Here is a 114,955-nt window from a genome sequence, read left to right as displayed (position 1 = left end):
CGAGGGCTATCCGCAGCTCGTGGCGGACCTTGCCCTCGACGACGACGTGATCGCCGAACTCGTGGGCGGACAGAGGGATGTGTTCACCGCCGCCTGCGGCGATCAGCTGTCCGGACTACACGGCCCGAAGGGCAAGCCCTGTCCGGCCCGCCCCTGGGTCTGCCTGTTGTGTCCCCTGGCGGTGTTCGCACCACGGCACGCGGTCAACCTGCTGCGGCTGAAGGCGTTCTTCTCCCGGCAGTGGCAGCAGATGCCCGCTGCCCACTTCATGGCGGTCTTCGGCCCCTACGCCGCCCGCGTCCAGCAGGTCCTGGACCGCTTCGATCCGGCCGTGGTCACCGCGGCCGCCGCCCACGTCACCGACCGGGACGACGAACTTCCCCTGCGGCCCGAGGAGATGACCGCATGAGCACCGCACTCGCTCCCGCGTTCGACGGACACTCTGCCGTCTTTGCGCGCGCCGATGTCTGCGACGAAGCCGGCCTGACGCTGCCCGGCGATGCCGCTCGCCCCGCGTTCGAGGACGACATCTGGGACTTCACCCACGTCATCGGCTTGCCGACCCAGTTGAGCCCCTCGCTGAGGCGCTTCGACTTCACCCTGATCACGGACTCGCGTTGGCGACTGGTGGCCAAGGAACTGGTCCTGGCGATGCTCGCACCACGCCACCAGACGGTCGCCCCATTGCCCCGCGCCTTCCGCAACCCGCTCCACGTCACCAGTTGCCGCAGCCGTCTCGACGAACTCGTCCGCTTCTTCAACTGGTTGCGCGAACGGGCGACCGGCGGACTGCAACAGATCACCACCCGGGACTGCGAGGCATACCTGGCCCACCGCCGCTACGTGCTCGACGAGGAAGGAGCCGTGATCGGCGAGAACAGCCACGCAACCAGGAGATCCGCCGCCCAGGTCGTTGTCGACCTGGTGAACTACCGCGATCTGTTCACCGCCGACCGCGTTTCCGCCGAGCTGCGGCCCTGGGGCGGCGCCACCGCCTCCGCCGTCGCCGAGATGCCCAGTGGCCGAGAGGAGAACAAGACCCAACCGGTCTCGGACGAGATCATGCAGCCGATGCTCGCGGCCGCCCTCTATCTGATGTCCACACTGGGCCCGCACGCCGTCGCCCTGGCACACAAGATCCGCGAATCCGACCTTCACTCGGCACGGCGAGCCCAAGGACTCCGGCGTGTCGGCCCCAAGAACCGCGTCCCGGTCCGGGAGCTCAGCGAAATCCTCGCCGAGTACACGGATACGTGCACAGCCCTGCCCATGCTGGAGGACCATTACATCGCGAAACGCCTGGAAAAGGGCTGGGCCGAGGACGATCCTCTTCTCCCGGTGGCCATGGGCACCCTCGCCCGCCGGGCCGGGCTGAGCCAGTTCTGCCATCCATGGCTGCCCACCATGCGGCCGGCTCTGGAAGACGCCCTGGCGCAGGTCGGCGTCGAGAGACCGTTCGGCCGCGAAGCCGACCTGGTCCCCGCGGCCGACGGAACATCGTCACTGCCCTGGACCCTGCCGTTGTCCCGGCTCCAGGCCGTCGCCCTGGTCGGCATCGTCCGCACCGCCGCGATCATCACCGCTGCCGCCATCTCAGGCATGCGCGCGAGTGAGCTGATGGAATTGCGCATCGGCTGCCGGCAACCGCCCGACGAGGCCGTCCCGGGCCTGCCCCGCTACCGGATCGCCAGCAAGATCGTCAAAGGGCAGCCGCTGGGCGGCACCGCCGACGAGTGGGTCGTCATCGAGCCGGTCTATCGCGCGATCGAGCTCCTCGAGCAACTGCACGACGCCCCGGCAGAAGGAGCCCTGCTGATCGGCCGGTTCTCCTTCAACGTCCGCTTCAAGTGGTTCAAGAACTGGACCAACTCCGAAGCCGGTCGACGACTTGGCCTAGCGATGATCCCCAAGGGACCAGTCAACTTGCGGATGCTGCGGCGCACTTTGTCCCTGGAAATGGCCTACCGGCCCGGCGGCGTCCTGGCTACCAAGATCCACATGAAACATATCGCCGTGGCCACAACGGAGGGCTATGCCTCGCGCCCTGGCGGGGCCCAGGCCGAGCTGTTGGCTGAGGTCAACAAGCACGAGAGCGAGCGCAATCTCCAGCTGGCACTGAAGGAGTTCCGAAACTACCAGGACGGCGTTCTGCCCGCCGGTCCCGGCGCCCGCAGCCTCACCGAGTTCTTCGCCGGCATCGACGCCCAGCTCGATGCCGCCTCGGCCACGGCCCCGAAAACCCAGCGCAACGACCGAGACGTCCTCAACCTCCTGACCAAACGCGCCAACGTTCTGCACCTCGGACCGGCGAACTACTGCTGGTTCACCGACCCGTCCCGGGCACTCTGCCTCAAGCTGGCCGGCACCCCGATGGCCGACCGTCCGCTGGTCGGGATGTGTGACTCCGCCCGCTGTCCGCAGGCCACCCATCACCCCTGCCACCGGCCCGTCTGGGCCGAGCACGCCGAACGCACCAAGATCTTCCTCGGCCAGCTCGGCACCACACGCAAGACCGAACGCACCCGGCTCCAAGCCGACTACGACAGGGCCCTCCGCGTCGTCGCCGAGATCGACGCCGCCAGCACCACCATGGACGAGGAGTCCGCATGAGAATCTCCGCAGCCCAGCGGACCGAGAACAAGAACCGCATCCGGGCCGCCATGGACCGGCTCCTCCGAGGCGAGATCCCGCCCGGCGGAAAGTGCGACATCAAGACCCTCGCCAACGAAGCCGCGGTCGACCGCACCGCGTTCTACGGCACCCGCCCCTACGCTCACCTTCGCGTCGAGTTCGAACGACGGGTCCAGGCGCTGCAGCAGGCCGGCGAGATCCCCGACCCCCGCGAAGCCCAGATCACGCGCCTCAAGGCGGAGAATGCCAAGCTCAGGGAGCGACTGGCCAAGTCGGAACAGACGATCGACGAGCTCGCGGACTTCCGCGCCCAGGCCCTGGCCCGGCTCGCCGCACAGCACGAGGAGATCGTTCGGCTCCGTGATGCCGCCGCCGGGGCCAGCCGGGTCAGCCGCCTTCCCGCACCACGAACCACCGTGATCGGGACGTGCAGTTGAAGCACGATCTCCGCGGGTCAGGCAGGCTCGGGGAGGTGACCGAGGTGCTCGATGACGCGCTCGCGCAGAAGGAGATACTCCTCCCAGCGCCGAGGAAGAGGCCCAGGTGGACGTTTGACGCCCCGGGCTGCGGTGACGGTCTGGCCATCCCGGAACTGCTCGTGCGTCAGGTCGAGGTCCACACCGCTGGGCAACCGATTCCACCAGTGAAATCCGTGCTGTTCCCCACCGCAGTGGACCTCCCCGACCATGAGGTCGCCACCGAAGATGTCGTTCACTATCAAAGCGGTGATGTCACAGTGACCCCACGCCGGGTTGTCGGGCTGCCAGCCGGCGCGGGCGAGGTCGTCCGGGGAACAGGTGTCAGCGGCCCAACTGGCCCGCAGCGCCTTGTCGATGACCAGCAGGTTCCAAGGGATCATGCCGACAGCATCGCAGTCGCCACTGACATCGGCGGATCGCCGGGGAGACGCCTCTTCAGCTGCCGGCGGACTCGGACTGCAGGTATCGGCACAGAGCTTTCCGTCCTCCCGGAACGAAGAGCCGTTGATCGACGACCTCGCACAATTCGGCCTCTGTCAGCCAGCCCTGCCAGGCGATCTCGCCCGGGTCCGGGATCAGGGGTTCAGTCACGACAGCCTCATGCACCCCAAACCACACGGGGCTGATCCCCTCCCGGCAAAGGAACTTGAACATGAAGCGCACGGGCACACGAACGCCCAGCTCTTCGGACAGTTCCCGGGCCGCGGCTTCCTCATACGACTCACCAACGTTCACGGCGCCACCGACCATCACGTCGTAGTAGCCAGGGAACCGGGAATGCGTCTCGGACCGTCGCAGCACCAAGATCCGCCCTGCCCGAGCACGGCAGATCGTCGTCGCAATGCGATGCGGCCAGTCCTGACGCTCCGCCTCGCCTCGTTCGACGACTCCCAACACGCGGTCCTGCTCATCTACATGCTCCACCAATTCGCTCACGGAGGCACGATCTCAGTCCCCACTGACAGCGAGGCCCCAGGAACACGAAAGAGAGTGACCTGCATCACGGGAGGTCCTGCGGAATCCAACACAGCCGACCATCTGCGTCGCGAAAGCCGCCTCTGCGATCGGACCTGCTCAATCGCCACACGGAGTCATCCGCACACGGCCTCTGCGGACACAAGGCACGGCTACGTGACGCATCTGATCGAGTTCGGCTATCCCGAGCGGTTCGTTCAGGACCAGGTCGGGCATCGACACGGCTCCACCACCGCGCTCTACACCTGGGTCTCGGACGAGTACCGAAACCGCCTGCTCGAGGCCCATCTGCAGCGTCAACACGTACGGCCGAGCGAACGATGCCCGCGCACAGCGACGGGAAGCAGCCGGTGACCAAGACCCAGGGAGTGCGCTGGAACCTGCGCAAGCTGATGGCCGCGCAGGACATGTTTCAGACCACCGATCTCGTGCCGCTGCTCGCCGAGCGAGGCGTCCATCTGTCCCGGGAGCAGGTCTACCGGCTCGTAACACAGCCACCCCAGCGGCTGTCGATGGACACACTGGCGGCGCTCTGCGACATTCTGGCCTGCACCCCGAACGACCTGATCGAGGTCATCGAGGTCCGCCGGCAGGTCGCCAAACCCACCGCGGTCGGAGACACCACGGCCGCGGCCCCGCCGACCCGCCGCACCCGGCTCCGGCGCCCGGAGGGACTGTGAGACGACAGTTGGAAGGGTCCGCCGCGACCGCGACCCGCGAGGCTCTGGCCAGGCAGCTCCTGACCCAGTGCCCCCGGGCTGGCGCCGGAGACGGCCGCCGCCGTGGTCGCCGACATGGCACCCCAGGCGCGAGCGGCAGCGCGCAAACACCTGGAGAATCACCCGGCCGCACTCACCAGCGGTGCCCCGGAAGCGATCGTCTCGGTTCAGACGATTATTGGGCACCTGATCGAGGCCGGCTACACCGACGCGCGCCGGCCCGCCTGTACGCAGTGCGGCCGCTGCCGCCTCCTAGTCCACCTCGTTCCCGGCGGGCGGATCTGTGAAAGCTGTGGGGCCGCGGCCCGGTACCAGGCATCCGTCGCGGTCTGCCGTCGATGCGGAAAGACCCGCCCCTGCCCGGCCCGCGGCGTCTGCCAAGTGTGCTACTACCAGCACGACGCACCGAAGAAGACATGTACCAGATGCGGCAAACACACCTACTGCCAGATCTCAGCCAGAGACGGCGACCGCCTGCTCTGCGCTGCCTGCCGCACCCGCCCCTCCAGCGTCTGCGCCTGCTGCGGCCGGACCGCACCCGCCACGGCGAACTGGCCCCGAGGACCGGTCTGCAAGCAGTGCTACGCCCGCATCCTCGACGAGCCCCGGAGCTGCGACCGCTGCGGAAGAGACCGCGCCCTGGTCGGAAATGCCGACGGGCAAACGCTGCGCGGAACCTGCTCCGGGCACGGCACCGACTACGCTTGCACCCGCTGTGACAACCCAGGCGGAGCCCACGCCCGAGGACTCTGCTACCCGTGCGCCATCGACGACCAGCTCGCCCGGACCCTGTCCGTCATCCCCGCAGAGGCGGCCGAGCAGCTCCACCAGCTCCGCAGTGCGGTCGCCGACACCGGCAACGGCAGGTCTGCCCTGCAGTGGCTGCGTCAGTCCAACGTGCGGAAACTCTTCATCCACCTCACCGCCACAGGAAACCCGATCAGCCACGACGTCCTGGACGACGCCTTCCGCGCAGGCCACCACACCACCGTGGGGCACATCCGTAAGATCCTGGTCGCCGCCGGCAGCCTGCCCCCGCGCGACGAACACCTCGCCCACATCGAGCTACGCCTGGGACTGGTCCTGGCGAAACACCCGCAGTTCGACACCATCCTGCGCACCTACGTCCGCTGGAGCGTCCTGCCCCGCCTGCGGCGCCGCGCCCGCACGCGAGCTCCCACAGCACACATCACCGCATGGGCCCGCGCCCGCATCCACAGCGCCGCCCGCTTCCTCTCCTGGGCCGAAGAACGCGGCCACACCCTTAACACCGTCACGCAAGAGCACGTGGACGACTGGCTGGCCGGCGGCAAGAGCACCCGGTACAACGTCCGCGACTTCCTCGTCTGGGCAGCCCGACGCGGCTACGCACACGAGCTCCTCGTCCCCCACCGAGGAAGGCCGGACCCTGCGGGCCTCGACGAGGACGTCCACTGGGACGTCCTCCAGCAATGTCTTCACGACGACCAGCTGCCACTCGACGTCAGGGTCGCGGGTGCCTTGGTCCACCTCTATGCCCAGCCGCTCAGTCGGATCATCGCTCTCACCAGCAGCGACATCCGACCGCATCCCGAAGGCAACCGGCTCGTCCTCGGCCGCCAGCCTCTTCCTCTGCCCCCACCGCTCGACACCCTGATCGAGCAACTCGCCACCAGGCATGAGACCGCCGCCGTACCGGCGCCTGCGGGGCTCTTCCAGGGAAGCTACCCGGCCCGCCCCATGCCCGTCAGTACTCTCCAGCGACGGCTCAACGCTTACGGCATCAGAGCCAAACCGTCCCGGGTTACCGCCTGCCTGAACCTCCCCCACGACCTCCCCCCGGCCGTCCTGGCCTCGATCACCGGAATACACGTGATCACAGCAGAACAGTGGCACCAACGCGCGGCACCTGACTGGAGCGCCTACCTCGCCGCCCGACGCAAGGCGACGACCAGATACGATTCCAGATGACAAGTCTTGCAGTGTCCGCTGGAGTCGAGGCAGTCAGATTCGCCCCCATACTGGCTCCCACTTCGTGAGGGCTGGCTGCCAGGTTATCGCCTGGCGGCCAGCCCTTGTGCTTGCGGTAGGCGCTGTTGATCCAGTTAGTGCTCTGGCATCCGTAACATCTCGCTGGCTGCGGATGTCATCGTGTCTCTTCGCCGCTTCTAGACACTGACTTTCGCCGCGCTACGGCAATGCCGCCCGCAATGAGGCCGACCGCAGCGAAGAGCACGGCGGACTGCCAAACTGGCCAGTCGAAAAGTCCAGCAGCAGTGGCAAGAACTCCTACGAGGCAGGTAAGAGCGGCGCAACTGACGACTATCGCGAGTGTGTTTGGACTTCTTCGTTCCACGCGTTTCTCCTCAGAAGAAGCTCCCGACTGCTCCACCAATCAGGCCGCCCCACATGCCATTCTCTCGTTCCGCTTGCGTGCCACCTGCAATCGTGGCGCCAGCAGCGCCGCCCCCTGCACCCCAAAGCGCGCCGGTGACGAAGGCGGCGCCGACACACGCAGCGCCAGCCGTCCCGATACACGCAGCACCAACTGCTGCTGCACCGAGACCGCCAGCCACGGTGCCAGCGACAACACCCACCGCATCAGCGAATGAGAACAGACCGGCCGGGTCAGTGTTGTTGATGGGGTCGCCGCTTGCGTAGAGGTAGGGGTTGGTTTCCTGTCCGGAGGGGTCGGGTTGGGTGAAGCGGCCGATGGTGGGGTCGTAGTAGCGGTGGCCCATCTTGTACAGGCCCGTCGGGTCGGCGTACGTGCCCGCGTAGCGGTACGGCTGGGGGACGGACTCCGTGGGGGTGGTGCGCGGGAGGCCGGTGGGTCCGTAGGCGTAGGTGTGGGTGCGCTTGCCACTGCTGTCGGCGAGGCCGAGGACGTTGCCGGTGGCGTCGGTGAGGTAGTAGTAGGACTTCCCCCCAGTCGTCATGGAGTTCAGCGTGCCCGAAGGCTCACGGATGAATCCGGTGTCGACGCCGTTCGTGGTCGTGGACGCCAGGCCGAGGGCCGTGTGGTGGAACCAGGTCGAGCCCAGCTTCGTGCGCTCGGCGTTGCTGGTGCCTGCGTGGACCAAGTCGTACGTCGTGCCGCCGGCGGTGATGCCGGACAGCTGGCTGTAGTCGGTCCAGGACTCGCCCGTGCGAGGGTTGTTGTCGGCCGCTGCGGTCTCGTGGCCGAGCTTGTCGTAGGACCAGCCCGTCGTGGAGCCGTTCTTGGCGGTCAGCTCGCTCGCGTCGTTGTACGTGTACGTCGTGCCGCCGGGGCAGGTCGTCTTGCTGCCGTCGCGGCTGGTGAGGTTGCCGGCCTTGTCGAAGCAGTACAGCCACGACGCCTTGCGGGTGCCCGCCGAGTCGGCTTCCAGGGCGTAGGTGAGGCGGTTCTGGGAGTCGTAGGTATAGGTGGTTGTGTACTTGGTGAGGTTGTCGGTGCGGGTGCGGATCTTGGTGGTGTCCTTGCCCGCGGTGTTCTTGTAGCTGTAGGCGAGGTCGATGAACGTCTGCGTGCCCGAGGTGGTCTTGATCTTCTCCGGGCGGCCGTTCTTGTCGATCGTCACCGACTGGGTGGTGCCGCCGGGGTAGACGGTCCTGGTGCGCTTGTCGTTGTTGTTGTAGTCGAAGTCGGTCTTCTCGCCGTCCGGCGCCGTCAGGTGGTCGAGGCGGCCGGCCTTGTCCCAGGTGTAGTCCGTGGTGCCGGTCGGGTCGGTGTAGAAGTCGACGTCACCGCCCGGCGTGTACGCGAGCGCGGTCTGGGCGCCGTTCTGCAGGGTGCGGCGCTTCTCCCGGTTGAGCTTGTCGTACTCCCACGTGGTGGTGCCCGAGGCGTCGGTGCGGGCCTTGACGTTGCCGTCGCCGTCGTAGGTGTACGTGACGGTGGAGTTGGTGGAGGAGACCTCGCGGACGCGGTCACGGTTGTCGTAGGCGTAGACGGTGGTGATACCCCTTCCGTCCTTGACCGTCCCCACGCGGCCCAGCGCGTCGTACGTGTAGGTCGTCTCGCCCAGCGGGGCCGGCGGCTTGACCTTCCACAGGTTGCCCTCGTCGTCGTACTCGAACGACGTGACCTTGCCGTTGCCATCCTTCGCCGTGCAGCGCTGGCCCTCGAAACCGCCGCACTTCGGGGTGGCCTCGTTGTACGTGTACTCCCGGACCCCGCCCGCGGTGCCCGACGTGGTCACCGACATCGTGTTGCCGTTGGCGTCGTACTTGAAGGAGTCCTTGCGGCCGTCGGCGGTCGTGAAGTCGTTGGGCAGGTCGGTGCCCGCGACCGTCTGGTACGCGGACACGGACGCGGTCGCGCCGAGCGGCAGCTTCTGGGAGAGGGCGTTGTTGCGGCCGTCCCAGCCGTACGTGGTCGTGTTGCCGCCCGTGCCGTCCGCGCCGGTGCCCATGGCGTCGATGGCCGTCTGGGTGAGGTGGTTCTTGTACGTGGCGTGGCGGGCGTGACCGAGCGGGTCGGTGACCTTGGTGACCTCGCCGTCCGCGTTGTGGACGTACTTCGTGGCGTCGCCGTCGGGGTCGGTGACCGTTGTGGTGCCCGCGTCCGTGGGGGTGGCCGCCGTGTAGTCGTAGCGCCAGGTCGGGCCCGTGAGGCCGCCGGACGTCGACTCGGTGGCGCGCTGCATGGAGCGGACGCGGTTGTGGCCGTCGTAGGTGAACAGGGTGGCCGTTCCCTCGGGGGTGGTCACCTTCGTCACCCGGTGGGAGGAGTCGTACTCGTAGGTGGTGGCTTTGCCGTCAGTGTCGGTGACCTTGGCGAGGTTGCCCGACCCGTCGAGGTCGAGGACGGTGGTGCGGCCGGTGTGGTCCTTGGCCTGCCACTGGTTCGGGTAGGTCTTGACCAGGTCGACCCAGCGGCCGGAGCGGGTCTCGGTGAGCTTGAAGCCCTTGTGCTCGGCACCGTCGTCATGCTGCTGGACGGTGATGGTGCCGTCGTTCTTGTCTGTGACCTTGGTGAGAGTGCCGTGCTCGTCGTACGTGTCCTTGGTGCCGGACTTGCGGTCGGTAAGGGTGTAGGTGCCGTCCGCGTTCTTCTTCAGGTCCTTCGAGTAACCCGTCGGCGTGGTGTACGTGCCGTCGGTCTTGGCGGTGAAGCGGATCAGGTTGCCGGTGGCGTCGAAGGCAGCCACCTCACCGTCGTTGACCTGGAGGTAGCGCTCGTATGCCTGCCACCAGCGCTGCGAGACCTTGCCCCACGGGGCTTCCAGGGAGTTGTAGGTGCGGGTCAGCTGGAGTTTCTGGCCGACGCCCGCGATGTCGAAGTCCGTGGCGGCCAGCATCAGGTTGCCGTTGGAGATGTTTACCCGGGCCACCAGGGCGTCGTTCAGGCGGGTGTCGGTGATCTGGTGCCAGGGCACCTCGCCCTGCCCCTCGGGCAGGTAGCCGGTGGCGGCAGCGGCTGCCGTCTGGGCCCCGGATGCCTTGGTCGGCTGCTCGCCGGTGGCGCGGGCATGCTGGACGGCCCGCCAGGCGGCCACCTCCGGCGACGGCTTTGCCTCCGCCTGTGAGGCCGGCGCTTTGATCTTCCCGGCCGGCGTCGCGGGAGCCTCCACCTTCGTCGGCTTCGTCCACGGACTCTCCGGCTCCGGCAACTGCGGCTTCGGCGTCGCCGCCAGGCCGGGTGCGGCGGCGATCACCACGGCCGCCGTGGTGATCGCCGAGACGAGAGCGGTTCTGTGTGTTCTCCGGGCACGCCGAAACGGCGCGCTTGTGGCACGCGAGTGCATCAGCTTCCCCCCACAGGAAGTCAGATCTGGTAACCCCACTGGTCACCAGTGACACACAAGCTGTCACAAGAAGCACACAAATCAGCGTGGCCTCCCTCTGAATGCCAACTGCATGCGGGCCGGAATCAGCCCCACCGGTTCAGCCGCCGATACAGGACACAAAGACCTCAAGTAGCCCAAGGAATGGATGGAACTGAGGATGCTATCTCGGGGCATGGAGCCGGACTTGACCGAAATCCTCCGGCCTCGGCGATCCCTCGGAGTTTCGAAGTCGGAGACCAGTCGCTTCCAGCCAAGTTCAGACCTGCCCGGCGCACCCGCCGAATGGCGGCCCCTCCACCTACATGCTGGTCAGACGGCTCCGCGGGCAGGCAGCGAAGTCGTCTCAAGGCAAACGGACTCCCACCGGGTGCTGCTGTGACCGGGCCTTCACACCTTGCACACTTACGTCGTCCTGCATGCGTGGTCCCCCAGCCCGCGGCAACCACCCCTGCTGTGAAGGACCTTCCTCGGATGCGCACGCTCGGCAGACGCCTGCCCATCTCCTGCCCCACTTGGCGCCACCACGGCCAGGCCCGGCTCATCCGAGCCGTGCAATGGACCGGCCGCCTGCTGTGCTGGAGCCTCGCCACCGGCATGACCACCGCCGCCACCGAGCTACTCGTGACCCCGCAGGCCAACTGGTGGCCCGCCCTACGGCCCCTGCCCTGGTATCTCACCTGCCTCACCGCACTCACCTGGGCCATCCTTCGTGCCCGCGAGAAAGCCGCACAGCACCCGCCGGACGACGACACCCTCCCGAACCACTGGGACCAGGGGGCGTAAAACCTGCTAGTTCGCCCGGGCTCCAGGCATATCGCACGCTCTGTATGACGCTCCCCGCCAGTTGAGGAGATGGCGGTCGCGGTAACGCATGGAAACGCGAGGCCCAGACCGAGACCGATCAGCGCCAGACGCCAGGCCAGCGCCCCGAAGGAGGTGTCCGAGGCGTGGCAGGCGGCGCTCCGTGACATCGTTATCGTCGGTGACGGCCCCGACGAGGTCGGCTTCCTGGAGGCACTGGAGGTGCCGCGACCGGGCAAGCGCCGCCGCTGAGTACGGCTCTGGAGGGGGCGGTCGCCGCGTGCGGTCGTCCCCTCGCCGCCGGTATGGAAGCGGCACTCGCCCGCCGTACCTGGCGCGGATGAGCCCGGCCCGCGCAGGGCGTCAGCGCTCCAGCTCCTTGTGTGCCGTCTCCGGCAGCCGCAGGTACACCAGCGAGGACAGCAGGCACAGGACGGCAACGTACCAGGGGAAGAGCCCGGAGTGGCCGAGGTCCTTGAACAGCGTGCCCACGTACGGTGCGGTGCCGCCGAACAGGGCGACCGTCAACGAGTAGGGGAAGCCGATGCCGGCCGCCCGCACCCGGGGCGGGAAGATCTCGGCGTTGACGGCGGCGCTGATCGAGGTGAAGCCGGTCAGCAGGATCATGCCCGCGCACTGCACGAGCAGCAGGACGGTGAACGAGTCGCGCAGGGAGTGCAGCATGGGCACGCTCAGCAGGGCGAACCCCACGCCGAAGAAGAGCAGCAGCGGACGGCGGCCGAAACGGTCGGAGAGCAGCCCGCCGAGCGGCTGGAGGAGCGCGAAGAAGGCGAGCGAGATGGTGCCCGCGAGCAGCGCGTCCGCCTTGTCCAGCCCGGTGTTGAGCTCGGCGTACGTCGGCAGGTACGAAGTCCAGGTGTAGTAGGCGATGGTGCCGCCCGCCGTGATGCCGCAGATCAGCAGGGACTCGCGCGGATGGCGGCGCAGCGCCTCGAACAGGGCGGGACGCGGGGCCTTTTGCTGCTCGGCGCTGCGGGTCTCCTGGGCGCCCTGCCGGATCCAGAAACCGACCAGGCTGAGGACGGCACCGAGGACGAACGGCACCCGCCACCCCCAGCCGTTCATCTGCCCCTCGCTCAGTGTGTCCACGAGCAGCGTCGCGATCCCGGACGCGACGAGCTGCCCGGCCGTCGTCGAGACGTACTGGAAACTGGAGAACAGGCCGCGTCGGCCGGGCCCCGCCGACTCCACGAGGAAGGTCGTCGAGGCCGCGAACTCGCCGCCCACCGAAAGGCCCTGGAGCAGCCGGGCCACGACCAGGACCACCGGGGCCAGCACGCCGGCCGCCGCGTAGGTCGGGGTCAGGCCGACCAGCAGGCTGCTGCCGCCCATCAGCAGGATGGTGACCGTCAGCGCGGCGCGCCGCCCGCGCCGGTCGGCGATCGCGCCCATCAGCAGCCCGCCGACCGGCCGCATGAAGAAGCCCACCGCGAACACCGCGAACGTCGACAGCAGCGGCACCAGCGAGTTGTCCGCGCTCTCCGGGAAGACCTGGTCGGCGATGTAGGTGGCCAGGAAGGTGTAGGCGTACCAGTCGTACCACTCCACGGCGTTGCCCACCGAGGCGGCGAGGAGCTGGCGTACGGGCCGTCGGGTCGGGGGTGCTTCCGTGTGCATGCCTGTCATGATCGCGACCATCCCCGGGTGGCGGGCCCGGCACACCTCACGTACCGATGACTTTCACACCAGCGCCACCGGACCCTTCCCTGACGTTTGCTGCTCCTGGAACACTCCTTTCGCGCGCATTCCGTCATCATCCGGCACCGTCCGGCCGGGTGAGTCCCCCCAAGGCGAGAGGCTTCCACACCCCATGGCCGAAGTGAACCGGCGCCGTTTCCTCCAACTCGCGGGCGCCACCACGGCGTTCAGCGCCCTTTCGGCGAGCATCGAGCGGGCCGCCGCGCTCCCGGCGAACCACCGCTCGGGGACGATCGAGGACGTCGAGCACATCGTCGTCCTGATGCAGGAGAACCGTTCGTTCGACCACTACTTCGGCGGGCTGCGCGGCGTGCGCGGCTTCGGCGACCCGCACCCGGTGTCCCTGGACGGCGGCAGGTCGGTCTGGCACCAGACCAAGAGCGACGGCACCGAGGTGCTGCCCTTCCACCCCGAGGCCGACGACCTCGGCATGCAGTTCCTGGAGGGGCTTCCGCACGGCTGGTCCGACGGCCAGGACGCCTACCACAACGGCAAGTACGACCGGTGGCTGCCCGCGAAGGGCACCACCACGATGGCGTACCTGACCCGTGAGGACATCCCCTTCCACTACGCGCTCGCCGACACCTTCACCGTCTGCGACGCCTACCACTGCTCCTTCATCGGCTCCACCGACCCCAACCGCTACTACATGTGGTCGGGCCATACGGGCAACGACGGCCAGGGCGGCGGCCCGGTCCTCGGCAACGACGAACTGGGCTACGACTGGACGACGTACCCCGAGCGTCTTGAGGAGGCCGGGGTCTCCTGGAAGATCTACCAGGACATCGGCGACGGCCTGGACGCGGCCGGCCACTGGGGCTGGATCGACGACGCCTACCGCGGCAACTACGGCGACAACTCCCTGCTGTACTTCAACAAGTACCGGAACGCCAAGCCGGGCGATCCCTGGTACGACAAGGCCCGCACCGGCACCGACGTGAAGAACGGCGACGGCTACTTCGACCGGCTCCGCGCCGACGTCAAGGCGGGCCGGCTGCCGAAGATCTCCTGGATAGCCGCCCCGGAGGCCTTCTCCGAGCACTCCAACTGGCCGTCCAACTACGGCGCCTGGTACATCTCCCAGGTTCTGGACGCGCTCACCTCCAACCCCGCGGTGTGGGCGAAGACCGCCCTGTTCATCACGTACGACGAGAACGACGGCTTCTTCGACCACCTGGTGCCGCCGCTGCCGCCGAAGTCGTCGGCGCAGGGGCGGTCCACCGTCGACGTCTCCCTGGACGTCTTCGAGGGCAGCGCCAAGCACCGGGAGGGCTTCTACGGGCTCGGCCCGCGCGTGCCGATGCTGGTCGTCTCGCCCTGGAGCAAGGGCGGCTTCGTCTGCTCCGAGACCTTCGACCACACCTCCGTCATCCGGTTCATGGAGCGCCGCTTCGGCGTGCGCGAGCCGGGCATCTCGCCGTGGCGGCGCGCGATCTGCGGCGACCTGACCGCCGCCTTCGACTTCTCCCGCACGGACAGCCGCCCGGCCGAGCTGCCGGACACCGACGCCTACGAGCCGCCGGACCGCGAACGCCACCCGGACTACCGCCCGACGCCGCCCGCCGACCCGGACATGCCCCGGCAGGAACGCGGTCTGCGCCCCGCCCGCCCGCTGCGGTACGCCCCGCACGTGGACGGCGCCGTGGACACGGCGGCCGGGAAGTTCACGCTGACCTTCGCCTCCGGCGCCAAGGCCGGTGCCGCCTTCCTCGTCACCTCCGGCAACCGCACCGACGGCCCCTGGACCTACACCACCGAGGCCGGCAAGACCATCGCGGACACCTGGAACTCGGCGTACTCGGACGGCGCCTACGACCTGACCGTGCACGGCCCCAACGGCTTCCTGCGCGCCTTCCGGGGCCCCAACAAGAAGGCCGGGCCCGAGATCACGGCCCGGCACAGCGGCGACGACGTCCGGCTGACCCTCACCAACACCGGGTCCGGCACGGTCCGTCTCCGGGTCGAGAACGCCTACGGCGGCCGCGACAGGACCGTCACCGTGCGCCCCGGCGCCACCGTGCACCACACCGTCGACCTCACCCGCAGCCGACGCTGGTACGACGTGACGGTCACCTCCGAGGCCGACCCCGCGTTCCTGCGGCGCTTCGCCGGACACGTGGAGAACGGGCGGCCGGGGGTGAGCGACCCGGCGATGGTCACGGACTGACGGCGCGGGCCGGACAGGCCCTACAGCCGCGTGAGGTGCCCCGGCCCGGGCTGCCGGGGCACCAGCACGGGTCCCACCTGCCTCGGGGCCACGGTTTCCGGGGCCACCGTTCCCGGGCCCATGGCTTCCGGGCCCGCCGTTACCGCGCCTACCCCTCCCGCGCCCACGGCTTTCGGGGCCACGGCTTCCGCGCCCACCGCTTCCGCGCCCACGGCTTTCGGGGCCACGGCTTCCGCGCCCACCGCTTCCGCGCCCACGGCTTTCGGGCCCGCCGTTCCCGGGCTCACCGCTTCCGGGCCTACCGCTTCCGCGCCCACGGTTTCCGGGGCCACGGCTTCCGCGCCCACGGCTTCCGCGCCCACGGTTTCCGGGCCCGCCACTTCCGGGGCCACCGCTTCCGGGCCCACGGCTTCCGGGCCCACGGCTTCCGCGCTCACGGTTTCCGGGTCCGCCGCTTCCGGGCCTACCGCTTCCGCGCCCACGGTTTCCGGGCCCGCCACTTCCGGGGCCACCGCTCCCGGGCCCACCGCTTCCGCGCCCACGGCTCCCGGGCCCGCCACTTCCGAGCCCGCCACTTCCGGGCCCGCCGCTCCCGGGCCCGCCGGCGCGGCCGGCGCCGTCGCCGGTGTCGGTGCGGCAGCCGGCGCCCCGGCCTCGTCGGAACGCCCGGGTGTCGCCCGGCTCAGCTGGACCACGCCCCAGGCGGCCAGCGCCGCACCGGTCAGCGCGAGCAGCATGCCGCCCGCGCCGCCCCGCAGCCGCTCACCGAGCAGGGACAGCCCGATCACCGCGGCGGCCACCGGATTGGCCAGCGTCACCACCGCCAGCGGGGCGCCCAGACCTCCCCGGTACGCCGTCTGCGCCAGCAGCAGCCCGCCCGCCGCGAAGCCCGCCACCAGCACCGCCACCCCGATCACCTGGACGCTGAGCAGCGAGCCCGAGTGGTCCGTGACGGCGACCGTGACGGTCTGGGTGAGCGCCGAGGCGACCCCGGAGGCGATGCCGGACGCCGTCGCGTGCCGCAGTCCCGGCCGGGTGCCGGGCCGGGACAGAACACCGATCAGCGCCGCCGTCGCGCCGGAGACCGCCAGCGCCTCGGGCACGCTCAGCACGTCGTCGGGCGCGGGTCCGGACGCCGTGAGCAGCAGCGCGCCGAGCCCGAGCAGCGTCAGTCCGATGCCCCGCCACTCGACCGCGCTGACCCGTCGGCCCGCCAGTCGTGCCCCCAGGGGCACCGCCGCGACCAGGGTGAGCGCACCGAGCGGCTGGACCACGGTGAGGGGTCCGTACTTGAGGGCCACGACGTGCAGCAGCGCGGCCGAGGCGTTCAGCGCGACCGACCACCACCAGGCCCCGCGGGCCAGCATCCGCAGCGCGCCCGTGCCGGCGCTGCGGGAGGCCAGCCGTTCCTGGGCGACGGCCGCGGCGGCGTAGGCGCAGGCGGAGACCAGGGACAGCAGTACGGCGATCAGGGCGGCGCTCATCGGCCCGCCCCCACCAGCTCGCGCTGCTCCGCCGGCCGGCGCCGGAGCTCCGGCCGGCGGTGTCTCACGGTGCACCGCGGCCGGTGCGGCAGGCGGACCACCGCGAGGGCGAGGCCGAGCATGGCCGTCGCCACGATCACGTCGAGCCAGTAGTGGTTCGCGGTGCCCACGATCACCAGCAGCGTGAACAGCGGATGCAGCAGCCACAGCCACCGAAGGCGCGACCGCGTCGCGACGATCAGCCCGACCGCCACCATCAGGGCCCAGCCGAAGTGCAGCGAGGGCATCGCCGCGAACTGGTTCGACAACTGATCGGTGCTCGGCGGCCCGTACACGGAGGGGCCGTAGACCCGGGCCGTGTCGATCAGACCGGTGGCGCCCAGCATGCGCGGCGGGGCGAGCGGAAAGAGGAGGTGCAGCACCAGCGCGGAGCCGGTCACCGCGGCCAGCACCCGGCGGGCCCAGACATAGTGCCCCGGCCGCCGCAGATAGAGCCAGACCAGAAAGGCCGCGGTGGCCGGGAAGTGGACGGTCGCGTAGTAGGTGTTCGCCGCGTGTATCAGGGTGTCGCCGTGCAGGAGCAGGGACTGCACCGTGCCCTCGTCGGGCAGCCGCAGCGCGCGCTCCCAGTCCCACACGTGGTGGGCGTTGCGGAAGGCCTCGGCGGTGTGACCGGTCGCGAGCTGCCGGCCGAACTTGTACGCGAGGAAAAGCCCTGCCACGAGCAGCAGCTCACGGACGAGCAGCGGGCGTGCGACCGAGCGCGCGTGCGCGTCCGGCCCCGCTTCTGCTGCTGCAGGCTCGCTGCGGGCATTCATCCCCCGGCCCCTTCACTGACGGTGGTGCGTGTCGCGCACAGGTCTGTGGCGCACAGGTCCGGGGCCGTGTGACGGTTCTCATCGATACGACCCCGTTCCGATACGCCAGTGTACCGATACGGTGGAGTACCGGTACACTGGCGTATCGATAGACATACGACACACCGGAGTACGGGCCGCTCAGCGCCGCCGTACCCCGCTGGACCGAGTGAGGAGCACAGCCGATGACGTCGCAGGCCGCGGACCGATCGGAACCGGCCGGCGCCTCGCGCCGCTCCAAGATCACGCCCGAGCGTGAGCAGGAGTTCTTCGACGCCGTGCTCGAACAGGTCCGGTCCTGCGGCTACGACGCCGTCACCATGGAAGGCATCGCCGCCAGCACCCGGTGCAGCAAGTCCACGCTCTACCGGCAGTGGAAGACCAAGCCCCAGTTCGTGGCCGCCGCACTGCGCTCCCACCGCCGGGTGCGCTTCACCGACATCGACACCGGGTCGCTCGCCGAGGACCTGCGCCAGGCGGCCCGGGCCGCGGGCGGGGGAGCGGGCAAGGACACGGGACTGCTCCAGGCGCTCGGCCACGCGGTCATGGAGGACCCGGAACTCAAGGGCGCGCTGCGCGAGGCGCTCGTCGAGCCGGAGATCGCCGCGCTGAGGGACATCCTCGCGCGCGGCGTCGCACGCGGAGAGGTCCCCGCCGGCCACCCGGCGCTGGAGTACGTGCCCGCCCAGCTGTTCGGCATGCTGCGGATGCGGCCCGTCGTCGAGGGCGAGCAGGCCGACGCGGAGTACCTCGTCGGGTTCGTGGAGGCCGTCGTCCTGCCGGCGCTCGGACTCCCCTGAGACTCAGGTCGCCGTCCACGGGATGACTGGACGGTGGCCTGCCCGCGCCGCACCGTGGGGACGGGGGCGGCGCGCACCCCCGGCCGGGTGGGACGCCTTCTGAGCGGAAGGGCGCCCCACCCGGCCGACTGCTGTCCGGGACCGGTCAGACGTCCTGTCCGCTGCCGCCCCCGCCGCTGGAGTCGACCTCGATGCCCTTGGTGATTTCATCGATCACCGCCTGCTCCTCCCCGACGTCGACGCCGAAGCGGACGACGACGATGCGCTCGGGATCGGCGGGGGAGGGGAAGGCGAGCGACTCCACGTAGCCGTCGGCGCCCTTGCTGGTGACGGCCTTCCAGCGGACCAGGTAGCCCTTCTGCCCGGCGACCGTGACCGCCTTGGACGCCAGCTCCTCGTGCGAGGTGATCGAGCCGTAGGACTCGCCGCCGTAGGACTCCTCGGCGTTCGCCTCGATGTCGGCCTTGGCGACCTCCTCCGCGGTGCCGCCCTTGGTGCCCAGCACCACCGCGGGAGCCGAGTAGGCGCCGCCCTTGGTGCAGGTCTTGGAGGTGTCGCCGGGGCACTTGTAGCTGTCGTCCGACGTCACCGTCGCGCCGACCTGCAACTGCTGCCCGGACCAGCCCTCCGGAATGGGCAGGCTGATCCCGCTGACCGGGTCCGTCACCGACCCGCTGTCGATCGTGGGCGGTTCGGACCCGTCCGGGGAGTCGGGCGAGGGCGACTCGCCGCCCTCGCCGCCGCCCGAGTCGCCGAAGGGGTCCTCCCGGCCGCCGGGTCCGCGCCGGTCCTGCTGCGAGGACCCCGCGCTGTTGCCGCCCGAACCGTCGTCGGCCAGCACGTACACGCCGACCCCGATGCCGGCCAGCACGGCCACGGCGGCCGCGACGGCTATGCCGGTACGCAGCCTGCGCCGCCGCGCGGACGGCGCCTGCACGGGAAGTCCCGGATAGCCCGGGTGCACGGGGTACGGGCCGGGCGCGGTGTCGTGCGCCGGCGGCTGCGCAGCAGGCCCCCACGCGGCGGCCGAACCCGTGGAACGGACCTGGTCCGTCCACGCCTTGCCGTCCCACCAGCGCTCGGTGGCGGGACCGTCATTCTTCTGTCCGGGGTCCGGGTACCACCCGGGAGGAGTCTCCTGCGTCATGTGCCCACCGTAAGAGGCGTCGGTGAAAGCGGGATGAGAGGCCCGGCTCGCGCGCACCGTGACCGCCCGCCGCCCCGCCGCCGCTCACGACGGGTTGACGGTCGCCGTACGGTGCCTTGGCTGATGACGGGGCCGGTGCGTCGTCCGCGCTTTACCGCATGTCACCCATCACGGCAACTGCTGCCCCGACACCCCGCCACTTGCGCGATCGGACGGATAGGCTCAAGGTCTGTACGTCATTCGGGCGACTCGGGGAGGTAGCGGGATGACGGAGGTAGGGCGAACGGCCGCCGCCTCGGCCGCCCTTTGGGAGCGCGACGAGGAAGTCGCCACCATCACGCGGGCGATCGACACCCTGTGCGCGGACCGCTCGTCCCCCGGCACCCTGCTGGAGGCCCGGGGCGAGGCCGGACTCGGCAAGACCGCACTGCTCGCCGAGACCCGCCGCCTCGCCGAGGCCAGGGGCTGCACCGTCTGGTCCGCGCGCGGCGGCGAGACACTCAGGTCCGTCCCCTTCAACGTCGTACGCCAACTGCTCCAGCCCGCGCTCGTGTCCATGCTCCCGGAGGAGGCGCGCGAGTACCTCGGCGACTGGTACGAGATCGCGGGCCCCGCCCTCGGCATAGCGGACCCGGGCGAGCGGCAGGCCGACCCGCAGGGCGTGTGCGACGGCCTGGTCGCCGCCGTACGCCGGCTGGCCCGCCGGGAGTGGCCGCTGGTCCTGCTGATCGACGACGCCCACTGGGCCGACCAGGAGACCCTGCGCTGGCTGGCCGCGCTCGCCGAACGGCTCGACGAGACCTCCGTGCTGGTCGTGATCGCCCGCCGCCCCGGAGACGTCAGCGGCGACAGCGCCCGCCACCTGGACGCGGCCTCCGCCGTGGGCCGGCCCCTCGCCCCGCTGAACGCCCTCACCCCCGAAGCGACGGCCGGCCTCACCCGCGCCACCCTGGGCGGCCACGCCGACGCCGCGTTCTGCCGAGAGGTGTGGGCCGTGACCGGCGGCAACCCGTACGAGACCGTCGAACTCCTCGCCAAGGTCCAGGACAGCGAACTGGAACCGGTCGAGTCGCAGGCCGCCGAACTGCGCGACCTGAACCGCTCGGCCCGCGGCGGCGGCCTCGTCGCCCGCCTGGAGCAACTCGGCGTCGACTCCACCCGGTTCGCCTGGGCCGCCGCCATTCTCGGCGGCGGCATCACCGTCGACATGGTGGCCCGGCTCGCCACCCTCGACCGCGGCGACGCCGCCCGTTGCGCCGAGTTGCTGTGCAGCGCCCGCATCCTCTCCGCGCCCGACCCCGCCGCCGGGCAGGCCGCCGCGGACGACCTGGAGTTCGTCCACCCGCTGATCGCCACCGCCGTCTACAACTCCATCCCCGACGCGCTGCGCACGGCGATGCACGGTATAGCGGCCCAGCTGGTCGCCGACTCCGGGCTCGGCGCCGCGGCCGCCTCCCGCCATCTGCTCCAGGTGTATCCCGACGACGACCAGGAAGTCGTCGAGCAACTGCGCGAGGCGGCCCGCGAGCTCCTCGCCGTCGGCGCCCCCGACGCGGCCCGCCGCTGCCTCGAACGCGCCCTGCAGGAGCCGCCGTTGCCCGACACCCACGGGCGCGTGCTCTACGAACTGGGCTGCGCCACGCTGCTCACCGCGCCCGCCACGACCATCGGCCACCTGCGCACCGCCCTCGCCATGCCCGGCCTGGACGACGAGCAGCGCGTCAACGCCGTCTTCAGGCTCTCCGAGGCCCTGCTCCACAACGACCAGCTGGAGGAGGCCGTCCGCACCGTCCGGGCGGAGGCCGCCCGCAACCCGGACCCGTCCGTGCGGCTCCGGTTGCAGGCCGTCCAGTACATGTGGGAGGGCATCCACCCCGGCGAGACGTCCTCGCCCGGCCGGTCCGAGCGCCTCGCCGAACTCGCCGGCACCTGCACCGGCCGCGACAACGCGGAACGCGCCCTGCTCATCCTGCGCGGCTTCGACGCCATGACGCGGGGCGAGAACGCCGAAGAGGTCGTCGAGCTGTGCGACCGGGCCCTGGTCAACGGCCGCCTCGCCTCCGGGCTCGGTTGGACCGACACCGAGTGGGGCCTCGAACTGCCGATGATGCTGGCCACCTGCTACGCCTACACCGACCGGCTCGACCGCGCCGAAGCACTGTTCACCGAGGCCCTGAGCACCTACGAGACCGCCGGCTGGAGTGGTGGCCACCTCGCCCTCGCACACGCCTACGTCGGTCTGGGCCACCGCAGGCGGGGCCGGCTGAGGGAAGCCGAGAAGTCCCTGCGCGAATCGCTGCGCATCGCCGAGCGGGTCGGCCGCGGCCTGCCGCTGTACTGGTCCGCGACCTGCAACCTGATCGACACGCTGCTCGCCCGCGGCCACGTCGAGGAGGCCCGGTCCGTCGCCGACCGGTACGGCTTCGACCCGCCGTACCCGTCCACGATCGTGCTGCCCGACCCGCGCCCCGTACGGGCCCGGCTGCTGCTCGCGACCGGCCGCACCAAGGAGGGCGTCAACGAACTGGAGACGGCCGAGAAGGCGGCGGCCGCACGCGGCAGGCACAACCCGGTGGTGCATCCCTGGGCGACCGAGCTGGCGCGGGCCCTCGCCACGGAGGACCCGGGCCGCGCCGCCCGCCTCGTCACCGACGCCCGCCGGCACGCCGAGCGCTTCGGCACGGACACCGCGATAGGGGAGGCCCTGCGGTGCGCCGCCGCGCTGGAGACCGGGCAGCGCGCGGTCCGGCTCGCCGCCCAGGCCGTCGCCTATCTGGAGGCCTCACCCTGCCAGTACGAGCACGCCGCCGCCCGCGTGGAGTACGGCATCGCGGCCCGCTCGGAGGCCGAGCTGAACCGGGGCCTCGCGCTGGCGGACTCCTGCGGTGCGGACGGACTGGTGGCGCGGGCCCGCGAGGTACTTGCCGCGGGACACATGAGCTGAGGTCAGCGGGCGCTGCCGTCCTCCCCGGCGCTGCCGTCCTCCTCGGCCAGCACCCGCTGGGCCGCCGCGAACGCCGAGTTGGCCGCCGGCACCCCGCAGTACACCGCCGTCTGCAGCAGCACCGCGCCGATCTCGTCCGGCGTCAGCCCGTTGCGCCGCGCCGCCCGTACATGCATGGCCAGCTCCTCGTCGTGGCCGTGCGCGACCAGCGCCGTCAGTGTGATCATGCTGCGCTCACGGCGCGAGAGGGTCTCGTCCGCCCAGATCTCGCCCCAGGCGTAGCGCGAGATGAAGTCCTGGAAGCGGGCGGTGAACGGGCTCTGCCGCCCCTGCGCCCGGTCGACGTGCGCGTCCCCGAGCACCTCGCGCCGCACCGCCATGCCCCGCCTCGCGCCGCCGTCGAAGTGCGCCCGCAGCGCGGTCAGCACCGCCTCGGGCCGCTCCGCCGGCGCCAGATGCGAGGCCCCCGGCAGCTCGGTCAGCGTCGCGCCCGGCACCGCGTCGGCGATCTCCCGCAGATGCGCGGGCGGCGTCGCCGGGTCCTGGCGGCCCGCGATCAGCAGCGTCGGCGCGGAGATCTCGCCGAGCCGGTCCCGCAGGTCGAACGCGGCCAGCGCGTCGCAGCAGGCCGCGTACGCCCCCGGGTCGGCGTCCCGATGGTCCTGGACCAGCCTCGGCACGGTGAACCCGGGCGTGAACCACCGGCCGTCCGCCCCGTCCGCGAGCTTCGCCAGCCCTTCCGCGCGCACCGTCGCCGCCCGCTCCTCCCACGCCTTCGCACCGTTGAAGTGCGCCGACGAACAGAGGACGGCCAGCGACGACACCCGCTCGGGATGGTGCACGGCCAGATGCAGACCCACCGCGCCGCCCAGCGACACCCCGGCGTAGGCGAACCGTTCCACCCCGAGCGAGTCGGCGAGCGTGAGCACCAGGCCGGCGAGGTCGCCGACGGTGGCGCCCGGCCCGATCAGCTCCGCCGCCGAACCTCCGTGCCCCGGCAGGTCCCAGCGGATCACCCGGTGCCCGATGGACAGCTCGGGCGCCACCTTGTCCCACAGGGCGTACGAGGTGCCCAGCGAGGGACCCAGCAGCAGCGGGGGAGCGGAGGCGGGGCCTTCGGTCAGGTGGTTGAGCATGGTCAACGTCGCTCCAGAGCACGGTCGGTCAGGGCTCCGGCGGAGCCGGTGTAACGGGCGGGGTCGGTCAGGGCGTCGAGGCCGAGCCCGGACAACTCAGGTACCTCGGCGAGCAGTTCGCCCAGAGCGCGGTCCTCGGCATACGTCCGCTCGGCCAGTTCGGTGAGCAGCTCCTTGGCCCGGGCCCGCCCGAGCACCGGCGCCAGTTCGGCGGAGAGCCGCTCGGACACGATCAGCCCGTGCGTGAGGCCGAGGTGCGCGCGCATCACGTCCGGACGCACGCGCAGCTCCTCGGTCAGTTCGGCGGCGTCATGGGCGGCGCCGCCGGTCAGCCGCAGCAGGTCCCGCAGCGGCTCCCACTCGGCGTGCCAGGCCCCGGCCGGCCGCTCGTCCTCCGCGACCAGCGAGCCGTACAGCGTGGCCGCGAGCTGTGGCGCGCGCCGGGCGGCCGCCGCGATGAGGGTGGACCGTACGGGATTGGCCTTGTGCGGCATCGCCGACGACCCGCCACCGCTGCCCTCGGCGACCTCACCGATCTCGGTGCGGGACAGCGTCAGCACGTCCGCGGCGATCTTCCCGAGCGCCCCGGCCGCGAAGGCGAGGCATCCGGCCAGGTCGGCGACCGGGGTGCGCAGCGTGTGCCAGGGCAACGCGGGCGCCCGCAAGCCGAGTTTACGGGCGTAGGCCGCCGGCAGCTCGGCGGGGTCGGTCGCGCCGTACGCCCCGAAGGCGGCCAAGGTGCCCGCCGCGCCGCCGAGTTGGGCGGGCAGCGTGTCGCGTACGGCGACGATCCGGTCCCGCGCGTCGAGGACCAGCGTGCGCCAGCCGGCCGCCTTCAGCCCGAAGGTCGTCGGCACGGCGTGCTGGGTGAGGGTCCGGCCCGGCATCGCCGTGTCCCGGTGCTCGGCGGCCAGCCGGGCCAGCGCCCTCTCGGTGCGGGTGAGGTCGGGGAGCAGCAGGTCCAGGGTGCGGGCGGCGACCAGCATCGACGCCGTGTCCAGGATGTCCTGGCTGGTCGCGCCCCGGTGGACGTACGGCCCGTACTCCTCGCCGACCGCCTTCGTCAGGTCGGCCACCAGCGGGATGACCGGGTTCCCTCCACCGCGGGCGCGCTCGGCCAGGGAGCGCGCGTCGAAACGGGCCGGGTCGGCCGCGTCGGTCACCGCGCTCGCCGCCTCGGCGGGGGCGAGCCCCAGCCCGGCCTGGGCCTGGGTCAGGGCCGCCTCCGCGTCGAGCAGCGCCCGCAGCTGGGCGCGGTCGTCGGTCGCGTCGGCGGCCGGTGAGCCCGCCCACCCGGGGGCGAGCAGGCCCGTGTCGGCAGCTGATGTCACTGGAACTCCAGGAAGACCGTCTCGCCTTCGCCCTGAAGGCGGATGTCGAAACGGTACGTCCCGCTGCCCTCCTCCGCGGCGATCAGCGTGTCGCGGCGCTCGGAGTCCACCCGGGACAGCAGCGGGTCCGCGGCCAGCAGCGCCTCGTCGCCCGGCAGGTAGATCCGGGTGAACAGGTGCACGAGCAGCCCGCGCGCGAACACGCACACGCTGACGTGCGGCGCACTGCCTCCGCGTGCCCCGGGCCGCAGCGTCCGCACGTACCAGTGGCCGTTCGCGTCGGTCTGGATGCGGCCGAAGCCGGTGAACTCGACGCCGTTGCGCCCGAGGAAGCCGCCGGACGCCGGGTCGCGCCGCATCGAGCCGTCGGCCGTCGGCAGCTTGCCGTCCGGGTCCGGCCCCCAGACCTCCAGGAGCGCGTCCGGCAGCGGGTTGCCCTCGCCGTCGTACACGTACCCGTGCACGGTGATCGTGTCCGGGTGCCCGGCGGGCGCGATGTCCTCGCCGCCGCGGAAGGGCAGCGCGTACCCGTAGAACGGGCCGACCGTGTGCGAAGGCGTGGGCAGCACGGTCTCCCGGCTACTGGTGTCGATCTTCGTCATGGCGGGTCAGCGTCCTTCTTCGATCCAGGTGGCGTTCGGGCCGTCGAGCACGATGTCCCAGTGGTAGCCGAGCGAGAACTCGGGCACGGACAGGCTGTGGTCGTACGTGGCGATCAGCCGCTGCCGTGCCGCGTCGTCCGTCACGGACTGCAGGATCGGGTCGTACGGGAAGAGCGGGTCGTTCGGGAAGTACATCTGCGTCACGAGCCGCTGCGTGAACGCCGAGCCGAACACCGAGAAGTGGATGTGGGCCGGGCGCCAGGCGTTGACGTGGTTGCGCCACGGGTAGGGGCCCGGCTGGACGGTGGTGAAGCGGTAGAAGCCCTCGTCGTCGGAGAGGGTGCGGCCCACGCCGGTGAAGTTCGGGTCCAGCGGCGCGTCGTGCTGCTCGCGCTGGTGGGCGTAGCGGCCGGCCGAGTTCGCCTGCCAGATCTCGACGAGCTGGCCGCGTACGGGCTTGCCGTCGCGGTCGAGCAGGCGGCCGGAGACGGTGATCCGCTCGCCGACCGGCTCCCCGGTGTGCTGCCGGGTCAGGTCGTTGTCGACGACCGTGATGTCCCGCTCGCCGAAGGCGGGGGAGGACAGCTCCACCAGCTCCGGGTCCTTGGTGACGTCGATGGCGATCGGCGGCTGCTTCGGGTGCCGGAGCACCGAGGAGCGGTACGGCGCGTAGTCGCGGCGCGGGTGGTGCTCGACGGGCCCGCCGTCGGCGACCCGCTTCTCGTACGCGGCGTGCTCGGCCGCGATCTCCGCGTCGATGTCGTGCTGAGTGAGAGTCATGGGTTTCCCGTGGGTGACGTGACTAGCGGTCGAGGACCAGGGCGAGGCCCTGGCCGACGCCGATGCAGAGGGTGGCGACGCCGGTGCCGCCGCCCTTGCGGGCGAGCTGGTGGGCGACGGTGCCGACGAGGCGGGCACCGGAGGCGCCCAGGGGGTGGCCCAGCGCGATGGCTCCGCCCTGGGGGTTGAGGATCGCGGGGTCGAACTCGGGCCACTCGGCGACACAGCCCAGCACCTGGGCGCCGAAGGCCTCGTTGAGTTCGAGGACGTCCAGGTCGGCGAAGCTCCGGCCGGCCTTGGCGAGGGCGCGGTTGACGGCCTCGACCGGCGCGAGGCCGAAGTAGTGCGGGTCGGTCGCCGAGACGCCGGTGGCGGAGATCCGGGCGAGGGGTTCGCGGCCGGTGGCCTTCAGTCCCTCCTCGTCCACGAGGAGCAGGGCCGCGGCGCCGTCGTTGAGCGGCGAGGCGTTCCCGGCGGTGACCGTGCCGTCGGTGGTGCGGAAGGACGGCTTGAGCTTCGCCATCGCGTCCAGGGACGCGGTCGGGCGTACGCACTCGTCGGCGGCGAAGTCGACCGGGTCGCCCTTGCGCCGCGGCACCGGGACGGGCGCGAGCTCGCCGTCGAACAGGCCGTCGGCCTGGGCGCGGGCGGCCTTGTGGTGGGAGGCGAGGGCGTACTCGTCCTGCCGCTCGCGGGTGATCTCGTGTTTGTCGGCGATGAGTTCGGCCGACTCGCCGAGGGGGATGGTCCACTGCGGGTCCATCCGCGGGTTGACCATGCGCCAGCCCAGGGTGGTCGAGTACAGCTCGGTGTGCCCGGCCGGAAAGGGCCGGTCCGACTTGGGCAGCACGTACGGCGCCCGGGTCATCGACTCCACGCCGCCCGCCAGCGCGATCGACGCGTCGCCGACGGCGATGGCCCGCGCGGCCTGGATCACCGCTTCGAGGCCGGAGGCGCACAGCCTGTTCACCGTCACGCCGGGGACGGTGGTGGGCAGGCCGGCCAGGAGGGCGGCCATACGGGCGACGTTGCGGTTCTCCTCGCCGGCGCCGTTGGCGTTGCCGAAGTACACGTCCTCGACCCGGGCCGGATCCAGGTCGGGCGTGCGGGCGAGGAGTTCGCGGATCGCGTGGGCGGCCAGGTCGTCGGGGCGTACGCCCGCGAGGGAGCCGTTGTACTTGCCGAACGGGGTGCGGACCGCGTCGACGATGTAGACGTCCTTCACTTGAGTCCCTCCGCGATGACGAGCTCGGCAGCGGTCCTGGCGGTGATCTCGTCGACGCTCACTCCGGGCGCGGTCTCCACCAGGACCAGGCCGTCGTCGGTGACGTCGAGGACGCCGAGGTCGGTGATGACCCGGTTCACGCAAGCCTTGCCCGTGAGCGGCAGCGCGCACTCCTGGAGGATCTTGGGTGAGCCGTCCTTGGCGGTGTGGGTCATCACCACGATGACGGTGCGGGCACCGTGGACGAGGTCCATCGCCCCGCCGATGCCCGTGATCATCTTGCCGGGGATCGCCCAGTTGGCCAGGTCGCCGGTGGCGGAGACCTGCATGGCCCCCAGCACGGCGACGTCGATGTGCCCGCCCCGGATCATGCCGAAGGACAGCGCCGAGTCGAAGAAGGAGGCGCCCGGCAGGACGGTGACGGTCTCCTTGCCGGCGTTGATCAGGTCGGGGTCCACCTCGGCCTCGGTCGGATACCGGCCGGTGCCCAGGATGCCGTTCTCGGACTCCAGGGTCACCTCCACGCCCTCGGGGAGGTAGTTCGGGATCAGCGTCGGCAGTCCGATGCCGAGGTTGACGTACTGGCCGTCCCGCAGTTCCCGGGCCGCCCGTGCGGCCATCTGTTCACGTGTCCAGGCCATCAGGAACTCACCGTCCGCCGCTCGATCCTCTTCTCCGCCGCCTGCTGAGCCGTCAGCGCGACGACCCGCTGTACGAAGATCCCCGGCAGATGCACCGCGTCCGGATCGATCTCGCCGGGCTCGACCAGCTCCTCCACCTCGGCGACGGTGACCCGTCCGGCCATCGCCGCGAGGGGGTTGAAGTTCCGGGACGACTTCGCGAACACCAGGTTCCCGTGCCGGTCACCCTTCGCCGCCCGGACGAGTGCGAAGTCGGTGCGGATGCCGCGCTCCAGCACGTACTCCGTGCCGTCGAACTCGCGGACCTCCTTCGGCGGCGACGCCAGCGCGACCCCGCCGGAGCCGTCGTAGCGCCACGGCAGCCCGCCGTCGGCGACCTGCGTGCCCACCCCGGCCGGGGTGTAGAAGGCGGGGATCCCGGCCCCGCCGGCCCGCAGCCGCTCGGCCAGCGTGCCCTGCGGAATCATCTCCACCTCCAGCTCACCGCCCAGGTACTGCCGGGCGAACTCCTTGTTCGCCCCGATGTAGGACCCGGTCACCCGGGCGATCCGTCCCGCGGCCAGCAGGACCGCCAGCCCGGAGTCCATCGCCCCGCAGTTGTTGGAGACCACCGACAGCCCGCCGGTCCCGCGCTCGTACAGCGCCTGGATCAGCACGTTCGGCACACCACTGAGGCCGAAGCCGCCCACGGCGAGCGAGGCGCCGTCCGGTATGTCGGCCACCGCCTCGGCGGCCGTGGCCACCACCTTGTCCATCCGAGAAGCCCCATCTCTGCAAATTAATCAGGGCACTGAGTATTTCAGCGAGGTTTCCCACACGCTGCCACCGGACGGCCGAAGCGTCAAGGCCTGCAAAAACAGTAGACAGATCGCCTGGACTGGCTACGGACAGCCGAAGTGTGTCCGATGTATCGTCAGTACACCAACGAAATGACCACAGGAGCGCACATGGCCGCGGTCGACCTGACCACCCATCCCGGGCACCTGGCCCGGCGGCTGCAGCAGGCGCACTACCTGCTGTGGAACACGATGGTCTCGGAGGAAACCACCTCGCCGCAGTTCGCGGTCCTCAACGCCCTGGTCGCCGAGCCGGGGCTGGACCAGCGCACGGCGGGGGAGCGGGTGGGGTTGGACCGGTCCACCATCGCCGAGGTGATCAGCCGGCTCGGCCGTCGCGGGCTGCTGGACAAGGTCCGCGACCCGCAGGACGGCCGTCGTTTCCTGCTGCGCGCCACCGACGAAGGCCTGCGCGTCCACCGCAAGCTGACCGTGCGCACGGCCCGGATGAACCAGGTCTTCCTCGCCCCGCTCTCCGCCGACGAGCAGGCCGTCTTCTTCGACCTGATCCGCCGGGTCGCGGACGCCGCCGAAGGGCTCCGCAACCCGGCCGAGCCCGCGGCGGCCCCGAGCTGATCAGGGCGCCTTCGTCGTGCCGCCCTCCGTCGTGTCCGCCTTGGCCGTATCGACGAACACCACCCACACCTGGCCCTCGGCGAAGTTCAGCGCCGTGCCGTCCTCGGTGGTGAACGACGTGCCGTCCGCCGCCGCGCCGCGCTTCCAGGTCGCGTCGTACGAGCGCCCGTCGCGCAGCACCTCGGCCTCGCCCGAGCCCACCGACTCGACGTACGGCGAGTTGTTGCCGCGGAAGTCGCGGAAGTCCGACTCGCGCACGTTCACGTGCTGCACGACGACCGTCGCCGGCGCCAGGCGTCCGCCGTCGGCCGTCCGGGCGGGGGTGCCGTCCAGGGAGACCAGCCAGCGGTCACCGCTCTCGGACCAGGTGAAGCCGAAGGACGCCGACGGGTAGCGCACCGTGCGCGAGGACACCGACCGGCCGCCCTCGGGAGCCTCGCCGTAGCGGAAGCCCGTGGCCAGGGCGTCGGCGCCCGCGGCTTCCGGCAGCAGCCGGCCGGGGCGCACGTAGAGGTTGTGCGGGGCGGGCCGGTCGTCGTCGCGGACGTAGGCGTCGGACCCCTCGCCCGGTGGCTCCGCGCGCAGGGGTGCCTCGTCGATGAGCGGCAGCAGCTTGCTCTGCGCGCCGGAGAAGGCCAGCGTCGGCCGGTCGAACTGGCGCAGCAGTTCCAGGTCGGACTCACGGGCGCTGCGCACCGGACCCACCTTCTCCGGCAACTCGGTCGCGTAGATCGCCATCAGGCGGCTCAGTCCGGCCTCCACCGGTTCCGCGTAGACGACGTCCGCGGCGGCCAGGCCCGTCTGCGGCCGGGCCGCCGGCACGTTGTCGACCTTCACGGCGAGCACCGAGCCGGAGTCGGTCGTACTGTGCGACCGCTCCGGCTGCGGCGCCCGCCCGTCCGCCTCCCCGCGGGATCCCGCGCCGGATCCCGCGGTGCAGCCCGCGGCCAGCGAGACCGCCACCGCCGCGGTCAGCAGTGCGGCGCCGCGCCGCCTGTGCGTCCCTCGTCGCATTCCGACCACCCGTCCGCCCGTCCCGTGTCACTGATTGTGCGCTTCTTGAAGCATTTATTGCCATACCTGACCGAATCTGGTACGGCACACGGAAAGCGACACAGAATCCGCTGTTCGGCCGAAAGCGGGCGGCGGTTCGGTGGACGGAGCCCCGGGTACCCGGCCGCCACGCAAGACCGAGACGGGCACGGGCGACGGAGGGAGCGCGAGGCGATGAAGGCAGTGACGTGGCAGGGCAAGCGGGACGTGCGGGTGGAGGAGGTGCCCGACCCGAAGATCCAGGAACCGACGGACGCGGTCATCCGTGTCACGTCCTCCGGGTTGTGCGGCTCCGACCTGCACCTGTACGAGGTGCTCACGCCGTTCATGACCCCGGGCGACATCCTCGGCCACGAGCCCATGGGCATCGTGGAGGAGGTCGGCTCCGAGGTGACCGGCCTGAAGCCCGGCGACCGGGTCGTGGTGCCGTTCCAGATCGCGTGCGGGCACTGCTTCATGTGCGGCACCGGACTGCCGACCCAGTGCGAGACCACCCAGGTCACCGGCGAGGGCATGGGCGCCCCGCTGTTCGGCTACACGCGTCTGTACGGCGCGGTCCCCGGCGGACAGGCCGAGTACCTGCGGGTGCCGCAGGCCCAGTTCGGCCCGATCAAGGTGCCCGAGGGGCCGGCCGACGACCGCTTCGTCTACCTCTCCGACGTCCTGCCCACCGCCTGGCAGGCGGTCACCTACGCGGGCGTCCCCCAGGGCGGCACCGTCGCCGTGCTCGGCCTCGGCCCGATCGGCGACATGGCCTGCCGGGTCGCGCAGGTCAAGGGCGCCGGACGGGTGCTCGGCGTGGACCTCGTGCCGGAGCGGCTGCGGCGGGCCCGCGAGCGGGGCGTGGAGACGTACGACCTGCGCTCCTTCGACAGCGAGAAGGAACTCGTCGCCGCCATTCAGGACGAGACCGACGGCCGGGGCCCGGACGCCGTGATCGACGCGGTCGGTACCGAGGCACACGGAGGCGCCGCCGCCAAGCTGGTGCAGCAGGCCGCCGCGGTGATGCCCCGGGCCATCGGCGGCAAGCTGGCGGAGCGCTTCAGCGTCGACCGGCTCGCCGCCCTCTACACCGCCATCGACCTGGTGCGCCGCGGCGGCACGATCTCGCTGTCCGGCGTGTACGGCGGCATGGCCGACCCGATGCCGATGCTCACCCTGTTCGACAAGCAGATCCAGCTGCGGATGGGGCAGGCGAACGTACGCCGCTGGAGCGACGAGATCATTCCCTACCTGACGGACGAGGACCCGCTCGGCGTCGACGACTTCGCCACCCACCGGGTGCCGCTCACGGACGCGCCGCACGCGTACGAGATGTTCCAGAAGAAGCAGGAGGGCGCGGTCAAGGTCCTGATGAAGCCGTAGCCTCGGGGTGCCCTCGGGCGCCCTCAGGGCCCGCCGAGGATCTCCGCCAGGTCGTAGCGGACCGGCTCCTCCAGCTGGGCGTACGTGCAACTCTCGGGTGTCCGGTCCGGGCGCCACCGGCGGAAGCGGGCCGTGTGCCGGAAGCGCGCCCCGTTCTCCATGTGGTCGTACGCCACCTCGACCACCCGCTCCGGCCGCAGCGGCACCCAGGACAGGTCCTTCTTGCCCGACCAGCGGCTGGGCGCGCCGGGCAGCCGTGCCGACTCGTGCGCCGACTCCTCGGCCCACGCCGCCCACGGGTGGCCCCGGACGTCGTCCATGCGCAGCGGCTCCAGCTCCTCCACCAGCTCGGCGCGCCGCTTCATCGTGAACGCCGCGCTGACGCCCACGTGCTGGAGGGCGCCCTTGTCGTCGAAGAGGCCGAGCAGCAGCGAGCCGACCACGGGGCCGCTCTTGTGCAGGCGGTAGCCGGCGACGACCACGTCCGCCGTGCGCTCGTGCTTGATCTTGTACATGGCCCGTTCGTCCTGGCGGTACCGCAGGTCGAGCGGCTTGGCGACGACCCCGTCCAGGCCCGCCCCCTCGTACTGCTCGAACCACCGCCGGGCCACTTCGATGTCGTCCGTGGCCGGTGCCACGTGCACGGGCGGCGTCACCCCGGACAGCGTCCGGACCAGCAGTGCCCGCCGGTCGGCCAGGGGCACGTCCAGCAGGGACTCGTCGTCCAGCGCCAGCAGGTCGAAGGCCACCAGCGAGGCCGGCGTCTTCTCGGCCAGCATCCGCACCCGGGAGTCCGCCGGGTGGATCCGCTCGGTGAGCGCGTCGAAGTCGAGGTGTCCCTCCCGCGCGATCACGATCTCCCCGTCCACCACGCACCGCTCGGGCAACCGTTCCCGCACCGCCGCCGCCAGCTCCGGGAAGTACCTGGTCAGCGGCTTGCCGGTGCGGCTGCCGAGTTCGACCTCGGCGCCGTCGCGGAACACGATCGACCGGAACCCGTCCCACTTCGCCTCGTAGTGCATGCCCGGCGGGATCTTCGCCACGGACTTGGCGAGCATCGGCTTCACGGGCGGCATCACGGGCAGATCCATGGAACGACTGTATGAGCGGCCCGGATTCCTCGCCTGTTAAGCTTGATGCGTGATCAGGTTCTACTACTTCTACATCTGATACCGCCCCGGGAGACCGGGCGCCGATGCCGCCGCGTGCAAGCGGCGTGATTCCGGCTGCCCGCTCCGTATCGGCCACCTGTTCACGTCTTCCGATATGGCGGATCACCCATGCATCGGCGTACTTCTGACGCCCCCACCTGCCCCACAACCCCTTCCACGTCCACGTCCACGTCCGGGCCCGGCTCCGGCTCGTTCCAGGTCGTCCTGGACGACGTCGTCCGCGCGCCCGGAGGCCGGCCGCTGCTGGACGGTGTGCACCAGTCGGTGTCCCTCGGCGAGCGCATCGGCGTCGTCGGCGAGAACGGCACCGGCAAGTCGACCCTGCTGCGCCTGCTGGCCGGCACCGACCGGCCCGACGCCGGACACGTCCGCGTCCACGCCCCGGGCGGCGCCGGATACCTGCCGCAGACCCCCGACCTCCCCCCGGACGACACCGTCCAGGACGCCGTCGACCACGCCCTCGCCGACCTGCGCGCCCTGGAAAGCGCCCTGCGCCGGGCCGAGCAGGCGCTGGCGGAAGCCGGCCCCGACGAACTCGACGGGCTCCTCACCACGTACGGGGAGCTGCTGGAGGCGTTCGAGGCCCGGGACGGCTACGCGGCCGACGCCCGTGTCGAGGCGGCCATGCACGGACTGGGCCTGCGGGGCATCGCGCCCGAGCGGCGGCTCGGCAGCCTCTCCGGCGGCGAGCAGGCCCGCCTCAACCTGGCCTGCCTGCTGGCGGCGGCACCGCAACTGCTGCTGCTCGACGAGCCGACCAACCACCTCGACGTCCCGGCCGTGGAGTGGCTGGAGGAGCATCTGCGCTCCCACCGGGGCAGCGTGCTGGCCGTCTCCCACGACCGCCTCTTCCTGGAGCGCGTCGCCACCGCCCTGTGGGAGGTGGACGGCGAGCGCCGCACCGTCCACCGGCACGGCGGCGGCTACGCGGGATACCTCCGGGCCAAGGCGGGCGCCCGGCGTCGCTGGGAACAGGAGTACGCCGACTGGCGGCGGGAGTTGGCGGAGCAGCACGTCCTGGCCCGCCGTGCCGCCGACACCATGGCCGCCGGACCCCGGCGCGGCTCCAACGCCGACCGCGAGGGCCAGCGCCACCAGCGCAACGTGGAGAAGCAGATCTCCGCGCGCGTCCGGCAGGCGAAGGAGCGGGTACGGCGCCTGGAGGAGAACCCGGTGCCGCGGCCCCCGGAACCCCTGCGCTTCGGTGCCCGGGTCGCGGGTGGCGAGGCCGGCCGCCCGGGACCGGTCGCCGACCTCCACCGTGTCGTCGTCGGCGACCGGCTCGACCTGCCCGGCTTCACCGTCGAACCCGGCGAGCGCGTCCTGGTCACCGGGGCGAACGGCGCCGGCAAGAGCACACTGCTGCGGGTCCTCGCCGGCGACCTGCACCCCGACCGGGGCACGTGCGCGCGGCCGGACCGCATCGGCTGGCTGCCCCAGGAGACCGCGATCACCGACCCGCGGCGGTCCCTGCTGCACGCCTACGCGGCCGGGCTGCCCGGTCCCCCCGAGGAGCACCGTGGCGCACTGCTCGGCCTCGGCCTGTTCCGCGTCCCCGACCTGACGACGCCGGTCGGCGACCTGTCCACCGGGCAGCTGCGCCGGCTGGCACTGGCCCGGCTGCTGCGCGACCCGGTGGACCTGCTGCTCCTCGACGAGCCCACCAACCACCTCTCACCGGCGCTGGTGGAGGACTTCGAGGACGCCCTGCACCACTACCGGGGCGCGCTGGTCATGGTCTCCCACGACCGCATGGTCGCCCAGCGCTTCACCGGCCGCCGGGTCCGGATGAACGACGGGAGGCTCACCGAGTAGGGACGGCGGAGCTCGCCCTCGCGGACCTGCGGCTGCCCGGGGGATCGGAGCTGCTGCCTGCCGGCGAGGCGCCGGTCGAACCCGCCGAGTGCGGGTGACCGCTCCGGACCGGCGCCACCCGGGAGCGCCGGTCCGCGACGGGGCCCGGCGGCACGTCGCCTGATGTGCGAGGTCCCCCGGGTGCGCCTACCGTGGCTCGCATGGCGGAAGCGGTGGAACTGGAAGCGGGCGGACGGACCGTGCGGCTGTCCAGCCCGGGCAAGGTCTTCTTCCCGGAGCACGGTTACACCAAGCTCGACGTGGCCCGGTACTACCAGGCGGTCGCCCCCGGCATCCTGCGCGCCCTGCGCGACCGGCCGACCACCCTTCAGCGCTACCCGGACGGCGTCACCGGCGAGTGGTTCTACCAGAAGCGCGCGCCCAAGGGCATGCCCGACTGGATCCCCACCGCCCACATCACCTTCCCCAGCGGACGCAGCGCCGACGAGATGTGCCCCACCGAGGAGGCCGCGGTGCTCTGGGCCGCCCAGTACGGCACCCTCACCTTCCACCCCTGGCCGGTGCGCCGCGACGACGTCGACCACCCCGACGAACTGCGCATCGACCTCGACCCGCAGCCCGGCACCGACTACGACGACGCCGCCCGCGCCGCCCACGAACTGCGTGCGGTACTGGAGGAGTTCGGCGGGCTGAAGGGCTGGCCCAAGACCTCCGGCGGACGCGGTATCCACGTCTTCGTGCCGATCGAGCCGCGCTGGACCTTCACCCAGGTGCGGCGCGCCGCCATCGCCGTCGGCCGCGAGATGGAACGGCGGATGCCCGAGCAGGTGACCATCAAGTGGTGGAAGGAGGAACGCGGCGAGCGCATCTTCATCGACTACAACCAGACCGCCCGCGACCGCACCATCGCCTCCGCCTACTCCGTACGCCCCCGCCCGCACGCCCCCGTCTCCGCACCGCTGCGCTGGGACGAGGTGGGCGTCGCGCACCCGCAGGACTTCGACATCACGACCATGCCCGCGCGCTTCGCCGAACTCGGCGACGTGCACGCGGGCATGGACGATCAGTCGTACTCCCTCGACGCCCTGCTGGAACTGGCGACGAAGGACGAGCACGACCACGGGCTCGGTGATCTGCCGTACCCGCCCGAGTATCCGAAGATGCCGGGGGAACCCAGCCGGGTACAGCCGAGCCGCGCGAAGAAGCCGCGCCCTCAGGAGAGCTGAGCTACAGCTCCTTGATCCGGACGTCCCGGTACGAGACCACGTCCGTCGTGCCGTGCACCTGGAGTCCGATGTAGCCGGAGGCGAACCGCCGCCCGTCCGTGCCCGGGTCGTCCGAGCGCGGCGGGGTGAAGTCCTGGCCGCCGATGTTGTCGAACTCGTTGATCAGCACGCCGTTGCGGTAGACGGAGTAGTGCTGGTCGACCACGCGGATCTCGTAGTCGTTCCAGGTGCCCTTCTCCGTCACACCGGCCCCGGCGAGACCCACCCGGTCGAAGCCGTAGACCGAGCCGGTCTTGTACATGTCGCCGGTGGGGCTGTCGAACTCCTGGATCTCGTGCCCGTACTTGATGGCGACCCACTCCGGCCGTGACTCCTCCGGGTGGTCGTGGACCTGCGGGAAGCGCACGAACACGCCGGAGTTGGCGTTTCCGGTGCCCGGGGCGTCGTCACGCCACTGGAGCTTCAGCGAGAAGTCGCCGTATTTGCGCTCCGGGAACCACAGCATGCCGAGGCCGGGCTTCGTGGTGCCGGAGGTGATGGTCCCGTCCGGGTTCAGCCCGAACGAACCGCCGCCCACCTGCTCCCACTTCGCGAAGGACTCCTGGGTCCCGTCGAGGATCGTGCGGTAGCCCTCGGTCTGGCCGGGCGTGCCGATCTTCGACTGGCGGGCGGCCTTGTTGATCGCCCGGTACTCCCGACGGTCGACGACCCCCTCGTCCAGGAGGGCGTCCATGACTTCCCGCACGTGCTTCAGGAACAGCGCCTGGGACGTCCACTCCTTCTCGTCCTCGATCATCTCGTTGATCCGGCACCGGTTGTTCGTGACCCGGTTCGGCACACCCGTGTCGACCGTGCCGACGATCACCGTCTCCCGTTCGTCGTACTCCGGGCAGGGCGGCGGCGGCACCTGGCCCGACACCACCGTGAAGCTGACGGTCAGCGGCTCGGAGGTGTTGCCCGCCTTGTCGCTCGCCCGGTACGCCACGGTGTGCCGGCCCACACGGTCGACGACCACCGGCTCGGTGTACGCCAGGTAGGGCCCGGCGTCGAGTGAGTACTCCACGCCGGCCACGCCGGAGCCGCCCTCGTCGGTGGCGCTGACGGTCACCTCGGCGCTGCCGACGTACGCGCCGTCGGAGTCCTTGGTGCCCTCCACGGTCGCGCCGGTCACCGGCGGGGCGGTGTCCTCGGGGGGAGCGGCGACGACGGTGAAGGCGACGCTCTTCTCCGCCGCGACGTTGCCCGCCTTGTCGGTGGCGCGGTAGCGCACGGTGTGCTCGCCGACCTCGTGCACCATCACGGGCGCGGTGTACGCCTGCCAGGCGCCGTCACCGACCGCGTACTCGATGGTGTTGACGCCGGAACCGGTGTCGGAGGCGGTGACGGTCACCGTCGCCATGTCGATGTACGCGCCGTCGGGGTTCTTCTCACCGCTGACCGTCGCCGAGGTCTCCGGCGCGGTCGTGTCGTCGGTGTCCGGGGCGACCACGGTGAACGCGACGCTCTTCTCGGCGGCGGCGTTGCCCGCCTTGTCGAACGCCCGGTAGCGCACCGTGTGGTCACCGACCTGGTCGACGACGACCGATGTGGTGTACGGCTGCCAGGCACCGTCGGCACCGATCGCGTACTCGATCCGGTCGACGCCGGAGCCGCCCTCGTCGGTGGCGCCGAGCGTGACGCTCGCGGAGCCGACGTAGGCGCCGTCGGCGTTCTGCGTGCCGCCGACCTCGGCCGAGGTGGCGGGCGCGGTGGTGTCCTCGCCACCGCCGCCCTCGGTCACCACGAGCACGCCCTTCATCTCCCCGTGGCCGGGGATCGTGCAGTGGTACATGTAGCGGCCGGGGGTGAGGGTGACCTCGGCGGTGTGCTTGCCGCCCTGGTCGTCGCCCGGGTTGGCCAGGATGTTCAGCTGGACGTCCTGGTTGTACTCGGGGTCGCTGGTCATGAACGTCAGCGTGTGCGGCATACCGGTGGTGTTGCCGGTCGCCTCACTGTTCTCGAAGACGATCGTGGCCGGACCGGCCACCGCCGTCTCGGGCGCGGACGTGTACTTGGTGATGTCGTTGCCGGCGGTCCAGGTGAGTACCTGGTCCGCGGCGGCGGCCTCGGTCTCCGCCGCGGGCTGCCCGGACGCGGACGTCGCCTGCAGACCGAGCATCATCAGCAGGCCGGCCAACAGGGCCGCCCACATTCTTCGTTGGCGTATCACTCAGACCCCCTCGCCAGCTGTCCGGCGGCCGGCGTCGGCCCACCGCCCTCGTAGGTGACCCGCCACAGGGCCGACTTGGAGTCCGAGGTGAAGAAGCCGCGGCCGTAGTCGAGGACGTACAGCGCGCCGTCCGGGCCGAACTTCCAGCCCATCAGGTTCTTGATGCCGTCGTTGCCGACCGGCACGATCTTCTTCAGTGACTCCGAGTGCACCGGCAGACCGCCGTCGCCCAGCGTCTTCGGGTCCATCAGCACCGCGTTGCGCGGCTGGTCCGAGTCGTAGAAGTCACCGACGAACCACTTGCCGTCCCAGTACGCGGGCCACTTGGTCTCGCTGGTGCTGTCGGCGTCGTACCGGTAGACCGGGCCGTTCATCGCGGCCTGGCCGCCGCCCTTGAGCCAGGGCAGCTTGTAGGTGGCCTCGTCCTGCTCGTACGACGGGATGCCGTTCTCGTCGCGCGGGAAGTCGGGGCCGCCGCCCTGCGGCGAGTACCAGATGTTGTTGCCGGTCACCGGCGGCAGGTTGACCAGGCCGTCGTTGTTCGGCGACTCGTTCTTCGGGGCGTCGCAGTCGTACCAGCCCAGCGGCTTCGACGGGTCCGGCAGGTTCCGGTCCCGGTACGGCTGCTTGTTGCCCATGCAGTACGGCCACCCGCGGTTGCCCGCCTCGGTGATCGCGGCGAACGTGTCGTACTTCGCCGGACCCCACGTCGGCGACGGAGAGCCGGCGTCCGGGCCGACCCAGCCCGCGTAGAGCGTGTCGGTCTTCTTGTCGACGGAGATCCGTGCCGGGTTGCGTACCCCCATCACGTAGATCTCGCCGCGCGTCTTCCCGCCGCCCTCGGCGGTCTCCTCGCCGGTGAAGAGGTTGCCCTCGGGGAGCGTGTACGTCCCGTCCGGCTCCGGGTGGATGCGCAGGATCTTGCCGTTGAGGTTGTTGGTGTTGCCGGCGGTGCGGCGCGCGTCGGCGAAGGACACGCCCTTGAAGTTGGGCTCCGGGTTGTTGCCGGAGTAACCGCCGCTGAAACCGCTGGAGTTGTTGTCACCGGTCGCGATGTACAGGTTGCCCTTGGAGTCCCAGGCCATCCCGCCGCCCGCGTGGCAGCAGCTGTGGATCTGCACCGGCCACTTGAGCAGCACCTTCTCGCTGCCCAGGTCCAGCTTGTTGGTCGCCTGGTCGAGCGTGAAGCGGGAGACCCGCCGCTCGGCCATGTGGGTCTCGCGGTTGATCTCGGAGTGGGGTGTGTAGTGCAGGTACACCCACCCGTTGTCCTCGAACCGCGGGTCCAGCTCGATGCCGAGCAGGCCCTCCTCGACCTTGATCAGCTCGTCGCCGCCGCCCTTGTTGCCGAAGACGGTCAGTTCACCGGCGAGCGTGACCTTGTCGGTCTTCGGGTCCCAGACGTGGATCTCGCCCTTGCCCTTGCCGATGTCCGGGTCGTTCCAGTCGGTGACCACGGGCTGGGAGGAGTCCGCGCCGCCGCGGCCGATGTAGTACACGCGGCCGTCGGGCGCGGTGACCAGGCCGTGCGGCTCGCCGATCTGGTCGTTCTGACCGGGCTGGTTGGGCTCGGTGAGCCGCTCGGCCTTGTAGTTGCCGTCGATGGTCGCCTTGCAGTCGGCCTGCGCCAGGCGCGTCGTCCACATGAGGGCGCCGCGCAGATGGGCGCGGAAGTCGGTCTCGTCGTACGACGACACCGTGCCGCCCATGCCGGTGTAGAAGGACCGGCCGCCGTCGTAGTCCCGGCACCAGCTGACCGGGTGGTCCCAGCCGTTGGCGCTCGCACCGGGCTGGTACGTCGACTCGCGCACCCGGGCCACGGTGTGCACGTCGCCGGACGGGTTCTCCACCCAGTTCATCCACTGGTCGGGCCGCTTCCACTGCACCGGCAGGTCCTTGGCGGCCGGATGGCGCCGGTCACCGACCTCGACGGTGGCCCGCTGGACCTTGGTCGGGCTGGACGCGGCCGGGCGGGCGCCGACCAGACCGGTGAACCAGTCCGAGTACGGCTCCGCGCGGGCCGCGTCGTGGATGCCGACGAACCCGCCGCCGGCCTCCATGTACGCCTCCAGACCCGCCTCCTGCGCCGGATCGAGGACGTCACCGCCGCCGGTGAGGAACACGACCGCGTTGAAGCGGCCGAGCCTCTTCTCGTTGGTGAACACCGAGGCGTTGTCCGTGGCCTCGACCTGGAAACGCTCCTTGGTCGGGCCGGTCAGCCCGATCCGCTCGATGGCCGCGATCCCGGCGTTCACGACGGGGGACTCGTCCCCGGCCGCGGCGGAACCGTAGAAGATCAGCACACGTACGTTGGCGCCGCCGGGCGGCGACTTGATCGACATCGTTGTCAGGGACGGGTCCGGCGCCGGACGTGCGCTGGCGGTGGGGCCCGCCAACAGTCCCGCGGCGACGAAACCGGCGGTCGCGAACGCCGCCCAGCCTCTGCTTCTCGCGCTCAACCCTCTTAAGGGCATGGGCACCTCCTCGGTCACGGCAGCAGCGCCAAGGAAGTTAGACCTCTTTGCATGGTTCGCCAATAGGTATGACCGGGATCCAACGAACTTTGTCCTGAGTGTGGATAAACGCGGCCGCAGCCGGTACCGTCCCACCGGTTCATCACAGCCAATCACGGCTGCGTCTCCGCAAATTCCGAATCAGCGTGGGGAGTTCGGCATGGACAGGCGAGGCTTCAACCGACGGGTACTGCTGGGCGGCGCGGCCGTCGCGACATCGTTGTCCATCGCTCCGGAGACCGCGGGGGCGGCCGACGCGGCCGGAGCGGCCCAGGGGGTCACCGCGAAGACGGCACCGGCCGGGGGCGAGGTGAGACACATCAAGATGTACGCCGAGAAGCTGCCCGACGGTCAGATGGGCTACGGCTTCGAGAAGGGCAAGGCGTCCATCCCCGGCCCGCTGATCGAGCTCAACGAGGGCGACACGCTGCACATCGAGTTCACCAACACGATGGACGTGCGGGCCAGTCTGCACGTCCACGGCCTGGACTACGAGATCTCCAGCGACGGCACGGCGATGAACAAGAGCGACGTCGAGCCCGGCGGCACCCGCACCTACACCTGGCGCACCCACAAGCCCGGCCGCCGTGGCGACGGCACCTGGCGGGCGGGCAGCGCGGGCTACTGGCACTACCACGACCACGTCGTCGGCACGGAACACGGCACCGGCGGCATCCGCAAGGGCCTGTACGGCCCCGTGATCGTGCGCCGCAAGGGCGACGTGCTGCCGGACGCCACGCACACGATCGTCTTCAACGACATGCTCATCAACAACCGGAAGCCCCACACCGGGCCCAACTTCGAGGCCACGGTCGGCGATCGCGTCGAGATCGTCATGATCACGCACGGCGAGTACTACCACACCTTCCACATGCACGGTCACCGCTGGGCGGACAACCGCACCGGCATGCTCACCGGGCCCGACGACCCGAGCCAGGTCATCGACAACAAGATCACCGGTCCGGCGGACTCCTTCGGCTTCCAGATCATCGCGGGGGAGGGAGTGGGCGCCGGGGCATGGATGTACCACTGCCATGTGCAGAGCCATTCCGACATGGGGATGGTCGGCCTGTTCCTGGTGAAGAAGGCGGACGGCACGATCCCCGGCTACGACCCGCACGAGCACGCGCACGGGCGGGGGACCGCGACCGGGGAGGAGACCGCGACGGGGGAGGAGGCCCCCGCGCACCAGCACTGAGGGGACGGCGCCCCCCCGCATGCGATTCGGGGCGCCGAGAGCGCTCTCTCCCGCTCTTTCCCGCTCTCTCCTGGCTGATGGCCTGCCGCTATCCTGAGCCGCAGCCGCCGAGGAGGAGTGCCCGTGACCGAGACCGCGCCGCGCCCCACGCTGGAGGCCGTGGCCGAACGCGCCGGGGTCTCGCGGGCCACCGTGTCCCGGGTGGTGAACGGGGCGCACGGGGTGCGGGACGCGCTGGCCGAGCGGGTCCGGCGTGCGGTGGAGGAACTCGGTTACGTGCCCAACCAGGCCGCCCGCAGCCTGGTGACGCGGCGCCACGACGCGGTCGCCGTCGTCGCCGCCGAACCGGAGACCCGGATCTTCGCCGACCCCTACTTCGCCCAGCAACTCCGCGGCATCAGCAAGGAACTGACGGCCCACGACAACCAGCTCGTGCTGCTGCTCACGGAGGGCCGCGAGGACCATGCCCGCGTCGGGCGCTACCTGGCCGGCGGCCACGTCGACGGTGCGCTCGTCTTCTCCCTGCACCTCGACGACCCGCTGCCCGGCCTCGTCCGCAGCGCCGGCGTGCCGACCGTGTTCGGCGGGCGCCCCGGCTGGGACGACGGCCGGGACGACGTGGTCTACGTGGACAGCGACAACCGCGGCGGCGCCCGCGACGCCGTCCGCCACCTGGCGGGTCTCGGCCGCACCCGCATCGCGCACATCACCGGCCCGCTCGACCAGACGTCCGCGGCCGACCGGCTCGCCGGCTTCCGCGACGTCCGGGCCGACGCCGCCCCGGGGCTGATCGCGAGCGGCGACTTCACGCCGGGGGGCGGGGAACGGGCGATGCGGGAGCTGCTCGACCGGTGCCCGGACCTGGACGCCGTGTTCGCGGCCAACGACCTCACCGCGGCGGGCGCCCTGCGGGTGCTGCGCGAGCGCGGGCGGCGGGTGCCGGACGACGTGGCCGTGGTCGGCTTCGACGACATGCTGCCGGTCGCGGAGCAGACCGACCCGCCGCTGACCACGGTCCGCCAGGACATCGAGGAGATGGGCCGGCTGATGGCCCGCCTGCTGCTGCGCGGCCTGGACCGCGGCGCCGGGACGGCGAACTCCGCGACGGACGCGGCGACCGAGCCGGACACGCCGTCCGGCGTCGTCCTGCCGACGACCCTGGTCCGCCGCGCGACCACCTGAGACGGAGCGGGGCCACGGCCGGGCGGGGGCGCCCCGGGCAGGTCCGGCGGCTCCTGACGTGGACGCAGGCACTCCGCCTCCGACCACGCCCGTCTGCTCGCCGGACCTCTCGCGTCGCCCGGCGCGCCAGCGGCCGCCACCACTGCCTGCTCCACCTCGCGGCGGGCCGCCTCGGACGCCGCTCACCTGCGCCGGCCGGCGCCGTCGATGGGCCGCGACCCGACCGACCGGACAGACGCTGTCCAGGGCCCGCGACCGATACGTCGGTCGGGCGCCGTGGGTGGGCCGTGACTCGATACGCCGGTCGCCGCCGTCGGTGGGCCGCGACCCGGTCCGCCGGGTAGACGCCGTCCATGGTCCGCGACTTGATCGGGCCGGTCATGCGCCCTCCACGGCCTGCCCATGGCCCCGTCCGCACGGCCTGCCCATGGCCCCGTCCGCCGGGCCAGGCACCGCCCAAGGCCCGCGACCCGGCCCTCCGAGCAGCCCTACCCCTCCCGCGGCATCGGCCTGAGCACCGCGAACCGGGCGCCGTACGGGTCGGCGAGTCGGGCGAGGCGTCCGGCGCCCTCGATGTCCGTCGCGGGTATCCGCACCGTGCCGCCCAGCTCCAGGGTCCGCGCGACCGCGGCGTCCGTGTCGTCGACCGCGAGGTACGGCAGCCAGTGGCCGTCCGTCTCCAGAGGGTCGTCGGCGAGCGGAACGACGCCGCCGAACATGCTCTCCTCGCCCTCGCCCGCCGGATTGACGCAGGTGTAGGTGGAGCCGGGGAAGGAGACGGCCGAGGTCTCCAGCCCCAGCACCGCCCGGTAGTACGCGGCGGCGGCCGCGATGTCCGCCGTGTACAGCTCGACCCAGCACAGCGCACCGGTCTCGCCGGCCACGCCCAGGCCGCCCAGCCGCTCCGGCTGCCAGACACCGAACGACACCCCGGCGCGATCGGCGAGGATCGCCATGGTGCCCTGGTCCATCACGTCCATCGGCCGCATGAGCACCCCGCCGCGCGCCTGCTCGGAGGCCTTGGCGGCGGCCTCCGCGTCCGGGGTCTGGAAGTACACCGTCCAGGACGGCGGGCCCTGCTCCGGCGTCGTCCGCATACCGCCGGCCACGATCCGGCCGTCCAGCTCGAAGAAGCCGTAGCCGTCGGCCTCGGGCCCGGCCGACCGGAAGCGCCAGCCGAAGAGGCCACCGTAGAAGGAAGCGGCGCCGTCGATGTCGGGCGTGCCGACGTCGATCCAGTTCGGCGCGCCGGTGACGAATCGGGTGGTGAGCATCATCGCCCTCCTCGGAAGGGTCCCGTTGCCTGCTCTGCCGAGTCTTCCACCCACCACTGACAACCGCTTCCGCGCGCCGCCGTGCGTCCCCGCACGGAGCGGAGGACCATCGGGTCGGCCACGGGTCCGCCCGCGCGGCGTTGATCCCGCGTTGATCGAACGTTTTTCACCGCCCGGCACGCTGCTGTCCATGCACATCGAGATGATCACGACGCCCGACCTCGCCTGGCAGGAGGAGGCGTTGTGCGCACAGACCGGGGGAGACTTCTTCTTCCCCGAGCCCGGCAGTTCCGTACGGGACGCCAAGCGGATCTGCGCCCTGTGCCCGATCCGCTCGGCCTGCCTGGAGTACGCGCTGAGCAACGACGAGCGCTTCGGCGTCTGGGGCGGTCTGTCGGAGAAGGAACGGCTGGCCCTGCGGCGCACCACGTACTGAGCCCGGCCTGCCGCCTCGCACGGCCGGGAGGTACGGGAGGTACGGCAGGTACGGGAGAAGCCGGTGCGGTCAGCCCGCGGCCCGGGCGGCCATCCGCGCCTTGCGCGCCGCCAGCTTCTCGTCGAACTTGGACGCCTCGGCGTCCAGCCCGCCCATGTACAGCCCCAGCTCCTCCTGGGCCGCCTGCCCCTCGGGGCCGAGGCCGTCGATCTCCATGACCTTCAGGAAGCGCAGCACGGGCTGGATCACGTCGTCGTGGTGGATGCGCAGGTTGTAGACCTCGCCGATCGCCATCTGCGCGGCGGCCCGCTCGAAGCCGGGCATGCCGTGACCGGGCATCCGGAAGTTCACGACCACGTCCCGCACCGCCTGCATCGTCAGGTCGGGCGCCAGCTCGAAGGCCGCCTTGAGCAGGTTGCGGTAGAAGACCATGTGCAGATTCTCGTCGGTCGCGATGCGGGCCAGCATGCGGTCGCAGACCGGGTCGCCGGACTGGTGGCCCGTGTTGCGGTGCGAGATGCGGGTGGCCAGCTCCTGGAAGGAGACGTAGGCCACCGAGTGCAGCATCGAGTGCCGGTTGTCCGACTCGAAGCCCTCGCTCATGTGGGCCATGCGGAACTGCTCCAGCTTGTCCGGGTCGACCGCGCGCGAGGCGAGCAGGTAGTCGCGCATCACGATGCCGTGCCGGCCCTCCTCCGCGGTCCAGCGGTGCACCCAGGTGCCCCAGGCGCCGTCCCGGCCGAAGAGGGACGCGATCTCGTGGTGGTAGCTGGGGAGGTTGTCCTCCGTCAGGAGGTTCACCACGAGGGCGATCCGGCCGATCTCGGTGACCTTGGACTGGCCCTTCTCCCAGGCCTCGCCGTCCTCGAAGAACCCGGGGAAGTTGCGGCCGTCGCTCCAGGGCACGTACTCGTGCGGCATCCAGTCCTTGGTGACCTTCAGGTGCCGGTTGAGTTCGGTCTCGACCACTTCCTCCAGCGCGTACAGCAGCCGGGCGTCGGTCCATTCGGCGGAACTGCCGAGGTGCGGGGAGACGATCGTCACGGAGAACTCCAGGGGACGTACGACAGAGCGGAAAGCGACCGGCGAGCGGTGCCGGGGAACCTACGGGATCGTAGGCTACGAAACCGTAGGTTACGAGACCGTAGGTTAAACGCACTGTAAAGGCCCCTGATCAGCTGCCGTCCACCGGGGTGGGTGAAGCCTCTGAGACTCGCAGGTCCGGAGCCGGACGGGTGACGTTCGGGCCGGCTCAGCCGTACAGTTCCCGCAGCCGGACCGAGAGGCACGTCACACAGCCCTCGAGTTTCTCGAACTCGCCGATGTCGACGAGCACCGGCTCGTGACCGAGGTCGGCGAGCAGTTCCGCCGTCTTCGGCGCGCTCGCCGCCATCAGCAGCTTGCCGCCGCCGAGCAGCACCACGTGCGCGCCGGACTCCTCCGGCACCGGAAGGAACCGGGGGAACAGCGACGGCACGTCCGTCATCGGGATGTGCCCGATCACCGTCCCGTCGGGAAGCGCGGTGACCGCCGACTTGAGGTGCAGCACCTTGCTCACGGGTACGGCGACGACCCGGGCGCCCAGCGGCTCGAAGGCGGCCCGGAGCTGCTGGACGCCGGCCGCGTTGGTGCGCCCGCCGCGCCCGACGTAGATCGTGTCGCCGACCTTCAGGATGTCGCCGCCGTCCAGGGTCCCGGGCTCCCACACCCAGTTGACCGAGCAGCCGAGGCGGGCCACGGCCTCCTCGACTCCGGCGGTCTCCGCGCGCCGCGACTCGGCGCCCGGCCGGGTGATGAGGGCGACGTTGCGGTACATGACGACCGTGTCCTCGACGAAGACGGAGTCGGGGCAGTCGTCGGCCGGGTCCACCTCCAGCGTCTCCCAGCCGTGCGCGCGCAGGGCCTCGGTGTACGCGTCCCACTGCTCGACCGCGAGGCCGTGGTCGACCTTCTCCCGCTCGACATGGGTCACCAGCCCTTCCGCCAGTCGCGGGCTGGGGCGGCGGACGAGGGCCTTCTTGCTGGGCACGAGGGGTCTCCGTATCGGCGCTGGCGGTCCGGCACCCGTGGCGCGGCGCCGACTCGCCATCATGCAGCGGGGACGCGTGCGGACGGAACCCCCGTCAGCCGCTCGTGGCCCTCCTGAGATGCTCCGCGGTGCTGGAGCCGCGGGCCCTGAGCAGCGCGCGCGGGGTGCCTTCGAAGATCACCCGGCCGCCGTCCCGGCCTCCGTCCGGACCGAGGTCGATCACCCAGTCGGCGTGCGCCACCACGTCCAGGTTGTGCTCGACGACCACGACCGTGTTGCCGGTGCCGACCAGCCGGTCCAGCAGGGCGAGCAGGCCCTCGACGTCCGACATGTGCAGTCCGGTGGTCGGTTCGTCCAGGACGTACACCGCGCCCGTGCGATGCAGCCGGGTGGCCAGCTTGATCCGCTGCCGCTCGCCGCCGGACAGCGTGGACAGCGGCTGCCCGAGCGTCAGGTAGGTCAGCCCGACGTCGCGCAGGGCGCACAGCCGCCGCCGTACGCCCGTGTCGGCGAAGAAGCCCAGTGCCTGGTCGGCGGTCATCGCCAGCACGTCGGCGATGGAGTGGCCGTCGATCGTCAGCCGCAGCACCTCGTCGCGGAAGCGGCGGCCGTCGCAGTCGGCGCAGGTCGTCGTCACGGGGTCCATGAACGCGAGGTCGGTGTGGATGATCCCGCGCCCCTCGCAGGTGGCGCACGCTCCCGCCGAGTTGAAACTGAAGAACCCGGGCTCCGCGCCCGTCTCCCGCGCGAAGATCTTCCGCACCGTGTCCATGATCCCGAGGTACGTCGCCGGGGTCGACCGCGCCGAGACGCCGATCGAGGACTGGTCGACGACCACCGCGTCCGGGTGGGCGGCGATCAGCTCCGCGACCAGCGTGCTCTTGCCCGACCCGGCGACCCCGGTGACCGCGGTCAGCACCCCGGTCGGGAAGGCCACCGTCACGTCCCGCAGGTTGTGCCGGCCGGCGCCCTTCACCCACAGCTCCCCGGCCGCCGTCCGCGGGTCCTCCTTCACCGCCGTACGGCGTCCGAGGAACCGTCCGGTGAGCGTGTCCGCCCCGGCCAGCTCGTCCGGCGTCCCCTCGAACACCACCCGGCCGCCGTCCGCGCCGGCCCGCGGGCCCATGTCGACGACGTGGTCCGCCAGCGCGATGACGTCCGGGTCGTGCTCGACGACCAGCACGGTGTTGCCCTTGTCGCGCAGCCGCAGCAGCAGGTCGCCGAGGCGTCCGACATCGCGCGGGTGCAGCCCGACGCTGGGCTCGTCGAAGATGTACGTCATCCCGGTCAGACTGGACCCGAGGTGCCGCACGGTCTTCAGCCGCTGTCCCTCGCCGCCGGACAGGGTGGCGGTCTCCCGGTCGAGGCTGAGATAGCCGAGGCCGATCGCCTCGACGCGCTCCAGCGCGGTGACCGCGGCACCGGCGACCGGCCGGGCCACCGGATCGTCGATCCGCCTCAGTACGGCGATCAGGTCGGTGACCTGCATGGCCGAGCAGTCGGCGATGGAGTGCCCGTCGATCCGGGTCGCGAGCGCCGCCGCGTTCAGCCGGGCGCCGCCGCACTCGGGGCAGTCGCCCTCGACCAGGAACCGCCGCACCAGCTCCCGGGTCTTCTCGCTCATCGCCGACAGGTCCCGCTTGAGGTACAGCCGCTCGAAGCGGTCGGCGAGACCCTCGTACTCGGTGGTCCAGGTGCCGCCCGTGCCGTTGACGGTGACCTTGCTGCCGGGCCGCCCGCGCATCAGGAACGCGCGCTCGGCGTCCGTGAAGTCGCCGACCGGCTTGTCCGGGTCCAGCTCGTCGGTGTTGGTGTACGCCTGCCCCTGCCAGGTCCCCGCCGCGAACGGCGGGAAGCGGACCGCCCCGCCGGCCAGCGACTTGGCGGGGTCCAGGACGCGGTCCCAGCCGGGCTGCACCTTGCGGCCCAGGCCGTCGCAGCCGGGGCACATGCCCGACGGGTCGTTGAAGGAGTACGCCGTCGCCGCCCCGGCACTGGGCGTGCCGTGCCGGGAGAACAGGACCCGCAGCACCGAGTGGATGTCGGTCATCGTGCCGACCGTGGACCGCGAGTGGCCGCCGACCGGACGCTGGTCGACGACGATCGCGGGGGAGAGGTCCTCCAGGGCGTCCGCGTGCGGCCGCTCGTACTTGGGCAGCCGGTTGCGCACGAACCAGGTGAACGTCTCGTTCAGCTGGCGCCGCGACTCGACCGCGATCGTGTCGAACACGACCGACGACTTCCCCGACCCCGAAACGCCGGTGAACACGGTCAGCCGGCCCTTCGGGATGCGGAGCGTGACGTCCTGGAGGTTGTTCTCCCTGGCTCCGGTGATGCTGATGAACTCGCTCATGCCGGGAACGCTAGGCGGGATACCCGACAGCTTCTGGCGTGATTTCCCTCAGTTCTCCCTCCTCCATCAGCAGCCAGCGGGTGATGCCGATCGACTCCAGGAACGGCAGGTCGTGACTGGCCACGACCAGCGCCCCCTCGTACGACTCCAGGGCGCCGGTGAGCTGCCGCACGCTCGCCATGTCCAGGTTGTTCGTCGGCTCGTCCAGCATCAGCAGTTGCGGCGCGGGATCGGCCAGCATCAGCGCGGCCAGCGCCGCCCGGAAGCGTTCGCCGCCGGACAGGGTCGCCGCCTGCTGGTCGGCCCGGGCGCCCCGGAACAGGAAGCGCGCCAGCCGCGCCCGGATCCGGTTGTTGGTGGCGCCCGGCGCGAACCGGGCCACGTTCTCGGCGACGCTCAGCCCGCCGTCGAGGACGTCCAGGCGCTGCGGCAGGAACCGCAGCGGGACGTGCGCCGTCGCCTCGCCCGCCACCGGCTCCAGCTCCCCGGCGATCGTGCGCAGCAGCGTGGTCTTGCCCGCGCCGTTGCGCCCGATCAGCGCGATCCGCTCGGGGCCGTGCAGATCGAAACCGCCCTCCACGCGTGCGCCGTAGACCATTTCCAGGTCCCGGAGCGTCAGCACCGAGCGCCCCGGCGGTACGGCCGTGTACGGCAGGTCGACGCGGATCTCGTCGTCGTCCCGCACGGCCTCCACCGCGTCGTCGAGCCGCTCCCTGGCCTCGGCGAGCTTCTCCTCGTGCATGATGCGGTGCTTGCCCGCGGACTCCTGCGCCGCGCGCTTGCGAGCCCCCATGACGATCTTCGGCTCACGCTTCTGCTCGTACATCTTCTGGCCGTACCGCTTGCGACGGGCCAGCTTGACCTGGGCGTCGGCCAGTTCGCGCTTCTGCTTGCGCAGATCGGACTCGGCGACGCGCACCATCCGCTCGGCCGCCTCCTGTTCGACGGCCAGGACCTCCTCGTACGCCGAGAAGTTCCCGCCGTACCAGGTGATCTCGCCGGAGCGCAGGTCGGCGATCTGGTCGACGAGGTCCAGCAGCTCGCGGTCGTGGCTGACCACGACCATCACCCCCGGCCAGGAGGCGACGGCCGAGTACAGCCGCTTGCGTGCGTACAGGTCGAGGTTGTTGGTGGGCTCGTCCAGGAGCAGGACGTCGGGCCGGCGCAGCAGCAGTGCGGCCAGCCGCAGCAGCACCGACTCGCCGCCCGAGACCTCGCCGACGGTGCGGTCGAGCCCGACGTGACCGAGGCCGAGTTCGCCGAGCGTGGCGAGGGCGTGCTCCTCGACGTCCCAGTCGTCGCCGACGGTCTCGAAGTGCTCCTCGGCCACGTCGCCCGCCTCGATGGCGTGCAGCGCGGCTCGCCGCGCGGCGATGCCGAGCGCCTCGTCGACCCGCAGCGCGGTGTCGAGCGTGACGTTCTGCGGCAGGTAACCGACCTCGCCGGCCACGCGGACCGTGCCGTCGGCCGGGGTGAGCTGCCCGGCGATCAGTTTCAACAGGGTGGACTTGCCCGACCCGTTGACACCGACGAGCCCGGTCCTGCCGGGGCCGAAGGCGGTGTCGAGTCCCTCGAAGACGGGCGTGCCGTCGGGCCAGGCGAACGAGAGGGACGTACAAGTGATGGAAGTAGACATACAGGGTCTCCGCGGTTGCTTGAAGCCGTCAGGGGCAAACGCGTATCGAGACACAGGAGGCGGCGACCGCCGTCGGACGAGGGAAGGAGGAGCCCCGGGGAGTGCTCGGGCATGAAAAAAGCCCTGCTCCGCAAGGGACGGCTCGAACGCCGAGGTCGCACGCGGCGCACACACCGGACAGGTGTGACGCGGTGTCTCAGGACCTCAGACGAGCAACGTCCTTCTCCAATCGGCGGCAACAGAAGCGCTGTACACCGTACGAGAGACCGGCCGGGCTGTCAACGCCTTACCGTGAATCCGGTCCCACGGCCCCAAGGAGGCCCCGTGCCCGACGGCTCGCTCTCACTGCCGGCCCGGCTCTGTCTGCTGGCCTGGGACCCGGCGCGCCCCGGGGCCACCGACACCGCCCGGCACCACCATCTGGTGCGCGCCGGCGCGCTCACCGAACTGGCCCAGCGCGGCCTGCTCGTCGACGACGAGGGCATCGCCACCCCCGTCGACCTGGACTCCCGCACCGGGGACGCCGTCCTCGACGGGCTGCTTGACCTCGTCCGCGAGTCGATGCCGCACCGGTGGCGCACGTGGGTCAGGCTGCATGCGCGGCTCACCTTCGACGCCGTCCGGGAGCAGCTGGTGGCCGAGGGGCACCTGCGCGCCGAGAAGAAGCGCGTCCTCGGTGTGTTCCCGTCCGTGGAGTACGTCCTGGCGCGGGGCGCGGCGGCGCGGGCGCTCCGGGAGGAGACGCGGTACGTCCTGGAGGGCCCGGTGTCGGCCGGGGAGGTCTCGGAGCGGAACGCGGCCACGGCCGTACTGGCGGCCGCCGCGGAGCTGCGCGGCCTCGGGCCGGCCGGGACCGACGTGCGCCGGGAGGGCAGGATCGCGGAGCTGACCGAGCGCGGCGGGGCGGCGGCCCCCGGGCTGCGGGAGATCGTGGGCGAGGTGTGGGGAGCGGTGAGCGCGGAGACGGCGCGGGCCGTGGCGTCGGCGGGCGGCTGAGACAGGCCGGCCGGACCCGGCGCACCGCCGGTCGCCGAACCGGCGGCGCAGGCCCTGGTCCACCGCGCCGCGCGGGAGCGTCAGGGCGTCGTCAGCAGGTCCCCCGCATCAGCTCCGCCAAGTCGTGGTCCAGGTCCAGTTGGAGATGTTCCAGGCCGACGGGCACCAGCTCGCCGCTGGCCTGAAGGAACCGGCGCAGCTCGCCCGAGCGGACGTGGATCACGGCGGTGCCCTCGGGCGCGTGGAACTCCAGGACGGTTCGGTCGTATCCGTACGGGCGCACCCGTACGTCGCCGTGGCCTTCCGGCTCCCGCATCCCGGCGATGAGCAGCTCGCGGGAGAAGGTCCAACAGACCTCCACGCCCTCGAGAGTGGCCGGAGCCGGGAAGGTCATCCGGACGGCGAACGGATCGCTGCGGTCGTAGTGCAGCGTTGCGGGAATGCTCGGCATACGCGGCGCGGCGGCGACAAGACGCGCCTCGACGGGCTGCTCGATGACGGTGGACAACGCCTTGCTCCCTCGTGACGGCTGGACGGGCTTCCGGAGTGATGCGGGCCGGGCACTGGAAGAGACGACGGAATCAGCCAATCCGTGCACACGATGACCGAGTGACCTCTGTCACCGCGTTCATGCGCGGGAGTGACGCGCCTCTCCTCGTGCGCCCCGTAAGGCACTTGTGGCACTCGTGCCCGCACGCGCGCGGCGCACACGGTCCTCTGGACGGCGCCGGGACGGTGGGCTAGCTTCAATGCCAGCACACCAAGGACTGGCAGCGGCGCTACGCGATCCGCGCCATCATCGAAGCCACCCTCTCCCAGAACGTCCGCACCTGCGGCCTGCGCCGCACCCGCTACCGAGGCCTGCCCAAGACGCACTCCAACACGTTCTGACCGCGCTGGCCTGCGACGTCACCCGCATCGCCGACTGGATCTCCGACCCCAACCGCCCCCCGGCGGGCGCCCAGGCACTTCCGCGTCCTCTGCGCCGCCCCCACCTGGCCCGGGCAAGATCACCAACAGAGTCATGGAAATCTGCTCTCGGCTTTTCGCCCAGCTGAGGGCTGGCGTTTTCAAGTTCTGCTCAGCTTCTCGGGACGTTCTCCGTTCGGCGATGTCGGCGAAGACCGCCGTTGGCGGTAGGCGCCGAGATCGCGCTGTCGTAGGGGATTGAGTTCATCGCCGGGCAGCGGTCCATCCCGTGTCTAGGCCCGCCGCCCGGGCCCGCTCGAAGGCGGCCTCATCGATCACACTGAGCTGGAACCACACGGCCTTCGCACCGATCGTGATCGCCTCGTCGGCGACCTGGCCAGCGAGGCGTTGCCCTGCTCGCCGTGGCGGTCTCCGCCTTCGGGTGCACCGGCACGATGCGCTTGCCGAAGCGCTGGAGGGTCTCGGCCACGCCCTACGCGGCGCGCGAGCGGTTCGAGGAGCGGCAGACCACGGCCCAGGTGTCCCCGGACTCCAGGAGGATCTTGCGGATGGTCTGCCGGGTGTCGTGCATGCGGGTTCCTTCGGTGGCTGGGTGTCACGCGTCTTTGTGTGCTCGATGGTACGAAGCGGTGGCCTCGTGGAGCGCGTCGATACGGTGGCCGAGCAGCTGCGGGAGGTCGTCCCGCGTGTTCGCGCCCCGGGTTTCCATGTCGTGGAGGCCGTGGACGAGAATTGATTTCACGGAACGCAGAAAGGTGAGATCGCGTTCTGTCACTTCGCGCCATTCCTCTTCCAGGATCTTCAATTGCAGCTCGTCCGCCGATTCCAGGGCGTCGTAGAGCCGCGTGACGGCCGAGGAAAGGTGGTCCGCCCGGTACAGCGGAAGGGCGGAGCTTTCGATCCCCCTGCGGAGTTCCTCGGTGATCGTCGTCGCGATGTCGAGACGGGTGCGGGCCACGAACCTCTCGTGCACCTCCACCGCGAACTGCAGGGTGTAGCGCGTCAATTCACCCCGTTCGGTCGCCGCGCTCGTGCGGGCGTCACGGATCGAGAGGTCGGCGGCCAAGGCGTTCGAGCGCTGGGTCAGTTCCGCTGCCCAGCCGAGCCAGGTTTCGTATGCGGAGGCCAGGGGAGTGGAATGGGTCTCTTCCGTGAGGAGGAATGCGGGGCGCCTGGCGACGCCGATCCGCATTCTGCGCATGAATGCCGTCACGCCGTCGTCCCGGTCGTGACCGATGTGCTCGAATATTTCGGTGACGTCGGTGCCCAGATAATTCACCAGAGGGGTCGCCCCGCCCGGGTGCCGGCGCAGGAATTCGGTGACGTCGTACACCTGGTTTTCGAAGCAGATCCATTGGCGGGAGGCGCGGTGGTCGTGCCGGAGGAGTTCGGAGGGGAAGATGATTTGTTGCTCGGGTGCGGGTGCGGGTGCGGGTGCGGGTGCGGGCTGGGTGGCGGGAAGGGGTGACTCTTCTTCCGTGCCGGCGTCGGAATGGCGCTCCGCGCGGGACGCGGCCAGTTCGTTTCCGACCCGGACCGCCGCCGGGAATCCGGATATCGTCACGTCCCGGCCCACCCGGTAGGAGGTGTTCAGATAGCCGGACACCTTGAGCCGGTGCCGGGCGAGCAGGCCGCCCTCTCCGGAATACGCCTTCTTGAGGCCCGCCAGCGCGGCTTCGAGTTCGGGGTGGCCGCCGGTCGCGACGTAATCGGGCAGGGAACGGAAATCCACGGAATGGATGAAGGACCGCCAGGCAACGGGGAAGTTCTCGCGCAGGCGGGACGCCTCGTTGCCGATGAAGGAGCGGTAACCGGCCCGGCCGATCACCGAATCCAGCAGATGGAACATGGGGGAGGCGGTACCGCTCGGCCCGAGTCCGTGCTCGACCAGCGGTACGGCGAGCGGGGCCACGGTTTTGGCCCAAACAACAGGGTCGACGTGGAATGCGCGAGCCGCGCGCGGGTCGATCTTCGGCAGGCCGTATCGGGTGATGTCCGCGACGCAGTCCGCCATCGCGGTCATTTCCGTCGCCAGGGAAGGGGCGTCATCGAACTCCACGGCCGCGCACGCGCGTATCGAGGAGCCCACCAGCGGGCTGCCCCGGTGCAGCATTTCCAACTGGGTCAGATAGAAGAACTGCTCCTCGTCGGTTCCCACGGTCGGGACCAGGAGCCGCAGGTTCTCCACCGTGCGCGGCCCCGTGCCTGCCGGGTCCCGGAACCGCCAGTTGCAGACGATGAGGTCCAGATAGGACAAGAAGGGGGTCTCCCTGCCCAGCCGGGCGCACACCTCGTGCCACGGTACGAGGATCGCGTCCGGGGTCGGGGTGTCGTGCCGGGGGGAGACCCGGTGATAGGCGTGCACGAGGATGCCGAGGACGGTCGCCGCACGCTGGAGGTAGCGGTCCGGGAGCGCCGACTCGGACACATCGAACGGCTCCGCCCGCTCCAGTCGGCGGCGCAGTTCGAGGCTCGCGTACAGCTCGGGCAGGTCGCGTGCGAGTTCGTCCCACGCCGCGTGGGAGGAGGGGAGGGCGGCCAGCGGGCCAGGTCCGGGGGTGAATCCGTGGGTCAATGACAGCGGGCCGAAATTCTCGTTTCCCCGTTCCCTGTTCAGGATTTCCGCGGACCGCAGGACTTCTCCGGGGCTGTGCTCCCCGGAAAATACTCCTTGTGTTCCGTCAAACTGTCCAGGCATGGTGAACTTCTCCACTCGTCGGGCCGTCCTTCAACTCTTGGCCGACCCGATGGAGGGGTTCAATGCTGAACTGTCTGGTTCTGGTTAACGTTCGTCTGCGGAATAGTTCCGGGCGACGCCTGGGCGAGTCGCTGCGCACGGTACTCCCCGGGTGTCATGCCGAACTCCTTGCGGAACGCCAGATGGAACCCCACATGGCTCCCGTACCCGATGATCCGGTGGATTTCCTGCTGCGGAATCGACGGATCGGCCAGCAACCTGCGGGCCTCCTGGAGCCTGCGGAACAGCAGGTGTCGGGCCGGCGGTTCACCGACGAGGTCGCGGAACACCCGGGAGAATACGGCACGCGACATTCCCGCCTCCCTGGCCAGGGATTCGACCGTCCAGGGACTGGCGTACGAGGCGTAGATGGCCGTCAGCGCCCGGCTGACCCCCTCGTGGCGCAGCGCCGTGAGCACGGGAGACGCCTCGGCCAGCCGCTCCATCGCCGTACGCAGCGCCAGGACGAAGACCATTTCGAAGGCGCGCAGCGAGACCAACTGGGCGCCCGGCGCCATCCGGGTGCTTTCCCGGGTCAGGCATTCGAGCGTGTAGTGCAGCAGCGGCTCGTCGCGGAGCAGGTCCCGGCGCAGCACGATGATGCGGGGCAGCGCCCGATACAGCGCGGGTTCCGTCACGGGGTCGTAATGCAGGCTGGCGCAGAGTATTTCGGTGTCCGGTGCGGCACTTCCGACGGTGACGGAGGCGGAACCCCCGGGGGAGAGGTCCGGAAGGACGGAATGCAGCGGAGTCGTCGCACGCCGGGGATCGGAGGCGAAGGAATGGGCCGACCCGTGCGGAAACACCGCGAGGTCGCCCTCGTGCAGCCGTATCGGCTCTTCGTCGCCGAAGGATATGTAACACCCGTTGCGCACCATGTAATGGAGGATCGCGTGACTGTCCTCCTCTCCGACGATTCCCCAACTCCCGCCGGCCAGCCACTTGCTGTAGTAGGTGTCAGCCAGCCGTAAGGGTTTGAGCAGCTCACTGAGAACGTCGACCTGCGGCATGGACAATCCTTAAACGGTTTGAGTCTCCGGTTAATTGATCTTACCTCTCGGCCCGAGAACTCTAGAGGGAGAGGGGACTGGCCAACGGGGGGCGTCCCACGTGAATGAGCCATGGGGGAACGGGAGATGAACCTCCTGATCGCGGGGGCCGGCATCGGCGGGCTGACCGCTGCGCTGAGCCTGCATGCCGCAGGGTGTGAGGTCGTACGCGTGGTCGAGGCCGCGCCGGAGATCCGCCCGTTGGGAGCCGGAATCAACCTCCTGCCGAACGCCGTGCGCGAACTCGCGGCGCTCGGTCTGTACGGGGAACTGCTGTGCCGGTCCGTCCCGTTGGAGCAGCTCGGCTACTTCAACCACCATGGTCAGACCGTGTGGAGTGAGCGGCGCGGCCACGGGGCCGGACACCGCTGGCCCCAACTGGCCATGTCCCGCGGCTCCTTGCAGGAGCTCCTCGCCGACCGGGTCGCCGAACGGCTGGGACCCGACGCCGTCCGCACCGACGCGCGGCTCACCGGGTTCACTGTGGCCGACTCCGGTCGCGTCCAAGTGGACCTGGGCCACCGTGCCCGGGGCGGCACGGCGAGCACCGTCGAGACCGACGTCCTGGTCGGCGCGGACGGCATCCGCTCCGCAGTGCGCGGCACCCTCTACCCGCAGGAGGGAGCGCCCCGCTCCCAGGGCGTGGTGGTGTGGCGCGGTGTGACCCGCGGCCGCCCGTTCATGGGCGGGCGGTCCATGGTCGTGATGGGCGACGGCCGCTGGAAGGTCGTCGTCTACCCGCTCGCCGACCTCCCCGACGCCTCGGGCGACGTACCGGTCAACTGGGCGGCCTCGTACACGGGCGACCTCGACGGCCGGCCCGCCGAGGTCCGCGACAGGTTCCTGCCCCGGTTCGCCGACTGGCGCTGCGAGGACCTCGTACTGCGCGACGTCCTGGGCGGCGCGGAACCCGCGCAGGAGTTCCCCATGATGGACCGCGACCCCTTGCCGCGCTGGTCCTTCGGCCCGGTCACCCTGCTCGGGGACGCCGCCCACGCCATGGCGCCCATGGGCTCCAACGCCACCACCCAGGCGGTGGTCGACGCCCGCGCCCTGGCCCACGCGCTGTCCCCGCACGCGGACCCGGTGCACGCACTGCGCGAGTACGACCGCGAGCGGCGGCCCGCCATGAACCGGCTGCAGCTGATGAACCGGGCGAAGGGCCCGGAAGTCGTCATCGACCTCGCCTGCGCGCGGGCGCCCGAGGGATTCACCGGCACCGGCGACGCCGACGACGTGCTGCCGCACCGCGAACTGGCGGCGATCGCGCACGCCTACGCGACGGCTGCCGGCACCGACCCGGACTCGGCCAACTTCCCCTCCCCGTACGGGAGCCCGGAGGGCCCTGCGTGTCCGGTCTCCGCCGGGGCGGCCCGCTGACCCGGCCCGCACCCGCAGGCACCCGCAGCTTCTTCCTGCACCCGCACCACCCTCACCCACCGTAATTCAGGAGAGAAATGCCCCGCACCGGCCAGGACTACCTCGCCTCCTTGCGTGACGGCCGTGCCGTCTGGCTCGACGGAGAGCTGGTCAAGGACATCACCGAGCACCCCGCGTTCCGCAACACCGCCCGCTCCATCGCGGACCTCTACGACCTCGCCGCCGACGGACCGGCCCGCGACGTGCTCACTGTGCAGCCGGAGGGCACCGAACAGCGGAACCTGCGCGCCTACCACGTGCCGCGCACCCACTTGGAACTGGTGGAGCGCCGTGCGGCGTTCAAGACCTGGTCCGAGGCCAGCTACGGCTTCCTCGGCCGCTCGCCCGACTACATGGCCACCGGCATCGCCGGGTTCGTGTCCGCCCCCGAGGTGTTCGCGGGCGCCGAGTTCGACGGCCGGGACAACCTGGCCGCCTACCACCGGCGGATGACGGAGGGCAGCCTGTACCAGGCGTTCACCATCACCAACCCGCAGATCGACCGCACGAAGTCCGCCTCCGAGCAGGAGGAGGACGACCTGTACGTGCGCGTCGTCAAGGAGCGCGACGACGGCATCGTGGTGCGCGGCGCCAAGATGATCGGCACCGCGGCGGTCTTCGGCGACGAGATCATCGTCGGCACCATCGAACCGCTCGCCCCGCAGGACGTCGACTACGCCCTGTGCTTCTCCGTGCCCATCGACACCCCGGGCCTGAAGTTCATCTCCCGCACCTCCTACGAGGCCGGGGCGCGCAGCGTGTTCGACAACCCGCTCTCCTCGCGCTTCGACGAGAACGACGCGCTGTTGGTGTGCGACGACGTGTTCGTGCCGTGGGAGAACGTCCTCACCTACCGCAACGTGGACGCCACCTTCCAGATGTGGTGGGGCACCCCCGCGTACACCAACTTCGTCCACCAGGCGTCCGTCCGCTACTGGACCAAGCTGGAATTCCTCACCGGGCTCGCGATCCTGCTGACCAAGTCGAACAACACCTACCACCTGCCGCCGGTCCAGATGCAGCTCGGCCGGCTGATCGGCTGGCGCAACATCGCCAAGTCGATGGTGCTCGCGGCCGAGACCGAGTACGAACGGATCGGCGGGGCGGGCGGCCCCGTCCACATCAGCCGGGAGATCGCCTCCGCGCACCGGGCCATGGCCGGCGACCTCTACCCCAAGGTCCTCGCCGAGCTGAAGATGCTGGCCGGCGGCGGCCTGATCCAGCTCCCGGCCTCCGGCTACGACCTCAACCACCCGGAACTGGGCCGCCTCGTCGCCAAGTACGTCCGCTCGCCCGGCACCCCTGCCGAGCAGCGGATCAAGCTCCTCAAGCTCGCCTGGGACGCGCTCGGTTCGGAGTTCGCCAGCCGCCACGAGCAGTACGAGCGCTTCTACCACGGCGCCCCGCACGTCTACCTGCCCGGCATCCTCCGGGACGGCCGCCCGGACCTCCTGGAGGCGTTCACCCAGTCCTGCCTCGACGGGTACGAGCTGGGCGAGGGCCCGGGGACCGGGGCGGGTTTCCATGGCGGCCGCTAAGGGCGGCTGGGCGCTCGCACTGCTCGCGGGCACCCAGTTCGTACTGATCCTGGACACCTCGGTGATCAACGTCGCGGCCCCCTCCATGGGCCGGGAGCTCGACATCTCACCGGCGGCCCTGTCCTGGGTGGCCAACGCCTACCTGGTCTCCTTCGGCGGGCTGCTGCTGCTCAGCGGGCGGGCGGCCGACCTCCTCGGGCGGCGCAGGGTGTTCGTGTCGGGCCTCGCGGTCCTGATCCTCGCCTCCCTCTTCGGCACCTTCGCCAACAGCACCGCCCTGCTCATCGCGGCGCGCACGCTGCAGGGCGTGGGAGCGGCGATGTCGGCGGCCTCCGCACTGGCCCTGCTGCTGATGCTGTTCGAGGACGGGCCGGGACGGCACCGGGCACTCGGCGTCTTCGCGGCGATGGCCGGCGCCGGAGGCGCGGCGGGCACCGTCCTGGGCGGCGTGCTGACCAGCTGGTTCGGCTGGGAGTCCACCTTCGCCATGAACGTCGTCGCCGGACTGGTCTTGATGGTCCCGGCGTTCAGGCTGCTGCCCGAGGGACGCGCCGAACGCGACGGGCGCGGCATCGACCTGCCCGGCGCGGTGACGGTCACCACGGGGCTCGCGCTGCTCGCCTACGCCGTCGTCAGCGCAGGGGAAGCCGGCTGGAACGCACCGCAGACCCTCGGCACGGCCGCCGGGGCCGTGCTGCTGCTGACCGCCTTCGTCATGATCGAGCGCAGGGCGGCAGCACCCCTGGTGCCGCTGGACGTCTTCAAGCGCCGCACGCTGCGCTCGGCGAACATCCTGGCCGCGATGTGGCAGATGTCGCTGTTCCCGATGTTCTTCCTGGTGAGCCTCTATCTCCAGAACGTCCTGGGGTACGACGCGGTGGGCGGCGGCCTCGGACTGCTGCCGCTGTCCATCACCGTGGTCCTGGTCGCGGGCTCCGCGGACCGGCTGATCGGCCGGTTCGGGCTGCGCACCGTGATGTGCGCCGGGTTCGTGCTGATCGCCGTCGGCATGGCGTGGATGTCGCGGCTCTCGGCGGACGGCTCGTTCGTCAGCGAGGTGCTCCTGCCCAGCCTGGTGCTGGGTGTCGCGCTGCCGCTGGCATCCATCACCACCCAGGTGGCCGCCACCGCGGGCACCGGCGACGAGGAGTCCGGGCTCGCCTCGGGACTGGTCAACACCAGCCTGCAGTTCGGCTCCGTGATCGGCCTCGCGGCCCTCTCCGGGATCGCGGCCGCCCGCACAGGCGCGGCCGGGAAGGAGAGCGCCGCAGCCCTCACCGAAGGCATCGGCACGGCGTTCCTCGCCGGTGCGGTGATCGCCGTGATCGCGGTACTGGTCGCGGCCCGGCTCCGTACCCCCGCACCTCCCGCGGAGACCGGCAGCACCCGTGCGGACACCGCACCGGCCACCCACTGAGACCACCCGTGCCACCGAGCACTCGTGTAACCGAAAGGGAAAACCGCATGACCGACAACACCGCCCGGCGCTACCTGGTGACCGGAGCCACCGGCTTCCAGGGCGGGGCTATCGCCCGGCACCTCGCCTCCCGGGGATTCGAGGTGCGCGGACTGGTCCTCAATCCCGCGAAGGCCGACCATCCCGTGCCCGCGGGAGTGACCCTGGTGGGCGCCGACCTGGGGAACGCCGAGGAGGTCCTCAAGGCCTTCGACGGCGTCACCCACGCCGTGGTGACGATTCCGCTGGAGTACGACACGGACACCGTGCTCTCCTACGCGCGCAACGTCGCCGACGCGGCCCGCGCCGTCGGTGTGCAGCGCCTCGTGTTCAACACGAACACCGCGCTGCCCCAGGAGACGACCCGGTACGCCGCCTTCGAGACCCGGCGGGCCGCCGAGGGCGTCATCTCGGCCAGTGGCGTGCCGACGGTGATCGTGCGTCCGCCGGTCTACCTCGACAACCTCTTCAGCCCGTGGAACGGGCCCGCCCTCGTCAACGACGGCGTGCTCGCCTACCCGCTCCCCGCCGACCAGCGGGTCGCCTGGATCTCGCACGACGACCTCGCGCAGATCGTGGCCGCAGCCCTGGAGAACGACGCGGTGGTGGGCCGGGTGCTGGACGTCGGCGGCGCGGACGTGTTCACCGGACCCGAGCTGGCCCGGGTGTTCGCCGAGGGGCTGGGCCGGAACGTGAGCTACCTGCCGCTGAACGTCCAGCAGTTCGAGGACGGGCTCGCGCACGTCGTGGGTGCGTCGGCCGCCGCGGGCGTCGCCGGGATCTACCACCACGTGAGCACCGGCGAGGCCCCGGGTCTGCTGGCCGCCGACCCGGCGCAGACGGAGCGGGAGCTGGGCGTCAAGCTCACCCCGGCCGTCGAGTGGGTCAAGGCGCAGCCCTGGGACCACTGGACCAAGGCAGCCGGCTGACGGGCCGTCGGGGAGCCGCTCGAGGGAGGACGGCTTCCCGACGTACGCACCGCACGCATGCAGAAGAAGGGGGGAGACAAGTGGCAGACATCCGGGACGGGGACGGTAGGGCCCGTCACAGATCGGTGATGCCGATCGCCGTGGTGGGCATCGGATGCAGGCTTCCGGGAGCAAGGGGCCCCGAGGAACTGTGGGACCTGCTGACCGGCGGCATCGACGCCACGACGGCGCTGCCCGAGGAGCGCGGGGGCGACGCCACGACCGCGCTCGCGAAGGAGCGCGCCGGGGATGCGCAGACACGGGGAGGTTTCCTCGAAGGACTCCAGGACCTCGACGCGTTCGACGCCGACTTCTTCGGGGTCCGCCGCGAGGACGTACCGGCGACGGACCCCCAGCAGCGACTGGCACTCACCGTCGCCTGGGAGGCCTTGGAGGACGCCGGTCTCCTTCCGGCCGCACTCTCCGGCACCCGGACGAGCGTCTTCCTGGGCCAGAGCCACGCCGACCACTGGGAGGTGCTGCGCGCCGCGCAGCCCGGCCCGCAGGCGTCCGGCGCACTGGCCCGCCTGGCCGGTACCGAGCACGGCTGCGGGCCGCCGCACCGGTCTCTACCGGCTCGTGACCACTCTGACCGACCACCGGACCCATCCCGCCGCCGAACTGATCACCCTGTATCACCAGCGGTGGGAGGTCGAGACCGCGTACCTGGAGATCAAGTCCACGATCCTGTGCGGCCGCGTCCTGCGCGCCCGCACTCCGGACGGCATCACGCAGGAGGTCTACACGCTGTTGGTCACCTATCAGATCCTGCGTCTGGCCATGACCGACGCCACCGGCACCCGCCCCGAGATCGACCCGGACCGGGCCAGCTTCACCATCGCCCTGAACACCGCCCGCGACCTGGTCGTCCAAGCTACGGGCGTCATCGCCGACACCGTCATCGACCTCGTCGGTGCCATCGGCCTCCGCATCCTGGCCGACCTCATGCCCGACCGACGCATCCGCACCCGACCCCGCGTCGTGAAACGCGCGATCTCCAAGTGCAACGCCGAAGGAGCCATCGACCGGACCAGCTACAAGGCCACCATCAGCATCGGCATCCTCAGCGCACCCGGCCCTTGACACCCACTCCAACCACCTGTCTACACGGCATTGGGGCTGGTTTCGCCCGCCATGAGGCGCTTGGGGAGCACGCGACGCACGGCACGGTCCGCCCGAACCGGTGGCAGGCGTACGGGACGGGCGGTGACCGCCGGGGCGGTGTGCGCGGCGGCGCTGGCCGCGCTGACGGCGGCCGCTCCCGCGCAGGCACACCAGCGACCGCACTGGGAGACGAAGGAGACCGGGGCGTCCGACGTCAGGTTCCGGGGACTCGCGGCCGTCAGCCGGCACACCGCCTGGGTGGCCGGCACCCGGGGCACCGTCCTGCGCACCACCGACGGCGGCGGTACCTGGCGGAACGTCTCGCCGCCGGGCGCCGACGAGCTGCAGTTCCGGGACATCGAGGCATTCGACGCCCGCCGGGCCGTGGTCCTGGCCATCGGCGAGGGCGAGGCGTCCCGGGTCTACCGCACCGACGACGGCGGGGCGACCTGGACCGAGTCCTTCCGCAACACCGACCCGCGGGCCTTTTACGACTGCCTCACCTTCTTCGACCGCCGCCACGGTCTCGCCATGAGCGACCCGGTGGACGGGAAGTTCCGCATCCTGTCGACCAGCGACGGCGGGCGCTCCTGGAAGGTGCTGCCGAGCCAGGGCATGCCGGACGCGCAGGATGGCGAGGCCGGGTTCGCGGCCAGTGGTCAGTGCCTGGTCGCGTCCGGACCGAAGGACGTGTGGCTGGCCACCGGCGGCGCGGCACGCGCGCGTGTGCTGCACTCCGCCGACCGCGGGCTCACCTGGACGGCCTCCGACGCCCCGGTCCCGGCGGGTGATCCGGCCCGGGGCGTCTTCGCCCTGGCCTTCCGGGACCGCGCCCACGGCCTCGCCGTCGGCGGCGACTTCCGCCCCGACCAGCCCTCTCCGCGGGCGGCGGCGCGGACCACCGACGGTGGCACCACCTGGCGGTCCGCCGACCGGTCGCCGTCCTCCTACCGCTCCGGCGTCGCCTGGCCCCCGTATAGCCGCACCGCCGCCCTCGCGGTCGGCCCCACCGGCACGGACCTCACCACGGACGGCGGCCGCACCTGGCGGACCGTCGACACGGGGTCGTACGACACCGTGGACTGCACCCCGGACCTGGGCTGCTGGGCCGCCGGCGAGCGGGGACGGGTCGCCCGGTTGGAGCGCTGACGGCGCGCGGGGCGGGGTGTTCGTCCGTAACGTGGGTATCCGTTCGCTGAACGTGAGAGGAAGTGAGCGGACATGCCACGCGGTTCGAGTTCCAAACGGGAGCGGCAGTACGAGCACGTCAAGGACAGCGCCGAGCACCGTGGCGAGAACACCGGCCGGGCCAAGGAGATCGCCGCCCGGACGGTGAACAAGGAGCGCGCCCAGTCCGGCGAGTCCAAGACCGCCAGCCGTACGTCCACGCAGGACAAGTCGCCGAGCAAGCGGGGCGGCCAGCGGTCCGGGAACCGGAAGGGCCCCCAGGGCCCCACCTACGACCAGCTGTACCAGGAGGCCAAGCGCCGGGACATCAGCGGCCGTTCGAGCATGAACAAGGGCGACCTCAAGCGCGCGCTCGGCAAGTGAGCCGTACGGCTATCGGCCGAGAGTCTCGCGGTACCGCTCCAGCGCCGGCGCCGTCTTCGTGGCGACGAACTCGGTGACGCGGTACGCGCACACGCCGGCCCTGACGAAGGGGTCGCCCGCGGTGATCTCCTCGATCCGCGCACGGTCCTCCGCGACGGCGATGATCACCCCGCCGTCACGGGGTTCCTTGCGCCCGGACGCCAGGAACACCCCCTGCCGGTACAGCTCGTCCAGCCACGCCACGTGCTCCTCCAGCACCGCGTCGACGGCGTCGAGCGGGGCGGTGTAGGAGAGTTCCAGTACGAACATGATCGCGAGCCTACTCCGGTGGTCCCGTAGGCTTGCGGCCACCATGACGACCGTGACCGTGCAGATCCCCGACGGCTGGCCCGCGACCGAGGAACGAGCCCGCGCCGTCCAGGACGAACTGCGGGTACGCGTGGTGCTCGACGAGCCGGGTCCGCCGCCCGGCACGGGCCGGGTGACCGGCGTGGACGTCGCCTACGACGACGAACGGGACGTAGTCGCGGCTGCGGCCGTCGTACTGGACGCCGCGACCCTCGCCGTCGCCGCCGAGGCCACCGCCGTCGGCCGGATCTCCTTCCCCTACGTGCCCGGCCTGCTCGCCTTCCGCGAGATCCCGACCGTCCTCGCCGCCCTGGACGCGCTGCCCTGCCCGCCCGGCCTGGTCGTCTGCGACGGCTACGGCCTGGCCCACCCGCGCCGCTTCGGCCTCGCCAGCCACCTCGGCGTGCTCACCGGCCTGCCCACGATCGGCGTGGCCAAGAACCCGTTCACCTTCACGCACGACGACCCGGACGCGCCCCGCGGCAGTACGTCCCCGCTGCTCGCCGGCGCCGAGGAGGTCGGACGCGCCGTCCGTACCCGCCACGGCGTCAAGCCGGTCTTCGTCTCCGTCGGCCATCGCGTGAGCCTCGACAACGCCTGCGCGCACACGCTGGCACTGGCCCCCGACTACCGCCTGCCTGAGACCACCCGCAGGGCCGACGCCCTGTGCCGCGAGGCCCTACGGGCGGCCACCGCCTACTCGGCCCGACCCTCGACGCTCCAGCGGCCCACCTCCCGGTACGCCGAGTCGTAGACCACCGAACCGTCGCCGGGCCGGAGCGCGTAGTGCTTCAGGTTGCCGCCCCAGTACCGCAGGATCCGCTGCAACTCGCCCGCGGGGTCCTCGGCGAGCGCGCCCTCGTCCATGGTCACTTCGAGAAGGAACTTCATGCCTTCAAGGGTTTCATTGAACTCCTTGTTGGCACTTTGCCGTGCACGAACGCCGGTGGTGCTGGACTGACGGCGGGCGGCAGCGGGAGAAGTCTCAAATCCGCGCGGCATCCGCGTGGACGGGCGGATGCCGTGGCGCGGGCCGGTGCTCAGCGGCCACCTGAGTATCCGTACGGATGTGCCCCCGCCGTCGGCCGCGACAGGCTGGGCCGCATGACGACGCACCGCGCACCCAAGCAGTCCGCCCACCACCCCGGCCGGCCCGTCGAGCGGGCCGTGGTCGCGGGGCTGGTGCTCGCCGTGGGGGCGGGGCTCGCCTGGATCGGCGGGGTGATCTACACGATCGTCGGGTGGTCGGGGTAGGGCCTGTCCGGCGGATGGGCGTGCCGGCCGCCGCGTCCGGGGCATGATCCGCCGGACGGGCGTGCCGGCCCCCGCGTCCGCGGCATGATCCGCCGGACGGGCGTGCCGGCCCCCGCGTCCGGGGCATGATCCGCCGGATGGGCGTGCCGGCCCCCGCGTCCGCGGCATGATCCGCCGGACGGGCGTGCCGGCCCCCGCATCAGCGGCATGATCCGCCGGACGGGCCCCGGGACGGGTCCGTCAGCGGGCCGCGGCCACCCGGAAGCGGATGCCCGCCGTCCGCAGCCGCTCGATCAGCGCGTCCCCCATCGCCACGGCCGTCGTGACCTGCCCGGCCACCGGCGGCAGGTCGTCGAGGGCGAGGGACAGCGCCGCCTCGGCGAGCATCTTCGCCGTCTCGTCGTATCCCGGGTCGCCGCCCGAGACCTCGGTGTACACCTTCCGGCCGCCGCCTTCGCCCACGAAGCGGACCGAGAACCAGCTCCTCGCCCGCTTCTCGGGGCTCGGCCCGTCACCCGGCTTGAGCCGGCCGGACAACCAGCGCCGCGCGGGCGGTACCTGAGCCGCCGCCACGAGCGCGCCCACGGCCGCCACCCCGCCCACCGCGACGGGCAGATGCCGGACGGCGGCGTAGTGGCGGTAGCGGAAGTCGGGGCCGTAGCGGTCCAGTGCCTTCGCCGAGCGCCGCACGATCTGCGCGTCGATGGTCGGCAGCGGCAGCGCCCAGGCCCCCACCTCCCCGGCGAACCGCGGCGCGCCCGTCGGCGTCGCCGCCCGGCGGCCCACCAGCCGGGGCTCGTGCCGCCGGCGTTCCCGCGCGGCGGCCTGCAACTGCCGGCCGCGTGCGAACTGACCCAGCGCGGAGGCGAAGGTACCGCCCGAGAAGGTGGCGTCGGCGGTCACGAAACCGTCCAGGGCCAGCGGCACGCCCTGAGGCAGCTGCCGCACGGTGAAGTACACACCGAGATCGTGCGGCACGGAGTCGAAACCACAGGCGTGCACCAGCCGCGCGCCGGTCTCCCGCGCGCGGGCGTCATGCCGGACGTACGTCAGGTCCACGAACTCGGGCTCACCGGTGAGGTCGAGATAGTCCGCCCCGGCCTCCGCGCAGGCGGCGACCAGCGCTTCGCCGTACCGGACGTACGGTCCCACCGTCGTGGCCACCACGCGCGCCTGCTCGGCGAGTCCGCGCAGCGAGGCCGGATCGGAGACGTCCGCGCGCAGCACGCCGACGTCCGCCGCGCCGGGCAGCCGCTCCCGCAGCCGTCGCAGCTTCTCCTCGCTGCGGCCGGCGATCGCCCAGCGCAGCCCGTCTGGCGCGTGCGCGGCGAGGTACTCCGCGGTGAGTTCGCCGACGAACCCCGTCGCTCCGAAGAGCACGATGTCGTACGGCCGGTCCGTCGTTTTCAGCCTGGTCATGACATCCCTTCGTCACCCGGCGGCAACCTCCGGGCCCGCAGCACGCGCCGTTGCCGGTGGCCGAGGCTAGCGTGAGAACCGCGAGTCCGGAGGGGAGCCTGCCCCATAATTGGCTAAGCGCTTGCTCGCTCCGGTCTTGTGCCCAGTGGAACACGTTTCTAGCATCACTGGTGTTACATCAGTGGTGTCACAGAGCTGGGGGCTCGATGTCGGAGGCGAGGACGGCGGGGCGCACGCCGAGTGGAGGCCCGCTCACGGGTGTCCGAGTGGTCGAGCTGGCCGGTATCGGGCCCGGGCCCTTCGCCGCCATGCTCCTGGCCGACCTGGGCGCCGACGTCGTCCGCGTCGACCGCCCCGGCGGCCCCGGACTCGCGATCGACCCGGCGCACGACGTCACCAACCGCAACAAGCGTTCGGTGGTCGTCGACCTGAAGGCACCGGACGGTCCGGCCCGGGTCCTCGACCTCGCCGAACGCGCCGACGTGCTGATCGAGGGCTACCGCCCCGGCGTCGCCGAACGGCTCGGCGTCGGCCCCGGACACTGCCACGCCCGCAACCCGGGCCTCGTCTACGGCCGCATGACCGGCTGGGGCCAGGACGGCCCGCTCGCCCAGCGTGCCGGTCACGACATCGGGTACATCGCGCTGACCGGCACCCTCGGCATGATCGGCGCCCCCGACGAGCCGCCGGCCGTCCCCGCCAACCTCGTCGGCGACTACGCGGGCGGCTCCCTCTACCTGGTCGTCGGCGTCCTCGCCGCCCTGCACCACGCGCGCGCGACCGGCACCGGCCAGGTCGTCGACGCCGCCATCGTCGACGGCGCCGCCCACCTCTCCTCGATGATCCACGGCATGCTCGCCGCCGGCGGCTGGCAGGACCGGCGCGGAGCCAACCTCCTCGACGGCGGCTGCCCGTTCTACGGCACCTACGAGACCGCCGACGGCCGGTACATGGCGGTCGGCGCCCTGGAGCAGCGGTTCTACGCCGAGTTCATGGAGCTGCTCGGCATCCCCGAGCAGGCACCGGCCCGCGACGACATGGCCCGCTGGGACGAACTGCGCGAGGCGATCGCCACCCGGTTCAGGTCCCGTACCCGGGAGGAGTGGACGGCCGTCTTCGCGGACTCCGACGCCTGCGTGGCCCCCGTCCTGTCGCTCCGCGAGGCCCCGTACCACCCGCACCTCGCCGCCCGATCCACCTTCACCGACCACGGCGGCATCACCCAGCCGGCCCCCGCGCCCCGCTTCTCCGTGACCCCCACCGCCGTCCGCACCGGACCCGCCCGGCCGGGCGCCGACACCGAGGCGGTGGCCCGCGACTGGGACCTGCCGAGGAACCCTCGAACGAACAGCTGAACAGCCCCGCCCTTGAACAGCCCCGCGAAAGCCCCTCAGTGAAAGGCCTGCCAGTGACCACCGAAGCGTACGTGTACGACGCGATCCGCACCCCGCGCGGACGCGGCAAGGCGAACGGCGCCCTGCACGGTACGAAGCCCGTCGACCTGGTCGTCGGCCTCATCCACGAGATCCGCGCCCGCTTCCCGGACCTCGACCCGGCCGCCGTCGACGACATCGTGCTCGGCGTCGTCGGCCCCGTCGGCGACCAGGGCTCCGACATCGCCCGCATCGCCGCCGTCGCGGCCGGACTGCCGGACACCGTGGCGGGCGTCCAGGAGAACCGCTTCTGCGCCTCGGGTCTGGAGGCCGTCAACATGGCCGCCGCCAAGGTGCGCTCCGGCTGGGAGGACCTGGTCCTCGCGGGCGGCGTCGAGTCGATGTCCAGGGTGCCCATGGCCTCGGACGGCGGCGCCTGGTTCAACGACCCGATGACCAACCTCGCCACCAACTTCGTCCCGCAGGGCATCGGCGCCGACCTGATCGCCACCATCGAGGGCTTCACCCGCCGCGACGTCGACGAGTACGCGGCCCTCTCCCAGGAGCGCGCGGCCAACGCCTGGAAGGAGAACCGCTTCGAGCGGTCCGTCGTGCCCGTCCGGGACCGCGCCGGCCTCACCGTCCTCGACTACGACGAGCACCTGCGCCCCGGCACCACCGCCGACTCCCTCGCGGGCCTCAAGCCCTCCTTCGCCGACATCGGCGAACTCGGCGGTTTCGACGCAGTCGCGCTGCAGAAGTACCACTGGGTCGAGAAGATCGACCACGTCCACCACGCGGGCAACTCCTCCGGCATCGTGGACGGCGCCTCCCTGGTCGCCATCGGCTCCCAGGAGGTGGGCGAGCGCCACGGGCTCACCCCGCGCGCGCGGATCGTCTCCGCCGCCGTGTCCGGCTCCGAGCCCACCATCATGCTCACCGGCCCCGCTCCCGCCACCCGCAAGGCGCTCGCCAAGGCCGGGCTGACCATCGACGACATCGACCTCGTCGAGATCAACGAGGCGTTCGCCGCGGTCGTCCTGCGCTTCGTCAAGGACATGGGCCTGTCCCTGGACAAGGTCAACGTCAACGGCGGCGCCATCGCGCTCGGCCACCCCCTCGGCGCCACCGGCGCGATGATCCTCGGCACGCTCGTCGACGAACTGGAGCGCCAGGACAAGCGCTACGGCCTCGCCACCCTGTGCGTGGGCGGCGGCATGGGCATCGCCACGATCGTCGAGCGCGTCTGATCCCGCGGAAGCGGCACCGCGGCACCCCGGCCACCGAAGACCTCACTGGAGACCCCTGTCATGACGACCGAGCCCACCACCATCCGCTGGGAACAGGACGACACCGGCGTCGTCACCCTCGTCCTCGACGACCCCGACCAGTCCGCGAACACCATGAACCAGGCGTTCCGCGAATCCCTCGCGGTGATCACCGACCGCCTGGAGGCCGAGAAGGACGACATCCGGGGCGTCATCGTCATCTCCGCCAAGAAGACCTTCTTCGCCGGCGGCGACCTGCGCGACCTGATCCGCGTCACCCCCGAGACCGCCCAGGACCTCTTCGACGGCGGCTTGGCCATCAAGCGGAACCTGCGCCGCATCGAGACCCTCGGCAAGCCCGTCGTCGCCGCCATGAACGGCGCGGCCCTCGGCGGCGGTTACGAGATCGCCCTCGCCTGCCACCACCGCGTCGCCCTCGACGCCCCCGGCTCCAAGATCGGCTGTCCCGAGGTCACCCTCGGCCTGCTCCCCGGAGGCGGCGGCGTCGTCCGCACCGTCCGGATGCTCGGCATCACCGACGCGCTGCTGAAGGTGCTCCTCCAGGGCACCCAGTACAACCCGCGCCGAGCCCAGGAGAACGGCCTGGTCGACGAGGTGGCCGACAGCCGCGAGGACATGCTCGCCAAGGCCCGCGCCTTCATCGACGCCAACGCGGAGTCCGCCCAGCCCTGGGACAAGCCCGGCTACCGCATCCCCGGCGGGACTCCGTCCCACCCCAAGTTCGCGGCCAACCTGCCCGCCTTCCCCGCCAACCTGCGCAAGCAGACGAACGGCGCCCCCTACCCGGCCCCGCGCAACATCATGGCCGCCGCCGTCGAGGGCTCCCAGGTCGACTTCGAGACCGCGCAGGTCATCGAGGCCCGCTACTTCGTCGAGCTGGCCGCCGGGCAGACCTCGAAGAACATGATCCAGGCGTTCTTCTTCGACCTCCAGGCCGTCAACTCCGGCGCCAACCGCCCCAAGGGCATCGAGCCCCGCCAGGTCCGCAAGGTCGCCGTCCTCGGCGCCGGGATGATGGGCGCAGGCATCGCCTACTCGTGCGCCCGCGCGGGCATCGAGGTCGTGTTGAAGGACGTCGCCCTGGAGTCGGCCGTCAAGGGCAAGGCCTACTCCGAGAAGCTGTGCGCCAAGGCCGTGGCCAAGGGCCGTACGACGCAGGAGAAGGCCGACGCGCTGCTGGCCCGCATCACGCCGACCGCCGAGGCGGCCGACCTCGCGGGCTGCGACGCGGTCATCGAGGCCGTCTTCGAGGACACCTCGCTCAAGCACAAGGTGTTCCAGGAGATCCAGGACGTCATCGCTCCCGACGCGCTGCTCTGCTCCAACACCTCCACCCTGCCCATCACCGCGCTGGCCGAGGGCGTCGAGCGCCAGGCCGACTTCATCGGGCTGCACTTCTTCTCGCCGGTCGACAAGATGCCGCTGGTGGAGATCATCAAGGGCGAGCGGACCGGCGACGAGGCGCTGGCCCGCGCCTTCGACCTGGTCCGGCAGATCAACAAGACGCCGATCGTGGTCAACGACTCGCGCGGCTTCTTCACCTCCCGGGTCATCGGCCACTTCATCAACGAGGGCGTGGCGATGGTCGGCGAGGGCATCGAGCCCGCCTCCGTCGAACAGGCGGCGGCCCAGGCGGGCTACCCGGCCAAGGTGCTCTCCCTGATGGACGAACTGACGCTCACGCTGCCCCGGAAGATCCGCAAGGAGACCCGGCGGGCAGTGGAGGAGGCGGGCGGCACCTGGACCGCGCACCCCGCCGATGCCGTCATCGACCGCATGGTCGACGAGTTCGAGCGTCCCGGGCGCAGCGGCGGCGCCGGGTTCTACGAGTACGGGGACGACGGCAAGCGGGCCGGACTCTGGCCGGGCCTGCGGGAGCACTTCACGAAGCCCGGCCACGAGATCCCCTTCGCGGACATGCAGGAGCGCATGCTCTTCGCGGAGGCGCTCGACACGGTCAAGCTCCTGGAGGAGGGCGTGCTGACCTCCGTCGCCGACGCCAACATCGGCTCGATCTTCGGTATCGGCTTCCCCGGCTGGACCGGCGGCGTCCTCCAGTACATCAACGGCTACGACGGCTACGCCGGGGCAGGTGCGGGCCTGCCCGGCTTCGTGGCCCGCGCGCGTGAGCTCGCCGACCGCTACGGGGAGCGCTTCACGCCGCCCGCGCTGCTGGTGGAGAAGGCGGACAAGGGGGAGGTCTTCACCGACGGCCGCTGAGGAGGCGGATCACTCCTCGCCGCCCTCGCCGTCCCCGCCGAGCCACTCCCGAAGCTCCTCCCGCAGCGACCGCTGAAACGTGGTCAGCAGCGCCTGCACCACCAGCGGGTGCATGTGGGCGGACAGGGACCGCACGTCCCGCGCGTCGCGTTCGGCGACCGCGTCGCGCAGCAGCGCCGACAGGTCGCGCGCGGCGGCGCGGGAGTGCTCGAGGAGGGCCGTACGGGCGGCGAGGACCGTCTCGGGGGAGAAGGGCACGTCGAGCAGCTCGACGCCGAGCCGGAGCAGCCCGGCGTCGATGCGGTAGGCGTCACCGTCCGGGGCCGCGCCGTCCCGCGAGACGATGTCCATCGCCGTGAGCCGGTCCACCTCGTCGTCCGTCAGCGGCCGGCCCGCCCGCCGGCCCAGCTCCTCACGCGTGACGCTCTCCACCGTCTCCGGAGCCCAGGAGGCCACCACCGCGCGGTGCAGCGCGAGGTCGTGGGGGCTCAGATCCGGCGGCAGCTGCTTCAGATACCGCTCGATCGCGGCCAGCGTCATGCCCTGGTGCTGCAACTCCTCGATCAGCGCCAGCCGGGCCAGGTGCTCCCCGCCGTAGTGCCCCACCCGGCGCGGGCCGATCGCCGGCGGCGGCAGCAGCCCCCTGGTGCCGTAGAAGCGGACCGTGCGCACCGTGACGCCCGCCCGCGCGGCGAGCTCGTCGATCGTGAGGGTCGGCTCCTCGGTGTCGGTCGTCGTCATGTGCAGCAGTATCGCTGTCTCACCAACGCTGTGACACCTCTCGCGCACCATGCGCACCCTGTGGAGACGACTGACGGATCTTGTGACAAGTCACGCTGTGTGACATGAGACACCGCATGTCCACGCAGGGTCGTGGGAAGGTGCTGCCTTGGTCTGTGCCGCGAAGGGTGGTGCGGGCCTTGTCGCTGTACGGACGACCTGGGCGTACCCCGCCCGGGCGCACCAGAGATTGGTACCACCCGTGAGCAAGGACGCCGTCGCCACGGCACAGGCCGCCGCCCACCCCCAGGCGGCCGAACGACCCGCGGACGCGGGTGACGCCGGCTACAGCAAGGACCTCAAGGCCCGCCACGTCAACATGATCGCCATCGGCGGCGCCATCGGCACCGGCCTCTTCCTCGGCGCCGGCGGTCGCCTGCGCGACGCGGGCCCGGCGCTCGCGATCGCCTACCTCGTCGCCGGCGTCTTCGCCTTCTTCGTCGTCAAGGCCCTCGGTGAGCTGGTGCTCTACCGGCCCTCCTCCGGATCCTTCGTGTCCTACGCGCGCGAGTTCCTCGGCGAGAAGGGGGCCTACGTCGCCGGCTGGATGTACTTCCTGAACTGGTCGACGACCGGCATCGCGGACATCACCGCGATCGCGCTGTACACGCACTACTGGAGTATGTTCACGAGCATCCCGCAATGGGTGCTCGCCCTGATAGCCCTCGCGGTGGTCCTGGCCGTGAACCTGATCTCGGTGAAGATCTTCGGCGAGATGGAGTTCTGGTTCGCGATCGTCAAGGTCGCCACCCTCGTCGCCTTCATGCTGATCGGCATCTTCCTGCTGGCCACCCAGCACGAGGTGGGCGGCCACACCCCGGGCATGAGCATGATCACCGACCACGGCGGCATCCTCCCGCACGGCGCCATGCCCGTCATCCTGGTCATGCAGGGCGTGATCTTCTCCTACGCGGCCCTGGAACTGGTCGGCGTCGCCGCCGGCGAGACCGCCGAGCCGCACAAGATCGTCCCCCGCGCGGTGAACTCGATCATGTGGCGCGTCGCCCTGTTCTACGTCGGCTCGGTCGTCCTGCTGGCCCTGCTGCTGCCGAGCTCGCTCTACTCGGGCGACGAGAGCCCCTTCGTCACGGTGCTGTCGGGGATCGGCGTCCCGGCCGCCGGTGACGTCATGAACCTCGTCGTCCTCACCGCGGCGATGTCCTCCCTGAACTCCGGCCTGTACTCCACCGGCCGCATCCTGCGCTCGATGGCGATGGCGGGCTCCGCGCCCAAGTTCACCGGCGTGATGAGCCGCAGCCAGGTCCCCTACGGCGGCATCCTGCTGACCTGCGCGGTCTGCGTCCTCGGCGTCGGCCTGAACTTCCTGGTGCCGAACAAGGCCTTCGAGATCGTCCTGAACGTCGCCTCCCTGGGCATCATCAGCACCTGGGTGATCATCATGATCTGCCACCTGGTCTTCGTGCGCCGGGCGCGCGCGGGCCTGGTCGAGCGGCCGCACTTCCGGCTGCCCGGCAGCCCCGTCACGGAGATCGTCACGATCGCCTTCCTGCTGGCCGTGATCGTCCTGATGTGGAACGACCCCGAGGTCGGCCGCAAGACCGTGCTGCTCGTGCCCGTGATCGCGGTGATGCTGGTGGCCGGCTGGTTCGGCGTCCGCCGCCGGGTGGCGCAGAACGCCGCCGAGCAGGAGCTGGGCAGGCTTACCAAGTAGCGAAGAAGCACCGGTTCACGGCCACTGAGGTTTCTCGCGGGTCATCTCATCAGCCTCTCGTCGCGGTGGCCCGCATGCACGATGGGCTGAGCCAGGAGCATGGCGATCTGATGAGAGGCGCCGTACAACGCGCTGCGGCTGACGAGGTCCGCCGGAGCCTCACACAGAACCGGCCTTGCCCCCTACTCTGGCAGTGACGAAGCTGCTAGGAGGGGCAAGGCCGTGATGTCTCCAGATGTTACCCCCGACCCGTATGCCGATCCGCTGAAGTTCGGCCAGCGCGTACAGATCCTGCGCGAGCGGCACGGGATGACGCAGGCCCAACTGGCCGACTTCATCGGCATCTCGCCGCATACCCTCCGGAAGATTGAGAACGGTCAGCAGAAGGCGCCCGCCCTCGACATGGTGATGCGCATCGCTGAGGCACTGCGCGTACGCGACCTCGCGGACCTGACAGGCCGACCGAACGCCCACGTCGACTTGTTCGTCGGTCCCGGTCACCCTCGCCTGTCCGCAGTGAAGGCCGCTATCGACAGCTTCCCGTTCACCACGACCGTGGAACCCCCGCCGGTCGCTCACCTGGAAGCACGGCTCCACGCGGCCTGGCGGGAACGGCACGCCTCGAAGAACCATCGCGAGGTGATCGGCAAATTGCTGCCGGACTTGATCCGGGACGCGCAGGCCCTGGTCCGGGACGCCGACTCAGCGTTGGAGCGGAACCGCGCGCAGGCCCTACTCGCCGAGAGCTACAGCCTGAGTCAGTTCTTCATCGCCTACCAGCCGGACAGTTCGCTGCTGTGGCGGGTTGCCGAGCGCGGCATGGTCGCTGCGCAGGAGAGCGGGGACCCGCATGCGATCGGCGTCGCGTCATGGCTGCTCGCGCAGGCGCACCGAGACAGCGGGCCGCGGCACTTCGAGGCTGCTGACGCCGTGAACCGTGAAGCCGTGGCGTTTCTCAAGCCCCTGCTGCCGGATGCCAGCGACAACGTCCTGGCTATTGCCGGTGCGCTGGAATTCGAGCTTGGCTACACCGCAGCCCGCCGGAGGGAGACCGGCACGGCGTGGCGTCACTGGGATCAGGCGAAGGACATGGCCGACCGGCTGCCGCCCGACTACTACCACCCGGTCACGTCGTTCTCGCGGGCCATCATGGGCGCTCACGCGGTCACGGTGGCTGTCGAGCTCCACCAGGGCGGCGAATCAGTGCGGCAGGCTGCACGAGCAGACCAGAGTGTTATCAAGTCCCGGCCCCGCCGGGCCCGGCATCGCATCGAAGAGGCCCGCGGCTATCAGCTGGATAACCAGCCGGACACCGCCGTGGCGTCTCTGGAGAAGGCGTTCGAGGCAGCGCCCGAGACGATCCGGTACAACGGCTACGCTCGCGCGATCTTGCTTGAAGAGGTTGAGTCGACGCGGGCCGCACGTCGGCGCCGAGCCGCTGACCTGGCCGCACGCATCGGAATCCTTGCTGCCTGAGCGTAGCGACCGGATTACGGTCGGCGGTGGGTTGTAGCTGCCCCTACGTTCATAAGCGTCAGTCCCCGACGAGGTGGTGAGACCTCGCCGGGGGTGCCAACGCTGCTAGGAGCGCCGACAACGTGAAACCTACAGCCTCGCGAAAGCCAGGCATCAAGATGACCTTGCACGTCTACCGGCTGAACCGGGACGGTGCGGTCACCGAGGACCACGGCACGGTGAACGTCGAGGGCAAGGAAACGCCGCTGCCGCTGCGTGACGTGTACCCGCCGTGCAAGTGTCCGCTCCACTGCGCCACGAAGGCGCCGAACCGGTGAACACCACGCGCCCCGAGACGGCCGCGCCCGCCACTGCCACCATGCGCGCCACTGCTGCCTGGTTCCTGGCACAGCGCACCCTCCCGCGCCACGGTGTGGTGAAGAGCTTCGACCACGACCTGCGTGACTACCTGACCGAGTTGCTCCCCCGCATCGAGCAGTTGGCCGCTGACCGCGGCGACGATGTGCCGGGCAAGATTGCGCTCGCCAGCGTTGAGGAGACCCGGCGGCGTGTGGGCGTACCGGAGGCCGCCGGGCTGTTGGGGGAAGTCGAGCGTGTGAAGCTGCTCGCCCGTTCCGTGGCCGCCTTGTGTGATCACTACGACGCGCTCACCGGCGTGGTCATGTGCCTGGCCTGTGACCGGGTGATCGAGTCCGGCGACGATTCGGTGCCGTACGACCAAGGCAGCCCGTCTGGGAGCGCAGTCCGGTCCGGCCGCGTGCACGCCCGCTGCGCCAACGTCGGCCGCCCCCGCCGCTGACCGCTTGCCCCGACGTCCCGGGGCCCCATGGCGACCGCAGGGTCAGGGTCGCACCCCCCCCAGAACGCCCGTCCCGCTGGTGGTTCGCAAGCCGCCGACGGGACGGGTCCTACAACTCCCGCCCCGGGCCCCAACCCTGGAATGGTCGAGCCCCGGGGCGGGTTCACCGAAAGACACACGAGAGGGAGATCCGTTGTTTGCTCACTCTGACCGGCTCCCCACCGGGACGCCGCTGCCGACCGGCACGCTCACCCCGACCCCCTGGGGCGTGCGCCGCATGGCCCCCTACCCGTCGCCCGCCCCGGGTTACGCCAAGGCCGTCCTGGACCCGACCACACAGACCACCCGGTACTTCGACGACCGCGGCAAGGCGATGGAGATGGGCGGGCACGGCACCAGCACCGGCACCAACCCGTCAACGGGCACCAGCCCCGACGGCACCGGGTCCGGTACGGACACCGACACGGGGAACGACACCGACCAGTGACCGGTGTCGGCCCGGTGCTGGTCGTCACCAACCTTGACGACCCCACGGCCGACGTGGTGATCAGCGAGCTGCACGACCGGGATGTTCCGGTCGTGCGGCTCGACTCGGGGGACTTCCCCCACGCCTTGTCGGTCGCGGCCACGATCACGTTGAACGGTGTGGAGGGCACACTGTCCACGCCGTCCCGGACCGCCGACCTCACCGAGGTCCGGTCCCTGTACTACCGGCGCCCCTCCGGGTTCGCCTTCCCACACCTGGACGACCAGGACGCCCGGTTTGCCGTCGCGCAGGCCCGCTACGGCCTCGGTGGCATCCTGACCTCCCTCCCACACTGCCGGTACGTCAACCACCCCCACCACATCGCCGACGCGGAATTCAAACCGTCCGGCCTCATCGCCGCCGCGCGCGCGGGCTTCCGCCTTCCGCCCACCACCATCACCAGCGACCCGGACACGGCGAGGGCCTTCATCAAGCAGCACGGCCCCGCCATCTACAAGCCGCTTGCGGCGCCGCCGTACCGCATCGACGGCGTGTCCTCAGTCGTGAAGGTCGACGAAGTCACGGCCGACGACATCGACGAGACGGTGGCCGGCACCGCGCACCTGTTCCAGCAGCGCGTGGACAAGACGGCGGACGTACGCATGACCGTCATCGGCGAGCACGTGTTCGCCGTCCGGATCGACTCCGACCTGCTGGACTGGCGCACCGACTACAGCCGCCTCACCTACAGCGTCGTGCCCCTGCCGCACGGCATCACCGAATCGCTGCATGCCTACCTGTCCCACTTCGATCTCGTTTTCGGCGCTTTCGACTTCGCCATCGACCGCGAGGGCCGATGCTGGTTCCTGGAGTGCAACCCGTCCGGCCAGTGGTACTGGCTGGAGCACGAGACCGGCCTGCCGATGCTCGCGGCGATGGCCGACCTCCTGGAAAGGAAGAGCCGCTGATGACCGTCCTGGACTCCGCAGCCCTGCGCCGGTGTCTCGCCGACCGGCTCACCGAAAGCGGTGCCCTGCGCACCGAGCGGTGGCGTGCGGCCGTAGAAGCCGTGCCCCGGCACGAGTTCCTGCGTGGCGGCTTCTTCCGACGCTTCAGCAGCGCTTGGCGGCCGGTGCCCGCCGACCGGGAAGGCTGGCTGGAGCTCTGCTACACAGACGAGTCGCTGGTCACCCAGATCGCGGGCACCATCGTGCCCGGCGATATCCGCGGCGAGATCCTGCGCGAACCCACCTCCTCCAGCACCCTGCCCAGCCTGGTCGTGCGGATGCTCGAAGACCTCCAGGTGCGAGACGGCAACCGGGTCCTGGAGATCGGCACCGGCACCGGATACTCCACCGGGCTGCTCTGCCACCGACTCGGAGACGAGCTCGTGACGACGGTGGAGGTGGACGACGGCGTGTCCAGCCGTGCCGGCGTCGGCCTGGGCGCCTGCGGCTACTTCCCCGACCTGGTCGTCGGCGACGGCCTGGCCGGGCACAAGGACGGCGCTCCCTACGACCGGGTCATCGCCACGTGCGGAGTGCGGGAGCTGCCGCACACGTGGATCGAGCAGACCAGGCCGGGCGGCATCATCCTCGCCACCCTGTGCGGGTGGATGCACTCCTCCGAGCTGGCGCGGCTGACCGTCGGTCACGACGGCGTGGCGCACGGCCGGTTTCTCGGGGGGCAGGTTCAGTTCATGCCGGCCCGTCCGCAGATGCCGCCGCCGCTCGGCATGCTGCCCGACTTCGACTCGGGCGAGGAGCGGCAGGCCCGGGTCGGTGCCGATGTCCTGGACGACTGGGACGCCCGATTCGTCGCCCAGCTCGCGGCACCGCGCGCACAGCGCCTCAGCCTGACGCTGGAGGACAGGACCCGGCACGTCCTGGTCGACGTGGAGGCCGGCGCCTGGGCGGCCCTCGCCCTGGACGGCAAGCAGTGGACCGTCCGGCAGGGTGGGTCGGTGCAGCTGTGGGATGCGGTGGAGGATCATCTGCTGCGCTGGCAGGCGGACGGATCTCCGACCCCGGACCGCTTCAAGGTCATGGTCACGCCCGAGGGGCAGCGGGTCACCTGGCCCATTGTCTGACGGGCCCTGTGCGGCCCCGTCTGTCCGCTCTCCCCCCCCGTGGCGGACGGGCGGGGTCTAAGTCGTTGATGAACACGGTCATGCGAGGACCGCAAACCTCCGACGGGGCGGGTCCTTCCGTGCGGGCCCTCCCCACAGCTCGTAGCCAGTCGGCGGCCTCCCCGGTCCGATCCACGCCGGCCCGCGCAGCGCGGTCGTTCGCGCCCAGGTCATCGCTGCAGGCGTTGACGACCGGGATGCCGCTCTCGGTGATGCCGGTGGTGAGGTCGACCCGGGCCGCCCGCCAGCATCGCCGGATGGGTGGCCTGCGGCTTGTCGGACCGCCAGTGCCAGCGGGTCGGCCGAGCCGCGAGCTCTTCGACTGGAGCGTGCCCTTGGAGATGGCCTGGTGTCCACGGCCGCCTCTGTCACACGATCGCCAACCGGCCGACCTGCGGCTCCTGCCGCGCCGGGGCCCCGCGAACGCCACGCGCCCCTGAACGCCCTCTTCTGCGCGGGAGTTGATCGATGTACCGTCCGCGCATGCCGATACGCATGCGCTTCACGATCTGGAGACCGCTCGCGACGGCGGCCACGGCCGCACTCATGGCAACCTTCCTCACGCCCGTCGCCACGGCCCACCCCGCGACCCCGCGACAGAGCGAACCGGTCCACTCCTACGACGACGCCATCCGCGAGGCCGTCTGGGTGGACACCGGATACGACGGGGACGGCGACGGCGAGGACGACCGCGTCGCCGTCGACATCGTCCGCCCCCGCGAACCCGCGCAGCAGGGCCGGAAGATCCCCGTCATCATGGACGCCAGCCCGTACTACTCGTGCTGCGGGCGCGGCAACGAGAGCCAGAAGAAGACGTACGACGCCGACGGCGACGTCGACGGGATGCCGCTGTACTACGACAACTACTTCGTGCCGCGCGGCTACGCCTTCGTCGGCGTCGACCTGGCCGGCACCAACCGCTCCGACGGCTGCGTCGACGTGGGCGGCCGCTCCGACATCCAGTCCGCGAAGGCCGTCGTCGACTGGCTGAACGGCCGCGGGAAGGCGTACACCAGCCGCACCGGCGGCGAGCGCGCCAAGGCGACCTGGACCAACGGCAAGACGGGAATGATCGGCAAGAGCTGGGACGGCACCATAGCCAACGGCGTGGCCGCGACCGGCGTCGAGGGCCTGGAGACGATTGTCCCGATCGCCGCCATCTCCTCCTGGTACGACTACTACTTCAGCCAGGGCGCCCCCCTCTACGGCTCCGGCCCCGACTGGCTGTCCGACTACGTCAACAGCCCCGACGCCCGCGCCGACTGCGACGCCGTCCAGCAGAAGCTCGTCGACGGCGCCCCGCGCACCGGCGACTGGACGAAGCTGTGGAGCGAACGCGACTACGTAAAGGCCGCGAGCAAGGTGAAGGCGAGCGTCTTCCTCATCCACGGCATGCAGGACCTCAACGTCCGCATGCAGCACGTCGGCCCGTGGTGGAACGCCCTCGGGAAGAACGGCGTGGACCGCAAGATCTGGCTTTCCCAGACCGGCCACGTCGACCCCTTCGACTTCCGCCGCGCCGAGTGGGTCGACACCCTGCACCGCTGGTTCGACCACGAACTCCTCGGCTACGACAACGGTATCGACCGCGAGCCCATGGCCGACATCGAACGCAGCCCCGAGCAGTGGGAGACGTCGAGGACCTGGCCGCCGCGCTCCACCGCCACCACGACCCTGCGCCCCGCCGACGGCGCGCAGCCCGGCGTCGGCACCCTCGGCCTGCGCCGGGACCGCGGCACCGAGACGTTCACCGACGACCCCGCGCTGAACGAGACGGACTGGGCCGCGCACATCGACGAGCCCACCCCGGGCAAGGCCGGGTTCGTCACCGGCCCACTCACCCGCGACCTGCGCCTGTCCGGCACCTCCGAGGTGACCGTCACCGCGCGGTCCAGCACCCCGACCGCCCACCTCTCCGCCGTACTCGTCGACCTCGGCCCCGACACCATCCGGGACTACGCCGACCGCGGTGAGGGCATCACCACCCTCACCGACCGCACCTGTTGGGGCCCGAGCACCCCGGGCGACAGCTCCTGCTACAAGGAGACGGCGGCGAAGACGACCGACGTGGACTACACGGTCGTCAGCCGAGGCTGGGCCGACCTCGGCAACCACGCGTCCAAATGGCGGGGACGGCCGCTCACTCCGGGCAAGGCCTACACCATCACCCTCGACCTGGCGGCCACCGACCACGTCGTCCCGGCCGGCCACCGCCTCGCGCTGATCGTCGCGGGCACCGACAAGGACCTCATCGACCCGCCCGCCGACACGCCGACACTCACCGTGGACCTCTCGCGCACGTCGGCACGCGTACCGTTCGTCGGCGGCACCGCCGCGTTCGCCGAGGCCACCGCCGGTACGGCGACCGCAGCGCCCGCCCCCGCGCCCCTCGACGGAGTGACCGCGCCGCACACGACCCACCGCGTCCCGAAGGGAGCCCGATGAACCGCCTGCGCACCCTCACCGTGACCGCCGCGGCCCTCGCCGCGTCCCTCCTCACCACGCCGGCCCACGCCGCCGACACCGCACACGACCCGCCCCGCACCGGCTTCGAGGAGACGCACGGCGCCCGCTGGACCAGCCAGCCCGAGGAACAGGCGCTGCTGGCCGCCGCCGACCGGGCGAGCAGCCGGGTCACCGTCGACCGCATCGGCACCACGAAGCAGGACCGCCCCCTCCAGCTCGTGACCATCGGCAGGCACTCCGCCCCGAACAAGGTGCTCCTCGTGTGCAGCCAGCACGGCGACGAGCCCTCCGGCCGCGAGGCCTGCCTGTCCACCGTCCGCGACCTGGCCTACGCGAAGGACCGGCAGACCCGGCGCTTCCTGGACCGCACGACCGTGCTGGTCGTGCCCACCGCCAACCCCGACGGCCGGGCCGCCGACACCCGCGGCAACAGCGACGGCGTCGACGTCAACCGCGACCACCTCGCCCTGAAGACGGCCGAGGCCCGCGCCCTGGCCGCCGTCGTCCGCGACCGGCGCCCCGACGTCCTCTACGACCTGCACGAGTACGGCGCCACACCCCCGTACTACGACAAGGACCTCTTCGACCTCTGGCCCCGCAACCTCAACACCCACACCCGGACCCACGACGAGGCCCGCACCCTGTCCGGGGCGTACGTCCGCCCCGCCGCCGAGCAGGCCGACTACTCGGCCGGCACCTACGGCATCTGGACCGACCCGGTCACCGGCGACCCGATCAAGCAGACCGCAGGCGACGGCCAGGAACGCATCCTGCGCAACATGTCCGGCGTGAAACACTCGGTCGGCCTGCTCATCGAGAGCCGCGTCGACGCGCTCACCGACGCCGAGCGCGCGGACGAGGCCCTGAACAACCGGCGCCGGGTGAACTCGCAGCTCGCCGCCCTGGACGGCATGTTCCGCTTCGCGGACCAGCGGCGCGGACGCGTCGAGGCGGCCACCGCGGTCGCCCGGTGGTCGGGTCTGGCCGACACCGGGCCCGTGTACCTCGGCGGCGCGGACAACGACCCGGCCGGGCCCACCGAGGTCATCGAGGACCCGCCCTGCGGCTACCGGCTCACCCCCGGCCAGTACACGGACATCAAGGACGAACTCGCACTGCACGGTGTACACACGCGTCCGACCGGGGAGAAGGGCGCCTACGTACCGCTGCGCCAGCCGCTGCGCGCCCTCGTGCCGCTGCTCCTGGACGAGCGTGCGACGTACCACTTGACGGTGGGTGAACCCGACACCCGCTGCTGAAGAGGTGAGTTCTGCGTCGCACGTGGTAAGGGCGTAGCAGAGGATTGTTTTCAGCCTCACCGACTTGAAAGGTGCCGCCTGTGACGCAGGACCGACCAAGCGACAAGGAACAGCATGAAAGAGGCACGCTGCCGGGTTCGGAAGCGGGCCTGCCGGGGCAGGAGCACAAGCCCCGCACCGACCGCGTCGTCTTCGGCGTCACGGCGGTCCTGACCCTCGCGTTCGTCGTCTGGGGCGTGGCCGGCACCGACTCGCTGGAGGACGCCTCCGGCACCATGCTCAGTGGCCTGATGCACAACGGCGGCTGGGCGTTCGTGCTGGCCGCCTCCGGGTTCGTCGTCTTCGCCCTCTGGCTCGCGGCCAGCCGCTACGGCCGCATCCACCTCGGCGCCGAGGGCGAGAAGCCCGAGTTCCGCACGGTGTCCTGGGTCGCCATGATGTTCAGCGCGGGCATGGGCATCGGCCTGATGTTCTGGGGCGTGAGCGAGCCGCTGGCGCACTTCGACACCGCCCCGCCCGGCAGCAGCCCCGCCGACACCGGCGACCGCATGGCGACGGCCATGGCCACCACCCTGTTCCACTGGACGCTCCATCCCTGGGCGATCTACGCGGTGGTCGGCCTCGGCATCGCCTACAGCACCTTCCGCAGGCGCCGTCGGCAGACCATCAGCGCCGTGTTCACCCCGCTCATCGGCGAGAAGCACGCCAACGGTGTCAGCGGCCGGGTCATCGACATCCTGGCCATCATCGCGACGGTCTTCGGCTCCGCGGCCTCGCTCGGCCTCGGTGCCCTGCAGATCGGGTCCGGCGTCGAGAAGCTCGACTGGATGGACAAGGTCAGCACCGGGCTGCTGGTCGGCATCATCGCGGTGCTGACCGTGGCGTTCGTGGCCTCCGCGATCTCCGGCGTCGAGAAGGGCATCCAGTGGCTGTCCAACACCAACATGGTGCTGGCCCTGCTCCTGGTCGTGTTCGTGTTCGTCGCGGGTCCGACCATCCTCATCCTCGACCTGCTGCCGACCTCGATCTTCGCCTATCTCGGCGACCTGCCCGAGATGGCCGGCCGCACCGAGATCAGCGGCGGCGAGGGCGTCGCGGACTGGCTGGGCAGCTGGACCGTCTTCTACTGGGCGTGGTGGATCTCCTGGACGCCCTTCGTCGGCATGTTCATCGCCCGTATCAGCCGGGGCCGGACCATCCGCCAGTTCATCGGCGGCGTCATCCTCGTCCCCAGCACCGTCAGCCTGATCTGGTTCGCGATCTTCGGCGGTTCGGCGATGAGGCTCCAGGAGCAGAACCGGCTCGGCGACGAGACGACCCCGGAAGGCCGGCTCTTCGCGGTGCTGCAGGAGTACCCGATCGCCACCGTCACCAGCCTGCTGGTGATGGTCCTCGTCGGCATCTTCTTCGTCTCGGGCGCCGACGCGGCCTCCATCGTGATGGGCACCCTCTCGCAGAAGGGCGCGCTCGAACCCAGCCGCTGGGTGGTGGTGTTCTGGGGCGTGGTGACCGGAGCGGTCGCCGCCATCATGCTCCTGGTGGGCAGCGGCGAGGGAGACGCGCTCACCGGTCTGCAGAACCTCACGATCCTCGCGGCGGCGCCCTTCGTCATCGTGATGATCTTCATGTGTATCGCCCTGATGCGCGACTTGCGCCGTGACCCCCTGATGGTGCGCGGTGAGATGGCCTCCGAAGCCGTCGAGATGGCCGTCATCGAGGGCCACAAGCAGTACGAGGGCGACTTCGAGATCCGCATCGGCCCGGGCCCCGGCACGGACGTGGAGGGCGACCCGATCGGCAAGCACCACTGACCGACGCGGAGTCGCTCGGTGGGGGAACGGAAAGGGGCCGGCACGCACCCGCGTGCCGGCCCCTTCCCCGTCCCGAACGCGCCGCCCGGACCGTCGCACGGTCAGCGGGAGGCCAGCTCGGCCGCCTCCCGCGCGCAGCCCCAGGCCACGGTGACGCCCGCGCCGCCGTGGCCGTAGTTGTGCACCAGCAGCCGCCCGTCCGGCAGCCGCTCGCGCTCCAGCCGTACCGCGTCCCGGGCCGGCCGCAGCCCCACCAGGTGCGCGAGCACCCGCGCCCCGGCGATCTCGGGCCGCAGCGCCGCGCACCGCCGTACGATCGCCTCCGCGACCGCCGGGTCCGGCTCGGCCGACCAGGCGTCCTCCTCGGCCGTGCCGCCCAGGACCAGCCGGCCGGGCTGCGGGAAGAAGTACGCCATCTCCCCGGAGACGGGATCGGTGGAGACCATCCAGGTCCGGATGCCGGGGTTCTCCACGACGACCAGCTGCCCGCGCACCGGACGCACGGACGTATCCGGCACCAGCTCGCGGGCGCCCAGCCCCGTGCAGTTGACCACCACCGGCGCCTCGGCCTCGGCCAGACCGGCCACCGCGCGCGTCTCCACCGCGCCGCCCGCCGACTCCAGCCGCCTCCGCAGCCACGACAGATGAGTCGACATGTCGATGAGCGGCAGCCGCGCCCACAGCCCCGACCCGCCGTACTCCTCCGCGGTCGCCGCACGCAGTCCCGGCAGCCGTGCGGCCGCCCAGGTGTCCACCTCGTCCAGGCCGGTCTCGCCCAGCACCCCTTCGACCATGCGTACGCCGCTCTCCCCGGGCCGCGCCGCCAGCTCCTCGTACACCTCCAGGGAGCGCAGCGCCCACGACCGCGCCAGCGCGACCGGCTCGATGCGGTACGGCCACCACAGCGCACCCGCGACCGCCGAGGTGGTCCGCTCGACGGGCTCCCGCGTCCACAGCCGCACCCGCCTGCCGCGCTCGGCGAGCACGACGGCCGTCGTCAGCCCGATCACCCCGCCGCCGACCACGACGACTTCGTCATCCAGTTCGGTTTCCACACCGGGACGTTAGCGGAATGCCCCATGCCGTGCGCAGAGCGGTCGCACCCCGGGAATACTCACCGCATGGCTGCCGAGTACGCGACCTTCGCTCTGGCCCCGGCGATGCGCGCCGGCGGCGTCCGGGCCGACGGCGACTACCAGGTCCACCGCGACTTCATGGACTTCGTCGTCGACGGACGGCCCCTGCTGTTCCGCCTCTCCGACCTGGACGCCGTCTCCCCGCTCGCCTCCGACGTGCCGCCCGCGATCCTCACCGCACAGGTCCGCAGCCTGCTCCTGGAGACCGACGCGCCCCTGCCCGGCGGCCGGTACGTCATCTACGCCTGCCCCGAGTGCGAGGACCTCGCCTGCGGTGCGGTGACCGCCGTGATCCTGCGGGACGGCGACGACTTCGTCTGGCGCGACTTCGCCTGGCAGACCGGTGAAGACGCCGACCTGGAGTTCAACGGCTACCGCGGCATCGGCCCGTACCGCTTCCCCGGCGCCGAGTACCGTGCCGCCCTCGCCGCCCTGCTCGACGGCTCCGCGCACCCCCGGCGCAGGGTCCTGCTGATCGGCGACCGCGTCGCCCTGCTCGCCAGGCTCGCCGCCGCGCTGCGCATCATCGGCATCGGCGCCGACATCACCCATGACGCCGGTGCCGTGCCGGCCGACGAACTGCGTGCCTACGGCGCCGTCGCCTTCGGCCGCGCGGTCGCCGAGGAGGAGCGGACGGCCGTACTCCGCGCCTTCGCCGACGCCGGGGTGGACGTGGCCCACGTCGACGGACTCGCCCCGATCGTGCCGCTGCTCGTCGCCCAGATCGAACACGCCCTGGACCGCGGCCCGGCCGAGCGGCGCAGGCTGACCCGCCTGACGGCGACCGGTACCGCTGCCGACGTCGAGGTCACCTCGCCCTGCCGGGTGCGGCTCACCGCGTACCGACTGGACCGCCTGCACCGCACCCACACCCACGAGGTCTTCGACGGCGTACTCGAACCGGGCGGCCACCGCGTCGACCTGGACGCGAGGACGGTGAAGGGGGAGTCCTTCGTGGTGGCCCGGGCGCCGGGAAGCGTGCTGGTGGCCGCGGTGACGCACGGGAAACCCGGCTGAGCGGGCAGTGGACCACCGCTAAAATCGGCGGTCTGATGACTGCCACCCTCGTCGCCAAGAACCTCGCCGCCGGCCACGGCGACCGCTCCCTGTTCACCGGGCTCGACCTCGTCGTCGCGCCCGGCGACGTGATCGGACTCGTCGGAGCCAACGGCGCGGGCAAGTCCACCCTCCTGCGGATGCTCGCCGGACTGACCACCCCGGAACAGGGCGAGCTGCGCCTGTCCCCGCCGGCCGCCACCGTCGGCCACCTTCCGCAGGAGCCCGAGCGCCGGCCCGGCGAGACGATCCGGGCGTTCCTGGCCCGCCGCACCGGCGTCACCGAGGCGCAGCGCACCATGGACGAGGCCACCCAGGCACTGGTCGACGGCGCTCCCGGCGCCGACGACGCCTACGCGACCAGCCTGGAGCGCTGGCTGGCCCTCGGCGGCGCCGACCTCGACGACCGCGCGGCGGAGACCGCCGACGCCCTGGGCCTGACGGTCGACCTGGACCAGCCGATGACGTCCCTGTCGGGCGGCCAGGCGGCGCGCGCCGGCCTCGCCTCGCTCCTCCTCTCCCGCTACGACGTCTTCCTGCTCGACGAGCCGACCAACGACCTCGACCTGGACGGCCTGGAGCGCCTCGAACGCTTCGTGACCGGCCTGCGCGCCGGCACCGTCGTCGTCAGCCACGACCGCGAGTTCCTCACCCGCACCGTCACCAAGGTCCTCGAACTCGACCTCGCCCAGCGACAGATCAACCTCTACGGCGGCGGATACGAGGCCTACCTGGAGGAACGCGAGGTGGCCCGCCGGCACGCCCGCGACGAGTACGAGGAGTACGCCGACAAGCGGTCGTCCCTCCAGGACCGGGCCCTGATGCAGCGCTCCTGGATGGACAAGGGCGTCAAGAACGCCCGGCGGAAGGCGGGCAACGACAACGACAAGATCGGCCGCAAGTTCCGCAGCGAGGCCAGCGAGAAGCAGGCCGCCAAGGCCCGCCAGACCCAGCGCATGATCGAACGCCTGGACGTCGTCGAGGAACCCCGCAAGGAGTGGGACCTGCGCATGGAGATCGCCTCGGCGTCACGCTCGGGCGCGGTGGTCGCCACCCTGCGCGACGCCGAGGTCAGGCGCGGCGACTTCGTCCTCGGCCCGGTCTCCCTCCAGATCGACTGGGCGGACCGGGTGGCGGTGACGGGAGCCAACGGCGCGGGCAAGTCCACGCTGCTCGCCGCCCTCCTGGGCCGTGTCCCGCTCGACGCCGGACACGCGGCGCTCGGTTCCGGCGTCTTGCTCGGCGAGGTCGACCAGGCCCGCAAGCTGTTCTACGGCCCCGAGTCCCTGCTCGACGCCTTCCGCTCGGCCACGCCGGACACGGAACCGGCCGAGATCCGCACCCTCCTGGCCAAGTTCGCCCTCAAGGCGGACCACGTCATGCGCCCGGCGTCGACCCTCTCCCCGGGCGAACGCACGAGGGCGGCCCTGGCCCTCCTCCAGGGCAGAGGCGTCAACCTCCTGATCCTGGACGAGCCGACCAACCACCTCGACCTACCGGCCATCGAACAACTGGAATCGGCCCTGGACGCCTACGAGGGCACGCTCCTCCTGATCACCCACGACCGCCGCATGCTGGACGCGGTCAGGGTGACGAGACGCCTGGAGGTCACGGACGGCAAGGTGACGGAGCGCTGAACCCGCGGGCATTCGGGCCCGCCTAGGGCGGCACGGGTGGGCGCGGGCGGCACCCGGCAAGCGCCGGCCCGCGCACCCACCCCCCCAGCTACAGCACCGCGCCCCTACGCCAACCCGGCCCGCCGCAACGCGTCCGCCATCGCCCCGTTGGACGGAGCAGGCGCCGACGACCGCCCCTTGCCGCCACGGCCGCCACCTTCACCACCGCCGGAGGCCTGCCGCTGCTGCCGCTGCCTCGGCGGCTTCCCCCCACGCTCCCGCTTCTGCTCCCCGTGCGAACCCTGCGAGCCCTGCCCACCCTGCGTAGCGGCGGCCTCGTCGTCCAACCGCAGCGTCAACGAGATCCGCTTCCGCGGAATGTCGACGTCCATCACCTTCACCTTCACGATGTCCCCGGGCTTCACCACATCCCGCGGGTCCTTCACGAACGTCTTGGACATGGCCGACACATGCACCAGCCCGTCCTGGTGCACACCGACGTCCACGAACGCACCGAAGGCCGCGACATTCGTCACGACCCCCTCCAGCACCATCCCGGAGGACAGGTCGGAGAGCTTCTCGACGCCCTCCTTGAAGGTGGCCGTCTTGAACGCGGGCCGCGGGTCGCGCCCCGGCTTCTCCAGCTCCCGCAGAATGTCCGAGACCGTCGGCAGACCGAACGTCTCGTTCACGAAATCCGTCGGCTTGAGCGACCGCAGCACGGACGTGTTGCCGATCAGGCCGGCCACCTCCTGCCCGGCGGTCTTCACCATCCGGCGCACCACCGGGTACGCCTCGGGGTGCACGCTGGACGCGTCCAGCGGGTCGCTGCCGCCCAGGATCCGCAGGAAGCCCGCACACTGCTCGTACGCCTTGGGGCCGAGCCGCGACACCTTCTTCAGCTCGGTCCGCGACGTGAACGGCCCGTTCGCGTCGCGGTGCGCCACGATGTTCTCGGCGAGACCGGAGGTGACGCCGGACACGCGGGCGAGCAGCGGCGCGGACGCCGTGTTGACGTCCACGCCCACGCCGTTCACACAGTCCTCGACCACCGCGTCCAGCGAGCGCGACAGCTTCACCTCGGACAGGTCGTGCTGGTACTGGCCGACGCCGATCGACTTAGGGTCGATCTTCACCAGCTCGGCCAGCGGGTCCTGCAGCCGCCGGGCGATCGACACCGCGCCGCGCAGCGAGACGTCCATGTCCGGCAGCTCCTGGGAGGCGAAGGCGGAGGCCGAGTACACAGAGGCACCGGCCTCGGACACCATCACCTTGGTCAGCTTCAACTCCGGGTGCTTGGTGATCAGTTCCCCGGCGAGCTTGTCGGTCTCGCGGGACGCCGTGCCGTTGCCGATGGCGACCAGTTCGACGGCGTGCTCCTTGGCGAGCCGCGCCAGCTTGGCGATCGCCTCGTCCCACCGGTTGGCGGGGACGTGCGGGTGGATCACGTCCGTGGCCACGACCTTGCCGGTCGCGTCGACCACGGCGACCTTCACGCCCGTACGGAAGCCCGGGTCCAGGCCGAGCGTCGCGCGCGTGCCCGCCGGGGCGGCCAGCAGCAGGTCACGGAGGTTCGCGGCGAAGACATTCACCGCCTCGTCCTCGGCGGCCGTGCGCAGCCGCAGCCGCAGGTCGATGCCGAGGTGCACCAGGACGCGGGTGCGCCAGGCCCAGCGGACCGTGTCCGTGAGCCACTTGTCGCCGGGCCGGCCGCGGTCGGCGATCCCGAAGCGGCTCGCGACGATCCCCTCGTACGACGACGGTCCGTCGGTGGGCTCCTCGGGCTCCAGGACGAGGTCGAGGACGTCCTCCTTCTCGCCGCGCAGCATCGCGAGGATCCGGTGCGAGGGCAGGTCGGTGAACGGCTCGGCGAAGTCGAAGTAGTCGGCGAACTTGGCGCCGGCCTCCTCCTTGCCCTCCTTCACCTTGGCGGCGAGCCGCCCGCGCCCCCACATCCGCTCCCGCAGCTCGCCGATCAGGTCGGCGTCCTCCGAGAACTTCTCCGTGAGGATCGACCGCGCTCCGTCCAGGGCGGCCTGGGGGTCCGCCACGCCCTTGTCGGCGTCGACGAACGCGGAGGCCGCGGCGAGCGGGTCCACCGACGGGTCGCCGAGCAGGCCCTCGGCCAGCGGCTCCAGACCCGCCTCACGCGCGATCTGCGCCTTGGTGCGCCGCTTGGGCTTGTACGGCAGGTAGATGTCCTCCAGGCGGGCCTTGGTCTCCGCCCCGCGGATGCGCGCCTCGAGCTCCTCGGTGAGCTTGCCCTGCTCGCGTACCGAGTCGAGGATCGCCGTACGCCGCTCCTCCAGCTCCCGCAGATAACGCAGCCGCTCCTCGAGCGTGCGCAGCTGCGCGTCGTCGAGCATCTCGGTCGCTTCCTTGCGGTAGCGGGCGATGAAGGGCACCGTGGAGCCGCCGTCGAGCAGCTCCACCGCGGCCTTCACCTGCCGCTCCCGTACGCCGAGTTCCTCGGCGATCCTGCTCTCGATGGACCTCACGTCGATGGACGCGCTGGATCCGGGTGTCGTCACGATCCCGTACCGCCTTCTCACAGAGGTTGCGCGGCAATTGTGGCAGGTGGCGCCGACAATCGGGGATCAGGGCACCACCCGGCCCGGTCGGGAACGGGTCGCGCCGGACGCGGTGTCAGACCCGGCGGCCGCGGGTCGAGGACGAGGCCCCGCCGAAAAGCCGGGCCAGGGCCCGGAAGGGAAGCGTCACTACGGTGGCGATGGCCCCACCGATCTGGCGCAGTACGTCTGCGATGGCACGGAACACGAAAAGCCCCTTTCCTCTCCCGGCCGCTGCGGCCGGGAGTCCTACGGGTACCTCCGGATCGGCCGGACATGCCCGTCGGCGGGGCGGGAGCTGGTCAGCGCTTGCCGAGCAGGTCCGCCGGGAAGGCGCCGGCGCCCAGCGCCGTACGGGCGAAGGACGTGCCGAGCTCCGTCAGACGCGCCACGCCCTCGGCTCCGAGGTGCGCGTACGGGGCCGCGTCCAGCCGGTCCGTCTCCCGTTCGATCTCGTCGCGCAGTGCCACGCCCCGCTCGCTCAGCTCGCCGGCGTCGTCGATCAGGCCGCGGTCGCGCAGCCGGTCCGTCGCCGCCTCCCACTCCTCCTGGGTCCAGCCACGGGTGGTGAAGATCCACTTCGGTGCCATGCCCTTGCCGGTCGCGGTGTGCGTCACCAGCGCCTCCAGGCCGTCGAGGCCCGCGGCCATCAGCGCGGCGAGGTGGCCGTCGCCCCGGTGCTCGCGCAGCAGGGTCGCCGCGTGCCAGAACGCCAGGTGCGGCGCGTCGGGCACGGGCAGGTCCGCGTGGGCGGAGTACAGCGGACGGGCGCTGCGGGAGCAGCCCTCGGCGGCGCGCAGCGCCAGGTCGGCGGCCTCCGACATCTCCGCGGACGCCAGGGCCTGGTCGCCGAGCAGGCGGCGCAGCGTCGCGTCGACGGCACGCGCGCGTGCCGCCAGGACCTGTGCCGGGGTGGCGGTCTCCCACACCGCGGGCACATGCCGGGCGACGAGGTCGTGCTTGTAGTTGTAGAACGTCGCCGTCACGGCGCCGGCGCCGACCGGCCCGAGCGCGGCGGCGCGCACCGCGAAGTTGACGGCCCGGGGGTCGGTGACCCCGAGGTCGCCCAGTTCCCGGCCCAGGTCGGGCGAGAAGTAGTGCGTCGAGTGCAGCGAGTTGAGCGCGTTGTGGCAGCGGCGGCCGGCGCGTGCGTCGATGGCGGCAGTGGTCATGCCACGCAGGTTACCAACCGCTCAGTACGTCCTCCAGGTGTCTGCCGGACGGCCCGCGACGACCCGCCCCAGAGCGCGGGACGCATGGCAGGAAAGGTGGGGTACTCGTCATTGCGGCCATCGGCGGACGGGCGAAGAATCGACGGCATGGCGCACCGAACCGTCCGAACCGTACTGGTCCTCCTGTTCGACGACGTCCAGAGCCTCGATGTCACCGGCCCCGTGGAGGTCTTCGCGGGCGCCGAGCAGCACACGCCGGGGACGTACCGCATCCGTACGGCCTCGCTGGACGGCGCCCCCGTGCGCACCTCCAGCGGCTTGACCGTCGTACCGGACCTGGCCCTCGACGCGGCGCCCGTCCCGGACACCCTGATCGTTCCCGGCGGCCAGGGCTCCCGGAACCCCGCCCCGCGCCTGGTCGAGTGGCTGCGAGGCCACGGGACGCGCGCCCGGCGCCTGGTCTCCGTCTGCACCGGGGCGATCCTGCTCGCCCGCGCCGGGCTGCTGGACGGCCGCCGCGCCACCACTCACTGGGCCTACTCCGACCGGCTCGCCCGCGACCACCCGGCCGTGGACGTCGACCCCGACCCGATCTTCATCCGCGACGGCCAGGTCGCCACCTCCGCCGGCGTCACCTCCGGCATCGATCTCGCCCTCGCCCTGGTCGAGGAGGACCTGGACCGGGACGCCGCCCTGACCATCGCCCGGCACCTGGTGGTGTTCCTGCGCCGGCCCGGGAACCAGGCACAGTTCAGCGCCCAGCTCGCCGCGCCCAGACCGCACGGCGCGAGCCCCTGCGCGAGCTCCAGCGGTGGGTCGCCGAGCACCCCGGGGCCGATCTGAGCGTCGAGGCCCTCGCCGACCGGGCCGGCCTCTCGCCCCGCCACTTCGCCCGCGCCTTCCGCGCGGAGACCGGCACGACACCCGGCCGGTACGTCGACCGGGTCCGCGTCGAACACGCCCGCCGGCTGCTGGAGGACACCGGTGACGGCGTCGAGGAGATCTCCCGTTCCAGCGGCTACGGCACGCCGGAGGCCATGCGCCGAGCCTTCGTCAAGGCCCTCGGAACGTCACCGGCCGAGTACCGCCGCCGCTTCCGTCCCGCGCCCGTCCACTGAGGACCCGCGCCCGTCCGACCGAGACCAGCGCCCGTCCGACCGAGACCCGCGCCCGTCCATTGAACCCGCGCCCGTCCACTGAGACCCGCGCCCGTCCACTGAGGACGCGACCCCGCTCGCCGAGCGACCCCGAAAGGAAACACGTGCAGATCGCCATCGTTCTCTTCGACCGCTTCACCGCCCTCGACGCCGTGGGCCCGTACGAGACCCTGAGCCGCGTTCCCGGCGCGGAGACCGTCTTCGTCGCCGAGCGGACCGGCCCCGTCCGCAACGACAGCGGGAGCCTGGCGCTGACCGCCGACCGGACCCTGGCGGACGTGCCGGACCCGGACGTCGTCGTCGTGCCGGGCGGCCCCGGCCAGGACGCGCAGATGGGCAACGAGACCCTGCTGGACTGGCTGCGCACGGTCGACGCCACCAGCACCTGGACCACCTCGGTCTGCTCCGGCTCCCTCCTGCTCGCCGCCTCGGGACTGCTCACCGGCCGCCGCGCCACCTCGCACTGGCTGGCACTGAACCCGCTGAAGCGGTTCGGCGTCGAGCCGACCGGGGAACGAGTGGTCACCGACGGCAAGTACGTCACCGCGGCCGGCGTCTCCTCCGGCATCGACATGGGCCTCACACTGGTCGGCCGCATCGCCGGTGACGAACACGCCCAGGCGGTCCAGCTGCTCACCGAGTACGATCCGCAGCCGCCCTACGACGCGGGGTCCCCGGAGAAGGCACCCGCACATCTCGTCGAGGAGTTCCGCACCGACAACCGGTTCATCCTGAAGTAGACCCGCTCGGCGGCATGCTCCAGCCGAAACGCGGCTGCCTGCGCTCCAGGAAGGCGGCGACCCCCTCCGCGGTGTCGCCGCTGCCGCGCGCCTGGGCGGCCCAGTACGCGTCCCGGTCGGTGCGCCCGTTCGCGAACTCCTTCGCCGCGGCCTGCGTCAACCGCGAGCGCGACGCCAGTACCCGGGTGAACTCCGCGACCCGCTTGCCGAGTTCGCCCTCCGGCAGTACCTCGTCGACCAGGCCGGTGCGCAACGCCCGCGCGGCGTCGATCAACTCCCCCGAGAAGAGCAGGTACTTCGCGGTGGCCGGGCCCGTCAGCGCCACCAGCCGCCGGGTCGAGGACGCGGGGTACACGACGCCCAGCTTGGCCGGGGTCACCCCGAACAGCGCCGACTCCTCGGCGAACCGCAGATCGCAGGCGGCCGCCAACTGGGCCCCGCCGCCCACGCAGTGACCGCGGATCGCCGCCACCGTCGGCTTGGGGAAGGCCGCGAGGGCCTCCTCGGCGCGTACGGCGAGCCCCTGCGCGTCCTCCGCCGGCTCCCGCAGGGTCGAGATGTCGGCCCCGGCGCAGAACGTCGCTCCCTCACCGGTGAGCACCAGCGCCCGCACCGACGGATCTCCCGCCAGGGTGTCGAGCAGCTCGGGCAGCGACCGCCACATCGCGGCCGTCATGGCGTTGCGCTTGGCCGGGTGGTGGACGACGACGGTGGCGACCGAGTCGGCGACCCGGTGCAGCAGCTGCGGCTCCATGCGCCGGATGGTATCCGCCGACCCGTCGGGTTCACGCGGCCGGTGCGAGCGGGACAGGAACGGTCCCACAACTGACCGTGTCATACGCCAACGATCAGAAGTGTTCGATATCAGCTGACTTGTGTTCAGTTCTCTGGGGCGGAGCGACGCGTTACCAACACTCAGGGGTGTGGTGACAATCGAGCCCAGGGGTGGCGACCGGACGATGGACGAGACCGGGCCCGCCGGGCCGCTGCCGTACGAAGGCGTCTGGCGGTTCACCGCCCCCGCCGTGGACGCGTCTGTCCCGCAGGCGCGGCACGCCGTGCGGGACCTGCTGGTGCGCCAGGGCGTACCGGTCTCCGACGACGTGACCGAGGGGCTGCTCCTGATCGTCTCGGAGCTGGTCACGAACGCCGTCCGGCACGCGGCGGTGCTGTCGCCGGTGCTCGCCGTGGAGATCGCCGTCGGCCCCGAGTGGGTGCGGGTGGCCGTGGAGGACAGCCACCCCTACCGCCCGACCGCCCTGGAGGCCGACCACGGTCAGACGGGCGGGCGCGGGCTGCTCCTGGTCCGGGAGATCACCCGGGAGGCGGGCGGCGCGTGCGACGTGGCCCACACGGCGAGCGGCGGCAAGGTGATCTGGGCCGCCCTGCCGCTCAAGCACGCCCTGCGGTAAGCACGCCCTGCGGTAGGTACGCCCTGCGGTAGGTACGCCCTGCGGTAGGTACGCCCTGCGGTAAGGCGGACTCACCAGCCGGCGGAGGGCCCCGTCAGCTCGCGGACCGCGGGCCGGGCCGCGTCCAGCACCGTCATGAACCATGCCGAGAAGGTGTCCTTGCCGTGCCGTTCGGCCAGCTCGGCAGGCGACACGAAGGCCGTCTCCGCGACTTCCTCCACATCGGGCCGCGGCGCTGCCTGCACCAGGCCGACGAACAGGTGGTTGTACTCCTGCTCGACCAGCCCGGAGGCCGGGTCCGGGTGGTTGTAGCGCACCGTGCCCGCCTCGGCGAGCAGCGACGGGGAGACGCCCAGCTCCTCGTACGTCCGCCGGGCCGCCGCCGCGAAGGGCGCCTCGCCGGGGTAGGGGTGACCGCAGCAGGTGTTGGACCACACGCCGGGGGAGTGGTACTTGCCCAGCGCCCGCTGCTGGAGCAGCAGCCGGCCCCGCTCGTCGAAGAGGAACACGGAGATGGCGCGGTGCAGCCGCCCAGGCGGCTGGTGCGCGGAGAGCTTCTCCGCGGTGCCGATCGTCACGCCGTTCTCGTCGACCAGTTCCAGCAAAATTCCGTCTGCGGTGCCGTTCGACGAACTGTGCGTCGCGGTGGCAGGAGTGATCGGCATACCCATCCTTCACATCGGTCCTCGCGCCCCAAGTGTGCCGTACGAATCCGGCACTCGCGGCACTTCCCGGCACTCCCGCATGTCCCGCGCGGCGGCACGGGCGGCGGTCGTCACCGGTCGGACGCCGAGGAAGGGCCCAGTTGATCATCGTGCCCGACGTCACGGACCGGGAACCGTCCACGGTGTGACCGGGAGAAGTGCCGCGGGAGACAGACCGGGGCAGGAGGTGAACAAGTGGCGGACGGCCGCACCCCGCAGCGCGTTCCGGTACGCGCACGCCCCCACCCCGCTTCACCGGTGCCACCCGGCCTCAGTGGCACAACCTCGCCTCGTGCTCCGCGTGGCCGCTGGGCTCCAGCTGGAAGGTGCAGTGCTCCACGTCGAAGTGGTCGCCGAGGCAGCCCTGCAACTCGTGCAGCATCTTCTCGTGGCCGATCGCGCTCAGCGCCTCGCCGCTCACCACCACGTGCGCCGACAGCACCGGCATGCCCGAGGTGATCGTCCAGGCGTGCAGGTCGTGGACGTCCTCGACCCCGTCAAGCGCCAGTATGTGGGCGCGTACCTCGGCGATGTCCACGCCCTTGGGCGCGGCCTCCAGCAGCACGTCCAGGGTCTCGCGCAGCAGCCGCCAGGTGCGCGGCACGATCATCAGGCCGATGACCAGCGACGCGATCGGGTCGGCCGGCTGCCAGCCGGTGGCCAGGATCACCAGCGCCGAGACGATCACCGCAAGGGAGCCCAGCGCGTCCGCCGCCACCTCCAGGAAGGCTCCCCGCACGTTCAGGCTCTCCTTCTGTCCGCGCATCAGCAGGGACAGCGACACCATGTTCGCCACCAGGCCGATCACGCCGAAGACGACGGTCAGCCCGCCCGCGGTGCCGGCGGGTGTGATGAACCGCTCGATCGCCTCGTACAGGACGTAACCGCCGACCCCGAGCAGCAGCAGACAGTTGGCCAGGGCGGCGAGGATCTCGGCGCGCGCGAAGCCGAACGTGCGCCGGTCGCTCGGCGGCCGGTTCGAGAAGTGAATGGCCAGCAGCGCCATGCCGAGCCCCAGGGCGTCCGTCGCCATGTGCGCGGCGTCGGCGATCAGCGCGAGCGAGTCGGCGAGCACGCCGCCGACGATCTCGACGACCATGACGAAGAGCGTGATCGCCAGCGCCACCCGCAGTCTGCCGCGGTACGCGGCCGTCGCCGTCCCGCCGGCCTGCGCCCCGTGCGCGTGCCCGTGATCGTGCCCAGCCCCCATGAGAAGCAGCCTCCCTGTGCATCCGGCATCCGGCGTCCGGATCACAGTGAACTACGGGTAGGGGGTATCCGGCAACGCGGCACTGAACACCGTTGTCATGTGCCCTGACCTGCGGAAACGTTACGCAGGTCAGAGCGCCGCGACGCCCTGGAGGAGCCGTCCGGGTGAGCCCGGCGGACGGCCGGGTCGAGGTGGCCCTGACCCTGAGCGAGCGCGCGTCGACGCTGTGCGATGTCCGCGATGCCCGGTCTGGGAGCGCGGTTTGTGGGGCGGGCCCCGGATCCACGATGATGATCGCGGCAAAGGCGGGTGCAAGTGGCGTCGACCGACCGTGAAACGGGCGGTGAACACGGCGTTCCAGCCATCCGATAACCTCTGCCGACATGCCGCCCGGGTGCCGCAGGCACGGGCGTCCCACCATGCACAGGCCCGGCGCCCAGGCGTCGGCACCCAGGGAGTGAGTTCGGTTGTCGACCGCCATCCTCACCGGTCAGCCGGTCCCCGGTTCGTCGATCGAGGGCGAGCTGCGGTCCCTGGGCTTCGATGTGCGTCCCGCCTCCGGCGCCGCCGACGCCGAGACGCTGCTGGCCCGGGTGCCGGCCGGTGAGCGGGTCGCCGTGGTCGACGCCCGCTTCGTCGGCCACCCGCACGCCCTGCGCCTCGGCCTCACCGACCCCCGCTTCCCGCTCGCCGCGATCCCCGGCGCCGTGACCGCCCAGCCGGGCGCCCGCCAGGCCCTGACCCGCGCGATGGCCCGCGAGAACTCCGGCCACGGCGGTACCGCGCTGGCTGTCGACAGCCTCGCCGACCGGATCACCGCCGCCCTCGACGCCGACGGCGCGGGCGTCCACCGGCCCGAACTCGGCAGCCTGGTCGCCGCCGTCCCGGCCGACCCCCAGGCACGCAACGAGGCACGGCAGGCCGTCGCCGGCGTCGACGACGAGGCCGTACGCCTGAAGTCGGCGGTCAAGGCCCGCGACGGGTTCGTCACCACCTTCCTCATCAGCCCCTACTCCCGCTACATCGCCCGCTGGTGCGCGCGGCGCGGACTGACCCCCAACCAGGTCACCACCGCCTCGCTCATCACCGCGCTCATAGCGGCGGGCTGCGCGGCCACCGGCACCCGCGGCGGCTTCGTCGCCGCCGGCGTCCTGCTCATCGCCTCGTTCGTCCTCGACTGCACCGACGGACAGCTCGCCCGCTACTCCCTGCAGTACTCCACGCTCGGCGCCTGGCTGGACGCCACCTTCGACCGTGCCAAGGAGTACGCCTACTACGCGGGCCTCGCCCTCGGAGCCGCCCGCGGCGGCGACGACGTATGGACCCTCGCCCTCGGCGCGATGGTCCTCCAGACCTGCCGGCACGTCGTCGACTTCGCCTTCAACGAGGCGAATGCCGACAGCACAGCCGCCGCCGCCAACACGAGTCCCACCGCCGCCCTCTCCGACAAGCTCGACAGCGTCGGCTGGACGGTCTGGGTGCGGCGCATGATCGTCCTGCCCATCGGTGAACGCTGGGCCATGATCGCCGTCCTGACCGCGCTCACCACGCCCCGGATCACCTTCTACGCGCTGCTGATCGGCTGCGCGTTCGCCGCGACGTACACCACCGCGGGCCGGGTCCTGCGCTCGCTGACCCGCAAGGCGACGCGGACCGACCGGGCGGCGAAGGCGCTGGCCGACCTCGCCGACTCGGGACCGCTCGCCGAGGCCGCCGCGGGGGGCCTGCGAAGCACCGCCCGCCGGCTGCCCGGCTTCACCGCCCCCGCCGTCGCCCTCCTCAGCGGTGCGGCCGTCGTCGCGACGGCCGCCCTCACCGACTTCGGCGGCCCCTGGCCGCTCGTCGCCGCGATCGGCTACGTCCTGACCTCCGCCCTCGCCGTCGCCCGCCCCCTCAAGGGCGCCCTCGACTGGCTGGTCCCGCCGTTCCTGCGGGCCGCCGAGTACGGCACCGTCCTGGTACTGGCGGCGAAAGCGGACGTGAACGGGGCGCTTCCAGCGGCTTTCGGGCTGGTTGCCGCGGTCGCCTACCATCACTACGACACGGTCTACCGCATCCGCGGCGACGCGGGAGCGCCGCCGCAGTGGCTGGTGCGGACGATCGGGGGGCACGAGGGCCGCACGCTGGTGATCACCGTGCTGGCCGTGCTGCTCACCGCCACACAGTTCAAGGTCGCGCTCACGGTCCTCGCCGTGGCCGTGGCACTCGTGGTGCTCGTGGAGAGCATCCGCTTCTGGGTCGCCGCCCACAAGGTCGGCGCACCCGCCGTACACGACGAAGGAGAACCCGCATGATCGGCCTCGTGCTGGCGGCCGGCGCCGGACGCCGTCTGCGCCCCTACACCGACACCCTGCCCAAGGCACTGGTCCCGGTCGGCCCGGAGGGTGCGGAGGACAGCATCACGGTGCTGGACCTGACGCTGGCGAACTTCGCCGAGGTCGGCCTGACCGAGGTCGGGATCATCGTCGGCTACCGCAAGGAAGCCGTGTACGACCGCAAGGACGAGCTGGAGCAGAAGTACGGCGTCAAGCTCACCCTGATCGACAACGACAAGGCCGAGGAGTGGAACAACGCCTACTCCCTGTGGTGCGGCCGTGACGCCCTCAAGGACGGCGTGATCCTCGCCAACGGCGACACCGTGCACCCGGTCTCCGTCGAGAAGACCCTGCTCGCCGCCCGCGGCGACGGCAAGAAGATCATCCTCGCCCTCGACACGGTGAAGAACCTCGCCGAGGAGGAGATGAAGGTCGTCGTCGACCCCGACAAGGGCGTCCAGCGCATCACCAAGCTGATGGACCCGTCCGACGCGACCGGCGAGTACATCGGCGTCACCCTCATCGAGGGCGAGGCGGCCGTCGAGCTGGCCGACGCGCTGAAGACCACCTTCGAGCGCGACCCGCAGCTGTACTACGAGGACGGCTACCAGGAGCTGGTCAACCGCGGCTTCAAGGTCGACGTGGCGCCGATCGGCGACGTCAAGTGGGTCGAGATCGACAACCACGACGACCTCGCCAAGGGCCGGGAGATCGCGTGCCAGTACTGACGAGGCTCATCCCGTCGCCGGTCGTCGTCGACATCCGCGCGGGTGCCCTCGACGACCTGGGATGTGTGCTCGCCGACGAGCGCATCTCCCACTCGGGCAAGCTCGCCGTCGCCGTCAGCGGCGGCTCGGGCGCCCGGCTGCGCGAGCGCGTCGCCCCGTCCCTGCCCGGCGCCGACTGGTTCGAGGTCGGCGGCGGCACCCTGGACGACGCGATCAAGCTGGCCGGCGCCATGAAGGGCGGCCACTACGACGCGGTCGTCGGCCTCGGCGGCGGCAAGATCATCGACTGCGCCAAGTTCGCCGCGGCGCGCATCGGCCTGCCGCTGGTCGCCGTGCCGACGAACCTCGCGCACGACGGGCTCTGCTCGCCGGTCGCCACGCTCGACAACGACGCGGGCCGCGGCTCCTACGGTGTCCCGAACCCGATCGCCGTCGTCATCGACCTGGACGTCATCCGCGAGGCCCCGGTGCGGTTCGTGCGCGCCGGCATCGGCGACGCCGTCTCCAACATCTCCGCGATCGCGGACTGGGAACTGGCCAACCGGGTCAAGGGCGAGCGGATCGACGGCCTGGCCGCCGCGATGGCCCGCCAGGCGGGCGAGGCCGTGCTCCGGCACCCGGGCGGCGTCGGTGACAACGACTTCCTCCAGGTGCTCGCCGAGGGCCTGGTCCTGACCGGCATCGCCATGTCGGTCTCCGGTGACTCGCGGCCCGCCTCCGGCGCCTGCCACGAGATCAACCACGCCCTCGACCTGCTCTTCCCCACCCGCGCCGCCTCCCACGGCGAGCAGTGCGGTCTGGGCGCGGCCTTCGCGATGTATCTGCGCGGGGCCCACGAGGAGTCCGCCCACATGGCCGAGGTACTGCGCCGGCACGGACTGCCGGTGCTGCCGGAGGAGATCGGGTTCACGCCGGAGGAGTTCTTCCAGGCCGTGGAGTTCGCCCCGCAGACGCGGCCCGGCCGCTACACGATCCTCGAGCACCTCGACCTCAAAACCGACCAGATCAAGGACCTGTACGCCGACTATGTCAAGGCCATCGGTAGCTGAACTACGTCCGGTCGTCCACCCCGCGGGGGTGAAGGACCGGCGCAGCGGTGAGCACTGGGCGGGACGCCTCTACATGCGCGAGGTCTCGCTGCGGATCGACCGCTACCTGGTGAACACCAGGATCACGCCCAACCAGCTCACGTACCTGATGACCGTCTGCGGCGTGCTCGCGGCCCCGGCCCTGCTGGTGCCGGGGATCACGGGCGCCGTGCTCGGCGTCGTGGCGGTCCAGCTGTACCTGCTGCTGGACTGCGTCGACGGCGAGGTCGCGCGCTGGAAGAAGCAGTACTCGCTCGGCGGCGTCTACCTGGACCGGGTCGGCGCCTACCTGACCGACGCCGCGGTGCTGGTCGGCCTCGGCCTGCGCGCCGCCGACATATGGGGCACCGGACGCGTCGACTGGCTGTGGGCCTTCCTCGGCACCCTGGCCGCGCTCGGCGCCATCCTGATCAAGGCCGAGACCGACCTCGTCGGCGTGGCCCGGCACCAGACCGGCAAGGCGCCGGCCCAGGAGTCGGCGTCCGAGCCGCGCTCCTCCGGCATGGCGCTGGCCCGCCGGGCCGCCGGAGCGCTCAAGTTCCACCGGCTGATCCTCGGCATCGAGGCGTCCCTGCTGATCCTCGTCCTCGCGATCGTCGACGCGAGCCGCGGCGACCTGTTCTTCACCCGCCTCGGCACCGCCGTACTCGCGGGTATCGCGCTGCTGCAGACCCTGCTGCACCTGGTGTCCATCCTCGCCTCCAGCAGGCTCAAGTGAGTGGCGCCATGAAGGTCGGCGCCGTCGTCATCACGATGGGCAACCGCCCCGAGGAACTGCGCGCCCTGCTCGACTCGGTCGCGGGGCAGGACGGCGACCCGGTCGAGGTGGTCGTGGTCGGCAACGGCTCGCCCGTCCCGGAGGTGCCCGCCGGCGTCCGCACCGTCGAGCTGCCCGAGAACCTGGGCATCCCCGGCGGCCGCAACGTCGGCATCGAGGCCTTCGGCCCGGGCGGCGGCGACGTCGACATCCTGCTCTTCCTCGACGACGACGGCCTGCTCGCCCGCACCGACACCGCGGAGCTGTGCCGCCAGGCCTTCGCGGCCGACGACGAGCTCGGCATCGTCAGCTTCCGCATCGCCGACCCGGACACCGGCGAGACCCAGCGCCGGCACGTCCCGCGGCTGCGCGCCTCCGACCCGATGCGCTCCTCCCGGGTCACCACCTTCCTCGGCGGCGCCAACGCCGTACGCACCCGCGTCCTCACGCAGGTCGGCGGCCTGCCGGACGCGTTCTTCTACGCCCATGAGGAGACCGACCTGGCCTGGCGCGCCCTCGACGCCGGCTGGATGATCGACTACCGGTCCGACATGGTGCTGAACCACCCCACGACCGCGCCCTCGCGGCACGCGGTCTACCACCGCATGGTCGCCCGCAACCGCGTCTGGCTCGCCCGCCGCAACCTGCCCGCGCTCCTCGTCCCGGTCTATCTCGGCGTGTGGATGCTGCTCACACTGCTGCGCCGCCCCTCGCGTCCTGCCCTGAGGGCCTGGTTCGGCGGCTTCCGCGAGGGGTGGGGCACCCCCTGCGGTCCGCGCCGGCCCATGAGGTGGCGTACGGTGTGGCGGCTGACCCGGCTGGGCCGGCCTCCGGTGATCTGACAAGCTCGTATCCGAGAGCGTCCCGGCCCGCCCGGGGCCAACAGGTCCATGCCAGGCCCGTGCGGCCGAGCATTCCGAAGACGAAAGTTTCCACCAGTGAGTGAGACAACGCACGACGGCACGGTCGCCATGACCAAGCCCGTGTCGCCCGACGAGGGCCTCACACCGGCCCGGCTCGCCGCCAAGTACGGGCTGTCCGTGAGCGGTGCCCGGCCCTCCCTCGTGGAGTACGTCCGTCAGCTCTGGAGCCGGCGGCACTTCATCCTCGCCTTCTCCCGGGCGAAGCTGACCGCCCAGTACAGCCAGGCCAAGCTCGGCCAGCTGTGGCAGGTGGCCACGCCGCTGCTGAACGCGCTCGTCTACTTCCTGATCTTCGGCCTGATCCTCAACGCGGGCCGCGGCATGGACAAGGACGTGTACATCCCGTTCCTGGTGACGGGTGTGTTCGTCTTCACCTTCACCCAGTCCTCGGCGATGGCGGGTGTGCGCGCGATCTCCGGCAACCTCGGCCTGGTGCGGGCACTGCACTTCCCGCGCGCCTCGCTCCCGATCTCGTTCGCGCTGCAGCAGCTCCAGCAGCTGCTGGCCTCGATGATCGTGATGTTCGCGGTGGTGATCGGCTTCGGCAGCTACCCGTCGCTGTCCTGGCTGCTGGTCGTGCCGGCGCTGGTCCTGCAGTTCCTCTTCAACATGGGCCTGGCGCTGATCGTGGCCCGGATGGGGGCGAAGACCCCGGACCTGGCCCAGCTGATGCCCTTTGTCATGCGGACCTGGATGTACGCGTCGGGCGTCATGTTCTCCATCCCGATCATGCTGGAGGACCAGCCGGCCTGGCTGGCCGACGTGCTCCAGTGGAACCCGGCCGCCGTCTACATGGACCTGATCCGCTTCGCGCTGATCGACGGCTACGGCTCCGAGAACCTGCCGCCGCACGTGTGGGCGGCCGCGCTCGGCTGGGCCGTGCTCCTCGCCGTGGGCGGCTTCGTGTACTTCTGGAAGGCGGAGGAGAGGTACGGCCGTGGCTGAGCAGCAGCAGGGCGAGCGGGTGCCGACGGTCATCGCGGACGAACTGCACATCGTCTACCGCGTCAACGGCGCCAAGACCGGCAAGGGCAGCGCGACCGCCGCCCTGAGCCGCATGATCAAGAGGGGCGAGGAGCGGGGCGTGCGCAAGGTGCACGCCGTGCGGGGCGTCTCCTTCACCGCCTACCGGGGCGAGGCCATCGGCCTGATCGGTTCCAACGGATCCGGCAAGTCGACCCTGCTGCGGGCCATCGCCGGCCTGCTGCCCGCCGAGCGGGGCAAGGTCTACACCGACGGGCAGCCCTCCCTGCTCGGCGTGAACGCCGCCCTGATGAACGACCTGACCGGCGAGCGGAACGTCATCCTCGGCGGACTGGCCATGGGCATGACCCGCGAGCAGATCAGGGAGCGCTACCAGGACATCGTCGACTTCTCCGGGATCAACGAGAAGGGCGACTTCATCACCCTGCCGATGCGCACCTACTCCTCCGGCATGGCCGCCCGCCTGCGGTTCTCCATCGCCGCCGCCAAGGACCACGACGTCCTGATGATCGACGAGGCCCTGGCCACCGGCGACCGCAAGTTCCAGACGCGCTCCGAGGAGCGCATCCGGGAGCTGAAGAAGGAGGCCGGCACCGTCTTCCTGGTCAGTCACAACAACAAGTCCATCCGCGACACCTGCAACCGCGTGCTGTGGCTGGAACGCGGCGAGCTGCGCATGGACGGCCCGACCGACGAGGTGCTCAAGGAGTACGAGAAGTTCACGGGCAAGTAGCCCGACACGCCGGGGCCGCGCAGGAACTGTTCCCGCGCGGCCCCGCGTCTGCAAAGGAAGCGTCAACTCCTCGCGTTCGCAGGAATCTTGAAGCCGATCGGTGTGTTCTTGTGATGCGCGGAGGACCCCGGCGAACCTCCGCGAGTTGTACAACGTAAGCTGGACCGGTCCCGAAACGCGGCACATGGGGCGATAATGCCCGACACCCTCGAGCGGGCCTGCCGCACGGGCGGTCGGGCGGCGTGTCCGAAATAGTGTGCATTGGGTCGGCAGTGTAGAACGGGAGATGTGACGGCAATGGCTACGGAAACTCCCCACCTCCCCGAAGCGTGCGCCGTCGCCGCCCAGGGCAGTCCGCGATGACGGTGACCGAAACGGCGCACGACGTCGACCCGGAGCGCGGCACCCTCGCCAAGGCCGCGGACGAGAACTTCCCCGTGGCTCCCTTCTTCCTGCCCCGCGACTGGCGCACCGACCTCATGGCCGTGTACGGCTTCGCCCGCCTCGTGGACGACATCGGTGACGGCGACCTGGCCCCCGGCGGCGCCGACGCCCGCCTCCTCGGCGTCCCCGCCGACCGCGCCGAGGACCGGCTGCTGATGCTGGACGCCTTCGAGGAAGACCTGCGCAGGGTCTTCGACGGCACCCCCCGCCACCCGCTCCTGCGCCGCCTCCAGCTGACCGTGCGACGCCGCTCGCTGACCCCCGAGCCCTTCCTCGGCCTGATCGCCGCCAACCGCCAGGACCAGCTGGTCGGGCGGTACGAGACCTACGACGACCTCCTCGCCTACTGCGAGCTGTCCGCCAACCCGGTCGGCCGGCTCGTCCTCGCCGTCACCGGCACCTCGACGCCCGAGCGGATCCGCCGCTCCGACGCGATCTGCACCGCCCTGCAGATCGTCGAGCACCTCCAGGACGTCGCCGAGGACCTGGGCCGCGACCGTGTCTACCTGCCCGCCGAGGACCTGAAGCGCTTCCACGTCCAGGAGACGGACCTCGCCGCACCCACCGCGAACGCGTCGGTGCGCGCCCTGGTCGCGTACGAAGCCAGGCGTGCCCGCGAGCTGCTGAACGAGGGCTCCCCCCTGGTGGGCAGCGTCCACGGCAGGCTGCGCCTGCTGCTCGCGGGGTTCGTGGCGGGAGGCAGGGCGGCCCTGAGGGCGATCGCCGCCGCCGATCACGACGTACTTCCCGGCCCGCCCAAGCCCGGCAAGGTCCAGTTGCTGCGCGAGGTGGGCGTGACCCTGCGAGGAAAGGGGTGATCGGCACCGTGGAGTCGTCAGCGCACACGTCGGCACCGGTACTCGCCGCCTACAGCTACTGCGAGGCCGTCACCGGACAGCAGGCCCGCAACTTCGCCTACGGCATCCGGCTCCTGCCGACGCCCAAGCGCCGGGCGATGTCGGCGCTGTACGCGTTCTCCCGCCGCGTCGACGACATCGGCGACGGCGTGCTGGCGGACGACGTCAAGGTCGCCAGGCTCGAGGAGACCCGAGCCGTGCTCGCCCGCATCCACGAGGGCGCCGTCGACGAGGACGACACCGACCCGGTCGCCGTCGCCCTCGCCCACGCCTCGCGCGCCTTCCCGATCCCGCTCGGCGGCCTCGACGAGCTGATCGACGGCGTTCAGATGGACCTGCGCGGCGAGACCTACGAGACCTGGGACGACCTGAAGGTCTACTGCCGCTGCGTGGCGGGCGCCATCGGACGCCTCTCACTCGGCGTGTTCGGTACGGAACCGGGGGCGCGCGGCGCCGAGCGCGCGCCCGAGTACGCCGACACGCTCGGGCTCGCGCTTCAGCTCACCAACATCCTGCGGGACGTCCGTGAGGACGCCGAGGGCGGGCGGACCTACCTGCCCGCCGACGACCTCGCCAAGTTCGGCTGCTCGGCCGGGTTCAGCGGGCCGACGCCACCCGAGGGCTCCGATTTCGCGGGCCTCGTGCACTTCGAAGTGCGTCGGGCCCGCGCGCTTTTCGCCGAGGGCTACCGGCTGCTGCCCATGCTCGACCGGCGCAGCGGCGCCTGCGTGGCCGCCATGGCCGGCATCTACCGCCGTCTCCTGGACCGCATCGAGCGCGACCCCGAGGCCGTGCTGCGCGGCCGGGTCTCGCTCCCCGGACGCGAGAAGGCGTACGTCGCCGTGCGCGGCCTGTCCGGCCTCGACGCCCGGCACGTCACCCGGCGGGCCGTCAGGAGGCGCGCCTGATGGACACATCCGGCACACTCGACACTCCGGACCCGGGCGACGCCTCCGGCGAAGAACGGCGGGCAACCCTCCGGTGGCGGTCGGCGTCCCTGACTGAGACGGTCTGCCGTACGCCGTTCAAGCACCGCGGCGACCGGACAGGGAAGGGCGCACCATGACGCACGGCAACGGCACGCGTGACGGCGGGCAGCTCGCGGACGTCTCCGCCCTCCGCCCCGGCGGACACGCCGTCGTGGTCGGTGGCGGGCTCGCCGGAGTCACCGCCGCGCTCGCGCTCGCCGACGCCGGAGTGCGCGTCACCCTGCTCGAAGGGCGGCCGCGCCTGGGCGGGCTCGCCTTCTCCTTCCAGCGCGGCGACCTCACCGTCGACAACGGCCAGCACGTGTATCTGCGCTGCTGCACCGCCTACCGCTGGTTCCTCGACCGTATCGGCGGGGCGGCGCTCGCTCCCGTGCAGGACCGTCTCGACGTGCCCGTCCTCGACCTGGCCAGGCCGGAGGGACGGCGGCTCGGCAGACTGCGGCGCGACGCGCTGCCCGTGCCCCTGCATCTGGGGCGGAGCCTCGCCACGTATCCGCATCTCTCGCTCGCCGAGCGCGCGAGCGTCGGGCGTGCCGCGCTCGCGCTCAAGGGGCTCGACCTCGCCGATCCGGCCCTGGACACCCAGGACTTCGGCAGCTGGCTGGCCGCGCACGGTCAGTCGGCGCGTGCCGTCGAGGCCCTGTGGGACCTGGTCGGGGTCGCCACCCTCAACGCGGTCGCGGGCGACGCCTCCCTGGGGCTCGCCGCGATGGTGTTCAAGACCGGTCTGCTGTCCGACCCGGGCGCGGCCGACATCGGCTGGGCCCGCGTCCCGCTGGGCGAACTGCACGACCGGCTGGCCCGCAAGGCGCTCGACTCCGCGGGCGTCCGTACCGAGGTCCGTACACGCGTCACCTCCATCCGTACCAACGAGAACGGCGGCTGGAGCGTTCAGGTTCCCGACGAGACGCTCGAGGCGGACGCCGTCGTCCTCGCCGTACCGCAGCGCGAGGCGCACGACCTGCTGCCCGCCGGCGCCCTCGACGCACCCGGAAACCTGCTGGAGATCGGCACCGCGCCGATCCTCAACGTCCACGTGATCTACGACCGCAAGGTGCTCGCCACGCCGTTCCTCACGGCTCTCGGCACCCCGGTCCAGTGGGTGTTCGACCGTACCGAGGCCTCCGGGCTGAAGGAGGGTCAGTACCTGGCGCTGTCGCAGTCGACCGCGCAGAACGAGATCGACGAGACCGTGGCCGCGTTGCGCGAGCGGTACCTGCCCGAGCTGGAGCGGCTGCTGCCCCGCACCCGGGGTGCCGAGGTCAAGGACTTCTTCGTGACCAGGGAGCGCACCGCGACCTTCGCTCCCGCCCCCGGCGTCGGACGGCTCCGGCCCGGCGCCCGCACCAAGGCACCCGGCCTCTACCTGGCCGGAGCGTGGACCGCCACAGGGTGGCCCGCGACCATGGAGAGTGCGGTTCGCAGCGGTGTCGGGGCGGCGGGCGCCGCGCTCGGTGCCCTGGGCCGGTCCCGCGGCCTCCTCCCCGATTTCTTCGAGGAGGCGGCGTGAAAGCCGATCCGCGTGGGACCGACTCCCGCACTCCCGGTACCGCAACTGGAGGAAAGACTGTGCCCACTGTGCCCCCGGCCCCGAAGGCCGCTCCGAGGACCACGGTGGACGTGACCGCGCTCCTGGAGCGCGGCCGGACCCTTGCCACGCCGGTCCTGCGGGCAGCCGTCGACCGCCTGGCACCGCCCATGGACACCGTCGCCGCCTACCACTTCGGCTGGATCGACGCCCAGGGCAACCCCGCGGACGGCGACGGCGGCAAGGCCGTCCGCCCCGCGCTCGCGGTGCTCTCCGCCGAGGTCACCGGTGCCGCGCCCGAGGTCGGCGTGCCCGGCGCGGTGGCCGTGGAGCTGGTGCACAACTTCTCCCTCCTGCACGACGACCTGATGGACGGCGACGAGCAGCGCCGCCACCGCGACACCGTCTGGAAGGTGCACGGCCCGGCCCAGGCCATCCTGGTCGGCGACGCCCTGTTCGCGCTCGCCAACGAGGTGCTGCTGGAACTGGGCACCGTCGAGGCCGGCCGCGCCACCCGCCGGCTGACCAACGCCAGCCGCGCCCTGATCGACGGTCAGGCGCAGGACATCTCCTACGAGCACCGCGACCGGGTCAGCGTCGAGGAGTGCCTGGAGATGGAGGGCAACAAGACCGGCGCCCTGCTCGCCACCGCCAGCTCCATCGGCGCGGTGCTCGGCGGCGCCGACGAGCACACCGCCGACACGCTGGAGAGGTACGGCTACCACCTGGGCCTCGCCTTCCAGGCCGTCGACGACCTCCTCGGCATCTGGGGCGACCCGGAGGCCACCGGCAAGCAGACCTGGAGCGACCTGCGCCAGCGCAAGAAGTCCCTCCCCGTGGTGGCCGCCCTCGCGGCGGGTGGCTCCGCCTCCGAGCGGCTCGGCGAGATCCTCGCCGCCGACGCCAAGAGCAGCGACTTCGCGAACTTCTCCGAGGAGGAGTTCGCGGCCCGCGCCGCCCTCATCGAGGAGGCGGGCGGCCGGGAATGGACCGCCGACGAGGCACGCCGTCAGCACACCATCGCCATCGAAGCCCTCGACGCCGTCGACATGCCCGACCGGGTGCGGGACCGGTTCACGGCGCTCGCGGACTTCGTCGTCGTACGAAAGAGATGATCACTATCGGTCGAATAGCCCTCGCGTAGTCGCCGGCCGGTGTCGCGGGAAGACGAGCACCGGCCGACGGCGGACCCACAGCAGAAGCACCACTTGTTTACTGCACGAAGGGGAAGCCATGACAGCGACGACCGACGGAAGCACCGGGGCCACCCTGAAGCCCCTCGCAGCCGCGGCCAGCGAAACCGACATCACGATCCCCGCGACGGCGGCCGGGGTACCAGAAGCCGCCGCACGCGCCACCCGGCGCGCCACGGACTTCCTGCTCTCCCGGCAGGACGCCCAGGGCTGGTGGAAGGGCGACCTCGAGACGAACGTCACGATGGACGCCGAGGACCTGCTCCTTCGCCAGTTCCTGGGCATCCTGGACGACGGGACCACACACGCCGCCGCCCTCTTCGTCCGCGGCGAGCAGCGCGAGGACGGCACCTGGGCCACCTTCTACGGCGGCCCCGGCGACCTGTCCGCCACCATCGAGGCCTACGTCGCCCTCCGCCTGGCCGGCGACTCGCCCGACGCGCCGCACATGGCCAGGGCGTCGGACTGGATCCGCTCCCGGGGCGGCATCGCCTCCGCCCGCGTCTTCACCCGGATCTGGCTCGCCCTGTTCGGCTGGTGGAAGTGGGACGACCTGCCCGAACTCCCGCCGGAGCTCATCTACTTCCCCACCTGGGTGCCGCTCAACATCTACGACTTCGGCTGCTGGGCCCGGCAGACCATCGTGCCGCTGACCATCGTCTCCGCGAAGCGGCCGGTACGCCCCGCGCCCTTCCCGCTCGACGAGCTGCACACCGACCCGGCCCTCCCCAACCCTCCGCGGCCCCCGGCACCGGCGGCGAGCTGGGACGGCGTCTTCCAGCGCCTCGACAAGGCACTGCACGCCTACCGCAAGGTCGCCCCGCGCCGCCTGCGCCGGGCCGCGATGAACACGGCCGCCCGCTGGATCATCGAACGGCAGGAGAACGACGGCTGCTGGGGCGGCATCCAGCCCCCGGCCGTCTACTCGGTCATCGCGCTCTACCTGCTCGGCTACGACCTCGAACACCCCGTGATGCGCGCCGGGCTGGAGTCGCTGGACCGCTTCGCCGTGTGGCGCGAGGACGGTGCCCGGATGATCGAGGCCTGCCAGTCCCCGGTGTGGGACACCTGCCTGGCCACCATCGCGCTGGCCGACGCCGGGGTGCCCGCCGACCACCCGCAGCTGGTGAAGGCCGCCGACTGGATGCTCGGCGAGCAGATCGTGCGCCCCGGCGACTGGTCGGTGAAGCGGCCCGGACTCCCGCCCGGCGGCTGGGCGTTCGAGTTCCACAACGACAACTACCCCGACATCGACGACACCGCCGAGGTGGTCCTCGCCCTGCGCCGGGTCAGCCACCACGACCCGGAGCGGGTGGAGAAGGCCATCGGCCGCGGCGTGCGCTGGAACCTCGGCATGCAGTCGAAGAACGGCGCCTGGGGCGCGTTCGACGTCGACAACACCAGCTCCTTCCCCAACCGGCTGCCGTTCTGCGACTTCGGCGAGGTCATCGACCCGCCGTCGGCGGACGTCACCGCGCACGTCGTCGAGATGCTCGCCGTCGAGGGCCTCACCCACGACCCGCGCACCCGGCGCGGCATCCGGTGGCTGCTGGACGAACAGGAGGCGGACGGCTCGTGGTTCGGCCGCTGGGGCGTCAACTACGTCTACGGCACCGGCTCCGTCGTTCCCGCCCTCACCGCCGCCGGACTCCCCGCCTCGCACCCGGCCATCCGCCGCGCGGTGACCTGGCTGGAGTCCGTCCAGAACGACGACGGCGGCTGGGGCGAGGACCTGCGCTCCTACCGGTACGTCAGGGAGTGGAGCGGCCGGGGCGCCTCGACCGCCTCGCAGACCGCCTGGGCCCTGATGGCACTGCTGGCGGCGGGGGAGCGGGAGTCCAAGGCCGTCGAACGCGGCATCGAATGGCTGGCCGCCACCCAGCGGGAGGACGGTTCCTGGGACGAGCCCTACTTCACCGGGACCGGCTTCCCCTGGGACTTCTCCATCAACTACCACCTCTACCGGCAGGTCTTCCCGCTCACCGCGCTGGGCAGGTACGTGCACGGCGAACCCTTCGCGAAGAAGCCGCGCGCGGCGGCGGTCACCGCCCCCGCCGAGCGGCCCTCGACCGAGACGTCCGCGGCCGAGGCGAAGGGCAGCTGATGAACCGAGAGCCCGGCCCGTCCCCGCTGCTGATCGCCTGCGCGCTCGGCATCGAGCACCTCGCCCTGCGCACCGGCGACCGCGGCGGCGCCGTCGGGCCGGTCACCGTCCTGCGCACGGGCATGGGCCCGAAGGCGGCCGAGCGCTCGGTCGCCCGGGTCCTGGCCGATCCCGCGCTCGACGGCGCCGCCGTGCTGGCCACGGGCTTCTGCGCGGGCCTCGCCCCCGGCATGCACCCCGGCGACCTGGTGGTCGCCGAGGAGACCCGGGACCCGCGCGGCACCGTCGCCGGCGTCGGGACGGACCGGCTCGTCAAGGAAATCGCGCGTGCCGTACCGGGGCGCACCGTCCACACCGGGCCGCTGACCGGCTCGGACCACGTCGTCCGGGGTCCCGAACGCGCCGACCTGCTCGCGACCGGCGCGATCGCCGTCGACATGGAGTCCGCGGCCACGCTCCTGAGCGCCGTCCGGGCGGGCGCGCGCCCCGTTGCGGCCGTCCGAGTGGTCGTGGACGCTCCAGAGCACGAACTCGTCCGGATCGGCACGGTGCGCGGTGGAATATCGGCTTTCCGCGTCCTTCGATCCGTTCTTCCCGCATTCTTCGAATGGCACCGTTCCCTGCTGCTCCCCCGGAGGTGAGCCAGATGGCCATGCCGCTGCGCCAGTCCATCAAGGTCGCTACATACCTGGCCGAACAGAAGATTCGCCGACGGGACAAGTTCCCGCTCATCGTGGAGCTGGAGCCGCTCTTCGCCTGCAACCTCAAGTGCGAGGGATGCGGCAAGATCCAGCACCCGGCCGGAGTGCTGAAGCAGCGCATGCCGGTCGCGCAGGCCGTGGGGGCGGTGCTCGAATCGGGAGCGCCGATGGTCTCCATCGCCGGTGGCGAGCCCCTGATGCACCCTCAGATCGACGAGATCGTCCGCCAGTTGGTGGCCAAGCGGAAGTACGTCTTCCTGTGCACCAACGCGCTGCTCATGCGCAAGAAGATGGACAAGTTCAAGCCCTCGCCGTACTTCGCCTTCGCGGTGCACATCGACGGGCTGCGCGAGCGGCACGACGAGTCCGTGGCGAAGGAGGGAGTGTTCGACGAGGCCGTGGAGGCCATCAAGGAGGCCAAGCGGCGCGGCTTCCGGGTGACCACCAACTCGACCTTCTTCAACACCGACACCCCGCAGACCATCGTCGAGGTGCTCAACTTCCTCAACGACGACCTCAAGGTCGACGAGATGATGATCTCGCCCGCCTATGCCTACGAGAAGGCGCCCGACCAGGAGCACTTCCTGGGCGTGGAGCAGACCCGGGAACTGTTCAAGAAGGCCTTCTCGGGCGGCAACCGGGCCCGCTGGCGGCTCAACCACTCCCCGCTGTTCCTCGACTTCCTCGAGGGCAAGGTCGACTTCCCGTGCACCGCGTGGGCGATCCCGAACTACTCCCTCTTCGGCTGGCAGCGCCCCTGCTACCTGATGAGCGACGGGTACGTCCCGACGTACCGGGAGCTGATCGAGGACACCGACTGGGACAAGTACGGCCGCGGCAAGGACCCGCGCTGCGCCAACTGCATGGCGCACTGCGGCTACGAGCCCACCGCCGTCCTGGCCACCATGGGCTCCCTCAAGGAGTCCCTGCGTGCCATGCGCGAGACCGTCTCCTCGAACCGGGAGTGACGTCGTGACCGCCATCTCCCTGGGCGTCCCCGAGGTCCCGGTCCGGCCGATCGCCGAGCGACGCGTGTCGCGACGGATCCAGGTCGGGCCGGTGGCCGTCGGGGGCGGGGCCCCGGTGTCGGTGCAGTCCATGACCACGACCCGTACGTCGGACATCGGTGCGACGCTGCAGCAGATCGCCGAGCTGACGGCGTCGGGCTGCGAGATCGTCCGGGTGGCCTGCCCGACGCAGGACGACGCGGACGCCCTCTCCGTGATCGCGCGGAAGTCGCAGATCCCGGTGATCGCGGACATCCAC

Annotated in this window: 94 protein-coding genes and 8 pseudogenes (1 of these 102 cut by a window edge); 63 read left to right on the top strand and 39 right to left on the bottom strand. The window is 71.4% G+C overall.

The window, feature by feature from the left end; translation table 11 throughout:
• The 3 genes in view from ACFCZF_RS11625 to ACFCZF_RS11615 are tightly spaced (each overlapping or abutting the next) and all read left to right on the top strand, a layout consistent with a single transcriptional unit that may run on beyond the window.
• Positions 1-409 carry the end of a hypothetical protein gene (locus ACFCZF_RS11625; RefSeq protein ID WP_376671500.1) on the top strand. 1,307 nt of this gene lie to the left of the window's left edge, so 409 of the gene's 1,716 nt are visible here — the last part of the coding sequence; its start codon lies beyond the left edge, outside the window; the stop codon is at positions 407-409.
• Entirely contained in the window at positions 406-2,610 is a 2,205-nt protein-coding gene (locus tag ACFCZF_RS11620; RefSeq protein ID WP_376671499.1) for a site-specific integrase, read from the top strand. Before ACFCZF_RS11625 ends, ACFCZF_RS11620 begins: the two co-directional genes overlap by 4 nt.
• Complete coding sequence (locus tag ACFCZF_RS11615) at positions 2,607-3,068, top strand: hypothetical protein (RefSeq protein WP_376671498.1); 462 nt, start codon at positions 2,607-2,609, stop codon at positions 3,066-3,068. The genes ACFCZF_RS11620 and ACFCZF_RS11615 overlap by 4 nt, the downstream gene beginning before the upstream one ends.
• A 17-nt stretch (positions 3,069-3,085) precedes the next feature.
• Here ACFCZF_RS11615 and ACFCZF_RS11610 read toward each other — a convergent pair whose 3' ends face one another.
• Together ACFCZF_RS11610 and ACFCZF_RS11605 are read right to left on the bottom strand one after the other, a co-directional pair.
• The gene (locus ACFCZF_RS11610; RefSeq protein ID WP_376671497.1) at positions 3,086-3,490 is read right to left on the bottom strand and encodes a hypothetical protein; all 405 of its coding nucleotides are present in this window, start codon (positions 3,488-3,490) and stop codon (positions 3,086-3,088) included.
• Positions 3,491-3,545: 55 nt separating this feature from the next.
• On the bottom strand, positions 3,546-4,046 hold the full coding sequence (locus ACFCZF_RS11605) for an NUDIX hydrolase (RefSeq protein WP_376671496.1): 501 nt from the start codon (positions 4,044-4,046) through the stop codon (positions 3,546-3,548).
• 183 nt (positions 4,047-4,229) lie between these two features.
• On the opposite strand from ACFCZF_RS11605, the pseudogene ACFCZF_RS11600 reads away from it, so the two are divergent.
• The 3 genes and pseudogenes from ACFCZF_RS11600 to ACFCZF_RS11590 form a co-directional block, all read left to right on the top strand.
• Positions 4,230-4,439 (top strand): annotated as a pseudogene (locus ACFCZF_RS11600) (tyrosine-type recombinase/integrase); the annotation flags it as partial.
• On the top strand, positions 4,436-4,765 hold the full coding sequence (locus ACFCZF_RS11595) for a helix-turn-helix domain-containing protein (RefSeq protein WP_376671495.1): 330 nt from the start codon (positions 4,436-4,438) through the stop codon (positions 4,763-4,765). The pseudogene ACFCZF_RS11600 and the gene ACFCZF_RS11595, both read left to right, overlap by 4 nt.
• Positions 4,766-5,185: 420 nt before the next feature.
• Positions 5,186-6,754 (top strand): hypothetical protein, encoded by a 1,569-nt coding sequence (locus ACFCZF_RS11590; RefSeq protein ID WP_376671494.1) that lies wholly within the window; start codon positions 5,186-5,188, stop codon positions 6,752-6,754.
• A gap of 395 nt (positions 6,755-7,149) precedes the next feature.
• On the opposite strand, the gene ACFCZF_RS11585 is transcribed toward ACFCZF_RS11590, so the two are convergent.
• Positions 7,150-10,428: an RHS repeat-associated core domain-containing protein gene (locus ACFCZF_RS11585; RefSeq protein WP_376671493.1), complete on the bottom strand. Its 3,279-nt coding sequence runs from the start codon at positions 10,426-10,428 to the stop codon at positions 7,150-7,152.
• Positions 10,429-11,028: 600 nt separating this feature from the next.
• Between ACFCZF_RS11585 and ACFCZF_RS11580 the strand changes: the two genes are divergently transcribed.
• Positions 11,029-11,340, top strand: coding sequence for a hypothetical protein (locus ACFCZF_RS11580; RefSeq protein ID WP_376671492.1), 312 nt, complete (start codon positions 11,029-11,031; stop codon positions 11,338-11,340).
• Between the two features lie 381 nt (positions 11,341-11,721).
• Here ACFCZF_RS11580 and ACFCZF_RS11575 read toward each other — a convergent pair whose 3' ends face one another.
• The gene (locus ACFCZF_RS11575) at positions 11,722-13,017 is read right to left on the bottom strand and encodes an MFS transporter (RefSeq protein WP_376671491.1); all 1,296 of its coding nucleotides are present in this window, start codon (positions 13,015-13,017) and stop codon (positions 11,722-11,724) included.
• A 172-nt stretch (positions 13,018-13,189) separates the two neighbouring features.
• Between ACFCZF_RS11575 and ACFCZF_RS11570 the strand changes: the two genes are divergently transcribed.
• Entirely contained in the window at positions 13,190-15,244 is a 2,055-nt protein-coding gene (locus ACFCZF_RS11570) for a phosphocholine-specific phospholipase C (protein WP_376671490.1), read from the top strand.
• 667 nt (positions 15,245-15,911) lie between these two features.
• Here the strand turns inward: ACFCZF_RS11570 and ACFCZF_RS11565 are convergent.
• Positions 15,912-16,728 (bottom strand): annotated as a pseudogene (locus ACFCZF_RS11565) (hypothetical protein); the annotation flags it as partial.
• Complete coding sequence (locus ACFCZF_RS11560; RefSeq protein WP_376671489.1) at positions 16,725-17,546, bottom strand: phosphatase PAP2 family protein; 822 nt, start codon at positions 17,544-17,546, stop codon at positions 16,725-16,727. The gene ACFCZF_RS11560 and the pseudogene ACFCZF_RS11565, both read right to left, overlap by 4 nt.
• 224 nt (positions 17,547-17,770) lie before the next feature.
• Here ACFCZF_RS11560 and ACFCZF_RS11555 point away from each other — a divergent pair, with 224 nt between their 5' ends.
• A complete protein-coding gene (locus ACFCZF_RS11555; RefSeq protein WP_376671488.1) occupies positions 17,771-18,385 on the top strand; it encodes a TetR/AcrR family transcriptional regulator C-terminal ligand-binding domain-containing protein in 615 nt (204 codons plus the stop codon).
• A 145-nt stretch (positions 18,386-18,530) separates the two neighbouring features.
• Here the strand turns inward: ACFCZF_RS11555 and ACFCZF_RS11550 are convergent, their stop codons facing one another.
• A complete protein-coding gene (locus ACFCZF_RS11550; protein WP_376671487.1) occupies positions 18,531-19,532 on the bottom strand; it encodes a DUF2510 domain-containing protein in 1,002 nt (333 codons plus the stop codon).
• A gap of 265 nt (positions 19,533-19,797) precedes the next feature.
• Here ACFCZF_RS11550 and ACFCZF_RS11545 point away from each other — a divergent pair, with 265 nt between their 5' ends.
• On the top strand, positions 19,798-22,476 hold the full coding sequence (locus tag ACFCZF_RS11545; RefSeq protein WP_376671486.1) for an AAA family ATPase: 2,679 nt from the start codon (positions 19,798-19,800) through the stop codon (positions 22,474-22,476).
• A gap of 2 nt (positions 22,477-22,478) precedes the next feature.
• Here ACFCZF_RS11545 and pcaD read toward each other — a convergent pair whose 3' ends face one another.
• From pcaD to ACFCZF_RS11510, 7 genes are read right to left on the bottom strand one after another with little or no spacing between them, the layout of a single operon-like run.
• Entirely contained in the window at positions 22,479-23,612 is a 1,134-nt protein-coding gene (gene pcaD / locus ACFCZF_RS11540) for a 3-oxoadipate enol-lactonase (protein ID WP_376671485.1), read from the bottom strand.
• A gap of 2 nt (positions 23,613-23,614) precedes the next feature.
• Positions 23,615-24,943 carry a 3-carboxy-cis,cis-muconate cycloisomerase gene (gene pcaB, locus ACFCZF_RS11535; protein ID WP_376671484.1) on the bottom strand — a complete coding sequence of 443 codons (1,329 nt, stop codon included), beginning with the start codon at positions 24,941-24,943 and terminating at the stop codon, positions 23,615-23,617.
• A complete protein-coding gene (gene pcaG, locus ACFCZF_RS11530; protein WP_376671483.1) occupies positions 24,940-25,545 on the bottom strand; it encodes a protocatechuate 3,4-dioxygenase subunit alpha in 606 nt (201 codons plus the stop codon). Before pcaG ends, pcaB begins: the two co-directional genes overlap by 4 nt.
• 6 nt (positions 25,546-25,551) lie before the next feature.
• Positions 25,552-26,325, bottom strand: a complete 774-nt coding sequence (gene pcaH / locus ACFCZF_RS11525; protein ID WP_376671482.1) for a protocatechuate 3,4-dioxygenase subunit beta — start codon at positions 26,323-26,325, stop codon at positions 25,552-25,554.
• Between the two features lie 22 nt (positions 26,326-26,347).
• The gene (locus ACFCZF_RS11520) at positions 26,348-27,550 is read right to left on the bottom strand and encodes a thiolase family protein (RefSeq protein ID WP_376671481.1); all 1,203 of its coding nucleotides are present in this window, start codon (positions 27,548-27,550) and stop codon (positions 26,348-26,350) included.
• Positions 27,547-28,191 (bottom strand): CoA transferase subunit B, encoded by a 645-nt coding sequence (locus ACFCZF_RS11515; RefSeq protein WP_375906829.1) that lies wholly within the window; start codon positions 28,189-28,191, stop codon positions 27,547-27,549. The genes ACFCZF_RS11520 and ACFCZF_RS11515 overlap by 4 nt, the downstream gene beginning before the upstream one ends.
• Positions 28,191-28,946: a CoA transferase subunit A gene (locus ACFCZF_RS11510; RefSeq protein ID WP_376671480.1), complete on the bottom strand. Its 756-nt coding sequence runs from the start codon at positions 28,944-28,946 to the stop codon at positions 28,191-28,193. Before ACFCZF_RS11510 ends, ACFCZF_RS11515 begins: the two co-directional genes overlap by 1 nt.
• A 192-nt stretch (positions 28,947-29,138) precedes the next feature.
• Here ACFCZF_RS11510 and ACFCZF_RS11505 point away from each other — a divergent pair, with 192 nt between their 5' ends.
• Positions 29,139-29,603: a MarR family winged helix-turn-helix transcriptional regulator gene (locus ACFCZF_RS11505; RefSeq protein ID WP_376671543.1), complete on the top strand. Its 465-nt coding sequence runs from the start codon at positions 29,139-29,141 to the stop codon at positions 29,601-29,603.
• Here the strand turns inward: ACFCZF_RS11505 and ACFCZF_RS11500 are convergent, their stop codons facing one another.
• Positions 29,604-30,617 carry a DUF3048 domain-containing protein gene (locus tag ACFCZF_RS11500; protein ID WP_376671479.1) on the bottom strand — a complete coding sequence of 338 codons (1,014 nt, stop codon included), beginning with the start codon at positions 30,615-30,617 and terminating at the stop codon, positions 29,604-29,606.
• Between the two features lie 213 nt (positions 30,618-30,830).
• Here ACFCZF_RS11500 and ACFCZF_RS11495 point away from each other — a divergent pair, with 213 nt between their 5' ends.
• Positions 30,831-32,021, top strand: coding sequence for a zinc-dependent alcohol dehydrogenase (locus tag ACFCZF_RS11495; protein ID WP_376671478.1), 1,191 nt, complete (start codon positions 30,831-30,833; stop codon positions 32,019-32,021).
• 23 nt (positions 32,022-32,044) lie between these two features.
• On the opposite strand, the gene ACFCZF_RS11490 is transcribed toward ACFCZF_RS11495, so the two are convergent.
• Complete coding sequence (locus tag ACFCZF_RS11490) at positions 32,045-33,112, bottom strand: ATP-dependent DNA ligase (RefSeq protein WP_375906814.1); 1,068 nt, start codon at positions 33,110-33,112, stop codon at positions 32,045-32,047.
• A gap of 189 nt (positions 33,113-33,301) precedes the next feature.
• On the opposite strand from ACFCZF_RS11490, the gene ACFCZF_RS11485 reads away from it, so the two are divergent.
• Both ACFCZF_RS11485 and ligD read left to right on the top strand, forming a co-directional pair.
• Positions 33,302-35,008, top strand: coding sequence for a TlrC/CarA/OleB/SrmB family ABC-F type ribosomal protection protein (locus ACFCZF_RS11485; RefSeq protein ID WP_376671477.1), 1,707 nt, complete (start codon positions 33,302-33,304; stop codon positions 35,006-35,008).
• A gap of 200 nt (positions 35,009-35,208) precedes the next feature.
• Positions 35,209-36,234, top strand: a complete 1,026-nt coding sequence (gene ligD, locus ACFCZF_RS11480; protein WP_376671476.1) for a non-homologous end-joining DNA ligase — start codon at positions 35,209-35,211, stop codon at positions 36,232-36,234.
• 1 nt (position 36,235) lies between these two features.
• On the opposite strand, the gene ACFCZF_RS11475 is transcribed toward ligD, so the two are convergent.
• Positions 36,236-38,425 carry an OmpL47-type beta-barrel domain-containing protein gene (locus ACFCZF_RS11475; protein ID WP_376671475.1) on the bottom strand — a complete coding sequence of 730 codons (2,190 nt, stop codon included), beginning with the start codon at positions 38,423-38,425 and terminating at the stop codon, positions 36,236-36,238.
• A 14-nt stretch (positions 38,426-38,439) separates the two neighbouring features.
• The gene (locus ACFCZF_RS11470; RefSeq protein WP_376671474.1) at positions 38,440-40,917 is read right to left on the bottom strand and encodes a ThuA domain-containing protein; all 2,478 of its coding nucleotides are present in this window, start codon (positions 40,915-40,917) and stop codon (positions 38,440-38,442) included.
• 199 nt (positions 40,918-41,116) lie between these two features.
• On the opposite strand from ACFCZF_RS11470, the gene ACFCZF_RS11465 reads away from it, so the two are divergent.
• Together ACFCZF_RS11465 and ACFCZF_RS11460 are read left to right on the top strand one after the other, a co-directional pair.
• Positions 41,117-42,154: a multicopper oxidase domain-containing protein gene (locus ACFCZF_RS11465; protein WP_376671473.1), complete on the top strand. Its 1,038-nt coding sequence runs from the start codon at positions 41,117-41,119 to the stop codon at positions 42,152-42,154.
• A 123-nt stretch (positions 42,155-42,277) separates the two neighbouring features.
• Positions 42,278-43,336, top strand: coding sequence for a LacI family DNA-binding transcriptional regulator (locus tag ACFCZF_RS11460; protein ID WP_376671472.1), 1,059 nt, complete (start codon positions 42,278-42,280; stop codon positions 43,334-43,336).
• A 488-nt stretch (positions 43,337-43,824) separates the two neighbouring features.
• Here the strand turns inward: ACFCZF_RS11460 and ACFCZF_RS11455 are convergent, their stop codons facing one another.
• The gene (locus ACFCZF_RS11455; RefSeq protein ID WP_376671471.1) at positions 43,825-44,610 is read right to left on the bottom strand and encodes a VOC family protein; all 786 of its coding nucleotides are present in this window, start codon (positions 44,608-44,610) and stop codon (positions 43,825-43,827) included.
• 190 nt (positions 44,611-44,800) lie between these two features.
• Here ACFCZF_RS11455 and ACFCZF_RS11450 point away from each other — a divergent pair, with 190 nt between their 5' ends.
• Positions 44,801-45,046 (top strand): WhiB family transcriptional regulator, encoded by a 246-nt coding sequence (locus tag ACFCZF_RS11450; protein WP_375906796.1) that lies wholly within the window; start codon positions 44,801-44,803, stop codon positions 45,044-45,046.
• A gap of 69 nt (positions 45,047-45,115) precedes the next feature.
• Here the strand turns inward: ACFCZF_RS11450 and ACFCZF_RS11445 are convergent, their stop codons facing one another.
• The 4 genes from ACFCZF_RS11445 to ACFCZF_RS11430 all read right to left on the bottom strand — a co-directional run bounded on the left by ACFCZF_RS11445 (position 45,116) and on the right by ACFCZF_RS11430 (position 51,064).
• On the bottom strand, positions 45,116-46,090 hold the full coding sequence (locus tag ACFCZF_RS11445) for an acyl-ACP desaturase (RefSeq protein WP_375906793.1): 975 nt from the start codon (positions 46,088-46,090) through the stop codon (positions 45,116-45,118).
• Positions 46,091-46,298: 208 nt separating this feature from the next.
• Positions 46,299-47,075: a dimethylargininase gene (gene ddaH / locus ACFCZF_RS11440; protein ID WP_376671470.1), complete on the bottom strand. Its 777-nt coding sequence runs from the start codon at positions 47,073-47,075 to the stop codon at positions 46,299-46,301.
• A 94-nt stretch (positions 47,076-47,169) separates the two neighbouring features.
• Positions 47,170-49,428, bottom strand: coding sequence for an ATP-binding cassette domain-containing protein (locus ACFCZF_RS11435; RefSeq protein ID WP_376671469.1), 2,259 nt, complete (start codon positions 49,426-49,428; stop codon positions 47,170-47,172).
• A gap of 10 nt (positions 49,429-49,438) precedes the next feature.
• Positions 49,439-51,064 carry an ABC-F family ATP-binding cassette domain-containing protein gene (locus ACFCZF_RS11430; protein WP_376671468.1) on the bottom strand — a complete coding sequence of 542 codons (1,626 nt, stop codon included), beginning with the start codon at positions 51,062-51,064 and terminating at the stop codon, positions 49,439-49,441.
• Between the two features lie 324 nt (positions 51,065-51,388).
• Here ACFCZF_RS11430 and ACFCZF_RS11425 point away from each other — a divergent pair, with 324 nt between their 5' ends.
• A complete protein-coding gene (locus ACFCZF_RS11425; protein WP_376671467.1) occupies positions 51,389-52,060 on the top strand; it encodes a GPP34 family phosphoprotein in 672 nt (223 codons plus the stop codon).
• Positions 52,061-52,151: 91 nt separating this feature from the next.
• On the opposite strand, the gene ACFCZF_RS11420 is transcribed toward ACFCZF_RS11425, so the two are convergent.
• On the bottom strand, positions 52,152-52,568 hold the full coding sequence (locus ACFCZF_RS11420) for an SsgA family sporulation/cell division regulator (RefSeq protein ID WP_376671466.1): 417 nt from the start codon (positions 52,566-52,568) through the stop codon (positions 52,152-52,154).
• A gap of 257 nt (positions 52,569-52,825) precedes the next feature.
• Here ACFCZF_RS11420 and ACFCZF_RS11415 point away from each other — a divergent pair.
• Positions 52,826-52,951, top strand: a pseudogene (locus tag ACFCZF_RS11415) (hypothetical protein); the annotation flags it as partial.
• 190 nt (positions 52,952-53,141) lie between these two features.
• Here the strand turns inward: ACFCZF_RS11415 and ACFCZF_RS11410 are convergent.
• The 3 genes and pseudogenes from ACFCZF_RS11410 to ACFCZF_RS11400 all read right to left on the bottom strand — a co-directional run bounded on the left by ACFCZF_RS11410 (position 53,142) and on the right by ACFCZF_RS11400 (position 56,737).
• A pseudogene (locus ACFCZF_RS11410) lies at positions 53,142-53,561 on the bottom strand (CoA-binding protein).
• 24 nt (positions 53,562-53,585) lie between these two features.
• Positions 53,586-55,703 (bottom strand): cytochrome b5 domain-containing protein, encoded by a 2,118-nt coding sequence (locus tag ACFCZF_RS11405; RefSeq protein WP_376671465.1) that lies wholly within the window; start codon positions 55,701-55,703, stop codon positions 53,586-53,588.
• A gap of 44 nt (positions 55,704-55,747) precedes the next feature.
• On the bottom strand, positions 55,748-56,737 hold the full coding sequence (locus ACFCZF_RS11400; RefSeq protein WP_376671464.1) for an AraC family transcriptional regulator: 990 nt from the start codon (positions 56,735-56,737) through the stop codon (positions 55,748-55,750).
• 111 nt (positions 56,738-56,848) lie between these two features.
• Between ACFCZF_RS11400 and ACFCZF_RS11395 the strand changes: the two genes are divergently transcribed.
• The 8 genes and pseudogenes from ACFCZF_RS11395 (at position 56,849) to ACFCZF_RS11360 (ending at position 64,812) form a co-directional block, all read left to right on the top strand.
• On the top strand, positions 56,849-58,156 hold the full coding sequence (locus ACFCZF_RS11395; RefSeq protein WP_376671463.1) for an FAD-dependent monooxygenase: 1,308 nt from the start codon (positions 56,849-56,851) through the stop codon (positions 58,154-58,156).
• Between the two features lie 77 nt (positions 58,157-58,233).
• Positions 58,234-59,733 (top strand): 4-hydroxyphenylacetate 3-hydroxylase family protein, encoded by a 1,500-nt coding sequence (locus tag ACFCZF_RS11390; protein ID WP_376671462.1) that lies wholly within the window; start codon positions 58,234-58,236, stop codon positions 59,731-59,733.
• A complete protein-coding gene (locus tag ACFCZF_RS11385; protein WP_376671461.1) occupies positions 59,720-61,150 on the top strand; it encodes an MFS transporter in 1,431 nt (476 codons plus the stop codon). Before ACFCZF_RS11390 ends, ACFCZF_RS11385 begins: the two co-directional genes overlap by 14 nt.
• Positions 61,151-61,197: 47 nt before the next feature.
• Entirely contained in the window at positions 61,198-62,118 is a 921-nt protein-coding gene (locus ACFCZF_RS11380) for an SDR family oxidoreductase (RefSeq protein WP_376671460.1), read from the top strand.
• Positions 62,119-62,246: 128 nt separating this feature from the next.
• A pseudogene (locus tag ACFCZF_RS11375) lies at positions 62,247-62,621 on the top strand (beta-ketoacyl synthase N-terminal-like domain-containing protein); the annotation flags it as partial.
• Positions 62,599-63,240 (top strand): annotated as a pseudogene (locus tag ACFCZF_RS11370) (transposase); the annotation flags it as partial. The pseudogenes ACFCZF_RS11375 and ACFCZF_RS11370, both read left to right, overlap by 23 nt.
• Before the next feature lie 123 nt (positions 63,241-63,363).
• Complete coding sequence (locus tag ACFCZF_RS11365; protein WP_376671459.1) at positions 63,364-64,410, top strand: WD40/YVTN/BNR-like repeat-containing protein; 1,047 nt, start codon at positions 63,364-63,366, stop codon at positions 64,408-64,410.
• Between the two features lie 72 nt (positions 64,411-64,482).
• Positions 64,483-64,812, top strand: a complete 330-nt coding sequence (locus ACFCZF_RS11360; RefSeq protein WP_376671458.1) for a plasmid stabilization protein — start codon at positions 64,483-64,485, stop codon at positions 64,810-64,812.
• 9 nt (positions 64,813-64,821) lie between these two features.
• On the opposite strand, the gene ACFCZF_RS11355 is transcribed toward ACFCZF_RS11360, so the two are convergent.
• Positions 64,822-65,121: a YciI family protein gene (locus ACFCZF_RS11355; RefSeq protein WP_376671457.1), complete on the bottom strand. Its 300-nt coding sequence runs from the start codon at positions 65,119-65,121 to the stop codon at positions 64,822-64,824.
• Between the two features lie 43 nt (positions 65,122-65,164).
• On the opposite strand from ACFCZF_RS11355, the gene ACFCZF_RS11350 reads away from it, so the two are divergent.
• Complete coding sequence (locus ACFCZF_RS11350; RefSeq protein ID WP_376671456.1) at positions 65,165-65,914, top strand: endonuclease V; 750 nt, start codon at positions 65,165-65,167, stop codon at positions 65,912-65,914.
• On the opposite strand, the gene ACFCZF_RS11345 is transcribed toward ACFCZF_RS11350, so the two are convergent.
• Complete coding sequence (locus ACFCZF_RS11345; RefSeq protein ID WP_375906766.1) at positions 65,857-66,051, bottom strand: hypothetical protein; 195 nt, start codon at positions 66,049-66,051, stop codon at positions 65,857-65,859. The two genes, ACFCZF_RS11350 and ACFCZF_RS11345, sit on opposite strands and share 58 nt — an antisense overlap.
• A 213-nt stretch (positions 66,052-66,264) precedes the next feature.
• Between ACFCZF_RS11345 and mmpA the strand changes: the two genes are divergently transcribed.
• Positions 66,265-66,414 (top strand): morphogenic membrane protein MmpA, encoded by a 150-nt coding sequence (mmpA, locus tag ACFCZF_RS11340; RefSeq protein WP_376671455.1) that lies wholly within the window; start codon positions 66,265-66,267, stop codon positions 66,412-66,414.
• Positions 66,415-66,654: 240 nt separating this feature from the next.
• On the opposite strand, the gene ACFCZF_RS11335 is transcribed toward mmpA, so the two are convergent.
• Positions 66,655-67,833 carry a saccharopine dehydrogenase family protein gene (locus ACFCZF_RS11335; RefSeq protein ID WP_376671454.1) on the bottom strand — a complete coding sequence of 393 codons (1,179 nt, stop codon included), beginning with the start codon at positions 67,831-67,833 and terminating at the stop codon, positions 66,655-66,657.
• 206 nt (positions 67,834-68,039) lie between these two features.
• Here ACFCZF_RS11335 and ACFCZF_RS11330 point away from each other — a divergent pair, with 206 nt between their 5' ends.
• From ACFCZF_RS11330 to ACFCZF_RS11320, 3 genes are read left to right on the top strand one after another with little or no spacing between them, the layout of a single operon-like run.
• On the top strand, positions 68,040-69,188 hold the full coding sequence (locus ACFCZF_RS11330) for a CaiB/BaiF CoA transferase family protein (RefSeq protein WP_376671453.1): 1,149 nt from the start codon (positions 68,040-68,042) through the stop codon (positions 69,186-69,188).
• A gap of 53 nt (positions 69,189-69,241) precedes the next feature.
• On the top strand, positions 69,242-70,456 hold the full coding sequence (locus ACFCZF_RS11325) for an acetyl-CoA C-acetyltransferase (RefSeq protein WP_376671452.1): 1,215 nt from the start codon (positions 69,242-69,244) through the stop codon (positions 70,454-70,456).
• 60 nt (positions 70,457-70,516) lie between these two features.
• Positions 70,517-72,715 carry a 3-hydroxyacyl-CoA dehydrogenase NAD-binding domain-containing protein gene (locus ACFCZF_RS11320; protein ID WP_376671451.1) on the top strand — a complete coding sequence of 733 codons (2,199 nt, stop codon included), beginning with the start codon at positions 70,517-70,519 and terminating at the stop codon, positions 72,713-72,715.
• Positions 72,716-72,724: 9 nt separating this feature from the next.
• Here the strand turns inward: ACFCZF_RS11320 and ACFCZF_RS11315 are convergent, their stop codons facing one another.
• A complete protein-coding gene (locus tag ACFCZF_RS11315) occupies positions 72,725-73,456 on the bottom strand; it encodes a MerR family transcriptional regulator (RefSeq protein ID WP_376671450.1) in 732 nt (243 codons plus the stop codon).
• A gap of 241 nt (positions 73,457-73,697) precedes the next feature.
• Here ACFCZF_RS11315 and ACFCZF_RS11310 point away from each other — a divergent pair, with 241 nt between their 5' ends.
• The 7 genes from ACFCZF_RS11310 to tgmC all read left to right on the top strand — a co-directional run bounded on the left by ACFCZF_RS11310 (position 73,698) and on the right by tgmC (position 79,997).
• Entirely contained in the window at positions 73,698-75,167 is a 1,470-nt protein-coding gene (locus ACFCZF_RS11310; RefSeq protein ID WP_376671449.1) for an amino acid permease, read from the top strand.
• A gap of 225 nt (positions 75,168-75,392) precedes the next feature.
• Positions 75,393-76,643, top strand: coding sequence for a helix-turn-helix transcriptional regulator (locus ACFCZF_RS11305; protein WP_376671542.1), 1,251 nt, complete (start codon positions 75,393-75,395; stop codon positions 76,641-76,643).
• Positions 76,644-76,801: 158 nt separating this feature from the next.
• Positions 76,802-76,960, top strand: coding sequence for a hypothetical protein (locus ACFCZF_RS11300; protein ID WP_376671448.1), 159 nt, complete (start codon positions 76,802-76,804; stop codon positions 76,958-76,960).
• Positions 76,957-77,442, top strand: coding sequence for a DUF6415 family natural product biosynthesis protein (locus ACFCZF_RS11295; RefSeq protein WP_376671447.1), 486 nt, complete (start codon positions 76,957-76,959; stop codon positions 77,440-77,442). The genes ACFCZF_RS11300 and ACFCZF_RS11295 overlap by 4 nt, the downstream gene beginning before the upstream one ends.
• A 193-nt stretch (positions 77,443-77,635) precedes the next feature.
• Positions 77,636-77,929: a putative ATP-grasp-modified RiPP gene (tgmA, locus tag ACFCZF_RS11290; protein WP_376671446.1), complete on the top strand. Its 294-nt coding sequence runs from the start codon at positions 77,636-77,638 to the stop codon at positions 77,927-77,929.
• A complete protein-coding gene (tgmB, locus tag ACFCZF_RS11285; protein WP_376671445.1) occupies positions 77,926-78,876 on the top strand; it encodes an ATP-grasp ribosomal peptide maturase in 951 nt (316 codons plus the stop codon). Before tgmA ends, tgmB begins: the two co-directional genes overlap by 4 nt.
• The gene (tgmC, locus tag ACFCZF_RS11280) at positions 78,876-79,997 is read left to right on the top strand and encodes an ATP-grasp peptide maturase system methyltransferase (protein WP_376671444.1); all 1,122 of its coding nucleotides are present in this window, start codon (positions 78,876-78,878) and stop codon (positions 79,995-79,997) included. The genes tgmB and tgmC overlap by 1 nt, the downstream gene beginning before the upstream one ends.
• An 88-nt stretch (positions 79,998-80,085) precedes the next feature.
• On the opposite strand, the pseudogene ACFCZF_RS11275 reads toward tgmC, so the two are convergent.
• Positions 80,086-80,391 (bottom strand): annotated as a pseudogene (locus tag ACFCZF_RS11275) (M1 family peptidase); the annotation flags it as partial.
• 128 nt (positions 80,392-80,519) lie between these two features.
• Here ACFCZF_RS11275 and ACFCZF_RS11270 point away from each other — a divergent pair.
• From ACFCZF_RS11270 to ACFCZF_RS11260, 3 genes are all read left to right on the top strand, one after another.
• Entirely contained in the window at positions 80,520-82,481 is a 1,962-nt protein-coding gene (locus ACFCZF_RS11270) for a Xaa-Pro dipeptidyl-peptidase (protein ID WP_376671443.1), read from the top strand.
• Positions 82,478-83,761, top strand: coding sequence for a M14 family metallocarboxypeptidase (locus ACFCZF_RS11265; RefSeq protein ID WP_376671442.1), 1,284 nt, complete (start codon positions 82,478-82,480; stop codon positions 83,759-83,761). The genes ACFCZF_RS11270 and ACFCZF_RS11265 overlap by 4 nt, the downstream gene beginning before the upstream one ends.
• An 80-nt stretch (positions 83,762-83,841) precedes the next feature.
• Positions 83,842-85,572 carry a BCCT family transporter gene (locus ACFCZF_RS11260; RefSeq protein WP_376671441.1) on the top strand — a complete coding sequence of 577 codons (1,731 nt, stop codon included), beginning with the start codon at positions 83,842-83,844 and terminating at the stop codon, positions 85,570-85,572.
• 101 nt (positions 85,573-85,673) lie between these two features.
• Here the strand turns inward: ACFCZF_RS11260 and ACFCZF_RS11255 are convergent, their stop codons facing one another.
• Entirely contained in the window at positions 85,674-86,627 is a 954-nt protein-coding gene (locus ACFCZF_RS11255) for an FAD-dependent oxidoreductase (RefSeq protein ID WP_376671440.1), read from the bottom strand.
• A 66-nt stretch (positions 86,628-86,693) separates the two neighbouring features.
• Between ACFCZF_RS11255 and ACFCZF_RS11250 the strand changes: the two genes are divergently transcribed.
• On the top strand, positions 86,694-87,725 hold the full coding sequence (locus ACFCZF_RS11250) for an oxidoreductase (RefSeq protein ID WP_376671439.1): 1,032 nt from the start codon (positions 86,694-86,696) through the stop codon (positions 87,723-87,725).
• Positions 87,726-87,760: 35 nt separating this feature from the next.
• On the top strand, positions 87,761-89,401 hold the full coding sequence (locus ACFCZF_RS11245; protein ID WP_376671438.1) for an ABC-F family ATP-binding cassette domain-containing protein: 1,641 nt from the start codon (positions 87,761-87,763) through the stop codon (positions 89,399-89,401).
• 104 nt (positions 89,402-89,505) lie between these two features.
• On the opposite strand, the gene ACFCZF_RS11240 is transcribed toward ACFCZF_RS11245, so the two are convergent.
• The 3 genes from ACFCZF_RS11240 to ACFCZF_RS11230 all read right to left on the bottom strand — a co-directional run bounded on the left by ACFCZF_RS11240 (position 89,506) and on the right by ACFCZF_RS11230 (position 93,122).
• Entirely contained in the window at positions 89,506-91,911 is a 2,406-nt protein-coding gene (locus ACFCZF_RS11240) for a Tex family protein (RefSeq protein WP_376671437.1), read from the bottom strand.
• Between the two features lie 115 nt (positions 91,912-92,026).
• Positions 92,027-92,158, bottom strand: coding sequence for an LPFR motif small protein (locus ACFCZF_RS11235; protein ID WP_274595154.1), 132 nt, complete (start codon positions 92,156-92,158; stop codon positions 92,027-92,029).
• A 94-nt stretch (positions 92,159-92,252) separates the two neighbouring features.
• A complete protein-coding gene (locus ACFCZF_RS11230; RefSeq protein WP_376671436.1) occupies positions 92,253-93,122 on the bottom strand; it encodes a hypothetical protein in 870 nt (289 codons plus the stop codon).
• Positions 93,123-93,269: 147 nt separating this feature from the next.
• Here ACFCZF_RS11230 and ACFCZF_RS11225 point away from each other — a divergent pair.
• Positions 93,270-94,240: pseudogene (locus ACFCZF_RS11225) on the top strand (GlxA family transcriptional regulator).
• 143 nt (positions 94,241-94,383) lie between these two features.
• Positions 94,384-95,019, top strand: coding sequence for a DJ-1/PfpI family protein (locus ACFCZF_RS11220; protein WP_376671435.1), 636 nt, complete (start codon positions 94,384-94,386; stop codon positions 95,017-95,019).
• Here the strand turns inward: ACFCZF_RS11220 and ACFCZF_RS11215 are convergent.
• A complete protein-coding gene (locus tag ACFCZF_RS11215) occupies positions 95,006-95,773 on the bottom strand; it encodes an enoyl-CoA hydratase/isomerase family protein (RefSeq protein WP_376671434.1) in 768 nt (255 codons plus the stop codon). The genes ACFCZF_RS11220 and ACFCZF_RS11215 overlap by 14 nt on opposite strands.
• A gap of 205 nt (positions 95,774-95,978) precedes the next feature.
• Between ACFCZF_RS11215 and ACFCZF_RS11210 the strand changes: the two genes are divergently transcribed.
• A complete protein-coding gene (locus ACFCZF_RS11210) occupies positions 95,979-96,431 on the top strand; it encodes an ATP-binding protein (RefSeq protein ID WP_376671541.1) in 453 nt (150 codons plus the stop codon).
• Positions 96,432-96,502: 71 nt separating this feature from the next.
• Here the strand turns inward: ACFCZF_RS11210 and idi are convergent, their stop codons facing one another.
• Together idi and ACFCZF_RS11200 are read right to left on the bottom strand one after the other, a co-directional pair.
• Positions 96,503-97,096, bottom strand: coding sequence for an isopentenyl-diphosphate Delta-isomerase (gene idi, locus ACFCZF_RS11205; protein ID WP_376671433.1), 594 nt, complete (start codon positions 97,094-97,096; stop codon positions 96,503-96,505).
• A gap of 310 nt (positions 97,097-97,406) precedes the next feature.
• Entirely contained in the window at positions 97,407-98,345 is a 939-nt protein-coding gene (locus tag ACFCZF_RS11200; protein WP_376671432.1) for a cation diffusion facilitator family transporter, read from the bottom strand.
• A 467-nt stretch (positions 98,346-98,812) separates the two neighbouring features.
• Between ACFCZF_RS11200 and ACFCZF_RS11195 the strand changes: the two genes are divergently transcribed.
• The 16 genes from ACFCZF_RS11195 to ACFCZF_RS11120 all read left to right on the top strand — a co-directional run.
• The gene (locus tag ACFCZF_RS11195; protein WP_376671431.1) at positions 98,813-100,639 is read left to right on the top strand and encodes a DUF5941 domain-containing protein; all 1,827 of its coding nucleotides are present in this window, start codon (positions 98,813-98,815) and stop codon (positions 100,637-100,639) included.
• A complete protein-coding gene (locus ACFCZF_RS11190) occupies positions 100,636-101,388 on the top strand; it encodes a sugar phosphate nucleotidyltransferase (RefSeq protein ID WP_376671430.1) in 753 nt (250 codons plus the stop codon). The genes ACFCZF_RS11195 and ACFCZF_RS11190 overlap by 4 nt, the downstream gene beginning before the upstream one ends.
• Entirely contained in the window at positions 101,376-102,437 is a 1,062-nt protein-coding gene (locus tag ACFCZF_RS11185; RefSeq protein ID WP_376671429.1) for an iron-containing alcohol dehydrogenase family protein, read from the top strand. Before ACFCZF_RS11190 ends, ACFCZF_RS11185 begins: the two co-directional genes overlap by 13 nt.
• Positions 102,415-103,194 carry a CDP-alcohol phosphatidyltransferase family protein gene (locus tag ACFCZF_RS11180; protein WP_376671428.1) on the top strand — a complete coding sequence of 260 codons (780 nt, stop codon included), beginning with the start codon at positions 102,415-102,417 and terminating at the stop codon, positions 103,192-103,194. Before ACFCZF_RS11185 ends, ACFCZF_RS11180 begins: the two co-directional genes overlap by 23 nt.
• 8 nt (positions 103,195-103,202) lie before the next feature.
• Complete coding sequence (locus ACFCZF_RS11175; protein ID WP_376671427.1) at positions 103,203-104,075, top strand: glycosyltransferase family 2 protein; 873 nt, start codon at positions 103,203-103,205, stop codon at positions 104,073-104,075.
• A gap of 96 nt (positions 104,076-104,171) precedes the next feature.
• Positions 104,172-105,101 (top strand): ABC transporter permease, encoded by a 930-nt coding sequence (locus tag ACFCZF_RS11170; RefSeq protein WP_375906667.1) that lies wholly within the window; start codon positions 104,172-104,174, stop codon positions 105,099-105,101.
• A complete protein-coding gene (locus ACFCZF_RS11165) occupies positions 105,094-105,873 on the top strand; it encodes an ABC transporter ATP-binding protein (protein WP_375906664.1) in 780 nt (259 codons plus the stop codon). The genes ACFCZF_RS11170 and ACFCZF_RS11165 overlap by 8 nt, the downstream gene beginning before the upstream one ends.
• A 359-nt stretch (positions 105,874-106,232) precedes the next feature.
• Positions 106,233-107,135 carry a squalene synthase HpnC gene (gene hpnC, locus ACFCZF_RS11160; RefSeq protein WP_376671426.1) on the top strand — a complete coding sequence of 301 codons (903 nt, stop codon included), beginning with the start codon at positions 106,233-106,235 and terminating at the stop codon, positions 107,133-107,135.
• Positions 107,132-108,082, top strand: coding sequence for a presqualene diphosphate synthase HpnD (gene hpnD / locus ACFCZF_RS11155; protein WP_376671425.1), 951 nt, complete (start codon positions 107,132-107,134; stop codon positions 108,080-108,082). The genes hpnC and hpnD overlap by 4 nt, the downstream gene beginning before the upstream one ends.
• Positions 108,082-108,240 carry a DUF6380 family protein gene (locus tag ACFCZF_RS11150; RefSeq protein ID WP_375906655.1) on the top strand — a complete coding sequence of 53 codons (159 nt, stop codon included), beginning with the start codon at positions 108,082-108,084 and terminating at the stop codon, positions 108,238-108,240. Before hpnD ends, ACFCZF_RS11150 begins: the two co-directional genes overlap by 1 nt.
• Complete coding sequence (gene hpnE / locus ACFCZF_RS11145) at positions 108,237-109,673, top strand: hydroxysqualene dehydroxylase HpnE (protein WP_376671424.1); 1,437 nt, start codon at positions 108,237-108,239, stop codon at positions 109,671-109,673. The genes ACFCZF_RS11150 and hpnE overlap by 4 nt, the downstream gene beginning before the upstream one ends.
• A gap of 68 nt (positions 109,674-109,741) precedes the next feature.
• On the top strand, positions 109,742-110,806 hold the full coding sequence (locus ACFCZF_RS11140; RefSeq protein ID WP_375906932.1) for a polyprenyl synthetase family protein: 1,065 nt from the start codon (positions 109,742-109,744) through the stop codon (positions 110,804-110,806).
• Positions 110,807-110,924: 118 nt separating this feature from the next.
• Positions 110,925-112,988, top strand: a complete 2,064-nt coding sequence (gene shc, locus ACFCZF_RS11135; RefSeq protein WP_376671423.1) for a squalene--hopene cyclase — start codon at positions 110,925-110,927, stop codon at positions 112,986-112,988.
• On the top strand, positions 112,988-113,629 hold the full coding sequence (locus ACFCZF_RS11130; protein ID WP_376671422.1) for a 1-hydroxy-2-methyl-2-butenyl 4-diphosphate reductase: 642 nt from the start codon (positions 112,988-112,990) through the stop codon (positions 113,627-113,629). Before shc ends, ACFCZF_RS11130 begins: the two co-directional genes overlap by 1 nt.
• 5 nt (positions 113,630-113,634) lie before the next feature.
• Complete coding sequence (gene hpnH, locus ACFCZF_RS11125; protein WP_376671421.1) at positions 113,635-114,657, top strand: adenosyl-hopene transferase HpnH; 1,023 nt, start codon at positions 113,635-113,637, stop codon at positions 114,655-114,657.
• Positions 114,658-114,661: 4 nt separating this feature from the next.
• Positions 114,662-114,955: flavodoxin-dependent (E)-4-hydroxy-3-methylbut-2-enyl-diphosphate synthase (locus ACFCZF_RS11120; RefSeq protein ID WP_376671420.1), on the top strand; the 294-nt coding region annotated here is incomplete at its 3' end.

Origin of the sequence: Streptomyces sp. NPDC056296 (assembly GCF_042268605.1) — a bacterium.
GTDB lineage: Bacteria > Actinomycetota > Actinomycetes > Streptomycetales > Streptomycetaceae > Streptomyces.
Note: the sequence above shows the minus strand (reverse complement) of the source record. Positions and strands in the feature narration are given on the sequence as shown.

Bases quoted from the DNA above. Each gene is read 5' to 3' on its own strand.
- ACFCZF_RS11620 (WP_376671499.1), top strand. From the start codon at position 406: ATGAGCACCGCACTCGCTCCCGCGTTCGACGGACACTCTGCCGTCTTT.
- ACFCZF_RS11615 (WP_376671498.1), top strand. From the start codon at position 2,607: ATGAGAATCTCCGCAGCCCAGCGGACCGAGAACAAGAACCGCATCCGG.
- ACFCZF_RS11610 (WP_376671497.1), bottom strand. From the start codon at position 3,490: ATGATCCCTTGGAACCTGCTGGTCATCGACAAGGCGCTGCGGGCCAGT.
- ACFCZF_RS11580 (WP_376671492.1), top strand. From the start codon at position 11,029: ATGCGCACGCTCGGCAGACGCCTGCCCATCTCCTGCCCCACTTGGCGC.
- ACFCZF_RS11575 (WP_376671491.1), bottom strand. From the start codon at position 13,017: ATGGTCGCGATCATGACAGGCATGCACACGGAAGCACCCCCGACCCGA.
- ACFCZF_RS11570 (WP_376671490.1), top strand. From the start codon at position 13,190: ATGGCCGAAGTGAACCGGCGCCGTTTCCTCCAACTCGCGGGCGCCACC.
- ACFCZF_RS11560 (WP_376671489.1), bottom strand. From the start codon at position 17,546: ATGAATGCCCGCAGCGAGCCTGCAGCAGCAGAAGCGGGGCCGGACGCG.
- ACFCZF_RS11555 (WP_376671488.1), top strand. From the start codon at position 17,771: ATGACGTCGCAGGCCGCGGACCGATCGGAACCGGCCGGCGCCTCGCGC.
- ACFCZF_RS11550 (WP_376671487.1), bottom strand. From the start codon at position 19,532: ATGACGCAGGAGACTCCTCCCGGGTGGTACCCGGACCCCGGACAGAAG.
- ACFCZF_RS11545 (WP_376671486.1), top strand. From the start codon at position 19,798: ATGACGGAGGTAGGGCGAACGGCCGCCGCCTCGGCCGCCCTTTGGGAG.
- pcaD (WP_376671485.1), bottom strand. From the start codon at position 23,612: ATGCTCAACCACCTGACCGAAGGCCCCGCCTCCGCTCCCCCGCTGCTG.
- pcaG (WP_376671483.1), bottom strand. From the start codon at position 25,545: ATGACGAAGATCGACACCAGTAGCCGGGAGACCGTGCTGCCCACGCCT.
- pcaH (WP_376671482.1), bottom strand. From the start codon at position 26,325: ATGACTCTCACTCAGCACGACATCGACGCGGAGATCGCGGCCGAGCAC.
- ACFCZF_RS11515 (WP_375906829.1), bottom strand. From the start codon at position 28,191: ATGGCCTGGACACGTGAACAGATGGCCGCACGGGCGGCCCGGGAACTG.
- ACFCZF_RS11510 (WP_376671480.1), bottom strand. From the start codon at position 28,946: ATGGACAAGGTGGTGGCCACGGCCGCCGAGGCGGTGGCCGACATACCG.
- ACFCZF_RS11505 (WP_376671543.1), top strand. From the start codon at position 29,139: ATGGCCGCGGTCGACCTGACCACCCATCCCGGGCACCTGGCCCGGCGG.
- ACFCZF_RS11500 (WP_376671479.1), bottom strand. From the start codon at position 30,617: ATGCGACGAGGGACGCACAGGCGGCGCGGCGCCGCACTGCTGACCGCG.
- ACFCZF_RS11495 (WP_376671478.1), top strand. From the start codon at position 30,831: ATGAAGGCAGTGACGTGGCAGGGCAAGCGGGACGTGCGGGTGGAGGAG.
- ACFCZF_RS11490 (WP_375906814.1), bottom strand. From the start codon at position 33,112: ATGGATCTGCCCGTGATGCCGCCCGTGAAGCCGATGCTCGCCAAGTCC.
- ACFCZF_RS11485 (WP_376671477.1), top strand. From the start codon at position 33,302: ATGCATCGGCGTACTTCTGACGCCCCCACCTGCCCCACAACCCCTTCC.
- ligD (WP_376671476.1), top strand. From the start codon at position 35,209: ATGGCGGAAGCGGTGGAACTGGAAGCGGGCGGACGGACCGTGCGGCTG.
- ACFCZF_RS11475 (WP_376671475.1), bottom strand. From the start codon at position 38,425: ATGTGGGCGGCCCTGTTGGCCGGCCTGCTGATGATGCTCGGTCTGCAG.
- ACFCZF_RS11470 (WP_376671474.1), bottom strand. From the start codon at position 40,917: ATGCCCTTAAGAGGGTTGAGCGCGAGAAGCAGAGGCTGGGCGGCGTTC.
- ACFCZF_RS11465 (WP_376671473.1), top strand. From the start codon at position 41,117: ATGGACAGGCGAGGCTTCAACCGACGGGTACTGCTGGGCGGCGCGGCC.
- ACFCZF_RS11455 (WP_376671471.1), bottom strand. From the start codon at position 44,610: ATGCTCACCACCCGATTCGTCACCGGCGCGCCGAACTGGATCGACGTC.
- ACFCZF_RS11450 (WP_375906796.1), top strand. From the start codon at position 44,801: ATGCACATCGAGATGATCACGACGCCCGACCTCGCCTGGCAGGAGGAG.
- ACFCZF_RS11435 (WP_376671469.1), bottom strand. From the start codon at position 49,428: ATGAGCGAGTTCATCAGCATCACCGGAGCCAGGGAGAACAACCTCCAG.
- ACFCZF_RS11430 (WP_376671468.1), bottom strand. From the start codon at position 51,064: ATGTCTACTTCCATCACTTGTACGTCCCTCTCGTTCGCCTGGCCCGAC.
- ACFCZF_RS11400 (WP_376671464.1), bottom strand. From the start codon at position 56,737: ATGCCGCAGGTCGACGTTCTCAGTGAGCTGCTCAAACCCTTACGGCTG.
- ACFCZF_RS11395 (WP_376671463.1), top strand. From the start codon at position 56,849: ATGGGGGAACGGGAGATGAACCTCCTGATCGCGGGGGCCGGCATCGGC.
- ACFCZF_RS11390 (WP_376671462.1), top strand. From the start codon at position 58,234: ATGCCCCGCACCGGCCAGGACTACCTCGCCTCCTTGCGTGACGGCCGT.
- ACFCZF_RS11385 (WP_376671461.1), top strand. From the start codon at position 59,720: ATGGCGGCCGCTAAGGGCGGCTGGGCGCTCGCACTGCTCGCGGGCACC.
- ACFCZF_RS11380 (WP_376671460.1), top strand. From the start codon at position 61,198: ATGACCGACAACACCGCCCGGCGCTACCTGGTGACCGGAGCCACCGGC.
- ACFCZF_RS11360 (WP_376671458.1), top strand. From the start codon at position 64,483: ATGCCACGCGGTTCGAGTTCCAAACGGGAGCGGCAGTACGAGCACGTC.
- ACFCZF_RS11355 (WP_376671457.1), bottom strand. From the start codon at position 65,121: ATGTTCGTACTGGAACTCTCCTACACCGCCCCGCTCGACGCCGTCGAC.
- ACFCZF_RS11350 (WP_376671456.1), top strand. From the start codon at position 65,165: ATGACGACCGTGACCGTGCAGATCCCCGACGGCTGGCCCGCGACCGAG.
- ACFCZF_RS11345 (WP_375906766.1), bottom strand. From the start codon at position 66,051: ATGAAGTTCCTTCTCGAAGTGACCATGGACGAGGGCGCGCTCGCCGAG.
- mmpA (WP_376671455.1), top strand. From the start codon at position 66,265: ATGACGACGCACCGCGCACCCAAGCAGTCCGCCCACCACCCCGGCCGG.
- ACFCZF_RS11335 (WP_376671454.1), bottom strand. From the start codon at position 67,833: ATGACCAGGCTGAAAACGACGGACCGGCCGTACGACATCGTGCTCTTC.
- ACFCZF_RS11330 (WP_376671453.1), top strand. From the start codon at position 68,040: ATGTCGGAGGCGAGGACGGCGGGGCGCACGCCGAGTGGAGGCCCGCTC.
- ACFCZF_RS11320 (WP_376671451.1), top strand. From the start codon at position 70,517: ATGACGACCGAGCCCACCACCATCCGCTGGGAACAGGACGACACCGGC.
- ACFCZF_RS11315 (WP_376671450.1), bottom strand. From the start codon at position 73,456: ATGACGACGACCGACACCGAGGAGCCGACCCTCACGATCGACGAGCTC.
- ACFCZF_RS11305 (WP_376671542.1), top strand. From the start codon at position 75,393: ATGTCTCCAGATGTTACCCCCGACCCGTATGCCGATCCGCTGAAGTTC.
- ACFCZF_RS11300 (WP_376671448.1), top strand. From the start codon at position 76,802: ATGACCTTGCACGTCTACCGGCTGAACCGGGACGGTGCGGTCACCGAG.
- tgmC (WP_376671444.1), top strand. From the start codon at position 78,876: ATGACCGTCCTGGACTCCGCAGCCCTGCGCCGGTGTCTCGCCGACCGG.
- ACFCZF_RS11270 (WP_376671443.1), top strand. From the start codon at position 80,520: ATGCCGATACGCATGCGCTTCACGATCTGGAGACCGCTCGCGACGGCG.
- ACFCZF_RS11265 (WP_376671442.1), top strand. From the start codon at position 82,478: ATGAACCGCCTGCGCACCCTCACCGTGACCGCCGCGGCCCTCGCCGCG.
- ACFCZF_RS11250 (WP_376671439.1), top strand. From the start codon at position 86,694: ATGGCTGCCGAGTACGCGACCTTCGCTCTGGCCCCGGCGATGCGCGCC.
- ACFCZF_RS11245 (WP_376671438.1), top strand. From the start codon at position 87,761: ATGACTGCCACCCTCGTCGCCAAGAACCTCGCCGCCGGCCACGGCGAC.
- ACFCZF_RS11230 (WP_376671436.1), bottom strand. From the start codon at position 93,122: ATGACCACTGCCGCCATCGACGCACGCGCCGGCCGCCGCTGCCACAAC.
- ACFCZF_RS11215 (WP_376671434.1), bottom strand. From the start codon at position 95,773: ATGGAGCCGCAGCTGCTGCACCGGGTCGCCGACTCGGTCGCCACCGTC.
- ACFCZF_RS11210 (WP_376671541.1), top strand. From the start codon at position 95,979: ATGGACGAGACCGGGCCCGCCGGGCCGCTGCCGTACGAAGGCGTCTGG.
- idi (WP_376671433.1), bottom strand. From the start codon at position 97,096: ATGCCGATCACTCCTGCCACCGCGACGCACAGTTCGTCGAACGGCACC.
- ACFCZF_RS11200 (WP_376671432.1), bottom strand. From the start codon at position 98,345: ATGGGGGCTGGGCACGATCACGGGCACGCGCACGGGGCGCAGGCCGGC.
- ACFCZF_RS11190 (WP_376671430.1), top strand. From the start codon at position 100,636: ATGATCGGCCTCGTGCTGGCGGCCGGCGCCGGACGCCGTCTGCGCCCC.
- ACFCZF_RS11180 (WP_376671428.1), top strand. From the start codon at position 102,415: ATGTCAAGGCCATCGGTAGCTGAACTACGTCCGGTCGTCCACCCCGCG.
- ACFCZF_RS11175 (WP_376671427.1), top strand. From the start codon at position 103,203: ATGAAGGTCGGCGCCGTCGTCATCACGATGGGCAACCGCCCCGAGGAA.
- hpnC (WP_376671426.1), top strand. From the start codon at position 106,233: ATGACGGTGACCGAAACGGCGCACGACGTCGACCCGGAGCGCGGCACC.
- ACFCZF_RS11150 (WP_375906655.1), top strand. From the start codon at position 108,082: ATGGACACATCCGGCACACTCGACACTCCGGACCCGGGCGACGCCTCC.
- hpnE (WP_376671424.1), top strand. From the start codon at position 108,237: ATGACGCACGGCAACGGCACGCGTGACGGCGGGCAGCTCGCGGACGTC.
- shc (WP_376671423.1), top strand. From the start codon at position 110,925: ATGACAGCGACGACCGACGGAAGCACCGGGGCCACCCTGAAGCCCCTC.
- ACFCZF_RS11130 (WP_376671422.1), top strand. From the start codon at position 112,988: ATGAACCGAGAGCCCGGCCCGTCCCCGCTGCTGATCGCCTGCGCGCTC.
- hpnH (WP_376671421.1), top strand. From the start codon at position 113,635: ATGGCCATGCCGCTGCGCCAGTCCATCAAGGTCGCTACATACCTGGCC.